This is a genomic window from Ochrobactrum sp. P6BSIII, assembly GCF_014138065.1.
Lineage (GTDB): Bacteria > Pseudomonadota > Alphaproteobacteria > Rhizobiales > Rhizobiaceae > Brucella.
Genome location: NZ_JACGXB010000003.1, coordinates 169,389 through 284,731 on the forward strand (window position 1 = coordinate 169,389; position 115,343 = coordinate 284,731).

Here is a 115,343-nt window from a genome sequence, read left to right on the forward strand (position 1 = left end):
CTCTATGGTATCGCTGCCGCACTGCCGCATATGCGTGAGCAGAAGAGCGGCCACATCATCAATGTCTCATCAGTGGCGGGGCACAAGGTGGGGCCGGGCGGCGCTGTCTATTCGGCAACCAAACATGCGGTGCGGGTCATTTCCGAAGGACTGCGTCAGGAAGTGAAGCCCTACAACATCCGCACGACGATCATATCGCCGGGTGCGGTAGCGACGGAGCTTCCCAACAGCGTCACGGACCCGCAGCAGGCCGAACGCGTGAAGGCGCTTTACGAGAATGTTGCCATTCCTGCGGATTCTTTCGCGTCCACAGTGGTTTTCGCGATCAGCCAGCCGGACAATGTGGACATCAACGAAATCCTGTTCCGTCCAACTGCGCAGGAATATTGATCGAAAACGAAAACGGGTCCTGCATTTTTGGTGCAGGACCCGTTTTCTTATCTTCCCGGACGGCCCGTCTTGCCGGGCCTCCGCTTCTTGCGAGACACTTCCGCCGGGTCTTCGTAAGAACCGATACCGGCGCGCTCGCGGCGAATAGGGGCTTCTCCACCGGCTGGAATTTCCGTCCGCTTCACCGTCATTTCATCCAGCGTATTCTTGCGGAACTTCGTTTCCGGTGCTGCGGGCAGGGGGCCTTCGTGGCGTGGCTTCGCCATGTCCGTGCCTGGTCCCATATTGTCGAGCGACGGCTTCTGGAACAGCGATTTGCCGCCGGTGTCATCCACCGTGCGATGTGCCTTGCGCCCGGCATTATGGCGGCCCTTGGTGCGCCCGGTGACCGGGCTTTCCAGTTCCACTTCTCGCGCCAGCGGATCGTCGGCAATGGCCAGTTCGGTCTCGCGCAGGCGCTTGATCTCGTCGCGCAGCCGTGCTGCCTTTTCGAAGTCGAGATCGGCAGCGGCGTCGCGCATCTGCTTTTCCAGATATTCCAGATGGGCCTGTAGATTGTTGCCCATCATGCCGCCTTCTTCGGCAAAGCCCGAAATGTCGGCGCGGACATGATCGCGTTCGTAGACCGAGTTCAGAATGTCCGAAATATTCTTCTTCACCGAAGCCGGTGTGATGCCGTGTTCTTCGTTATAGGCGACCTGCTTTTCGCGGCGGCGGCTGGTTTCATCCATGGCGCGCTGCATCGAGCCGGTGATATTGTCGGCGTAGAGAATAACCTTGCCGTCAACGTTACGCGCGGCACGACCGATGGTCTGGACCAGTGAGGTTTCAGACCGCAGGAAGCCTTCCTTGTCAGCGTCGAGAATGGCGACGAAACCGCATTCTGGAATGTCGAGACCTTCACGCAGCAGATTGATGCCAATGAGCACGTCGAACGCGCCAAGGCGCAGATCGCGGATAATCTCGATACGCTCCAGCGTGTCGATATCCGAGTGCATGTAGCGCACGCGCACGCCCTGTTCGTGCAGATATTCGGTCAGGTCCTCCGCCATGCGCTTGGTCAAAACCGTGACCAGCGTGCGGTAACCTTTCTTCGCCGTGTCGCGGATTTCGCCGAGCACGTCATCGACCTGCGTCTTGGCGGGGCGAATTTCCACCGGCGGATCGATAAGGCCGGTCGGACGAATAACCTGTTCGGCAAAAACGCCGCCCGCTTCTTCCATTTCCCAGCCGCCCGGCGTTGCCGAAACGGCAATGGTCTGCGGACGCATGGCGTCCCATTCCTCGAAGCGGAGCGGACGGTTGTCCATGCAGGACGGCAGACGGAAGCCATATTCGGCCAGCGTTGCCTTGCGCCTGAAGTCGCCGCGATACATGCCGCCGATCTGCGGGACGGTGACGTGACTTTCGTCGATGAAAACCAGTGCGTTGTCCGGGATATATTCGAACAGGGTCGGCGGCGGTTCGCCGGGATTGCGGCCGGTCAGATAGCGCGAATAGTTTTCGATGCCTGCGCAGGAGCCGGTTGCCTCCAGCATTTCGAGGTCGAAAGTCGTGCGCTGTTCCAGCCGCTGCGCTTCCAGTAGACGCCCGGCATTATTCAATTCGATGAGGCGGTGCTTCAGCTCTTCCTTGATCGACTTCATCGCCTGATTAAGCGTCGGTCGCGGCGTGACATAGTGCGAATTTGCGTAGATCTTGACCGACTTCAGATCGCCGGTCTTCTGACCGGTAAGCGGGTCGAACTCAGTGATGGTCTCGATTTCGTCACCGAACAGCGAAATGCGCCAAGCCCGGTCTTCCAAGTGGGCCGGGAAAAGTTCAATCGTATCGCCCCGCACGCGGAACGAGCCACGCACGAAATTGATGTCCTGACGCTTATATTGCTGAGCCACGAGATCGGCGAGCAATTGCCGCTGGTCGAGCCGGTCTCCGATCTTCATTTCGAAGGTCATGGCCGTATAGGTTTCGACCGAACCGATACCGTAGATGCAGGAGACCGAAGCGACGATGATTACGTCGTCGCGCTCGAGCAGCGAACGCGTCGCGGAGTGGCGCATACGGTCGATCTGTTCGTTGATCGAGGATTCCTTCTCGATATAGGTGTCCGAGCGCGGCACATAGGCTTCCGGCTGGTAGTAGTCGTAATAGGATACGAAATACTCGACCGCATTGTTCGGGAAGAAGTTCTTGAACTCACCGTAAAGCTGTGCGGCCAATGTCTTGTTGGGCGCGAGGATCAGGGCCGGACGCTGGGTCTCCTGGATGACCTTGGCCATGGTGAAGGTCTTGCCGGAGCCGGTGACGCCGAGCAGCACCTGCGTGCGGTCGTCATTGGTCAGCCCTTCGACCAGATCATGGATGGCCGTCGGCTGGTCGCCGGACGGTTCGAAGGGCGTTTCCATCTCGATAGAAATGCCGCCTTCGGATTTGTCCGGGCGGGAAGGGCGGTGCGGCGTCCAGAGCTGTCCGTTCTTGAACAGCGGATTGCCGGATTCGATCAGGTCGGACAGCGCCTTGACGGTTGCTGTTGCACCCGACGCATTGAGCCCGGCGGCATCTTCCAGACTGATATCAAGACCTGCGACCGGATTGAGGCCTGCGGCTGCGCGCTCCTTCGCGGAAGCCGCGCCGCCCATCGACGTGCCGCGACCGCTGCGCGTTGCTTCCTTGCTGCGTTCGGGAATCTTCTTCGGCGTCTTGGCAGATTTGGATGCCTTGGCGGCAGGCTTTGTCGCCTCGTCGCCAATTTCCTTCGCCCAGTCGGCGATGGAGCCGCTGAGCGGCGTGCCTGAGTATTCGGCCTGAGGCATTTCGCCAAAGCCGTCAGAATGAGGCATTTCGCCAAAGCTATCCGCCGTGTCGTGCGAATCCTGAGTGTATTTGTTCTTGGAAGAAGCCATGTCGCTAATATGGAATTTCGCCATGCAAATGAAAAGAGCATGGCAGTAGAATCCCACTTGTTGCCGGTTTCTGTCGGTCGGCTCCTGACAGAAGGTTGTCAGGAAGTCGGGCAATCGCGAACTGTTGATGGGAAGGGACGTGCCTCCTTATTGGAACCGGGATAAGAGCAGGGTGCGATGCCGCATGTTTTTCATGATGAGTTTGTCTCATAATCCGGCAGAATCATTTGTGTTTAAAGGATTGATTGATGAGCGTTGCAGATAAGCCCAAAGGCGAACTGACCTTGCGCGTTCCGGCTATGCCGAAGGACGCCAATTCGGCATTCGATATTTTTGGTGGCTGGGTCATGTCGCAGATGGACTCGGCTTCCGGTATTCGTGCGGAAGAACGCGCGCGTGGCCGCGTGGTCACCGCAGCCGTGCGCGAGATGTCCTTTGCCAAGCCGGTGAAGATCGGTGACGTCTTGTGCGTCTATACGGAGATCACCAAGGTCGGCCGCACCTCGATCACCTTGCGCGTCGAGGCATGGGCACAGCGCGCATCCCAGCAGCGTATGGAATTGGTGACGCATGGCGAATTTGTTATGGTTGCGCTCGACAAAGAAGGCAAGCCGTCTCCGGTTCCGGCAGAATAGGCGATTGCTTCTTCTGTGTTGGAAAAGCCCGGTTTTGACCGGGCTTTTTATTTGCAGGCGCGATAGCCGCTACGACGCTGCATCAGGTCGAAGTGAAAATGGTTCGCATGTTCCGGGTTGTAGCCCGGTCCGAGCACCGTGGTGAAATAATCGCAGGCGTCTGAACGAACGCTGTTGAGCAAGCCTTTTTCGCGGAAGGCGAAGAAGCCGGGTCTACGTACCGAGATGTCCTTGCCATTGTTCAGCTTGATCCGGGTCACGTCGATGGCGTTGCCGCGCGAATGTTCGGACATTTTCGCACCGCGGCGATGATTCATCGTGCGGCAGGAATAGCCCCCCGCATTGTAGATCGTGTTGATGCCGGACAGATAACGCAGGCGCGCAGCGGGTTGCAGATCGCCCTTGATCCAGCGGGCAAAGGTTTCCGTCACCTGACAGTTCAGCGTTGCTGCCGGTTTGAAGGCGATGGAACCGCTGTTGAAGCCCGACACTTCAATCGGATTGTCGATATTGCAGGATGCGCTGCGATGGATTGGCGGTTTTTCCTTGAAAACCACGCCCAATCGCTTCAGTCGCGTGCGGCAAGCCGCTTCCGAATTCGACATGGTGTAGATGTTTTCAGCTGCCGTGACCGGGTTTTGAACGGGTGCCGTGAAGCCGTAGTCGCCCGCATATTGAGGCTCGCTTCGCGGTGCGGGCTGGGCGGTGTGGTTTTCTTCTTCCTCCGCCAGTCCGACGACACGATCCTGCTGGGGAGCCGGTGTCATGGGAGCTTCGGGCATGGGCGAACTCGCCACCGGCGCTGGTTCCATCGGCATATCGGCCACCGGGGCAGCAGGTATCGGGGCGCTGGCCACATCGGTGCTCGGCACCATGATATCCGAATTTCCGACATTGGCTTGCGGACGCGGTGGGCGCTCGCCTGAACAGCCAGCGGCCAGTATCAACAGGAGCACGGAAGCCGCCGGACCAAGACGGCGCAGTCGCGAACGCGCATGATCGTGATCTATGATGGCGGACAACGCAAAACCCATGTCCTTGCCTTCTGCTCGTGGGGGTCTTTCCAGTGAGAATCCGGTGTTTCCTGTATCCTATGAGAGAAGCGTAAAGGAAGAGTCAGTGCCCGCGTTAAGCGCTGTGGCGCAATCTGGGCAATGAGAGGGCGAGCCTGTGATGCTCTCTATGTTTTGATCGCCGACTTAGTTTTTTCGCACCGCGTCACGCAAAACCATTTCGCACTTTTGCTGGAAATGCTCTATCGCTTACCCTGTGGTTCAGGGCCAAACCGCAGATAAGACCATCCTCCCGGTCCCAAAAGTTTCACCCATGTCAGCACTGATTTCGCCAAGCATCCTGCCGATCCTGCTTCTGGTCGGCTCGAATATTTTCATGACCTTTGCATGGTACGGCCATCTGAAATTCACCAATACGCCGCTGGTTATAGTGATTTTCATCAGCTGGGGTATCGCGCTGATCGAATATTGTCTCGCAGTTCCGGCCAACCGTATCGGGCACGAAGTCTATTCGGCGGCCCAGCTCAAGACGATACAGGAAGTGATCACGCTGGTGATCTTCAGCCTGTTCTCGGTCTTCTATCTGAAGGAAGCCTTCACCTGGCACCACCTGCTGGGCTTTGCCTTCATCGCGGGCGGCGCAGCGCTGATCTTCAAGGCGTAGAGCTTAGTTAGCCGGTTCCGTCGCTGGAACCGGTTCATCCTTGCGGTTCCAGAACATCGGGACAAGCTCGACGGCCAGCATGGCCGCAAACAGCATGCCGCAGCCGATGAAACCGATGAAGCTCAGCCGTTCGCCAAGGAAGATCGCGCCGAACATGGCCGCGAACAGCGCTTCCGAAGACAGGAAGATCGCAGCCTGCGCCGAGGTCGTGTAACGCTGGCCGATGGCTTGCAGCGTAAAGGCGATGCCTGACGAGAACACGCCGGTAAACAGGATTTCCTTCCATGTCAGGGCGATGGCGTCCCAGTTGAAACCTTCGAGCAGCGATGCCCCGACCAGTCCGATAGCGGCGGCGGTGGCAAACTGAACGCAGCTCAGCATGATCGGGCGTCCGGCGCGGTTGGCTCGGCCGATCAGCAGCACCTGCAAGGCCCAGAAAGTTGCGCCGCAGATCACCAGCCAGTCGCCGGTCTTGAGCGCGGTCAGTTCCCCGCCCGACAGCAGAAAAATCCCGGCCAGACAGAAGGCGGCGCTTGGCCAGACGACCGGATGCGGCCATATGCGGAACAAAAGCACGCCCAGCACCGGTACCATCACGACATAAAGCCCGGTCAGAAAACCGGCATTGGTGACCGAGGTGGTGATGAGGCCGATTTGTTGCAGCAGCAGGCCGGTGAAGAGCACGGCGCCCACGACAATGAAATATCTATAGTCGGAAGACTTCAAACGGGCAGGCGCACGACGGCCTTCGGCAAGCGCCCATGGCAGCACGGTCAAGGCGGCAATGGCGGAACGAATGCCGATAAACAAAAATGGTCCAATGCTGGCCATGGCGGTCGACTGGGCGACAAAACCCATGCCCCAGATCACGCCAGCCAGAAGCAGGACAAAATTGGCTTGCGTGCGCGTCATCATGGCCTCGGATTGCAAAGAAGAAGGTCCGGGGCCATTTGGTCGCCGGAAATTGCCTCACCTATAGGCAAAAGCCGGGTGGGGCGGCAAGGGGCGTCTGCTTTCTGCGACATCACTGCAGATGCGGCCCTGAAACAGGCTCTTTGTCCGGAGATTTGACAGGGGCGGTTTTTTCCGCGTGAAAAGATCGTCAAAACTGCTATAGTTCCGCGAATTAGTCGTTTGAACGGTTCCGAAACGGATGTTTCGGTGGCCGTTTTCTTTTTGTGTATCGGGGGGTGTTGCAGCTCCCGGAGGGCACCTTGCAGCGAGGTTTCGCTGGCGGGGTGCGGCGGGCAACCAAACTACCGGCGCGTTGAGTTCTCGTGAAGAGGCGGGCGCCGGGCGAAGGAAAGGACTGGGTATGGAAAAGTTCCCTATGACCCCTCGCGGTTTCGAAAAGCTCAAGGAAGAGCTCCGCTGGCGTCAGCAAAACGAGCGTCCTCGGATCATCGAGGCTATCGCTGAAGCGCGTGCCCATGGCGATCTGTCGGAAAACGCCGAATATCACGCTGCCAAGGAAGCCCAGAGCCTCAATGAAGGCCGCATCAACGAACTGGAAGATGTCGTTGCGCGCGCCGAAGTGATCGACGTTACCAAGCTGAGCGGCGACCGAATCAAATTCGGCGCGACGGTCACGCTGATCGACGAAGACACCGAAGAAGAGAAGGTCTATCAGATCGTCGGCGATCAGGAAGCCGATGTGAAGGAAGGCCGCATTTCGATTTCGTCGCCAATTGCGCGCGCGATGATCGGCAAGACCGAAGGTGATACGATCGAGGTCAATGCACCGGGCGGATCGCGTTCCTACGAGATCGTTACACTGAAGTTCGTCTGATCACTGTGCTCCATTCAAACCAGGTTCCCGTTCAGAGTGTCGAGATTGTCGCTCCCAACTTCAAGCAGCGCCTTTCCGGCGTAACCTCGACGATTGTGCAGCTCATTCCTTTGCAGCGTGCAAAGGGGCTGAACATTGCGACAATGGGACCGGGTTTGCCGGATAGCCTGCCGCATCTGGGATGGGCTGCGCTTCTGTCGTTCTGGTCAGCGCCCAAAAAGCGGCGCTTCCGGATCTGGCATGCGCGGCGCAATATCGAAATGCTCGCCGGTATTTTCATGCGTCATGTTCTGCGTATGAAACTCCGGCTGGTGTTTACCTCGGCGGCGCAGCGCAATCACAAGCCTTTCACCAAATGGCTTATCCGCCGCATGAATGCGGTCATCGCCACCAGCGGGCGCTCGGGCAGTTTTCTGGAAGTGCCGCATGAGGTCATCATGCATGGCATCGATCTGGAACGCTTTCATCCGCCGGTTGGCGAGGAAGATACGTTTGCCGCGTCCGGCCTGCCGGGCAAATATGCAATCGGTTGTTTCGGACGCGTGCGGCACTCCAAGGGCACCGATCTCTTCGTCGATGCGATGATTGCGCTTCTGCCGCATTATCCGGAATGGACGGCGATCATCACCGGACGAACCACGGCGGAGCATCAATCCTTCGAGGATGGGCTCAAGGCGAAGATTGCCGCTGCCGGTTTGCAGGACCGCATTCTCATTCTCGGCGAAGTTCCCGATATTCGGGTCTGGTATCGCCGCCTGACGCTTTATGTTGCGCCGTCGCGCAATGAGGGTTTTGGCCTCACGCCGCTCGAAGCCATGGCATCGAAGACCGCCGTGGTGGCAAGTGACGCTGGCGCTTATTCCGAAATGATCGTGGAAGGGACCGGCAGTTTCGTGCCCGCCGGAGATGGCGAAGCCTTGCGCAAGGCCATCGAGCCTTATCTCGCAGACCCGGCCATGGCCGAGCGCGACGGCGAAACAGCGCTCGCCCATGTGCGCGCCAATTTCCCGCTTGAAAAGGAAGCCGCTGCGATCAGTGGTGTTTATGAGCGAGTTTTCGCCGGGAGCTAACTGTTCCCGGCTTTAAGCACTTACGTCTTAGTATTCAGATTCAGAGAATCATCAAAGGTTCGTCCTTGACCGGACGAATGGTCAGCGCGGTGCGGACAGAGTCCACATTTGGCGCTGCGGTCAGTTCTTCGATGACGAAGGTCTGGAACGTGTTCAGATCGCGCGCAACGCAATGAAGCAGAAAGTCGGACTCGCCCGAAACCATCCACGCGCGGCGTACCAGCGGCCAGTGCTTGGATTTCTCAGCAAAAGCCTTCAGATCGGCATCGGCCTGACGATGCAGACCGACCGAGCAGAACGCGACCAGATCCTGTCCGAGCGAATTGCCGTTGAGAATGGCGCGATAGCCCCGAATGACGCCGCTTTCCTCGAGTTTACGGACCCGGCGAAGGCAGGGAGGGGCCGAAATGCCAACCCGTTCGGCCAGCTCGACATTGGTGATGCGCCCGTTGTTCTGGAGCTCCCGCAGGATTTTCCAATCGATTTCGTCCAGATCGGCCTTGATCGGCATGCATGACTCCGCGCGCAAGGAAATTTCATTCGAGCGTAATTATAGAATATCCAGCGCCGTCGTGGCGCAATCTAATCATGCTAATATCAAATGAGTCCGTGGCGTGTAAACCATCTAAAGCTCTGTCAACGCACCCAAAAAGCGCGTGTGAACAGGATATATACGGTCACAAGCTCCAGTCGTCCTGCCAGCATGAGGAAGGACAGGACCCAGAGAGCCGGGTCGTGGATGGTGGAAAAATTGCCAACCGGACCGATTGTTTCGCCAAGGCCGGGGCCGACATTGGAGAGCGCAGTCAGCGCGCCGGTGAAGGCCGACACGAAGTCGAGACCGAGTGACGCGAGAAGTACTGCGCCGATGACCAGCGATGAACAATAGAGGAAGAGATACAGGAGCACGTTCTGGGCGATTTCGCCTGAAATCTCCGATGAGCCATAGCGCATCTTGGTGACGGCATGCGGCACGATAAGGCGGGAAAGGCTCGCTTGTGTCAGGCTCCACAGGATGATCAGGCGGTTCATCTTGATGCCGCCCGACGTGGAACCAGCACAGCTTCCGAGAAACGAGGCGAGGAAGAAAATGCCAAGGGCGGGCGGCCCCCAGAGCGAATAGTCTTCCGTCGCATAGCCGGTGGTCGTGATGACGGACACGAAGTGGAACGAGGCCGAAATCAGCGCGTCGCCAAAAGGCACGTCCAAGCCAAGCCGCAAGACGACTGCAAGGATGAAGCTGAAGCCGATCACGATGGTGAAGAACAGTTTGACCTGCGGATCAGCCAGCGATTCCAGCCGTTTGGGCATGAAAGCCTTGATATAGAGCACGAAGGGCAGGGCCGAGAGAATCATGAACACGGTCGCGACGACCAGCAGCAGGCGGTTGCCGTGGTAAAAGCCGAGCGAGTTGTCATGCGTGGAGAAGCCAGCCGTGGCCACGGTCGTCAGGCCGTGATTGATGGCGTCGAACACGCTCATTCCAACCATGAAATAGCTGATGATGCAGGCAGCCGTCAGGCTCAGATAGGCCAGAATGATGCCCAGCGCGATCTGGTTCATGCGCGGCAGGATCTTTTCCGACTTGTCGGAATTTTCCATGTGAAAAAGCGCAAGACCGCCGGCACGTAGCGACGGCAGCATCAGAAGCGCCAAGCCGATGAAGCCGATGCCCCCGATCCAGCAGAGAAGGGACCGCCAGAGCAGAATACCGCGCTGCATATTGTCGAGGCCGGTCAGCGCGGTCGCGCCGGTGGAAGTCACGCCGGACATCGCTTCAAAAAAGGCGGTGGCGTAACTGATCGGCAGATGAGAGAAATAAAGCGGAATCGAGCCGAGGAAACTCGCGGTCAGCCAGATGCAGACTGTCAGCAGAAAGCCGAGGCGCGGCGTGAAGCGGGTCGACTGGTTCTGCGTCGCAAACAGGATCAGCGCGGAAAGCGCGCCGGTGGCTGCGGCCGAGCGTACGAAGATCAGCCAGTCGTCACTGCCGTCGCGCAAGTCGATTGCGGCAGGCAGAAGCATGGCGGCCGCCATGATGAGGCCGAAGCGCGCGCAGATATTGGCGACTGTCTTGTAGATGGCGGTCGTCTCCGGCCGTTTGTGAAGCGATTTGCGGACAGTTGGGCGTTGTTTTTCCTGTCTGTTTAACGTGAGATCGACCTGGTCGCAATGCGGGGAGGCGCTTCCTATCACCTAAGTGTCACAAGCTGTGGCTAAAGCGCAGCAAATGCCCGTCAAACCTTGCAAACGGAAAAGGGCAGACCTACCTTGGCCATAATATCAGGGCACAGATATGCCGGGTGCGAAAGCGATTCCGGCCAGTCATGCGCCCCTCGCTTTAAATCGATTTTAGGACCGGAGAGGAACCTCATGTCTCAGCGTCATGCGCCCGTCATTGTCATTGGCTCAGGTCCTGCTGGTTATACTGCTGCGATTTACGCAGCTCGTGCCATGTTGAAACCCATCGTGATTGCTGGTCTCCAGCAGGGCGGTCAGTTGATGATCACCACCGATGTGGAGAACTATCCGGGCTATGCCGAACCGGTGCAGGGCCCATGGATGATGGAACAGATGGCCAAGCAGGCAGAACATGTCGGCGCGGAAATCGTTCATGACATCATCACCGAGGTTGAAACCACGGTGCGTCCGTTCCGCCTGAAGGCCGATTCCGGCGCGGTCTATACCTGTGATGCGCTGATCATCGCGACCGGTGCGCAGGCCAAGTGGCTTGGCCTCGACAGCGAACAGACCTTCATGGGCGGTGGCGTTTCGGCTTGCGCGACCTGTGACGGCTTCTTCTATCGCGGCAAGGATGTGGTTGTGGTCGGGGGCGGCAATACGGCTGTCGAAGAAGCGCTTTACCTGTCGCACATCGCCAAGAGCGTGACCGTGGTGCATCGCCGCGACGGTTTCCGTGCGGAAAAGATCATGCAGGATCGTCTCCTGTCTCGGGCCAATGTCAGCGTGGTCTGGAACAGCGTGATCGATGAAATTCTTGGCACTGAGGCCAAGCCGCCGATGGGGGCGACCGTTACCGGCGTGCGTTTGAAGAATGTCGTGACGGGTGAAACCACCGACGTCGACACGCATGGCGTCTTTGTCGCCATCGGTCATGCGCCTGCCGTGTCGCTGTTCGAAGGCAAGCTGAAGCAGAAGCCAAACGGCTATCTTTGGACCGCGCCCGATTCCACCGCCACCGATGTTCCGGGTATTTATGCCGCTGGCGACGTCACCGACGATATTTACCGGCAGGCCGTGACCGCCGCCGGTATGGGCTGCATGGCAGCGCTCGAAGCCGAGCGCTGGCTGGCCGCACAGGAACCGCTGCACGAAGCGGCGGAGTAACGAGGGGGAAATCGTGGTCGCACCGCTCGACTGGGATAAACTGCGCATTTTTCATGCCGCGGCAGAAGCTGGGTCGTTCACCCATGCCGCGCAGACATTGCATTTGTCGCAATCGGCTATTTCGCGTCAGGTCAGTGCGCTGGAACAGGATGTCGGCGTGCCGCTGTTCCACCGCCACGCGCGCGGGCTGATTCTGACCGAACAGGGCGAAACGCTTTATCGCACGGCGCATGACGTGTTGATGAAGCTGGAAAATGTTCGCTCCAAGCTGGCCGAGAGCAAGGAAAAGCCGACGGGACGCCTGCGTGTTACGACGACGGTTGGTCTCGGCTCCGGTTGGCTGATCGAGCGTATTCAGGAATTCGTCGAGCTCTATCCGGATATCCACCTTCAGCTGATCCTCGATAATGAGGAGCTGGATCTGACCATGCGTCACGCGGACTGCGCCTTGCGCCTGCGTCAACCGCAGCAGCCGGACCTGATTCAGCGCCGCCTGTTCACGGTGCATATGCATCTTTACGCATCGGCGGGCTATGTATCGAAATATGGCAAGCTGAACTCGATCGACGAACTCGACCAGCATCGTATCGTGACATTCGGCGAACCGGCTCCAAGCTATCTGACCGGTTTGAACTGGCTGGAAGTTGCAGGCCGTACCGATGGCAGCACGCGCATCCCGGCTTTGCAGGTGAATAATCTTCTGTCGGTGCGCCGCGCCGTTCAACGTGGCGTCGGCATTGCGGTGTTGCCGGATTATATGGCCGACAAGGAATCCGGTCTGGTGCAGCTCGTGCCGGAACTGGAGGAAATCCCGTCCTTCGATACGTTCTTCTGCTATCCCGAAGCGTTGAAGAATTCCGCGAAGCTGCATGCGTTCAGAGACTTCCTGTTCTCAAAGGCGCGCAACTGGACCTATTGATCGCCATTTTTCATTGATGACAGAAAGGCCGCGCTGGTTTGCCAGCGCGGCCTTTTGGTTTTGAGGTGTCTTGGCTGTGCGCTATTATTTGCGCGGCAGGAGACGCTGCACGTCCTTGGCGGTGTCGGCGAGGACGTCTTCCGGGGTGGCGGACTGTTCGACCAGACGGGAGAGACCGTCAACGATGGTCTGCGTCACCTTCACGCCGTTGGAGCCGGGGAAGGCATACCAAGGCACCATGATCGACATCTGGCTGAGACCGGCCTTGAAGAGCGGGTTTTCTTCATAGAACTTGCCGAGATATTCATCCGACTTGGCGGCCAGATCGTTGTTCGGCACGTAGCCGGTGCCCGGAACCACGACCGAAGCGCCGTAAGGACCGGCGGCGAACTTGGCGAATTTCCACCCGGCATCGACCTTCGACTGGTCTTCGGTGAGGATCACGACCGCATTGCCGCCGGTTGGCAGACGACCCTTTTCCGGGTTGATGAGTGGGATCTTTGCGGTGCGCATATCAAACTTGTCGCCGACATTCTTGATCGTGTTGCGCAATGCGCCGGTGGTCTGGAAGGCAAAGCCCACCTTGCCAGCGGCAAAAGCCTGTTCGCCAGCTGCCTTGGTCAGAACCGGCATACCGCCTTCCTTGACCATGCGGTCAACGAGCTTCAGGGCTGCAAGGCCTTCCGGTCCGTCGAAGGCGACCTTCTTTTCGTCTTCGGTCAGCATGGTGCCGCCCGCGCCGAACAGAAGTGCCGAGAACATCCAGTCGTCGCCCTGCCAGCGGAAGTCGATGCCTTCATTGCCGTTGCCGAGCGCCTTGATCTTGCCGCCGAGCGCGATCACTTCGTCCCAGGTGGTGGGCGGCGTGTCGGGGTTGCCACCAGCGGCACGCACGAGGTCGGCATTGTAGTACATGATCGGGTTGGAGGTTGCGAAAGCAAGGCCAACCTGACGGTCGCCGACGCGGGCAAGCTTGAGGATATGATCGGTGAAGCCCTGCGCTTCCATATCCTTTTCCTTGTCGACCAGCGGCTTCATGTCGACGCCGATATTGCGTTCGGCAAGAACGCGCAGACGGTTGAGGCCGGTGAAGGTGATATCCGGCATTTCCGACGTGCCAGCCTGACGCATGATCGTCTGGATGCCTTCCTCATAGGTGGCGGAAGGGCTGACGAAGTTGATCTTGATGTCCGGATTTTCTTCCATGAACTTCTTGGAGATGTCGGCCATGACATCCTTGAAGAAGCCGGGCATCGGATAATGCACGTTGAGCGTGGTGTCGGCAAAGGCAGGCGAGCCGAGGCCGGTGGCGAGGGTCAGGGTAGCGAGGGCACCAAGTGCGCTTGCAAGGCGTTTCATGATCAACTCCTGTGAGTGGGATAGGCGTAAGAGGTCAGCCTTTGAGGCCGGTAAGGGTGATGCCCTCGATGAAGCGGCGCTGGGCAGCAAGGAATGCCAGCAGCAGGGGCAAGGTGATGATGAGCGTCGCGGCCATCAGTGCGCCGTAGTCGTCACCGGCTTCGGCAGCGCGGAAGTAGAGCAGGCCGAGCGGCGGCGTGGCGCGTTCCATCCCGTTGACGACGATCAGCGGCCAGAACAGGTCGTTCCAGTGTGCAACCACGGAAAAGATGGAAAAAGCGGTGATGGCGGGCCAGGCATTCGGCACGATCACACGCATGACGATGCCTGCTTCCGACATGCCGTCGAGGCGGGCGGCGCTGATGAGATCATCGGGCATGGCGCGGAAGAATTGCAGGAACAGGAATATGCCAAACACCGAGATGAAGAACGGTGCGCTTAGTGCAAAATAGCTGTTCAGCACGCCAAGCTGGTTGAAGCCGACATAGAAGGGCAGCGCGGTTGCGTGGATCGGAACCAGCAGCCCCAGCATGACGAGAACCATCATGGCACGCTGGCCGCGAAAGTTGAGTTTCGCCATGGCATAGGCGCAGGGAATGGCGATCACCACCTGCACCACCAGCACCAGTCCGCAGACGACGACGCCGTTGAATAGCAAAAGCCCCATAGGCACGCGGGTGAGGGCTTTGGTGACATTGTCCCAGAGCGCCCAGTTATGCGGGATCAGCGACAGCGACGACGAGAAAATGTCCTGCTGCGACTTGGCTGCGGTGGACAGCATGAAGATGTAGGGCGCGAGGAAAAGCAGCGCGCCAAAGGAGAGAAGACCGAGGCGAAACGAACGGGCGAGTGACATGGGAGGTCTCCTCAATAATGCGTGCGGCGGTCCAGCACACGGAACTGGAGCAGCATCAGGACAATCAGCACGGCGAGGAAAATCACGGTCATGGCCGAGGCGTAACCGACGCGGAGAAAGACGAAGCCTTCCTGATAGATGGTCCAGAGCAGGACTTCGGTGGCTTTGTTCGGACCGCCTTCGGTGAGCGTCTTCACGGTCTCGAAAACCTTGACGGCATTGATGATGCTGATGGTCGTGACGAACAGCGTCGTCGGTCCGAGCAAGGGCCAGGTGACAAGGCGAAAGCGCTCCCAGCTGCTTTTCACACCGTCCACTTCAGCAGCGGAGTAAAGCTCGCGCGGAATGGCTGTGAGGCCCGCCAGAAACAGCACCATGTTGAAGCCGACGCTTTGCCAGACGCCGATCAGCGCAAGGCTGATCAAAGCCGTGTCGCTGGAGCCAAGCCAGTTCGGACCGGTGATGCCGATCATGCCGAGCAGCGCATTGACGGGGCCAAGCGTGGGATGGAGCAGATATTGCCAGACAGTCGCCATGGCAACGAGCAGCGAGGCAACCGGCAGAAAATACACGGTGCGGAAGAATGACTTTCCGCGCACTTCGCCTTCAATGAGGATCGCAACGCCAAGGCCGAGAAACACTGAAGCCGGTGCGACAATGGCCGTGTAGATTGCTGTGTTCTTCAAGGAAATGAGGAAGGTCCGGTCGCTGAACAGCTCGACATAATTGTCGAGGCCGATGAATTCGAAACCGGCATAGCCAAGCTCGAAATTGGTAAAGCTCCAGAAGACAACAGCCGCGGTCGGCAGAAGGATCAGAAGCACCGTCAGGAGAATGGCTGGGGAGGCGAGTTTCCAGGCCAGTCGCTCTTCGCGCCGTTGCGCGTTTTTGGCGGCAGTGCGGGCGCTGATTGCGCCGGGCCGGGCAAGGGCGATGTCAGACATGAGCCACCGCCTTTTCCACCGGAGCGATGGTCACAACATTCCCGGCGGGCTGGCGCAGGCGTGCGCCGTCATCCCCGAAGAGATAGGCGTTATCTGCATCGAAATGCAGGCCAACCGGCAATCCGGGCGCGATATGGTCAGCCTTGACCGGATCGAGCTTGACGATCAGTTCCTGCACCGAGCCCGGTGCTTTCACATAGACGAGCACTTCGGAACCGAGAAACTCGATGCGTGACACTGTCCCGGTGATTCCGGTCTTGTCATGCGGCAGCAGCCGGAAATGTTCAGGGCGAATGCCGACGCGGATCGTTGTGCCCGCATAGGCAGCGACGTTCTGAAGAATGGGACGGCCAGCGAAATGAACGCTGCCCTGATCGCTGACGAGAGCGTCCAGAATGTTGATGCGTGGCGTGCCAATGAACTGGGCCACTTCGATATGGCGCGGGTCGTTATAGATCGCGGTCGGCGTATCGATTTGCAGCAGCTTGCCGCCCATCATGACGGCCACACGGTCGGCCATGCTGAGCGCTTCGGCCTGATCGTGCGTCACATAGATCGTCGGAACGCCAGCGCGGCGATGCAGATCGACAATCTCGGCGCGGGTATGAACGCGCAGATTGGCATCAAGGTTGGACAGCGGTTCATCCATGAGGAAAACGCCGGGCTGGCGCACGAGCGCACGGGCAAGCGCGACACGCTGGCGCTGGCCGCCCGACATCTGGCCGGGCTTGCGGTCGAGAAGATGATCGATTTTCAGGCTGGCAGCGGTGGTTTTCACCTGTTTCTGGATCGCTGCGCGCTTGGCGCGCTGGCCGGGGACCAGCGGTCCAACGAAGGGCAGGCGTTCAGCCGTGGTCATGTCGCGCATGGCCAGCGGCACGGCGATGTTCTGCGCGGCAGTCAGATGCGGGTACAAGGCATAAGACTGGAAGACCATCGCGATATTGCGGTCGGCTGGATGCGCGCCAGTGATGTCGCGGCCTGCAAGAGAAACATCGCCTTCGTCGGCATGATCAAGACCGGCAAGAATGCGCAAAAGCGTGCTCTTTCCGCAGCCCGACGGGCCGACGAGGGCGATGAATTCGCCCTCCGCCACGTCGATGCTGATGCCGTCCAGAATGCGGTTGCCGCCATAGGACTTTCCGATATCGCGGATGGCCAGCGTGCTCATTGGCTTGCCTCTTCGCTGACCTTCTCGCCGTCGCCGCTATGATGCGGATAGACTTCATGCACCACGTCGTCGATCAAATAAGGCGTCAGTTCTTCAATACGGACGATGGTGCTCGTCGCCGTTTCGCCAAGTTCGTGCACGACAGCGCCGAGAATGCGTTCGCCCGGCAGGTCGCGCTCCATGGCCCCGACGATAAAGGCTGCCGCTGGTCCCCAGATATAGCTGGTACCGAAAGCTTCGCCCGCCCATGCGCGGTGCAGGTGGCCGCTGGCGTGAAGCTGCACGTTATATTGTGCGAAGAGGTCGTAGAGACGCTGGCGCGCAACCGGGCGAATGCCCCAATAGCCGCTGTCGCCTTCTTCGGGATCATCAACAAAGAGCGGCTTATGCGCGAAGACGGCGACGGGCTTGCCGTCTGCGTTTTCCAGTACGTTTTCCAGCCACTGGAACTGTTCTTCCTCTTCCTCACTGCCGGTTCCGATGATCAGGCTGTTGAGGCCGACGATCAGCCATTCACCGAGGTCTTTTGCCCAGCGGTCGGGACCGATATGGCGCTGCCAGCGCGCAAGGCGCTCGGCATTGACCGGCTGGTGGCTTTCCGGCAGATGGCCGATGTCGTGGTTGCCCGGCACGCTGAGAACAGGGGCGGAGAGCTGTTCGAAACAGCTGCGGCAGAATTCGAGATCGGCTTCGATATCGGCGCCGTCAACGGCCAGATCGCCGGTGTGAATGATGAGATCGGGCTTCTGCTGCTCGACCCAGGCCACGAGCGGTTCCCAGTTCGGGTTGAAATGCGTCTTGATCGGGCTGAGATGGGTGTCGGTGATTTGAACGATCCGCATGGGCGCGCTCCCTCGTGGCTTGTGGGATGATCGCAGCGGAGCCGTTCAGAGCACTCCTTAGTCAAATAAGAATATTTGGCGTCGAGATAATGTCTCTTAAACAACACCTTAGAGCACGGTTTGATGTCATCGATCCGAAACGCACTCTAAAGGCTGCGTTTGCCGCTGCTTATACTTATGCAGTGGCTTCTGCCGGCGCTTTTAGGCCTGTTGTGTGACAGTCCTGATGCGCTGCGATGACAGTTGGGTGACATCTTCTGTGGGGAATCAGCGGAAGGTGATTTGCTGATTTTGCAGGCAGTTCGGTTGTATCAATGCCTGTTCCGTAGGCGCTCAAATTTGAGCGCGCGCCGCTTACTGGCGAGCATTTTCATGCTAACTAATTGATTTTAAAATAAATAATATCGCGTTTGAGCTATGCAGTAAACGCATGGCAGCATTGCGCTAAAGTTGCATTGCAAAAATCATGAGCAGGGAGCATATAACAATCATCTCAGCGCCGCGTTTCCTCCTCCCATTTGCGCGGGCTGAGTGTTCCCCTCTGGAGGTTTGCCTCAAAGGCACCTTCAAAACTCAAAGCCAGACATTTGTCTGGCTTTTTTTTTGGCTTTTCGCCTGTTTCTTGGCCGTGATGGCTAACTCGAACAAACTACAAATAGCGGTTACGTGCCAGCTGTCCGTTCTGACAGGTCGCAGACGGCTGCCGTTCTTGGTGGTACGCAATCGAAGCACAGATACGAAAAAGGGGCCCTGAGGCCCCTTTGTCATTCATCGTTTCGAAGTGATTAGCGCAAGCTAGCGCAGAAGCGCTGGATGCGGTTGCAGGCTTCTTCGAGCAGCTCATCGGACGTTGCATAGGAAATGCGGAAGTTCGGTCCGAGGCCGAAGGCCGAACCGTGAACCACGGCAACGCCCTCTGCTTCGAGCAGTTCGGTGACGAAATCTTCGTCGGTTTCGATAACCTTGCCAGCTTCGGTCTTCTTGCCGATCAGGCCAGCGCAGGACGGATAGACATAGAATGCGCCTTCTGGCGTCGGGCACTGGATGCCCTTGGCCTGATTGAGCATCGATACGACCAGATCGCGACGAGCCTGGAAGATTTCCTTGTTCTTCGGGATGAAGTCCTGCGTGCCGTTGAGTGCTTCAACCGCAGCCCACTGGGCAATCGAGCAGGCGCCGGAGGTCTGCTGACCCTGCACCATGTCCATGGCCTTGATAAGCTGCAGCGGGCCAGCGGCGTAACCGATGCGCCAGCCGGTCATGGCATAGGCTTTGGAAACGCCGTTCATGGTGAGCGTGCGATCATAGAGCGACGGCTCGACCTGGGCAGGCGTCGTGAAAACGAAATCGCCATAGACCAGATGCTCATACATGTCGTCGGTCAGGATCCAAACCTGCGGGTGACGCACGAGCACGTCCGTCAGCGCCTTCAGCTCGGCTTCCGTATAGGCAGCGCCCGTCGGGTTGGACGGCGAGTTGAAGATCAACCACTTGGTCTTCGGCGTGATGGCATTTTCCAGATCGGCAGCGGTCAGTTTGAAATTGTCTTCGATCTTGGTGTTGATGAACACCGGCGTACCGCCGTTGATCGCGACCATTTCCGGATAGCTGACCCAGTAAGGCGCAGGCACGATGACTTCATCGCCGGGGTTCAGCGTGGCCATGAAGGCGTTGAACAGGATCTGCTTGCCGCCCGTGCCGACGATCACCTGATCCGGCGTGTAGTCGAGGCCGTTTTCGCGCTTGAACTTGGCGACGATCGCCTTGCGCAGCTCAGGGATACCGGCAACAGGCGTGTACTTCGTTTCGCCGCGATTGATCGCGTCGATGGCAGCCTGCTTGATGTTGTCCGGTGTGTCGAAATCGGGTTCGCCCGCGCCGAGACCGATCACGTCCTTGCCTTTGGCTTTCAGTTCGCGTGCTTTCTGGCTGACCGCGATGGTCGCAGATGGCTTTACACGGGAAAGGGCGTCGGCGAGAAATGCCATGATAGATCTCCATAGATGGCAGGCTCTGTTAACCGCACTGGGAACGGCGCGGTTTTGCGAATTTTCTATGTCGCATCGGCAGAGGAATCGCAACAGATGGATTGGCATTTCGCCCGTATTTCGGGGTTTTCTCAAAAATGTGTTGCGAAAAGTACCGGATAGATCAGCGTTGCTGACATAATATCTCAATGAAACTGATTGGACAGGCCGTGACGCAGGCAGAGATAGTGCTGCGAAACAGGAGACATCCATGCTGACCATTTACGGACAACCCGATTCAGGAAATTGCTACAAGCCCCGCCTGCTGCTTGCCCTGTTGGGCAAGCCTTTTCGCCACGTGACCGTTTCGTCGCGGGACGGTTCCACACGCCAGCCGGATTATCTGGCCAAGAACCCCAATGGCAAGGTGCCTTTGCTCGAACTGGATGACGGACGCCTGCTGGCGGAATCGAACGCCATGCTTCTTTATCTGGCTGAGGGAACGCCGTTTCTGCCCGCTGACGCCTATGAGCGCGGGCTGGTCTATCAGTGGTTGTTTTTCGAACAGTATAGCCACGAGCCCTTCGTGGCGGTGAGCCGTGCGTTGCGGCTTTATCCGGAACGGGTGCAACTGGCGACGCCGGAACGTCTGGCCTCGTTGCTGGAGGGCGGTAACAAGGCGCTTGGTGTCATGGAAACGCAGCTTGAGAAGACGCCCTATCTGGTCGGTGGTGCTTATACGGTCGCCGATATCGCGCTCTATGCCTATACGCATGAGGCGCATCTGGGCGGCTTTGATATGCAGCAATATCCGGCGATCCAGGCCTGGCTCAAGCGCGTTGCTGCGCATCCGGGCCATGTGGCGCTTGACTGGCTGCCTTGAGAATTTTCAAACAGTACAAATGATTAGAGCGCCGATCAGATCGGCGCTCCAATATTTTGAGCCACATTCAGGCAAAGCCGGATGGAACATCCAGCCGCTAAATGTATTAGGCTGCGACGAGGTTGTCTGCAGACGAACGGCCCGAACGGCGATCCTGCACGATCTCGTAAGAGACCTTCTGACCTTCGTTGAGCGTGGCAAGGCCAGCGCGCTGAACGGCAGAGATGTGAACGAAAATGTCCGTGCCGCCCTGGTCAGGCTGAATGAAGCCGAAACCCTTGGTCGTGTTGAACCACTTAACTGTTCCCGTAGCCATGGGAATGTCCTTTGTAACGATAGTAATTTTTAGTCCGCATGCTCCGCACACGTCCCTGTGGATCGAATTTATGGACAGGAGATCGTCAGGAAGCACGGCAGGCCGCACGGGTCTCAAAGTCACTCGACCGAAAAATCGATTGCCGGACTATATGCGACAAATTTGACCAGCACAAGAGAGCTAGAATGCGTGTCTGGCTGTGATTTTGCTAAAAAAATCGCAGCGTTAACGTCAACGGAAGGTAATTTTTATCTAAAACACCACCTTTTCCGCGATTGCGTGCAGTAACAGTGCTTTGCAGAAAATGTCATGAGCCTCGTATTTAGGGTGTAACCGTTCGACCCTGTCAGAAAGGCGGGCTCGGAAAAGTGGGCTTCTGGAGGGCAGGGTATCGCGTTTCTTTGACTTTTGCGTGATATGCTTAACGCGCATGTTGTGAATTGCCCGCGAATTCGTCACAGGGATTCGCGAACGGGCATGTGGTGAGGCAAGATATGACGTCTGAACCGGAACAGAAGCAGCCGAAGCGCAGTGCGCCGAAAAAGAGCCGCAAGCGCGGGAAGTCCCAGCGCACGGGCATCAAAGGCTTGCTCACCCGTCAGCCGGTCCGCGACGGCAACGATCTGTTCTCGCAGCTTTCTATGATGACCGGCGCTTTCTGGAGTTCGCCGGTGCGCACCGCGCTGATTGCGCTTGGAACCGGCATTTTTGTGCTGATCGTGCTGATCGCCATCGGACAGGTTGCGATCAACCGCTGGAACGAGCCGTTCTACGACGCACTGGCGCGCAAGGATTTACAGGCCTTCTTCCATCAGTTGATGGTCTTCTTCGGTATTGCTGGCAGCCTGCTGGTGCTCAATGTCGCGCAGACATGGCTGAACCAGATGTTCAAGCTGAAGATGCGCGAGGGGCTGGCCCGCGATCTGGTCGGTCAATGGCTGGCACCGGGGCGGGCGTTCCGGCTGGCCAATGCAGGCGAAATCGGCATCAATCCAGACCAGCGACTGCATGAAGATGCCCGGCACCTGGCCGAAACCTCCTGCGATCTCGGCATCAATCTGTTGCAATCGACAGTCATTCTGGTGAGTTTCGTCGGCGTGCTCTGGTCGCTGTCGAGCGGCTTCATTTTCCATGTCGGCGGCTACAGCTTCCCGATCCCGGGCTACATGGTCTGGGCGGTGATCATCTATGCTGGCTCCGCATCGTGGCTGACATGGATCGTCGGGCGCAACCTCGTCAATATCAATGCCAACCGCTATGCACGCGAGGCGGATTTCCGTGCCTCGCTGATGCGGGTCAACGAGCATCTGGATGCCGTTACCCTGTCGCGCGGTGAAGCGGACGAACGTCGCCGCCTCGATCTGGATATCGATGCCGTGCTGGCTGCGATCCGCAAGATCGTTTACGCGACCACGCGGTTGACCTGGGTGACTGCCGGTTACGGCTGGCTTACCATCGTCGCACCAATTCTCGTTGCTGCGCCGGTCTATTTTTCCGGAGGACTGACCTTCGGTGGTTTGATGATGGCGGTCGGGGCCTTTACGCAGGTGCACAATTCGCTGCGCTGGTTCGTGGATAATTTTGGCGCTATTGCCGACTGGCGCGCGACGCTGCTTCGTGTCGCCACGTTCCGGCAGGCGATTCTGCGCATGGATGAGCTGGGTCGTCTCGACCGTCAGGTCGATCTGGCCGTCAACGAGGACGACAGAATCAGTCTCGACAACGTGTCGATTGCAGCACCTGATATCTGTTTGCGATTGTCGAAAGGCGCCTTTGCGGTCAAGCCGGGTGAACGGGTGCTGGTGACCGGCGGCACCGAAACCCAACGCACTTTGCTGTTCCGGGCGCTGGGCGGCCTGTGGCCATGGGGCGATGGGCGTATCGGTATGCCAGCCAATGACGGCGTCGCCTTCATGCCGCGCGCGCCCTATTTGCCGCCGGGCACGCTGAAGAGCGTGATCGTATATCCATTTGATCTGAAGAAGTTCGCGTCTGAAGCGCTGGAAGGGGTGTTGCAGCGCGCCGGGCTTGCGCGGCTTATCGGCAGTCTCGATCACGTCACGCGCTGGGAGCGGGTGCTGACCGATGACGAGCGGCAATGTCTCGCCTTCGCCCGACTCATTTTGCAGGAGCCGCAATGGATCATTATTGATGGCGCGCTCGATGGGCTCGACGCCGAGGCTTATGATCGCATTCGGGACATTTTGAACAATGAGCTGAAGCAAGCTGCGGTAATCCACCTAGGCAAGCCACATCTGCATAACGGGCTTTTCTCCCGGCAGGTCAATCTGGAAGAGGATCCCGATGGCAAGCCGCTGGAAATTCCCGCTTTAAAGAGCGCATAGAAAAAGCCGCCGGATCGCTCCGGCGGCTTTTTCTTTGTCTGTACCGCTTATGCGCGGAAGTAATCCTGCAGCGGACGCACTTCCAGCGAACCGGCCTTCAGCGCTGCGATGGCTTCGGCTGCAGCTTCGGCGCCTGACATGGTGGTGTAGTAAGGCAGCTTCTGCATCAGTGTTGCGCGACGGATCGACTTGGAGTCAGATACGGCGCTGGCGCTGTCGGTCGTGTTGAAGACCAGATGGATCTGACGATTGCGGATCGCATCTTCCACATGCGGACGGCCTTCGATGACCTTGTTGATCTTGATCGCTTCGACGCCGTTGTCAGCGAGGAAACGCTGCGTGCCGCCGGTTGCCATGACGCGGAAGCCGAGGCTTGCGAGCTTGCGCACAGGCGCCAGAACGCGTTCCTTGTCTTCGTCGCGCACCGACACGAACACCGTGCCTTCACGCGGCAGTTCCACGCCTGCACCGAGCTGCGCCTTGGCGAAAGCCAGTGCGTAGTCGTAGTCGAGGCCCATGACTTCGCCGGTCGAGCGCATTTCCGGTCCGAGCAGCGTATCGACGCCCGGGAAGCGGGCGAACGGGAATACGGCTTCCTTGACCGCGATATGCGGGCGCGAAGGTGCCTGCGGCTTGCCGCCGTAAGCGCCGAGCGCGTCTTCAAGGCTTTCGCCAGCCATGATGCGGGCAGCAACCTTGGCAATCGGGGTGCCGATGGTCTTGGCAACGAACGGAACCGTACGCGAAGCGCGTGGGTTGACTTCGAGGATGAAGATTTCGCCATCCTTGATCGCGAACTGGACGTTCATCAGGCCGCCGACATTGAGCGCCTTGGCCAGTGCTTCCGTCTGACGTTCGAGTTCGGCAACGGTTTCAGCCGAGAGCGAGTGAACCGGCAGCGAGCAGGCGCTGTCGCCCGAGTGAATGCCGGCTTCTTCGATATGCTCCATGATGCCCGAGACAAAGCTGTCCTTGCCATCGCAAAGGCAGTCGACGTCCACTTCGATAGCCTGGGTAAGGTAAGTATCGAACAGAAGCGGGTTCTTGCCGAGCAGCGTGTTGATCTGGCCGGTCTTGTCGTTTGGATACTTCGCCTTGATGTCTTCCGGGACCAGTTCCGGCACGGTGTCGAGCAGATAGGCCTGCAGCGTGCGCTCGTCATGGATGATCTGCATGGCGCGGCCACCCAGAACATAAGACGGGCGGACGACCAGCGGGAAGCCGAGGTCGGCAGCGACGAGGCGGGCCTGTTCGACCGAATAGGCAATGCCGTTCTTCGGCTGGTTCAGGTCGAGCTTGACCAGAAGCTTCTGGAAGCGGTCGCGATCCTCCGCAAGGTCGATGGCGTCTGGCGAGGTGCCGAGGATCGGGATGCCAGCCTTTTCAAGCGCATTGGCGAGCTTGAGCGGGGTCTGGCCGCCGAACTGGACGATAACGCCGTGCAGTGTGCCCTTTTCCTTTTCGACGCGCAGGATTTCCAGCACGTCTTCCGCCGTCAGGGGCTCGAAATAGAGACGATCCGAAGTGTCATAATCGGTCGAAACCGTTTCCGGGTTGCAGTTGATCATGATGGCTTCGTAATCGGCATCGCCGAGCGCGAAGGCCGCATGGCAGCAGCAATAATCGAACTCGATGCCCTGACCGATACGGTTCGGGCCGCCACCGAGAATGACGACCTTCTTGCGATCCGAAACTTCGGCTTCCGAACGCGGCTGGCCGACGAAAGGCGTTTCATAGGTCGAGTACATGTAAGCGGTCGGCGAAGCGAATTCGGCAGCGCAGGTGTCGATGCGCTTGTAGACCGGATGCACGTCGAGATCGGCGCGCAGCTTGGCCACGTCCGTCGCTTCCTTGTTCGTCAGGCTTGCAAGGCGGGCGTCGGAGAAGCCCATTGCCTTCAGCATGCGCAGGTTTTCTGCGTCCTGCGGCAGGCCATGTTCGCGGATGCGCGCTTCGGTCGAAACGATCGCTTCGATCTGTTCAAGGAACCAAGGGTCAATCTTGGAGGCGTCATGCACCTGCTCGACGGTCAGGCCGAGGCGCATAGCCTGCGCAACCATGCGCAGACGATCCGGCGTCGGCGTGCCGATGGCAGCGCGGATAGCGTTCTTCTCGTCGCCTTCCTCGATGTTGGGAATGGCGATTTCGTCAAGGCCGGTCAGGCCGGTTTCAAGACCGCGCAGCGCTTTCTGCAAGCTTTCCTGGAAGGTACGGCCAATGGCCATCACTTCGCCAACCGACTTCATGGCGGTGGTCAGGATCGGCGAGGAGCCGGGGAACTTTTCGAATGCAAAACGCGGGATCTTGGTGACGACATAGTCGATCGACGGTTCGAACGAGGCTGGCGTTGCGCCGCCGGTGATGTCGTTGTCGAGTTCGTCCAGCGTGTAGCCGACGGCGAGCTTGGCCGCGACCTTGGCAATCGGGAAGCCGGTTGCCTTGGAAGCCAGAGCCGAAGAGCGCGAGACGCGCGGGTTCATTTCGATGACGATCATGCGGCCATTGGCCGGGTTGATCGCGAACTGCACGTTGGAGCCGCCGGTTTCGACGCCGATCTCGCGCAGGACCGCAATCGAGGCGTTACGCATGATCTGGTATTCTTTGTCGGTCAGCGTCAGTGCTGGCGCAACGGTGATCGAGTCGCCGGTGTGCACGCCCATCGGATCGAGATTTTCGATCGAGCAGATGATGATGCAGTTGTCCGCCTTGTCGCGGACGACCTCCATTTCATATTCTTTCCAGCCCAGAACCGACTCTTCAATCAGAACTTCGGTTGTCGGCGATGCGTCCAGACCGCGCTCGATGATTTCGAAGAATTCCTGACGGTTATAGGCAATGCCGCCGCCGGTGCCGCCGAGCGTGAAGCTCGGGCGGATGATGGCCGGAAGGCCAACAAAGTCGAGCGCCTGCGCTGCCTTGGCGAGCGCATGCGTCATGTAGCGCTGCTTGCGGTCAACTTCGCCGAGCTGCCATTCGGTTTCGAGCTTGTCGAGCGCCTTGTCGAGGTCGCTGCCGGTGTATTGGGTCTTGACTTCCGCGCGCTTGGCTTCGTGACGCTTGCGATCCTCGTCCTTGATTTCAGTCGCATTGGCGAGCATGGAATCAGGCGTATCGAGGCCGATCTTTTCCATGGCTTCACGGAACAGCGCGCGATCTTCCGCCTTGTCGATGGCTTCGGCATTGGCGCCGATCATCTCGACATTGTAGCGCTCCAGCACGCCCATGCGGCGCAGCGACAATGCGGTGTTCAGCGCGGTCTGGCCGCCCATGGTCGGGAGCAGCGCGTCCGGGCGCTCCTTGGCGATAATCTTGGCGACGACTTCCGGCGTGATCGGCTCGATATAGGTCGCGTCCGCCAGATCGGGATCGGTCATGATCGTGGCCGGGTTGGAGTTGACGAGGATGATGCGGTAGCCTTCCTCTTTCAACGCCTTACAGGCCTGAGTGCCCGAATAGTCGAACTCGCAAGCCTGGCCGATGACAATGGGGCCCGCGCCGATAATCAGGATCGATTTGATATCTGTACGTTTCGGCATGGGCGCTCATCCTATCTTCTTCGGGCGCATGATCTTGTCCGAAAACCGGTTCCCATTTTCGGGATCATGCTCTTGTTTACGCATGCCTTTGTCTCGAAACCGGTTCCCACTTTCGAGTGACATGCTGCTTAGCCTGCCAGAAAAGCCCGCACGGTTTTCCGGCGGGTTGGCAGCGTATGAATTCTGTGGGCTAAGCGGGCCTTATAGGCAATGATGACCCAAAGCGGAACCCCACAAATACGCTTATTTCAAAGAAAATGCGGGCATTCACGAAAAATCTTAGCCGAGCGCAGTTTTCTTGTGCGGTGATGCACCGGTGCGGTAACGCTCCAGCGCTGCTTTCTGGCTCGACCGGCTGACCGGGAGCAGTGTTCCGTCGCGTGTTTTGACGCTGAGCGCGCCATTGACGCGCTGCAATTCCTCGACATGAGTGTCTGCCACCCAATGCGAGCGGTGGATCTGTAACCCCGGCGTTTCGCCGATTTCTTTTACTGCATCGGAAAAGCGGATCAGGATGAGTTCCTTGCCCCGGCTGGTGACGACCTGTGTGTAATGATCGTCCGCCGACAGACGCAGCAACGGGCCGCGATTGCCGGGTTGCAGACGATTGAGCAGGGCGGGGGCTTCGGGGCTTTTGTTCGAAACGGTTTCGATGTCTTTGCGAACTGTCAGATAGGCAAGGACACAGAAGAGCGCGCTGAGCGGCAGCGAAACCGCCATGTTGCCGAGGAGCGTTTTGAAGGACGGGGTTCTGATCAAGAAACCGTAGTCGACGAGGCCGACCCAAAGGCCAATGGGAATCGCCGCCAGAAGCGCGCCTGTCATCATGCGCGCAAAGGTGCTGGCGACCCATGGTTTCAGCAAGGAATCCGCCAGAACGGCGAACAAAATGGCGATGGACCAGCCGCCAAACTGGATCAGCAGCCAATAGAAGAAGCGGATGACGACGGGCATCGAACCTGTGCCCAGTGCAGCCGTTATGGTGAAGATCAGCACCACCACAAGAAACGTCATCCAGAGGCGGAGCGCGCGCAAAATGACCGTCATTTCACGAAGCGCGAATTGCACAATGCCGCCAGCCACGAAGTTTTCCTGCATTCCACGTCATTCCAATTGAGCCGAGCGCAGTGTTGTCGAAGGAAGGTCGAAATTCAACCGGAGCATTGCCATGAATTTCGAGCCGCTTCTTCACGCACCGCTTGCCGTCCAGCTACACGTCGCCACTGTCATACCCGCAGCCTTGCTGGGAGCCTTCATTCTCCTGCGCCGCAAGGGCACGCGACTGCACAAATATCTTGGGCGCATCTGGATGGCGTTGATGGTTGTCACCGCGATGACGAGCTTTTTCATACACCAGATCAACCTGTTCTGGGGTTTCAGCCCGATACATATCCTGTCTGTGCTGGTCATCGCCGGATGCATCCGGTCAGTGATCGCCGCGCGTCAGGGCGAGATCGGCCTGCATCGCAAAATCGTGCGACAGGTTTATTTTCTGGGCATTGTCGGGGCTGGGCTCTTTGCCTTCCTGCCGGGGCGCATCATGCATGCGGTTGCATTTCCGGATGCGGGCACTTTCCACCTCGCCACAGGCGCGGCGGTGACTGTCTTGGTCCTGTTCGGCAGCTCATTTCTAAGGCACAAGTTTCGCGCCATCCGATAGGAAAACTCCCGAAAGCAAATATTGCGGGCGAGTCTCCGTTTGTGATGAGGCTTGCCATTTACTTTTTATATTGCGGTGGCAACTCTTTATGCGACAATTATACGAGATTGATTGATGCGCCGCGCAGGGTTGCTGCGGCCGGTGTTGAGGGAGTGGGCGTATGCGCTGGCAAGGTCGTAGGCAGAGTGACAATGTGGAAGACCAGCGTGGCGGCGGTGGCGATTCAGGCGGACAAGGCGGTGGTTTTGGCGGCGGCGGGCCGGGCTTCAAGGTCGTGCGTGGCGGCGGGCTTTCCGGCATTCTCATTCTTGTCGTGATGTTCTTCGTGCTGCGCGCCTTTGGTATTGATCCTATACCGATTCTGTTTGGCGATGGCGGCATGGGCTCGTCCGTGCAGACGCAACAGCAGCAGTCCAGCGGTCGCACGGCTGCCGAGGGCGGGGCAGTCGCCAATGACGAGATGACCCAGTTTGCCCGCACAGTGCTGGCCGAGACCGAAGACGTCTGGAGCGGTATTTTCCAGTCGCGCGGCCAGACCTATACGAAGCCGACCATGGTTCTTTTCACCGGGCAGGTGCGTTCGGCCTGCGGTTTTGCCTCTGCTGCGTCGGGGCCGTTCTACTGCCCCGGCGACCGCAAGCTCTACATCGACCTGAGCTTCTATGACGAACTGGCGAATCGTTTCGGCGCGTCGGGTAACTTTGCGCAGGCCTATGTGCTGGCGCATGAAGTCGGGCATCATGTGCAGAACCTGCTCGGCATTCTCCCGAAGTTCAACCAGATGCGCCAGCAGATGAACGAAGTGCAGGCCAACCAGATGTCGGTTCGCGTCGAGCTTCAGGCCGACTGCTTTGCCGGTATCTGGGGTTATTACACCCAGCAGAAGGGTATTCTGGAAGCGGGCGATCTTGAAGATGCGCTCAATGCTGCCCACCAGATCGGTGACGACACGTTGCAGCGTCGCAGTCAGGGTTACGTCGTGCCGGAAAGCTTCAACCATGGCACATCGGCACAGCGCGCCAAGTGGTTCAAGCGCGGCTTCGATACGGGAAAGCTCGAATCCTGCGATACATTTAGCGGCGACATCTAAGCCGCTCTGATCACTTCATAAAAGGCGGCTTCGGCCGCCTTTTTCTATGCAAGCCATGCGATGGTTCGAATCATTTTCGTCGACCCGTATCAAGCAGGCTTGTCGTAGAATAATTTTCCCTATAAAGGTTTCGCGTCGGCGCGGCCCTTATCCAAATCATGCGTGACGCTCAACTTTGAGCGGCGATGACGCGCGATCCTTTCCAACAATCAAAACATGATGCTTCCTGCGGCAAATCCGCGTGAGCATATTCAGGTGTTCCAATGCTTGACCCCAAATTCGTAAGGCGGGGCCTTTGGCTGGTCTTCATGACGCTGTTTCTCGATATTATCGGGATCGCGATCATCATGCCGGTTCTGCCGGCCTATCTGGAAGAACTGACCGGCGCGGATGTCAGCACGGCTGCTGTCGACGGCGGCTGGCTGCTGCTAGTTTATGCGGCGATGCAGTTTCTGTTCGCGCCGTTGATCGGTAATCTCAGCGACCGTTTCGGCCGGCGGCCGGTTCTGCTGGCCTCCATTCTGACATTTGCGATCGACAATCTCATCTGCGCGCTCGCAACCTCATTCTGGATGCTGTTCGTTGGCCGTGTGCTGGCGGGCATCAGCGGTGCAAGTTTTGCGACGGCATCCGCTTATATTGCGGATGTCAGCGATGACGGCAATCGCGCACGCAATTTCGGCCTGATTGGCATTGCCTTCGGCGTTGGCTTTGCGCTCGGCCCGGTGCTGGGCGGTCTTCTGGGTGAATTCGGCCCCCGTGTTCCATTCTACGGCGCGGCGTTGCTGTCTTTCATCAATTTCGTGCTGGCATACTTCCTGCTGCCGGAAACGCTGTCCCTGCAAAACAGGCGCAGTTTCCAGATCGGACGTGCCAATCCGCTCGGCGCGCTCAAGCAGCTGCGCAGCTATCCCGGCATCGGCTGGGTGATGGCGGTCTTCTTCCTGTACTGGCTGGCCCATGCGGTCTATCCGTCGGTCTGGGCCTTTGTCGGCGCCTACCGCTATAACTGGAACGAGGCCCAGATCGGCCTGTCGCTTGGCATGTTCGGTATCGGTACTGCGTTTGTCATGGCGGTGGTGCTACCGCGTGCACTGCCTATTCTGGGTGAGCGGCGCACGGCCATCACCGGCGTGTTCTTTTCTTGTCTTGGTATGATTGGTTATGCCATCGCCTGGGAAGGCTGGATGGTCTATGCGGTCATCCTGATGACGGCGCTGGAAGGCTTTGCTGATCCGCCGCTGCGCAGTATCGCTGCGAGCAAAGTGCCGCCGTCCGCACAAGGCGAGTTGCAGGGCGCGCTGACCAGCGTTTCGAGCATCACGACGATTATCGGTCCGCTTCTTTTCACGCAGCTCTTCAGTCATTTTACCGGAACAAACGCGCCGTTTGATTTTGCCGGTATGCCCTATGCGGTTGGGGCAGGGCTGATCTTCATCGCGCTGGTCGTGGTGGTGGCGCGGGTTCATCCCAAGCCAAAGCCGAAGATAGCGGATGTTTAAAGGCTATAAATGCACATCAAAAAAGCCGGGGTGTTTGCCCCGGCTTTTTATTTGCTAACAATGTGTTAACCGCAAAATCTCAGATTTAGATTCACGCAGCCTGTTCGCGTTCCGGCAAAAGGGCTTCGCCCTTCTTCTCACGGATGAGATTGATGAACCGGCGGAAGAGGTAGTGCGAATCCTGCGGGCCGGGCGAAGCTTCCGGATGGTGCTGGACGGAGAAGACCGGCTTGCCGATGACGCGCAGACCGCAATTGGTGCCGTCGAAAAGCGAGACGTGGGTTTCTTCAACATTGTCCGGCAGCGATTCAGAATCGACCGCAAAGCCGTGGTTCATGGAAACGATTTCCACCTTGCCGGTCGTGTAATCCTTGACCGGATGGTTTGCGCCGTGATGGCCCTGATGCATCTTCTCGGTGCGGCCACCGAGTGCCAGCGCCAGCATCTGGTGTCCAAGGCAGATGCCGAAAACCGGCAGTCCGCTGTCAACCAGCTTGGCAATGGTCGGCACGGCATATGCGCCGGTGGCTGCCGGATCGCCGGGGCCGTTCGACAGGAATACGCCGTCGGGATTGTAGGCCAGCACGTCATCGGCGGTTGCCGTTGCGGGCAGAACCGTAACCTTTGCGCCAAGGCCTGCAAGCAGGCGCAGAATGTTGCGCTTCACGCCGAAATCGAGCGCGACCACATGATATTGCGGGTTGTTCAGTTCGCCGAAGCTTTCGCCCTTGATCCAGGGCGTTTCGTTCCAGACCTGGCTCTGGCCGATGGTGACATCCTCGGCGAGATCGAGATTTTCCAGACCGCTCCAGCCGGCAGCGCGGGCCTTCAAGGCGTCGATGTCGAACTTGCCGTTCGGGTCATGCGCGATGACAGCATTCTGCGCGCCGCGTTCGCGGATCAGTGCGGTGAGGGCGCGGGTGTCGATGCCTGCAAGCGCGATGACGCCGCGTGCCTTCAGCCATGCGTCGAGGTCTTCGCTGGAGCGATAATTGGACGGTGCGGTGATATCGGCCTTGAAGATTGCGCCGACTGCGCCGTGGCGATTGGCTGGCGTCAGGTCTTCGATATCTTCGACATTGGTGCCGACATTGCCGATATGCGGGAAGGTGAAGGTGACGATCTGTCCGGCATAGGACGGATCGGTCAGGATTTCTTCGTAACCGGTGAGCGCCGTGTTGAAGACAACTTCTGCTTCGATTGCGCCGGTCGCGCCGAGGCCCTTGCCTTCGATCACGGTGCCGTCAGCAAGAACCAGAACGGCGGTTCGCTTTTCGGTTGTCCAGGGTGCGGTTTTCGGGGTCGTTTCGGTCATATGTGCACTCCTGTTTAACTTGCAGCACTTAAATCCGTGCCACGTTTAATGTTTTAGCTTTTCCGTACAGGCTCATGTTCCATCCTTCCAGCTTCACCCTGTTACCGGGCGAATGGCTTGAAAGACGGAGCGTCAATGGTCATATACGCGCCAACAGGCGACGGGGTCATATATGCGCCAAAAGGCAGCGGGGATTTCAAATCTCCCACTGCGAGCATGTACCGATGTCCTGCTAAGCCTTGATCAATAGAGAAACTTGATCGCCGGGTCAATCGTCCGAGCGTGCTCATTCGGGAAATAATCGCGATAATTATCGCATTATTGTTCTTCGGGCGGGTAGTTCGGACAGCTCGTGACAGCGCGCGATTGCTTTATGGGTCACGTTGCGAGTAAGAAGAAACAAACACCGTCAGGAGACATTCGATGCTTCGCCAGGAGATTTCCCAGGCCCTCACAACCGCGCTTAAGGCGCAGGAAAAGCGCCGCACGTCGACGCTGCGCCTTATTCTGGCTGCCGTGAAGGACCGCGATATCGCCAACCGTTCCGCAGGCAAGGACCCGGTCGGAGACGAGGAATTGCTGGGTATTCTCGGCAAGATGGTCAAGCAGCGCGAAGAATCGGCACGCATCTATGAAGAAGGCAGCCGCATCGAGCTGGCCGACGCCGAGCGCGAGGAAATTGTCATTATCTCCGAGTTTCTGCCGCAGCAGATGACTGAGGAAGAAGTGAAGAAGGCTTGCGAGGATGTCATCGCCGAAATCGGTGCGCAGGGTCTGCGCGATATGGGCAAGTGCATGGCCATCCTGAAAGAGCGCTATGCAGGCAAGATGGATTTCACCAAGGCAAGCGCGCTGGTGAAGTCGCTTCTGCAGTAATCCCTGCTCTGACACGAAATGAAGAAGGCCCCGTCAAAAGCGGGGCCTTCTTGTTTCACCGGCCATGCAGATGTTATGCCGGGCAATCGAAATCAGTCAGTGAGATCGCTTGTCATGACTACTGCTCTGCTCATCATTGATGTTCAAAAGGATATTGTGGCCGGGATAGGCACGCCTGAGCGTCAGCCTGTGATTGACCGCGCTCTGGATGATGTTGTCGTCCGATTGAGCGCCGTGAAGGCAAGGGCACATGCTGCCGGGATTCCGGTTATCCTCGTGCAGCACGACGGCGGACCGGGGGATGTGCTCGAAAAGGGCACGCAGGGTTGGGCGATCCGGGACGAGCTTTCACCTCAGGCAAACGACATCGTGGTTGAAAAGACCAGTTGCGATTCATTTCACGAAACTGAGCTTCAGGACCGACTGCATGAGCTGGCGATCACCCATCTGGTTATCGGCGGTTGCCAGACGGAGTACTGCGTCGACACGGCGGTGCGCCACGCAATATCGCTCGGCTATGATGTGACATTAATTGCCGATGGGCACACGACTGGCGATACGGCGAGCTTGCAGTTCGCCGACATCGTGGCCCATCACAATGAGACGCTTAACGGGTTCCGGGCAGGAAGCACCCGTGGCCGAACCGCCAACGCCGCAGATATAACGTTTTAACCGCGTTAGCTCTGCTTGACGGTCTTGAGGCGCGTTTCGCTCAGGAGGCCCTGTTCTTCCAAAACCGGATAGGCCATGGAAGCCAGAAGCGAATTGATCTGCTTCAGATCGCGGATCGTATCGAGATGGATGGTGCTGGTCTCGATACTGCGGGTTGATCCTTCGCGCAGACGCGAGAAGTGGCGCAGACTTGTCTGCTTCTCCAATTCGCGCAGGCGGTCTTTTTCCTGAACGAGCTGGCGTGCCGTGCGCCCATCACGCGAGACGACCACGTTGAAGGCCAGATGCGCATTGGCCAGAACCATCGCGTGGAAGTGGCTGAGTTCCTCCCAGCCTTCTTCTGTGAATTCCAGCTTGTGATCCATCTTCTTCTGCACCTGCGCCAGCATGTTGCGCACGATGATGTCGCCCACCTGCTCGAGCTTCACGCAAGCGCCGAGCAGTTCCTGCATCCGCAGGGCTTCGAATTCGCTCAGATCCTGCGAGGCAAGCCGGGTGAGGTAAAGCTTGATCGCCGCATGCTTCTTGTCCACGCGGTCATCGAGAGCGGCCAGTTCGTTGATACGGGCCTGATCCGGCTTTTCATAGAGATCGATGATGCGGCGCAGCATGACTTCGACCGTATCGCAAACGCCCACCACTTCGCGGGTGGCATTGGCCAGCGCTTGCGACGGGCGGTTAAGCACGCCCGTATCAAGGGCGCTATATTCTTCCATTTCCAGCGGCTGTGCCGGTGCCGGGGTCTTGTCTGCATTGATCTTGACGAGCGCCTCGGTGGTGCGCAGCACCAGCCCGGAAAGCGGGATGCCCGCCAGCATGACGATCACGTTGAACAGAATATGCGCGTTGACCACCTGCGATACGGGATCGGCGCCAAGGAACGCAATGGACGGCTTGAAGGTCTCGTAGAGCACCAGCATGACCAGCGAGCCTGCGCCGCGCATCAGGAGATTGCCGAGCGGCACAACGCGGGTTTCAGGCGGGGCATTGCGGGTGAGGATCGGCGCGATGATCGAGGAGCCGAGATTGACGCCGAGCACCATGACCACGGCCAGTTCCGGATGGATAAGACCGCGCGATGCGAATGTCGTCAGCAGAATGACGGCTGCAACGCTGGAATGGAACAGCCATGTCATCAGTGCGGCCAGCAGATAGGTGGTGATTGGATCGCTCGACAGATAGTCGACGATTACCGGCAGAAGTTCGCTCTGGCGCAATGGTTCAGTGGCCTGACCGGTCATTTCCAGCGACATGATCAAGAGGCCTATGCCCACGAGAATGCGCCCGATCTGCCGCCAGTCGCGGCGCTCGGTGGTCATGAAAATGCCGGTGCCGATCACAAGGCAGAGCGGAACGAGAATGGTCAGGTCATAGCTCAGGATTTTGACGACCAGAGCCGAGCCGAGTTCACCGCCGCGCACGGCCATCAGGCCTGCGACACCGCTGACGAAACCCGATCCCACGAAGGAGCCGACCAGCAGCGTCACAGCGGTAGAGCTTTGCAGGGCAACAGCAAGCACCAGACCGAAGGCGACCGATAAAAGCGGGTTCTGCATCTGGTTGCGCAAGCGTCTGCGCAGGCGGTCGCCATAGGCGCGCTCTACCCCGGTTCGCACCATGCGGGTGGCCCATAGGAGGAGGGCGACTGCGCCAGCAAGGTGCAAAAGGACCAATGAACCATTCACGGCGAAATCCCTTCGGGTTGGAGGTTGGTGTTGAAAGCTAGAATTATCTTCATAAAACGAAGAAAATATGTTCCGGCTAACGAAATATCCAAGAGATATGGGCTTATTCGCGCCTAAAATCAACAGCTCTTAATCGAATGTGAAAGTTATATGACAGTTTTGTGACAGAGGCATGGTTGTGAAACTCCCGTCAAACAGTCCGGGCAGAAGGCTGTGATTAGCGGGGAGGGTGAAGCAAGTGCGATGGACGCCGGGGTTGGTGGTGCTTATATGTAGAACCTGTTTGCAAACACCGAAGACATCGCCGTGCCTGGAACCCTCTGGTTCACGGGCCTATCGATGTTCAGGATCGATCTGGAAGTGACACCCGCAATGCGTTTCCCACCCTCCTTTCTTGATGAGATCAGAGATCGCGTGCCGATCTCGACGCTGATCGGAGCGCGGGTTTCGTTCGACCGGAAAAAGAGCAATCCGCCGAAGGGTGATTTCTGGGCTTGTTGTCCCTTCCACGGCGAAAATACGCCGAGCTTCCACTGCGAGGATCGCAAGGGGCGTTATCACTGTTTCGGTTGCGGCGTGACGGGCGATCACTTCAAGTTTCTGACCGAACTCGAAGGCTTGAGCTTTCCCGAAGCTGTGGAGCGCGTGGCCGATATGGCGGGCGTGCCGATGCCAGCGCGCGATCCTGAAATGGAAAAACGCGAGGCGCAGCGCGCAACCCTTTACGACGTCATGGAACTGGCGACGCAGTTCTTTGAGGCGCAGTTACAGAGTGCAGCCGGTGCCAAGGCGCGCGCCTATCTGCGCGACCGTGGGCTTTCAAGCGCGACGCAGCAGGCGTTCCGCATGGGTTATGCGCCGGAATCGCGTAATGCCCTGAAAGAGTTTCTGGCCAGCAAGGGCGTCACGCGCGAGCAGTTCGAAGCTTGCGGTCTTGTGGTGCATGAAGGTGTTCCCGTTTCCTATGACCGCTTCCGCGACCGCGTCATGTTCCCGATTGAAGATCTGCGCGGGCGCATCATCGCTTTTGGTGGTCGCGCGCTTTCTGCGGATGCACCTGCCAAATATCTGAACTCGCCGGAAACCGAGCTCTTCCACAAGGGGCGAGTGCTTTATAACGGCCTGCGCGCTCGCAAAGCCTGTCAGCCGCAAAATGGCGAACCGGCCAAGCCGATCATCGCTGTCGAAGGCTATATGGATGTGATCGCGCTGGCGCAGGCGGGCATTCATCATGTCGTGGCGCCGCTCGGTACGGCGCTGACCGAAGAGCAGCTCGAACTTCTCTGGCGCATCAGTCCGGAGCCTGTCCTGTGCTTCGATGGTGACGGCGCTGGACTTCGCGCCGCCTATCGTGCCGCTGATCTCGGTCTGCCAACCTTGCAACCCGGCAAGTCGCTGCGCTTTGCGCTTTTGCCGGAAGGGCAGGACCCGGACGATCTGGTCAAGGCGGAAGGTCCGGCGGCGTTTCATGCCGTTCTGCGCGACGCCAGACCGCTTGTCGACATGATCTGGACACGCGAAACCATTGGCGGTGTGTTCGACACGCCGGAACGACGCGCCGAACTGGAAGCGCGTCTGCGCGAAATCACCAGCCGCATCGCCAATGAAGATATTCGCCGCCATTACGGTCAGGATATGCGCGAACGCGCTCAGGCGTTTTTCGGGCAGGGGCGGCAGCAGGGGGGGCAGCGCAATGGGTCGTTCAACCGGCGCAACGACAACGGGCGCGGACGCGGCGGCCCCGGCATGGGCGGCGGTGGACGTCTTGCAATCTCCGACAGCCTCGTTCGCTCCACGCTGGTCAAGGGCGGGCGTCCGGGCGCGGGTACCCATGCACCCTTGCGGGAAACAGCAATCGTGCTGACACTCCTCAATCATCCGCGTCTGATCGAGGAAGATTTTGAAAAGATTGCCGGGCTTGATCTGGCGCATGATGCGTTGAAGACGCTTCATCTCGCCATGCTGGATGTTCTGGCTTCTGACCACGTGGATAATGGCGACGCCATGCGTCACGCGCTGGTCAATGCCGGGCATCGCGATCTGATCGAAACGCTGGAACAAGTGGTAAAGGGTGCAAGGCTCTGGACCGCAACCGCACTGGCGGCGGAAGACGATGCACGCGAAGCACTGCGTCAGGCGCTTCACTTGCATCAGCGCGCCCGCACACTACATAAGGAGCTGCGAGCCGTTGAGGCCGCACTGGAAACCGATGAGACGGGCGAACTTTATGCGCGCCTCATTGATATACAAAATCAGATTTTAAAGGCAGATGCGACCGAAGCCCTGATCGACGGGTTCGGTCTGTCGTCTGGCCGCTCACCCGGCGGCTTCTGATTCGGCAAGCCGAATCACTTTATTGAAAAGTGCCGGGAATAAGGGGTTGCAGACGGCTAATGGCGCTCTAATTAGCCCGCGGATAGGCCGCGACAACAAATGATTCGCTTTTTGAGGTCGAATCAGGTGAGTCGCTCTTGACGTATGGCGTAAATGACGGAATCACGACAGTTCGAACAAGGATAGAACGGATACCGATGATGTTCCGACACCTCTGCTCCGGGTGAAGCGAGATGCGGAACAAGGGCAAAAAACCGTTGCGATGACGTGATGTCACCGGATCTGCCCACAGAAAATCGATCACGATGGAGCCTGATACCGAGGGCAGGGTTAATCCGCCATTAACGGCAAATCAGCTACTCGCAGAATCAACCGGCGGCTTGCAGTCTCGCAAAACCGTTCGGACACTCTATATATCTTAAAAGCGACCGGGGTCGCCTGGAGAAGAACATATGGCAACGAAGGTTAAGGAAAACGAAGAAGCCGAAGTCGAGCGCGAAGGTGCTGCCGACGGTCCGCTTCTCGACCTTTCTGACGATGCTGTCAAGAAGATGATCAAGGTCGCGAAGAAGCGTGGCTATGTGACCATGGACGAGCTGAACGCCGTTCTTCCTTCCGAGGAAGTGACGTCGGAACAGATCGAAGACACCATGGCCATGCTTTCCGACATGGGCATCAACGTCGTTGAAGACGACGAGCAAGACAACGATCGCGAAGAAAACAACAACGACGACGACGCGGAAGAAGGCGGCGATCTGGTCGAGACCGGCGGCACTGCCGTCGCCACCACGACGACCAAGAAAGAGCCGACCGACCGTACCGACGATCCCGTGCGCATGTATCTGCGCGAAATGGGTTCGGTGGAGCTTCTGTCGCGCGAAGGCGAAATCGCCATCGCAAAGCGCATCGAAGCCGGTCGCGAAACGATGATTGCCGGGCTGTGCGAAAGCCCGCTGACCTTCCAGGCCATCATCATCTGGCGCGATCAGCTGAACGAATCCAACATTCTCCTGCGCGAAATCATCGACCTCGAAACCACCTATGCCGGTCCGGAAGCCAAACAGGCGCCGGTAATCGAGCGTGTGGAAGAAGAACGTCCGCGCGACGACAAGCCTGCGCGCCGTTCGCGTGATGACGACGACATCACCAATGTCGGCGGCGACATGCCGGTGGAAGAGGAAGAAGAGGACGAAGACGAAGCCAACCTGTCGCTGGCGGCTATGGAAGCCGAACTGCGCCCGCAGGTCATGGAAACGCTCGACCTCATCGCCGATACCTATAAGAAGCTGCGCAAGCTGCAGGACCAGCAGGTTGAGGGCCGTCTGGCCGCGACCGGCGAACTCTCCTCCAGCCAGGAACGCCGCTATAAGGAACTGAAAGACGAGCTGATCACTGCCGTGAAGTCGCTCTCTCTCAACCAGAACCGTATCGAACAGCTGGTCGAACAGCTTTACGATATCAACAAGCGTTTGGTTCAGAACGAAGGCAAGCTTCTGCGTCTGGCTGAATCCTTCGGCGTGCGTCGCGATGAGTTCCTCAAGGAATATCAGGGCCACGAACTCGATCCGAACTGGGTTGAGCGCGTTGGTCTGCTGTCGGCCCGCGGCTGGAAGGATTTCGCCACCAAGGAAGTGGGCACGATTGCCCGCCTGCGCAGCGAAATTCAGAACCTCGCCACTGAAACCGCGATTTCGATCGGCGAATTCCGTCGCATCGTCAATCAGGTGCAGAAGGGCGAACGTGAAGCCAGCATCGCCAAGAAGGAAATGGTCGAGGCCAATCTGCGTCTCGTGATTTCCATTGCCAAGAAGTACACGAACCGTGGTCTTCAGTTCCTCGATCTCATTCAGGAAGGCAATATCGGCCTCATGAAGGCGGTCGACAAGTTCGAATACCGTCGTGGTTACAAGTTCTCGACCTATGCCACCTGGTGGATTCGTCAGGCGATCACCCGTTCGATTGCCGATCAGGCGCGCACCATCCGTATTCCGGTGCACATGATCGAAACGATCAACAAGATCGTCCGCACGTCGCGCCAGATGCTGCACGAAATCGGTCGCGAGCCAACGCCGGAAGAACTGGCCGAAAAGCTCGCAATGCCGCTCGAAAAAGTGCGCAAGGTGCTGAAGATCGCCAAGGAGCCGATCTCTCTCGAAACGCCGGTCGGCGATGAGGAAGATTCACATCTGGGCGATTTCATCGAGGACAAGAACGCGCTGCTGCCGATCGACGCCGCCATTCAGGCGAACCTGCGCGATACGACGACGCGTGTTCTGGCTTCGCTGACGCCACGTGAAGAACGCGTTCTGCGCATGCGCTTCGGTATCGGTATGAACACCGACCACACGCTCGAAGAAGTCGGTCAGCAGTTCTCGGTTACCCGCGAACGTATCCGTCAGATCGAAGCGAAGGCACTGCGCAAGCTCAAGCATCCGAGCCGTTCGCGCAAGCTGCGTTCGTTCCTCGATTCTTAAAAAAGGGGAGCACCATGTCGTTTTTGAAGCGCCTGTTCGGCGGCGGTGGCGAAGCTGCTGAGAAATCAGCGGAGCCGAAAGAGGCCGGTCGCACCGAGCACAAGGATTTTCTGATCGTCGCCACGCCTTACAGCGAGGGCGGTCAGTATCAGGTGTGCGGTGTGATCTCTAAAACGATCAATGGTGAGCTGAAGGAATATCGCTTCGTTCGCGCCGACCGTTGCCCCGGTATCGAGGATGCCGCCAGCATTGCGCTGAACAAGGGTCGCCAGATCGTTGACGAGCAGGGCGAGCATATCTTCCGCTAATTGTCTCCATTTCAAATGAAAGCGCCGCGCATGGACCCATGCGCGGCGCTTTTTATTGGTTTGTCCCGATGATCAGATCAGTGCGGGTGGCACACAAAGGCAACCATTTTGCGCACGATTGGCAGAAGCATCAGCAGAACCGGGAAAGCCACGATCCACGAAACCACCCATGAGCTCATCCAGTTGGATGCAAGTTCGGGATGGGCAAAGCCGAGGGTTTTTGCCGTGGCGATGAGGGAGACCACGAGCGTCATCAGCATCGAAAGAATGAGCGGCATGACGATGGAAGCGTAACGCGCTGGCAGCTTCCTGCGACGCGGCGTGTCAGAATTTGACATAATAGTACCTGAAATTCAGAGCGGAAAGCGGAAGACAACGATCAGTGCATCGGCGGCCGTTTCCGGTCGGTTGATGCGTTGCCTGACGTTAGACGCTTACGATCATTGGGATGACCCTTGTGACTTAGCCCACGCAGGCGGGGCTTTCAATAGTCAATTAGCAGTACTCATCAGCTGCAGTCAGGGCGGCGATTTGTCCACGCCATTCCCGACATAATTCCGTTATAGGCTCAATCATGACCGACAAACCCTTCTGGAAAACCAAAAAGCTCAATCAGCTGACCCGCAGCGAGTGGGAAAGCCTGTGCGACGGATGTGGCCAGTGCTGTCTGCATAAGTTGCTGGACGATGATACCGACGAGATTTACTGGACGAGCGTGGCCTGCACGCTGCTCAACCCTGAAACCTGTCAGTGCCGTGATTATCCGAACCGTAGAGCCACCGTGCCGGATTGTGTATTCCTGACGCCAAAAATCGTCGATGAAGTGAACTGGCTGCCGATGACCTGCGCCTATCGCCTCGTTGCCGAAGGCTCCGACCTTTATTGGTGGCACCCGCTGGTTTCCGGTTCGCGGGACACTGTGCATGAGGCGGGGATTTCCGTGCGCGGCAAGGTAACTGCTTTCGATCATGACATGGAAGACGAAGAAGATTATCTCGATCACATGGTCATGCCTGATCGAGACGCGCTCTAATTTATAACATTGCTTAAATTTAATTATTTGGCTCAAAGAGAAAGAATATTTTTCTATTTCTCTTAATTGTTTGAATTTCATGTCTTTTTTAGAGTGCCTTCCGCGCGCGGCGTCTTTGCTGAATGGCAGATGAACGGCAGCTTTCTTTTTCGTTCATCTTCCGGGGGCTAATGATCGGGTGTCTCAGGCGGAGGGCCTGACACTCAATTGGAAGAGGTTCAACATGTCCGCTATTTCGCTCAAGTCGTTTGCCGTTACCGCTGCACTCGGTCTTGCCGCCGTCTTTACGGTCGGCGCATCGGCGAATGCCGCGTCTCCGATGACGGCACCGGCTGTCAGCACCGCAGCGCATGGAGCTGTTGTTAATGTCGATTATCGCGGTCGCCCGCATCATGGACGCCCGGTCTATCGCGGCCCTGCTTGCTCGGTTGAAGCCGCCAAGATGAAGGCAAATCGCATGGGCATTCGCAATGCGCGTGTCGTGTATCGCGGCAAATCCGTTCAGGTGCGCGGCTATCGTCATGGCCGTCCGAGCGGCGTCGTATTCGCCAATGCACGCGGCTGCCCGATCATCCGCTAATCGAACGGAATGAACAAAAGCCGGGCTGACCCACTCAGCCCGGCTTTTTTATGTCGGAAACAGTCGAATAAAAAAGGGGCGCAGTGCGCCCCTTTTCGCTGAACTTAGCCTGCCGCTATTCCTTGATCTCGAAGACGACATTGACCGAAACGTTAAAGCTGTTTTCGCCGGCTGCGACAGGAACGGAGTCCTCCGGAGCCGCGGCAGCCATTGTCTTGAACTGGCCGCGTGCGATTGGCATCGGCATGGGTGGACGGCCCTGTTCGGTGATTTCAATGACGCGTCCAAGACCGACGCCAGCAGCATCGGCAAGCGTCTTCGCCTTGGCGACAGCATCGGCCACAGCGCGTTTGCGGGCTTCATTGATGGTCGCGGACGGGTTGTCGTTGACGAAGTTCAGATCGCCGCCCTGATTGACGCCGAGCGTGATCGACTGATCGAGCACTTCACCGACCTTGGCAAGATCGCGGACGCGCACGGTCAGGCTGTTGGAAACCGCATAGCTTGTGATGCTCGGCTCCTTGAGGCCGTTTTTGTCATCAGGATACACATAACGCGGCTGAATATTGATGCCGCCGGTCTGAAGATCGCGTTCCTCGATGCCAGCCTTTTTCATGGCGTCCAGAACCTTGGTCATGGCCTCGTTATTGGCAGTCATGGCTTCGCGTGCGGTCTGGGCTTCGCGCAGAACGGTGAGATTGAGAATCGCCATGTCAGGTGCGGCAGTCGTGGTGCCTTCACCGGTCACGGCAATGCGCGCAGGCTGTCTCGACATCTGGTTCTCCTGGGCTGCGGCGGGCAGGGCCAGGGCGCCTGCGAGCATGATTGCCGAAAAAGAGGCTGCGATAAGAGTGGTAGCGCGGTTTTTCATGAAATCTCCTGTAGAGAATGTTGAGGCAGCTTATTGTGAGCGCTCCGATTTGGACGGTTCGCTTTGTTGTTGAAATCGTTTGTTTCTTAAGTTCCCTCTCATGCGCGTCGCCATGATATAAGAATAGAAATGCCGGTTTAATGCAACCGAGAGCTTCGAATCCTGACCGTCGTGGCTTCTGACGCAATGCATCGCAATCGAATATGTGCGCATTAGGGCGACTGACAGATTTGACAGTTGTATCTTCCGTTTCTTTAGGGTAGGTCCAGTGTTGCGTGGGGCCTGTAGCTCAATTGGTTAGAGCCGGCGGCTCATAACCGCTTGGTTGGGGGTTCGAGTCCCTCCGGGCCCACCATTTCCTTTAAAAGCAAAGACTTGCAAAACAGCCTTCGTGTTTCGAAGGCTGGGCTTCTTGCCGTCTGCGCTTGTCCAAACCTCAGCGCGTCCATCATTCTTGGATCATATCCGCGGCCCGCTCTGCCGGGTTGATTTCGCAACGGTTGGCCGTGCGCGAATGGCGGATTAGCCGCTTCAAATTTTCAACAAATTTTTAGGTGTTTGTTAAGGAAATAGTAACGCAATGTTATAATTTTTAAATATGCGTGATTTTGTAATATTATGGAGGTTTTGGGCGATGAGGAAAAATGCAACCACCGTTGCGTTAGCGCTGGCAGGGTTGGTGGCGAGTTCTCTCGTGGCTACGGCAAAGACGAATTATATCGGAGAATTCAGGGACTGGGGTGTTTATCAAAACACTGATCTTCCCGGTAACAAATGCTATGCTTTGACGGTTCCGATTAAATTTCATCCCGTAGATGTCAGGCACGGCGATAATTTCATTATTATTTCCAAGTCGAGTGGACAGTACAGCCCACAGCTCGTCATGGGCTATGATCTCAAGTCAGACAAGGCCGTGAATGTCATGGTGGATGGCACGGCCTTTCCGTTCTTCAGCGAAGGTAATCGCGCCTGGGCGGAGAATGTCGCTGATGAAACGCGGATCATGCGGGCAATGCGTGCGGGCAAGACACTCAATGTGCAGGCGGTTTCAGCGCGTGGCACGCAGACGCGCTACACCTTCTCGCTGATTGGGCTGTCAGCGTCGCTCCAGCGCGTGGATGGCTGCTGACACAGCCTCCAGAATGAAAGACCCCGCCATGGCGGGGTCTGGTGTTCTGTCGTATCAGAGGCCGAGGAACGTGAACGGTTCGGTTTCCTTGAACTGGTCATTGACCATGCCGGAAAACGTGTTGGTCTGGTCGGGGCCGAGATCGAGCTTCTTCACCTTGCCGGTTTCGGGTGAAAAATCGATCTTGTTCAGATCCATCCAGAATGTATTCGGCGTCAGCGCGGATTCGAAGAAATAGAGCTTGCGCTTGTGGTCGGCCACGGTGCGCCAGCGGGTCGATGAAATATTGGGCTGATCGGGTGTGCTGATGCCGAACGGCACCGAGACATTGCGAATCACGCTGAACACGCTGGCAATGGTCTTCACCGGATCTTCCGTTTTCGGAATGGCATCGACGTAGAACGACGCCCGGGCAAAGCGGTCAGCGGCGCGATTGGTGCCCGGCAGCATGACCGTTCCGCCGATATCTTTCCAATAGGCGTTCAGCGCAAGCTGTTGATCGAAAGTGGGCGAATTGGTCATCACCGGATATTGCTTGCCGTGATGGATGACCTGCTTGCCATCGATATACTCAATGATGGCGCTGTCGCCGCTGGAATCGGACATGGCGAGATGCAGCGTGGCGAGGCGATCTTCCCCCGGCACCTTGTCGGTCACGACATTGAACGGATTGTCGCTCAGCGCTTTGACGGCTTCGTCGACGGTCGCGAAATTGTCGAGCACATATTGCGCCCAGGCGGCAATGCTCAGGCTTGGGTGCTTTTCATCGAAGGGCGGATATTCCGATTCCACCAACCAGAGCACGCTTGCCGAAAGTCCGGCTTCGTTGAGGCCGTCCGTGGTCGAAATATCGTAGCCGGAGGCGATGACGCTGCCATATTTGGATTGCCACTGAGCGGAATTCGGTCCCGCTTCGCCGGAGCGCTTCATGCCACGCGGGAAAATCCACAGATTGGTTGCCACGTCGACTTTCCAGTCCATGGAACGAGCCGTGATAATCTGGTCATTGGCGCCATGATAGACGAGGCGCGTACAGGCCTCGGCGACAGGAGCAGCAATCATGCTGCCTGCTACCAGCATTGCCGTGCAAGTAGCAGCAAAAGAACGTTTCAATATCGTCATGGATGCCCCTTTTGTGACTTCGTTTCAATGCAGGATCGGAACGGATCGGCGTGCAACGCCCCGTAGCGCGATATAGGGCAAAGGGTGGCGAAGAAAAGCGTAGGCGCTGCCGCTTTCCGTCCTGTGAACTAGTGATGACCTGTATTACCGTCGGGCTTGCGATTGGCACCCAGAAGGATGACTTCCAGAAGCCACGGTTTCTTTTCGATGACCTCTGACAGATCGTTGGCGTCAATGGAAAAACCGGCTTCCTTGAGCATCGTGTCTGCGGCTGCGCCTGAACCGTTCGTCTTGTCGAGGGACAGATGATGCGCGCGGCGCAACAGCATTTCCGCCGGTGTAAAGCCGCCTTCTGCGAGGCTCTTTTCTATCCGACGTTGAAGCTCTTCTGGAAGAAGCATAATGCAATGGTCCTCATCGATATCTGGTGTTGTTCGAAGCTGCCAGCTTCAAGGGGACTTCCGCCCGACGCCCCGCCCATCACTATAGATAGGCCTATTGAACAATTTGAGAATATGAAAAGCGAAATCGCCGGGTCGCTTTCCGCAGAATGCCTTTCCAAACCTATGAACAAAATTTTGCCGTTGTTTCCCTTGTTTGGGGATTTGACGGCCCTTACATAGGGTTAAAGCCTGAACGGGGAACGGCGTCGCTTCTGTAGACGTCGAGGAGAGGGCTTCGTTGAGAGTTGAACAATTTAACGGTTTGCAATGGCCACCCTACGTTATTTTACATGGCCCATGATTTTTACAGTCGTGGGTCTCGCGGCTGCCGTCTGGCTCGGATACGAGATGACAGGCACGTTCGGGGGAATGGTCTCCGTCTTCATCATTTGCGCCGTCCTGAGCGTCCTTGAGATATCGCTCTCATTCGACAATGCGATTGTGAATGCACGCATTCTGCGCGACATGAGCCCGAAATGGCAGCATCGCTTCCTGACCTGGGGCATCGTCATCGCCGTTTTCGGCATGCGCATCATTTTCCCGCTGGCCATCGTTGCGGTCGCCATGTGGACCGACCCGATTTCAGCGCTCAAGCTCGCCATCTGGCATCCGAATGAATATGCCCGGGTCATCGCGGAATCTCATACGGGTATCGCGGCTTTCGGCGGCACGTTCCTGCTGATGGTGGGCATGAAATATTTCTTCGACGTCGAGAAGGATGTGCACTGGATCAAGGCAATCGAAAGCCGCATGTCCAAATTCGCGTCCGTGCAGGGCGTGGAAATCGGCGTTGCCATCGCGCTTATCCTGTTTTTCTCCTACCAGCTCGATGCGGTTCACTCGCATACGTTCCTTGTTGCGGGCCTGTTTGGTCTCCTGACCTTCCTGGCGGTCGAGGGGCTGGGTGAAGTGCTGGATGCCACGCAGGAGCAGATGGACATGGTTCATCGCGGGGGGCTGGGCGCGTTCATCTATCTGGAAGTGCTTGATGCAAGCTTCTCGTTCGACGGTGTTATCGGCGCTTTCGCGCTGACGACCAATCTCTTCATCATCGCAATCGGCCTTGGCATTGGCGCCTTTTATGTGCGCTCGCTCACCATCATGCTGGTTGAGCGCAAGACGCTTGGCCAATACCGTTATCTCGAACATGGCGCGTTCTACGCCATCATGGTTCTGGCGGTGGTCATGTATGTGCAGACGCTGGTTCACATACCGGAAGTCATTACCGGCCTGATCGGCGCGGTTTTGATCGGTCTCTCTTTCATGTCGTCGCTGCGCTATAACCGGCTTAATCCGCACTGGCAGGATGAAAGCGAAGAGGCCACGGGCCATTAAGCTTCGATACCAATGATTGGAATGGGCGGCTTCAAGCCGCCCTTTTAGTTTGCGTTCCGGATCGGGCAGGGCAAGCCATGATCGTCGACCCGCTTGACCGAATCGCCAGAATTGATGAGCCTTGGCCGTGCGCTCTCTGCGCTTAACGTGCTGTGGCCATGCCCGGGGGAACCGTGAGGTCGGTCGGCTGCGGTCAAACTGAAGGGGACAATCATGGTCGTTACCCGTTTGAGCAAGACCGCTTTCGTAGCGGCAATCGCTTTCTTCGCCACGCTGGTGGCCTTTGGCAACATCACCGATTACGGCACCAATTTCGCGTTTGTCCAGCATGTGCTGATGATGGACACGATCTTTCCCGATGCATCGATCAAATATCGCGCCATCGACAATCCCACTCTGCATCACGCGGGTTACATTCTGATCATTGCTGCTGAAACGCTGACCGCAATCCTGTGCTGGATTGGCGCCTTCGCGATGCTGGGGCGGCTGACGGATCGTGCTGCCAGCTTCAACCGCTCAAAGAAATGGGCCATTGCCGGGCTTTCACTCGGCTTTCTGGTCTGGCAGGTCGGCTTCATCTCGATGGGTGGCGAGTGGTTCGGCATGTGGATGTCACAGACGTGGAATGGCATTGAATCGGCCTTCCGCTTCTTCATCACCATCATTGCTGTACTGATCTATGTGGTCATGCCCGATGGAGAGCTAGAGTAAATGTGCAGCTGAAGCAGGCTCGTCGATCAGTTCAACGCCAGCCTGTTTCATCTTTTCCAGCATGTGGCTCATGGAGCCGTTGAGGTCGATGCCGCGGCAGGCATCGAGCCGAACGCGCACCTGAAAACCTTGTGCGACCGCGTCGAGCGCGGAATAGGCGACGCAGAAATCGGTTGCAAGCCCCGCCAGCGTCAGCGACCCGATGCTGCGTTCGCGCAGATATCCGCCAAGGCCGGTCGGCGTCTCACGGTCGTTTTCGAAAAAGGCGGAATAGCTGTCGATACCGAAACGGAAACCTTTGCGGATCACCAGCTGCGCGCGCGTCCATTGCAGGGCGGGGTGAAAATCCGCGCCGTGGCTGCCTTGCACGCAATGATCCGGCCAGAGCGTTTGAGGCCCGTAGGGCATCTCGACCATCTCAAAAGGGGCCTTGCCCGGATGCGTGCTGGCAAAGCTTGAATGACCCGCCGGGTGCCAGTCCTGTGTCAGAATGACGTGTTCGCTTTCCTCGATCAGCCGATTGACGGCAGGCAGGATTGCGTCGCCATGCGGGACAGCCAGCGCGCCGCCGGGGCAGAAGTCGTTCTGGACATCGACGACAATAAGGGCATGACCGATCATAAGCGCTCCTGCTTCATTTCCAGCTTTTTGACAGCGACTATAATCAGCCCGTTTTCCCGAAACCAGCGAATATGCACGTTCTGGTATAACATGGATAAGGGTGCTAGGGACCGCGCTTGGCAGTGACAATAGAGGCAGGGATCACCATGACAGACGAAATCACGCGCGACAGCAACGGCACGCAATTGAATGACGGCGATTCCGTCACGTTGATCAAGGATCTGAAGGTCAAGGGAACCTCGACCACGCTGAAGCGCGGCACGATGGTCAAGGGCATCCGCCTGACGGGAAACCCCGCCGAAGTCGAATGCAGCACCAAACAGGTCAAGGGTTTGGTGCTGAGGACCGAGTTTCTGAAGAAAGCTTGAGTGTCTGATCCAAAAGTCGCCATGCCGGGCTGCAAATGGCAATTTCTGCGCTTACCTAGGCTCACGTACCTTTAAGTACGCTCCGCTCCGGTTCTCGAAATCACCATTTTCGCCACGGCCTGCCGCTTTTTGATCCAGACACTGACTGACTAGGCGTCGATCTCCACGCGACCGCGCGGACGGCTGCAACAGGCGAGAATGTAGCCTTCCTCGATTTCATCATCGCGGATGCCGCCATTGTGGTTCATCTCGGTCTCGCCGCCGAGACACTTCACCTTGCATGTGCCGCAAATGCCGAATTCGCAGGCGCTCGGTATTTTCAGGCCGCCATTACGGGCAGCAAGCAGGATGGTGTCGTTTTCGGTGCATTCGACTTCGATGCCTGACAGGCTGAAGACGACACTGGCTGCGGCCACCGCAGGCGCTGCCGGTGCAGCAGCAGCGGGCGAGGCGGGTTCCAGTGCACTTGGAACAGGAACCGACGAAATCTCGCTCGCGGGCTGGAAGCTTTCCTGATGATAATTGGCCATGTCGAAGCCGGATTGTTCCAGCAATCCGCGCACGCCGTTCATGAACGGCTCCGGGCCGCAGCAGAAGACCTTGCGGTGCTGGAAGTCCGGCGCAAGCAATTCAAGCCGCGCCCGGTCTATGCGCCCGTGCAGGCCCGGCCAGACGTGGCGGGCCGAGGACTGCTCGACGATGAAGGCCAGCCGCATGGCGTCCATACGGCCGGATAGCAATTCCAGTTCCTTGCGGAAGATGATGTCGTCCGGTGTGCGGGCACAATTGATAAAGGCTATGTCGGTTCCCGGTGCACAGTCAAACAGCCAACGGGTCATGGACACCATCGGCGTAATGCCGGAACCAGCCGAGATGAACAGGTATTTTTCACTCGGATGATTGGCCAGCGAAAAGTCGCCATTCGGGCCATAGGCCTTGATCTTCATCGGCGGGCGCAGATTGTCGAGCATCCAGCGCGTGCCGATACTGTCCTTCTGGGCCTTGACAGTCACCGAAATATGGTAGGGCCGCGAGGGCGTGGATGACAGCGTATAAGTTCTGAGCACAGGGCCGAGGCCGTCCGCCCGTTCCAGCGGCAGTTCCAGCGTGACGAACTGGCCCGGCGTATAGCGGAACCAGTTGCCTTCCTCGGTCTTGAACGAGAAGGTCATGACATCTGGCGCTTCTTCGATGGCAGAAATGCATTCCAGCATTTGCAGCCTGTCGTTCCACGGCAGCATCTCATCCAGATATTTCAGAGGCTGCATGGCCTTCTCGCTTGTCTATTCATATCAAAACGGGACAGGCCGGACGTGATCCCGGCCTGCGGTTTGTTTCGTTCAGCAGGCCTAAAACTCAGGCCACGCGGCTCAGCTTGGCCGCTTCACCGCGCAGGCGCGGCGTGATCGTATTGGTGTACCATTCGAGGAACTGCATCACGCCACCTTCATGCTCAACCGAATAAGGGCCGGGCTGATAGGCGGGCGAACGGATGCCGACGGCATTCTCCTCGACGATCTGCCGATCCTGATCATTTGTCTGTATCCACACATGGGTCAGTTCGTCCAGATCATAATCGACGCCTTCGACCGCATCCTTGTGCACCAGCCACTTGGTGGTGACGAGGGTTTCCTCAGCGCTGATCGGCATGACGCGGAAGGAAATGGCGTGGTCGGCCATCAGGTGGTTCCAGGTGGTTGGATAGTTGAAAAGCAGCATCGCGCCGATATTGGTATCGCCAGCCACCTGATTGCTCAGCGGCTTCTTGACTGCGGCCTTGCCCGACATGGTGTAGCTCACGGCATCGCGCAGAAGCGGAATGCGGGTGATGCGATAGCGACCGTCTTCGGACATCTTGAATTCCGCAGGCAGGCCGGCGCTGGCGCAATTCTTCCAGAGCTGGTTGATTTCCGGGTCTTCCATGACACCCTGAACGCCGGTCGCTGATGGTGCTTCGGGGTAGGTGCGGCAGAGTTCCGGGTGGTTGGCGGCGCAGTGATAGCACTCGCGATTGTTTTCCCAGACCAGCTTCCAGTTGCCCTTTTCGATGATCGAGCTTTCGAAAGCGACCTTGGCGTCCTTGATATTATGCGGCGCGAGATAAGGTTCGACCAGATTGCGGAAGGAGGCGAAATCCGGCGCTTCGTCGGCAATGCAGATATAGATATAGCCAGCGACCGTCTCGCAATGCACCTGCTTCAAGCCATATTCGGCGGGCTTGAAATCCGGGCCGACCTGACGCGCGAACAGCAGGCGTCCGTCCAGTTCATAGGTCCACTGATGATAGGGGCAGACGAGCTTGGCCGCCGTGCCTTTTTCGGCAGAGCAGATGCGCGAGCCACGATGGCGGCAGGAATTGTGGAAGGCGCGAATGCCGCCCTGCGCGTCGCGCACGATGACGACCGGATAAGCGCCGACCTGCACGGTCATGTAGGAGCCGGTCTTCGGCAGTTCGCAATCATGGCCGACAAACAGCCAGTCGCGATAGAAGATGTTTTCCAGATCCAGCTTGTAATAATCCGGATCAGTGTAAAACTTCTGCTCCAGGCTGAAATTGGGGTCGCGCCCGGTCAAAAGCCCCAGCATTTCGTTGCGAACGTCCATCATCACGACCCTTGCTTCATCTTCGTTAGGATCGGCATTTGCTGTTCTCCCAGCGACCTTGGCCTGATCCGGTGTTCCCTTTGTCTTCCAGAAGCACGGCTTTTGCCGCTACATCAATGGCTTGTCTGTTCCCGTTTCGGGTAGCGGACTGGCTTCTGTTGTCATGATTCAATCACTGAAATGTTCTAAACGCGCATTGGGATGCGACATGGATTTCGCGTAAAGACGACACGCCAAAATGTCGCTTTTGCGGCAAGGCATATAACAGCAAATATGCGTGACAGCTGCCTGCAAAGCATTTCCGGGATTGCCAACAGGCCGAAAAGATAGTTACCACACCAACCAGACAGAATTTGTTTCATTCCGTGGGAGGTCCAGAGGCCATGAAGCGCTCAGAAATCAACGAGATTATCCGCGAAAGCGATGCGTTTATCCGCTCATTTGGCTATGTCATGCCGCCCTTCGCTTACTGGACCCCGGAAGAGCTGAAGCAGCGGACAGGCAGTGACGCTGCAGCCATTCGCGATGCGCGTCTGGGCTGGGACATTACGGATTACGGTCAGGGCAAGTTCAAGGACCTCGGCCTTTTCCTGTTTACGACACGCAATGGCAATGCCGACGACCTGAAGCGCGGCGGCGGCATGCTTTATGCCGAGAAGATCATGATCTCGCGTGAGAACCAGTTGTCGCCGATGCATCGCCATGTGGTGAAGGCCGAGGACATCATCAATCGCGGTGGCGGCACGCTGGTGCTGGAACTGTTCAACTCGCGTCCCGATGGCAGCGTCTGCGAACAGTCCGATGTCACTGTCGCGACCGACGGGCGTCTTGTGACGCAGAAGGCGGGCGCGCATCTGAAACTGTCGCCCGGTGAAAGCGTGACGCTTCTGCCCGGTAACTGGCATGCCTTCTGGGGCGAGGGCGGCGACGTGCTGATCGGCGAAGTCTCGACCGTCAATGACGATCTCACCGACAATATTTTCCGCGAGCCGATTGGCCGCTTCTCGAATATTGAAGAAAACGAGAAGCCGCTGCATTTGCTCGTATCTGACTATGACAAGTGGCTCTAAGCCAACAGATTCCGGCTCTGGCCGCCTGCAAATGGCGTGATTTTGCGCTTCCGGTGCTCACCTACATTAAGTAGGCTGCGCGCCGGTTCTCAAACCCCACCATTTTCGGCAGGCCATAACCGGAATCTCCTCAGGCGGATCGGCCAAATTAAACTGAAGGACTGAACATATGAAGCTGGCGATGATCGGAACGGGCTATGTAGGCTTGGTTTCGGGTGTGTGTTTTGCCGAATTCGGCTTTAACGTAACCTGTGTCGACAAGAACCCGTCGATCATTGAGCGGCTTAAGGCGGGCACAGTCACGATTTTCGAGCCGGGTCTCGATGAACTCCTGACCCGCAATATTCGTGACGGGCGGCTGGATTTCAGCACCGATCTTGCATCGAGCGTTGCCGATGCAGATGTGATTTTCATTGCGGTGGGCACACCGTCCCGGCGCGGCGACGGCGAGGCCGACCTGCAATATATCGAAGCGGCAGCCGACGAGATTGCTGCGGCGATGAAGCCGGGCGCCGTAGTCGTCATCAAGTCCACGGTGGTGGTTGGCACCAATGCACGCATCCGCGACCGCATTGCGGCAGCACGGCCGGGTGTGGCCTTTTCCATGGTTTCCAATCCGGAATTCCTGCGGGAAGGCTCGGCGATCGAGGATTTCATGCGGCCGGACCGCGTTGTGGTCGGCGTAGAGAATGAGAGCGGCAAGGCCGCGATGCAGCGCCTCTATCGTCCGCTTTATCTGCGTGAAACGCCGATGGTCGTGACATCGCTCGAAAATGCCGAGATCATCAAATATGCAGCCAATGCATTTCTGGCCATGAAGGTGACCTTCATCAATCAGGTCGCGGATCTGTGCGAGAAGACCGGTGGTAATGTGCAGGAAGTTGCCCGCGCCATCGGGATGGATAATCGCATTGGTTCGAAATTCCTACATGCTGGCCCGGGCTTTGGCGGTTCATGCTTCCCGAAGGATACGCGCGCCTTTGCCGCGACCGGTAAGCGTTACGATGCTCCGCAGTCGCTGATCGAGGAAGTGATCGCCATCAACGAGACGCGCAAGCAGTCAATGGCAGAACGGATTGTTGCCGCTGCCAAGGAAAGTGGCGCAAAGACGGTCGCGGTGCTCGGCATCGCGTTCAAGCCGAACACCGATGATATTCGCGAGTCTCCGGCATTGGACATTGTGAGCGCGATCCAGAAGGCAGGGCTTTCCGTGCGGGCGCATGATCCGGAAGCCATGGATGCAGCCAAGGCTGTTCTGCCGGGTGTGATCTGGTGCGGCTCGGCCTATGAGGCGGCGGAAGGGGCTGGCGTGGTCGCGCTTCTGACCGAATGGAACGCCTATCGGGCGCTGGATCTCAAGCGCGTTGCAAAAGCCATGGCTGGAAAAGTTCTGATCGACCTGCGCAATGTCTACAAGGCGGAAGATATCGCAGGTACCGGCCTCGATTATCGTTCGGTGGGCCGTACAGTAAAGGTCTGATTGTCGGATAGGTATTTAGAGAATGTGTGCGTCAGGACGGAACGGTTCTGACGCACTTTTTTGATCTGCTACGGGCAGCGCTTTATTCGCTGGCCGTGATCTGCTTCTTCTCATTGGCGATCAGCCAGAGATTGCGGACATAGACAACGAGACCGAGGCCCTGTCCCGCGATGAAGACGGGGTCCTTGCGTTGGATCGCATAGATCAGCAGCAATGCGCCGCCAAACAGCGAAAAGAACCAGAATGCCACCGGCATGACGCTTTTCTTGGCCTTCTCAGATGCCAGCCACTGCACAACAAAGCGCATGGTGAAACAGGCCTGTGCGATGAAGCCAAGAACGATCCAGCCATCCCACTGAGCGACGAAGACTTCGTGCAGCCAATGCGACAGGCTGTTGAAAATATCAGTCATGGGTAATCTCCGTCACGCGCGGCACAACCTTGCGGCGCTTGCGCAGCCACCAGACACCATAAAGATCGAGAATGCCGCGCAGTCCGCGATCGAGAATGCCGTAATTGGATTTGCCGTGGCGGCGTTCGCGGTCGACCACGTCCACATGCACGACATCGAAACCTTCGCGCAGTGCCAGCGATGGCAGATAGCGGTGCCAGCCGTCGAAGAAAGGCAACTGACGGAACAGATCTGTATGCAGCGCCTTGAGGCCGCAACCGGAATCGCGCGTCTTGTCCTTCAGGATCGCGCCGCGCAGATTATTCGCAAAGCGCGACGACAATTGCTTCAGCTTGGTGTCGGTGCGTTTCAGGCGCTGGCCGGCGGCGATGCCATAGCCTTCACCAGCTTCGACGAGCGCATCGACAAGCATTGGCAGATAGGCCGGATCGTTCTGGCCGTCGCCATCCATGGTAACAACAACATTGCCGCGCGCGGCAAAAACACCGGAACGCACTGCCGCACTCTGGCCGGATGAACGGTCATGGCGCAAATGGCGTAGCGGCTTGCCTGCATGGATGCGTCGGGCAATCACGTCGCTTGTCGAGTCCGTCGAACCGTCATCGACGACAATCACTTCATAGGCGCGACCCTGCATCGCGGAATCCACTTCATCCAGCAGAAAGGCCAGATTGTCCGCCTCGTTACGGCAGGGGATGACCACGGAGATTGTCGGTGTTTCCACGCAGAGTGTTCCTTCGTTCCTTGCGCTATTCTTCAAGCGCAGGCTCCATTTTCGATGTCTGGAGGCCCGATATCGCGCAAGCCGCGGCTAGTTTTTTCAACATCGGCTTTTTCCCGAAACCGATAATCACTTTCGGGGCCGATGCTCTAGCACTGAATACCCGAAGAAGCCAAGATGCTTCAAGAAATCGTGAGCCAAGCCAAATAGAAGAGAATACCGCCGTTTCTTAGCCGGACTTCGACGGAGACGGAAGGGTCTCCGCCAGCCAATCCAGAAATTTCTGCGTCACTTCGTTCCGATTAATGTCGTTGAGGCTTTCATGGCGGGTTTCTGCGAGGATCAGGCAGGTCACCCGTGTGAACCCCATGCGCTGCATGCGTGCCGCCAGTCTGGAGATGGCGGCTCCCTTGGCGGTAGCGGGATCTTCGCTGCCGCCGACCAGATGAAAGGGCAGGCTGCGCGGGATCTTGCTGAAGTTGCGGTCATCCGCACCACGCGCGGTCATGTGCACGAGATCGAGCCACAGCGATACGGTGGCGTCGAAGCCGCAGAGTGGATCGGCGACATAGGCCTCGACCTCCGCCGGATCGCGTGACAGCCAGTCGAACGGCGTGCGATGGCCGGGGATGGCGCGGCCCCAAGCGCGGAAGGTCAGTTTCGGCAACAGGCTGCTTGGAACATCCGACCCTTTCAGCATGCGCTCTATATAAAGAAGTGCCACAGCGGCTTTGGCTTCAAGGCCGCCGTCAAAATTGGCATTCCAGATTGCAGCGGCATCCACCGTGTCGGCATGGTCGAGCACATAGTTCAGGGTAATCAGGCCGCCCATGGAGTGTCCAAACAGAACCACCGGCAAGCTGGGATGCTGTTGGTGAATGTGGCGGTTCAGTGCCAGAACATCGTTGATGGCCACATCATGGCCTTGCTTTTGTGAAAACATTCCTCTCGGCGCATGAGCGCCGATATTCATGCCATGGCCACGGTGGTCATGGGCATAGACGTGATAGCCAGCCTCTGCGAGCGCTTTGGCAAACCGGCCATAGCGCGCGGAATGTTCGGCAAGACCGTGGCAGATTTGAACGACCGCCCGTGGCGCATCGGCAAGCGCGCTTCGAAACGGCAGTTGCGTCGCGTCGGACAGGGAGATGGGATGAACGGTTTCAAACGACATTTCGCCATCTGATTTTATGCCGCGCAAATAGTCAATTCCCCCGTTGAGCGCGGCATTAAAAGAGGCATGACAACGTTGTATGAGCGAATTTTAGGCAAAAGCGTTTTTTGTGCAAATTCTGCTTGAAATGCGTGAAAAGCTGGGCAAATCTACGCTCAACGGGGAAATACAGGGGCTTTGACGGACATAAAGGGCGTCATTTAGAGAAATCCAAGCCATCATTTGCAGGCCGTCCGATGAAAGGGAGGAAACTTTCGCGGACGGTGGCCAGAGGGGAAACCGGGTGACGGAAATATCCGCGCCCGGTTTCATTCTTTTAAGCTCAAATTTTCAAGCGCGTGCTTCTTCGGGCAATGCCTTGCCCGTCATTTATGTTTTACGCGATGGCGTTTGCGTCCGCTCTTTATTTGGCCTACATACGCGTCAGCAATTTCCGCGCGGTTCGGCTTCATTCGAACCCACCCGCGCTTTCCAACCCGTGGAGACGACGCGCTTTATGGCACGCCAATTCATTTATCATATGTCCGGCCTGAACAAGGCTTACGGCGCCAAGAAGGTTATCGAAAACCTTCACCTGTCATTCTATCCAGATGCTAAGATCGGTATTCTCGGCCCCAACGGCGCCGGTAAGTCAACGATCCTCAAGATCATGGCCGGTCTCGACAAGGAATATACCGGTGAAGCGTGGCTCGCCGATGGCGCTACTTGCGGTTATCTCGCGCAGGAACCGCATCTCGACCCAGAAAAGACTGTGCTCGGCAACGTTATGGAAGGTGTGGCTGCGAAGACCGCCATTCTTGAGCGTTACAACGAGCTGATGATGAACTATTCTGATGAAACCGCCGACGAAGGCGCGGCGCTTCAGGACGTCATCGACAGCCAGAACCTCTGGGATCTGGAAAGTCAGGTTGAAATGGCGATGGAAGCGTTGCGCTGCCCGCCAGCCGATGCCGATGTCACCAAGCTTTCGGGCGGCGAGCGTCGCCGCGTTGCACTTTGCAAGCTGCTGCTTTCGAAGCCTGATCTGCTGCTGCTCGACGAACCAACCAACCACCTTGATGCTGAAACCACCGCTTGGCTGGAAAAGCATCTGCGCGAATATCAGGGCGCTGTCCTGCTCATCACGCACGATCGCTACTTCCTCGACAATGTGACCGGCTGGATTCTCGAACTCGACCGCGGTCGTGGCATTCCTTACGAAGGCAACTACTCGGCTTATCTCGAAGCCAAGGCCAAGCGTATGATTCAGGAAGGACGTGAAGAAGATTCGCGTCAGAAAGCTCTTGAACGCGAGCGCCAGTGGATCGCCGCAAGCCCCAAGGCACGTCAGGCGAAGTCGAAAGCCCGTATCAAGGCTTACGATCAGCTGGTTGAAGCTGCGGAAAACCAGCGTCCGGGCGATGCCCAGATTCTGATCCCGGCAGGCGAGCGTCTCGGCCAGGTGGTTATCGAAGCGGAAGGTCTGACCAAGTCGTTTGGCGACCGTATGCTCATTGAAAATCTGACCTTCAAGCTGCCTCCAGGTGGCATCGTTGGTGTTATCGGCCCGAACGGCGCCGGTAAGTCGACGCTGTTCAAGATGATCACTGGTCAGGAAAAGCCGGATTCGGGTTCGATCCGCATCGGTGATACCGTGCATCTTGGTTACGTTGATCAGAGCCGCGATCACCTCGACCCGAACAAGAATGTCTGGGAAGAAATCTCCGGCGGCAACGACATCATCAAGCTTGGCAAGTTTGAAATGAACTCGCGCGCTTATTGCGGCGCGTTCAACTTCAAGGGCGGCGATCAGCAGGCCAAGGTTGGCAATCTTTCCGGTGGTCAGCGCAACCGCGTGCATCTTGCCAAGATGCTGCAGGCAGGCGGCAACGTTCTGCTCCTCGATGAACCGACCAACGATCTTGATACGGAAACGCTGGCAGCGCTTGAAGATGCGCTCGAAAAATACGCTGGCTGCGCTGTTATCATCAGCCACGATCGCATGTTCCTCGATCGCCTGGCGACGCATATCCTCGCTTTCGAAGGCGACAGCCATGTTGAGTGGTTCGAAGGCAACTTCGAAGACTATGAGGCGGACAAGGTCCGTCGTCTCGGACCGGAAAGCGTCAACCCGAAGCGGGTGACGTATAAGCCGCTTACCCGATAATGACTTCCAAGGCCGGTGCATCGCACCGGCCTTTTCATTTGATGAAAGGAAAGACGATGAAAGACTGGTCCGCAAAACAGTATCTGAAGTTTGAAGATGAACGCAGCCGCCCGGCGCGCGATCTTCTGGCACAGATACCCCTGACAGCGCCGCGCAAGGTGGTGGATATCGGTTGTGGACCCGGCAATTCGACCGAGCTTCTCGTGGAGCGCTGGCCGGATGCGCAGATCTCGGGTTTCGATACGTCGCCCGATATGATCGACAAGGCGAAGGCCCGTTTGCCGGATGTGGAGTTCTTCATCAGCGATGCCGCCAGTTTCGAGCCGGATGCCGAAACAGACGTGTTGTTCTCCAACGCCGTCTTCCAGTGGTTGCCCGATCATATCGAGCAGTTGCAGCGGCTTTTGTCCTTGCTGCAGCCGGGCGCATTTCTGGCGATTCAGATGCCGGATAATATGGGCGAGCAAACCCATGTCGGGATGCGCGATGTTGCCAAGACTGAGCCTTTTGCAGCCAAGATCGGCAAGACGGGCAGGGGACCTTTGCCGCCTGTCGCCACCTATTACGATGCCTTGGTCGCCGACGCGGCGCGGATTGATATCTGGCACACGATCTACAATCATCCGCTCGCCAGTGACGATGCAATCGTGGAATGGCTCAAGGGCACCGGCCTTCGACCATTCCTCGATCCGCTGGATGCCGACGAGCAGGCGGCCTATCTCGCAGCCTATAAGGAGCGTATCGCGCCGCATTATCCGACGACTCGCGACGGCAAGGTGCTGCTTCGATTCCCGCGTATCTTCATGGTTGTTCAGAAGCGATAATCATGCCGAAACCGGTCACTACACGGGGATGTGATTGATGCTCTCCGTGTCGATGGTCGGGTTGATCTAGAATTTTTCCAATTATTTCAAAGAACTGCGGTGGGCGGTGGCAGTTGAATTGCCATCGCCCGCTTTGCTATTGCTTATAAGTCAATAGATTGCATGCAAACGATTTTGCACCTATGGTCTGGTCGCATTCTGGACCTGCGCTAAATTAGCGAGCATCCTTATAACGTTGCGTCATCCAACATTATCGCTGTCGTTCGATGTGGGTAGCAGAATCCGCTTTTGGGAGTTTTTAACATGAGCAATGCAGGAACGCATGAGGATGCCAATGGCGAGGTCGAAGCGGCGCATGACGCCCACGATACGCGCCGTCGTGTCTATGCGATTGTGGCCAGTGCCTCGGGTAATCTGGTCGAATGGTATGATTTCTATGTTTATTCGTTTGGTGCGCTTTACTTCGCGTCGCAGTTTTTCCCCGCTGAGGATCAGACCAGTCAGCTTTTGAACGCGGCTGCGATTTTCGCGGCAGGCTTTCTGATGCGCCCGATCGGCGGCTGGTTGTTTGGCCGTATCGCCGACAAGCTGGGCCGTCGCACATCGATGCTGATTTCCGTCACCATGATGTGTTTCGGCTCGTTTGCCATCGCTATTCTGCCGACCTACGCATCGATTGGTGTGTTGGCTCCGGTGCTGTTGCTGATCGTGCGTCTGTTGCAGGGCCTTTCGGTCGGCGGCGAATATGGCACGACCGCGACCTATATGAGTGAAGTGGCGCTTGCAGGCCGTCGCGGCTTCTTCTCGTCGTTTCAGTATGTCACGCTGATCGGCGGCCAGCTTCTGGCCGTGCTGGTAATTGTGCTCCTCCAGTTCATGCTCACATCCGAGCAGCTTCATTCCTGGGGCTGGCGCATCCCGTTCGCAATCGGCGGTCTTGCGGCCATCGTGGCGCTCTTTCTGCGCCGCACGCTGCATGAAACCACGACTGAAGAAACCCGCAACAGCAAGGCTGCCGGCAGCTTCGCCACCATCTGGAAGCATCACCGCAAGGCGTTTCTGGTCGTTGTCGGTTTCACGGCAGGTGGTTCGCTCGCCTTCTATACCTTCACCACCTATATGCAGAAATATCTGGTCAACACCGCCGGTATGAGCAAGGAAACCGCCAGTGAAACGATGACCTTCGTGCTGCTGGCCTATATGCTCATGCAGCCGCTGTTCGGCGCGCTGTCCGACAAGGTTGGTCGCAAGACCATGATGATCGGCTTCGGCGGTATTTCGATCCTCACGACGATCCCTTTGATGACGCTGATCGGCTCAGTGCAAAGCTCGACCATGGCCTTCATCTATATCGTGATCGCGCTGGCTGTGGTGAGCATGTACACCTCCATCAGCGGTATCGTGAAAGCCGAGCTTTTCCCGGCGGAAGTGCGCGCACTCGGCGTTGGTTTCTCCTACGCTATCGCCAATGCGATCTTTGGTGGCACGGCGGAATATGTCGCGCTGTGGTTCAAGCAGCAGGGCATGGAAAGCGGCTTCTTCTGGTACGTGACCATCATGATGGTCATCGTCTTCGCGGTCAGCATCTTCATGCCGAACCCGCGCAAGCACGGCTATCTGCAAGGGCATGGGTCTGTCGATTAAGCAGACCAACACCGAAAACAATCAAAACGCCGCCTCCGGGCGGCGTTTTCACATCTCCACCGCTTCGTCGTCTTCCGGCGACAAAAGCCGTGTTGCGCGCCATTCCGTCAGCTTTGAATTGATTGCATCCAGCACGAAGAAGCGGGCGGAATCCTTGTCGTATCCGTCATCGCGCAACGTGTCGTAATCGGTATGGGCATGGCGCACATGCGCCACAGTGGCAAGCCATACCGCCGTGGATGGCGGCAGCGTCTTCATATGCGGGGCGAGAGCCGCCGCTCTGATCGGCTCGGAATCTGAATAGGGAACCGCCGGAAGCAGCAATGTGAGCGATTTGGCGATTGCCTTTTGACGCATAGTGCTCGCACGCATGGCGCTTTCCTTTTCTCCATTCGCTGTGAACGAATCCCCAGCTCGATTCATTCTGCCATGAAAAGCGCTTGCATAGGAATGTCTTTCCATATAAACATATCTTTATATGTTTTTAAGCGCAGCGTGGGTTGCGCACCCAACGGAAGAGCTGAAGATATGGCCGGTTTGCAATTGCAACTCGATCAGATGGTGGATGTGTTGAAGGCGGTGGCAGAGCCAAGCCGGCTGCGCATTCTGGCGCTTCTGGCGCGGGGTGACCTGACGGTTTCCGATCTGACGACCATTCTCGGCCAGTCGCAGCCGCGCGTGTCACGCCATCTCAAGCTATTGGGCGAAGCAGACCTCATCGACCGCTATCAGGAAGGGGCATGGGCCTATTTCCGGTTGGCGGATAATGCGATTTGCAGTGATCTGGCGCGCGGCTTGCTGGCGCGTCTCGACCGCTCCGATGCTCTTGTCGAGCGCGATCTGGAGCGGCTTTCACAGGTCAAGTCCAGCCGTCAGGAAAAGGCAGCGGCCTATTTCAGCGCCAATGCGGGTAGCTGGGGCGAAATCCGCAAACTGCATGTTTCGGAGAATGCGGTTGAAACCGCACTCAAGAAAATCGTCGGCGAAAAGCCGTTTCAAGCCATGCTCGATGTCGGAACCGGCACCGGGCGCTTGCTGGAGCTTTTCGCACCGCTTTATGCACGCGGTCTTGGCATCGACATCAATCGCGACATGCTGGCCGTCGCCCGTGCCAATCTCGATCTTGCGGCCATCGGCAATGCGCAGGTGCGCCAGGGCGATGTTTATGCCCTGCCGGTCGAACGCGAGAGCTTCGATCTGGTGACGATCCATCAGGTGCTACACTTTCTGGACGATCCGCTTTCGGCGATCCGCGAAGGCGCGCGGGCGCTGCGCCCGAATGGTCGTTTACTGATCGTCGATTTTGCGCCGCATACGCTCGAATTCTTACGCGAAGACCATGCGCATTTGCGCCTCGGCTTCAGCGACGAGCAGATGCTGGGCTGGATGAAGGAAGCTGGCCTTGAGCCTGAAAAGACGCTGGAACTCAAGCATGATCCCGAAAAGTTGTCAGACTTTTCGGACAAGATCATGCGTAAAAACAATGAGACTGCCCCGAAGGGTGCAAGCGGCGATGAGGGACTGACCGTCAAGCTTTGGCTTGCGCGCGATCCGCGCCTTCTCATTGCCGATCCGGCAACGAATGAATCAAGCATGACGGAGACAGTGTGATGGGTTTTTATGGTCTTTCCCGCCGACCGGATGTCGGCCAGACCACCCGGGTATCATTCGAATTCTTTCCGCCCAAATCGGAAGAGATGGAACAGCGCCTCTGGGAAACGGTCACACGGCTGGCGCCTTTGCAACCGGAATTCGTGTCCGTCACCTATGGTGCGGGCGGCTCGACGCGTGAGCGTACAATCCGCACCGTTGCACGCATTCTGAAGGAAACCGATATCCAGCCTGCGGCGCATCTGACCTGTGTGGATGCAACGCGCGAGGAAGTCGACCGTGTGGTGCGCGAGTTCGCCGATCTCGGCGTCAACCGTTTCGTGGCCCTGCGCGGTGATCCGGCTGCGGGTATTGGCGAAAAATATGTGCCGACAAGCGGCGGTTATCTGAATGGCGCTGATCTGGTCGGCGGTCTGCGCCAGATTTCAGATTTTGATATTTCGGTTTCGGCCTATCCGGAAAAGCATCCGGAAAGCCCCGATTTCGCAACCGATATCGACATGCTGAAGCGCAAGGTGGACGCTGGCGCAACTCGCGCCATCACGCAGTTCTTCTTCGAAAACGATCTTTATGAGCGTTATGTCGAGCGCGTGCGCCGGGCGGGGATTTATATCCCCATCGTTCCGGGCGTTTTGCCGGTGCATAATTTCAAGCAGGTCAAGAATTTCTGCGCTCGTTCCGCGACGCATATTCCGGCCTGGCTGGCAGAGCGCTTCGACGGGCTGGAAAACGACCCGCAGACGCATCAGCTGGTGGCTGCGGCCATTGCCGCCGAACAGGTCATGGACCTGATCGAGCGCGGCGTGCAGGATTTCCATTTCTATACGATGAACCGCGCTGATCTGCCTTATGCGATCTGCCATATGATCGGTATTCGCCCGAAGACCGAAGCGGCCTTGGAGCCTGCGTAAAATCCTTGCATGACCAAGAAAAAAGCCCGCCGTTTCGGCGGGCTTTCTGTTTCTTGCGAGACCGGTCTATCCTCGAAACCTGTGTCGCCGTAATCGTCTGATGCGCCTGCTTTACGGTATGACGCCTGCTATCAACGCTGCAACAAATGCAAATGCTGCACAGATCATGAGGACATTCAAAGATCGTGTCAGTCCCATCGGTCTGTCTCCTTCATATGCGCCAGACAAGCGTCCGGCACGCGCTGGTAGAGATTGGAATCTAAGCGCAAAAAGCCGAGAACAAAAGAAGATTTCGTGCTGCAACTTGGCGTGATTGTGAAAAAAACCTTCTGTTTACCACCTAAGTTATTGAAATTTCTGACCTGAAAAATCTGTTCACATTTCATGAAAAAGACACAGAACTGACAGGATTTACGGGGTAATCGCCACAATTTCCACAGGCTGTTTGCAGCGATACCCCACTTTTCGTCAGCGGATCAGGGCGAGAAACGCCGACAGAGTCACCACGGAAATGACCGTCGAATAGAGAATGACATTGGAGGTGATGGCCGCCTCACGCCGATAATGTTCGGCGAGCATGAAAGGGCCGGTGCCCGTCGGCAAGGCGGCGAGAAGGGCGGCGCTTTCCGCCATAAGCGGCGGCAGTCCGAAGACATAGACGGCAAGCAGCCATGTGGCGAGCGGCTGGACGATCAGCTTGACTGAAACGAGGAAGGCAATGGCGTTGACGCTTTCGCGCTCGACCTTGCGCGACTGCGCGAGGAACAGGCCAAGCGCTACAAGCGCGCAAGGCGATGCTGCGCCACCGAGCATTTTCAGAAAAGTTTCGGCAGGGGCGGGGATCGTCAACCCGAGGAAAGAGAAGATCGCTCCAAGTGCTGGTGCAAACAGCAGTGGATTGCGGATGAGGGACCGGACGACTTTCCAGACGAGATGAAACGGCTTTTTCTCGGTTTGCAGGCCGATTTCAATCAGCACGATCGCAAAGGCGAAAGTGACGCAAACGGTGATGATGATCGAGATGGTGGTTGCGGCCAGAACGCCGGAGCCGAAAGCGATCATCGACAGCGGAATGCCCATATAGCCCGTATTGGGATAGGCGGCATTGAGGCCGTCGAGTGCGGTATCGGCAAGCGGCAGCTTTCCGCGCAACCGCACCAGAAAGGGCAGGACGAAGGCGATGGCGCTGCTCAGCAGAAAGACAGCGATGAAGCCCGGCTGCCAGAGTTCGCTGCCATGCGTATTGGCCATGATGTCGAACAGAAGTGCAGGTAGCGCCAGATAGACCACGAAGCGGTTCAGCTCTGCAATGGCGTGTGGTCCCAGTATTTTCAGCTTGAACGCGCCCCATCCGGAAAAAATGAGCGCAAATACGGGCAGGACAACGAGCAGGGTAGTGAGCATGAAACAGGCATTCGTGGTGAGAGCAGAATAGGAAAAGGCGCGGGGATGATCCCGCGCCTTATGATGTGCTTAGAGCTTGTCCAGAAGCTCCTGGGTGGGCCAGGAATCGGCCGGCATGCCAAGCCGCATCTGTTCGGCGCGCACGGCATCGCGGGTCAGGAGACCGTAAACGCCGTCGATCTTCGCGCCCATATCATAGCCGCGTGCCTGAAGTTTCGTTTGCAGTTCCTTCATTTGCTCCTGCGTCAGACCCGGAATTGGATTGCCGGGATCGAATGCAGGCGCACCGGCAAGGCGCGTCGCAAAATAGGCGGCGGTCGTCGCGTAGACGATGGATTTGTTCCATTCGACGAAGACGTCGAAATTCGAATAGGACAGGAAGGCCGGGCCCTTGCGGCCAAGCGGCAGCAGCAGAGAGGCATCGCCGTCATCCGGTCCGAGTGGACCATTCAGGCCGGTCACACCCTGCTCAGCCCACCAGGAATGCGGCTTGCGATTGGTGCGGATGGCTTCTTCCCAAGGCAGATCCTTGGTGATGCGCACTTCTTCCAGCCACGGTTGGCCGCGTTTCCAGCCCAGTTCGGAAATCATGCGACCGGCGGTCATCATGGCGTCGGGAACGCTGTTCTTCAGATCGACCTTGCCATCGCCGTCGCCATCGACGCCGCGCTCCAGATAATCCTTGGGCAGCAGCTGCATCATGCCGATTTCGCCGGCCCAAGCACCGGTCGTGCTGGCATCGACAACGCCCGTGTCGAACAGCTTGAGCAGTGCGATCAGCTGCGGACGGAAGAGATCCGGACGGCGGCAGTCATAGGAAAGGGTGACGAGCGCGTTCAGCGTGTCGAAATCTCCCTGAATTGCGCCGTAATCCGTTTCAAGGCCCCAGAAGGCGGCGAGAACCGGACCCGGTACGCCGTAGGTTTCTTCAACTTTCTTGAAGACATCGGCATGTTTGACCAGATTTTCCTGGCCTTTTTTCAGGCGCGCTTCAGAGATGAGGCGCTTGGAAAATTCGGTGAAGGTCAGGTTGAAGACAGTCTGCTTGCGATCCCGGTCGAGCACCTTCTGCTCAAGCGATGCTTTGTGCAGCTCGCTGATACCCTTTTCGCCGACACCGGCTTCACGCGCTTCCTTGGCCAGATTTTCGATCCACTGGCCAAGATCGGTTTCGCATTCCGGCTTGGGTGCGTTGACGGCAGTTTCGGTCGGAGCCGCAGGCGCCGGAGAGGTATTGGCAGTCTGCGCATTCGACACCGCGGTCGAAGCGAGCAGGGCGGCTGTCATGATGGAAGCAACAAACTTCATCGGTAACTCACACTCGTTTTGCAGGGAGCAACAGGTCCCTTCCAAGGATTGCTAAAGCTATTGCCCCAACAAGCCATGGAAATGAAGCAAAACTTGATGTGTGAGGTCAAACAGGCCCGTCTTAACGGGCCTTGTTGCTTTCCAGCCACTTTTTCCACGTGGCGGCGTCGCCCGCGAAGACATTGATGTCTGCATCGCCCTTGATGCCCGGAATGACGCCCGTGCCTGTATATTGCCAGAACGTCCACGGATGCGGGCCGTATTTCTCATCCGGATGACCGGCGACCGAGCGCAGCCAGAACGGATAATCCGGTATCTGGCGCAGATCATTGTCGTCGAAGAAATCGACGGTCGTGTAGATGATCGGGCGCTTGCCATAATGCTTTTCAAGCGCCGCAAGGAAGATACGCATTTCCTTGCGCACAACCGCCGCATTGGGCCGCAATTTGCAGGTTGGCGATTGCGGGTTCCATTCCATATCGAGAACCGGCGGCAGCGCGGAAGGATCGCGCGGCACATTCTGGATATACCAGCGGGCCTGTTCGATGGCCGGACGGCAGAAATAATAGAAATGATAGGCGCTGCGGGGAATGCCCGCCTCGCGTGTGCCATTCCAATGCTCGGTAAAACGGTCGTCCACACGGTCGCCGCCCTCGGTCGCCTTGATGAAGGCAAAGGAGATGCCGCTGGCGCGCACGGCGCTCCAGTCGGTGTTGACCTGGTATTTTGAAACGTCGGTGCCGTGGATCGGATAGTGCCACGGCGTCTTGCCTGTCCAGTCATGCGGATCGCGGTCGCCAAAGCGTGGCGCCTTCACTGATCCCGATGGCGGCGGAATGCGGGCGACCGTGCCGTGCTTTTTCACATCAGAAAAATCGTAATCCACTGTCGTACAGGCTGAAAGCAGAACGACGCCCATGCAGGAGGCAAAGCAGGAGCCAAGAAAATTGCGGCTGGCCAGACGGCTCATGAGACGTTTCATGCAGGGTTTCCGGTGTCGCGAATCAGTCCCTACAACGGTTACGCGATCCGCGACCGGTCGTCATCAGCCCAGTGCTGTTCTTGCTCCTAATTTTAAGCAGAAGCGCGAATAACGGCGATCCACGCAAAGCCGCGATAAAGCACGCGGCGTTCCACCGACAGGCCGCGCTCGGCTGCAAGCCGCTCACATACGGCTAACATGTCCTGACGCGGCGTCACATGGAACCAGTCGAGCCATGTGTAGAGGCTACGTTTGAACCATCCGGGCAGGCGGCCTTGATCGCCGAAATCGACGACATGCAGTTCGCCCTCCGGTCCGAGATGCCGGATGCTTTCGCGAATGACCGATTGCCATTGCGGGATCATTGATATGGCGTAAGAAATGAAGATGCGGTCGAAGCCGGTTTGACGGAAAAGCTGCTCGGGATCGAACTGCGCTGCATCTGCGAGTTCAAGCTCAGTACGGCTTTCGATTCCAGCACGTCTGGCGGCGCTGCGGGCCGTATCCAGCATTTCTGCTGAAATATCGATGCCGTAAAGTTTCGCATCGGGGTAGTGCTGCGCCGTTTTGACGAGGTTGCGACCGGTGCCGCAGCCGATTTCCAGAACGCTGCCGCCATCCGGCACATGGAGTGTCGCGATCATCTGGTCGCGACCCAGAAGGTAATATTTGCGGGTCGCATCATAGAAATGGCGCTGATGGCGGTACACCTTGTCCATCAAACGCGCATGGCTTGCACCCTGGCCATTGCCCTGTGCGCTCGCACGGCTTCCTTCCGGGCTTTGCAACATGTCAGGCGTCCTTCAGGACATAGAGGTGAAAGCCGCCATAGATCGACGAGCGGTCGCGGTCGTGCAAAGCGCGGGATTCTTCGGCGCGATATTCCCAGCGGTCGAGGATCTCCGGCTCAACGCGACCCGGCAGCAGGCTCGGTTCGGCGGCGGTACGGAAAATCACGCGAGCGCCCGGCGCGGCAGTACGTGTGATTTCGGTCCAGACGGCATTCAGCTGGCTGTCGTTCATCCAGTCCTGCGCGTCGAGAAGGATATAGCGATCCACCGATGCAGCAGGCTTGGCAGCCAGAAAGTCGGTGTAATTGGCGTTCTGGACGGTCATGCGGTCGGCGCGGGTGCGCACCGTTTCGAAATTGGCGCGTGACAGATAAGGCGGCAGCGGGCCGGTTTCCTCATCGCCGCTATAGCCGCGCCCGAAAGCCTGCCAGGCGAAGTAGTTTTCCGTCAGCGGAAAGCCGCAGGCGAGTTTCTCGAGGCGGCTGCGCAGCACTTCGGCCATATTGCCATTTCCGGCGGTAGCGAGTGCGTCATATTGCTGGGGCGGGATGCCAAGGCCGAACAGCGAAGATTTGCGCGCTGTTGCCCAGCGCACCATGCGCTTTTCGAACAATGGCGCGAGCGCCGTGTCGAAGAAGCTGCGCTGTTCTTCCATAGTGCGCGACTTGAGGATATCGCGCGGGTCGATGCCGTAGAGGCGCGCCACGCGATGCCCCATGCCGATGAACACACCCAGCAGGCCGTGACGGTAGAGGTCGCGCCAGAAGATCGAAATGCGCTGGCGACCGTTCCATTTGCGCTTTTCCCAGTAAGCGCGGCTTTCGGCATCGAGATGCGGACGCACGAAGCGCTTGTAGGCGGCAAGATTGGTCTTGTCGTCTGCCTTGCCATAGAAGCGGTAGAAGGCGCTGTAATCGGGCAGGTTCTTGAGCGCCGCGAGTTTCAGCCGGTTGAAGGCGACATGGGCCTCGTTGAGGTCCACGGCTTCGACGCGGGCCGGATCGGCGGTGAGATAGGACAAGGCGTTACAGCCGCCGGACGCGATGGTGACGATGCGATGACCGGGCTGAATGGCGAGCGCCGTCATGTCCACATCGGGGTCTTCCCAGATCTGCGGATAGACCAGCCCCTTGAAGAGCCAGGCGAACAATCTTTCCGAAAAGCCAGCGCGGGACAGCGCATGGTTCTGGGTTACTGCACGCTTCAGAATGGTACCGTCAGCTGATTGTTCGGCCATAAAATTCCCCTTTGGGACGAATCCCGCGCTTGGTTTCAAAAAGTTAAACACCGGGGCATGACAGGGGATTGACGGATTAATGACCGCTTTCTGACAGCGAAATGCGCGAGTAAGTACCTGCAATCTTGGCGTTTTATTACGGGCAGTAAGACTATTTGAGAGAACCTTTCCTCGTCGCTGCCGTTTTCTTCTGTGACGGTGGGTATCGACAGGACTTCTGTGCCTGATCCAACCGCAAAAGTGGTCGACCGGTAAGGAGCCGGCCGAACACGAAGAAAGCTACGAAGAGAGCAGAGGGGTGTTCTGCGCATATTGCGCCATGCTCAACAGGGATAAGCTCGCAACGAGCAGACCCACGCTAGGAAGGAGAGACAATATGAAGAAGTTTCTGATTACGTCTGTTGCCGCCGTGTCGCTTCTGGGCCTTGCCGCCTGCAATGAGAAGAAGGATGACGGCGCCAGCAACGCTCCCGCACCGGCACCGGCTGCGCCTGCCGCACCTTCGAACCATGATACGACGACCACGCCTGCAACGCCTGCTCCGGCTACTCCGGGAACGGGTACAGGCGGTACAGGTAGCGCACCTGCTAATTAAGCGGGCTTGTTATTTAGCACCAAGCAAGTGCGGGCAAGTTGCAGCCGGTGAGCTGTCATAGTCCCGTATGATAAATGTCATAGGAATGGCGATCCGGGAAACTGGATCGCCATTTGTCCCAGAAGGAATTGCATTGAATGAATGATCCCGCGGCATTTTACGGGAAAGACGGCGCGCAAGCGATTTCCGTGTTTAAACGCAGGCTGTCTTCGGCTATGGCTTTGATCATGAACCGTAACACCTTGTTCTTCGTTGCCGCCATTGTTCTGGTTGCGCTTGCTGCTTGCGGCAAGGGCAATGACGAGAAGGCCGCTGCTCCGGCGCAGGACGGAAGTGCTGTTTCGCAGCCTGCCACACCGGCGGAAGGCGCATCGGACAAAAAAGGTCCGGATCTCGTCAAGGCCTTGCGTGACAATGCCGGTGTGAATATGCCTGAGGAACAGGCCGCTGCCATTGAACGTGCGCGTACCAATGCCGTTTCCGCTGCAAAGGCGGTCGGACAGAATGAAGAACAGGCTCAGGCCGCGGGAGAAGCGGCTGCCGCAACGGCGCAGCGCTCTTTCACTGAGCGCCAGAACGCGGTGCAATCCAACTGAACTGGATCAGTGTTCCGGTTTGATGGTTGAAGCGTAATCAGCGCAATAATCTTTCGGTCCGGCGCATTTCTCATCACAGACCGGTGATAAGAGCATATAAATAATTGTTTTTTCGACTGCGCTTCATGCGGGCGGTTTTCAGCAGCGACGGAATTTTGTAGAACAGAACCATGTCGATTTGGGTTCGCATCGGTGAGTTTGTGGCGTCAGTGACGTCGAACGCCATTACAGGCGTTATCGAGGCTGTGCGCACCGTTTTTGAAGGCGATGCCGATACGCGCAGGCGGGTTGCCTTTTCGATTGCCATGATCGCCCTGTCCGCCAAAATGGCGAAAGCCGACGGTGTCGTGACGCAGGACGAGATACGCGCCTTTCAGGATATATTTGCGGTGCCGCAGGAAGAAACTGCTCATGTGGCGCGGCTTTACGATCTCGCCAAGCAGGATGTGGCAGGCTTTGAAAGCTATGCCCGCCAACTGGCCGGTCTCTGTCAGGAAGGGCAGAGTGAGTGTCATCTTCTGGAAGATATTCTCGACGGGCTGTTTCATATCGCCAAGGCTGATGGCTATGTCCATGAGAAGGAAATGGCGTTTCTGACCGAGGTTGCAGGCATATTCGGTTTTGACGAGGTTGCCTTCGACCGTATCGCGATACGGCATGTGCAGCGCGGCGAGGGTGATCCTTACGCCATTCTCGGCCTTGAGCGCGGTGTCTCGTTCGACGATGCGCGCAGCCGCTATCGAACCCTGGTCAAGCAGCACCACCCCGACCGGCTGGTCGCGGAAGGTCTACCGCTGGAATTCATCACTATTGCCAATGCGCGTCTTGCTGCCATAAACGCTGCCTGGGCAAGCATAGAAAAGCATTTGGAGGCTGCGTAATGCAGGAAACCAGCGGCGCAACCGACACGCAGGACAACGCTCAGGATCAGGAATTGGCGGAACTGGCGCTGGAACAGGCCGATTTTGCGGGCGCTGCGCTCGATCCGTCGCCGAATTTCGGTCCGCGTCGCGACGGCAAGACGCCCGTCTATCTGATCCTGCATTATACGGGGCTGGCGACCGCGCAGGAGGCTGTCGACATTCTCAAATCACCGGAGATGCAGGTCTCGGCACACTATCTCGTTCACGAGGACGGGCAGGTGGCACAGATGGTATCGGAAAAGGCCCGTGCCTGGCATGCAGGCAAGAGCTTCTGGAAGGGCGAGACCGACATCAATTCGGCTTCCATCGGCATTGAAATCGTCAATCCGGGCAATCTGGAAGACTATCCGCTGTTCAAGGACGAGCAGATTGATGCGGTTATCGGCCTTTGCCGTAATATATGCGAGCGCTATGCCATCCTTCCGGAAAACGTGCTGGCGCATTCGGACATCGCACCGGCGCGCAAGACTGATCCGGGCCATAACTTTCCGTGGAAACGTCTGTACGAAGCAGGTATTGGCCACTTCATCGAACCGACGCCGATCCGCGGCGGACGCTTTCTGGCGCGGGGCGAGCAGGGGCAACCGGTGGAGGCCTTGCAGTCCATGCTGGCGCTCTATGGCTATGGAATTGAGATTACCGGTATCTTTGATGAAGCCACGGAAATCGTGGTTAAGGCATTTCAGCGTCACTTTCGGACACAAAATGTAGACGGTGTGGCCGATGTTTCTACCATAGATACCCTCTACAGACTGATTTTTTCCCGACAAAATGTTACCGCCTGAGCAAGCGGCGTTAACGGAACGATTTTCGCAATTTAATTAGAAATTCGTTCAAATTTTCAAAAATTTAGCCGAATCACTTTTTCGACCTCACTTGCCCGGCGGATTGTCTAAAAGCGCCCGTTTGAATCAGTTTTGTTACAACCTGTAAGACGATTTTACTTTTGCAACCAATCTTCGGCTGCATTTCCCCGTCAGATCATCGATTAATCCCGGCGGAAATGGGCCTTGAGAGCCTATACCGAACGGGACCTGGATAAACGGGATCGTCTCCCCCCAAGACGGGCGCTCCCCCATAAGAAACGTTCCAAGACGGTAGGTTATGAAAGTAAAATTTGTTATTGTTAGCGCCCTTGTTGGCGCGATGAGTTCGTTTGGCCTGAATCCGGCGCTTAGCGCCCCTGCAAGTGAACCAACCAACCTCGCAGCTCTTCTCAAGGCGCGTCAGCAGAACAAAGTTGCTGAAGCCGATAAGGCAAAGACTTCGGTTAAAAGGGTGTCGGTCATCACCAACCGTGCCGCGCCTATGGGCAAGGGTTCCAAGTCTGGCGGTTCCAGCCGTTCGACCAAGGGCGGCGGCTATTCGCAGATCATCAATCGCTACGCTTCCACCTATGGCGTGTCGTCCTCGCTCGCTCATGCGGTCGTGCGCCACGAAAGCAATTTCCAGCCGAATGTGCGCGGCGCAGCAGGCGAAATCGGCCTGATGCAGATCAAGCTCTCGACGGCACGTGCCATGGGTTACTCCGGCTCGGCCAAGGGCCTTTATGAACCTGCCACGAACATTCAGTACGGCATGAAGTATCTTGCCATGGCACAGAAGCTCGGCGGCGGCAGCACCTGCGGCACGATCCTGAAATACAATGCCGGTCATGGCGCAACGCGCATGAACCCGATCTCTGCAAAATATTGCAGCTCGGTGAAGGCATATATGGCCGGGCTTTAAGCTTCGCTTTCGGAGTTCGCTCCAGAATTTACGTCGGCGGTTGCGTAGAGTTTCAAGCCGTTTGATGTGAACGAAAAGCCGGTAGCGGTTTTGCTACCGGCTTTTTTGTTGCTTTTTCGGACAGAAGCGAATTTATACGCGATGTCAGTCGGTCGGGCAGCCGCACTTGTCATATGCCGAAAGGCGGCAGGTGAGGAAAGTCCGGGCTCCATGGAAAGACGGTGCCGGGTAACGCCCGGCGGGGGCGACCCCAGGGATAGTGCCACAGAAAGTAAACCGCCTCGTCTTCCGTATCGTTGTTCAGACGCTTTGAGCGAAACGCAACGACAGGGATGACGAGGTAAGGGTGAAAGGGTGGGGTAAGAGCCCACCGCGTCTGCAGCAATGGAGACGGCACGGTAAACCCCACCGGGAGCAAGACCGAATAGGGACGGCGCGCCGGTTCGCAAGGACCGGCAATCGGTTTCCGGATCAGTCGTCCGGGTGGGTTGCAAGAGGCGGGTGGCGACATCCGTCCCAGATGAATGGCTGCCACGTCGGGCGAAAGCCCGGCCATACAGAACCCGGCTTACAGACCGGCTGACACTAATTCGAGATGAGAAAAAGCCCGGCTTTGAGCCGGGCTTTTCTTTGTGCGGCGCGGTTGCTTGGGAGGCGCTGCGCTAGTCCTTTATTTTAACGCGCATCTTTTCCGAAAACCGTTTCACACTTTTCGGGATGCGCTCCAGATGGATCAGATCGGGACACCGCTGAAGAAATCATAGATGAGCTTCAGGTTCAGCACGACAATGATGACGGCGGTGATGGCTGCCAGAAAGGTGACCCAGCGCGGGGCGACCAGCGATCCCATCTTCTTCTTTTCGGCGGTGAACATGACCAGCGGTATCACCGCGAAGGGCAATTGCAGGCTCAGCACCACCTGCGACAGGATCAGGAGTTCTGTCGTGCCCTGCGAACCGTACATGATTGTGACAACAGCGGCGGGAACAATGGCCACAAAGCGCGTGATGGCGCGGCGCAACCACGGTTTCAGCCGGATGCGGATAAAGCCTTCCATGACGATCTGGCCCGCCATGGTGGCGGTGATGGTCGAATTCAGGCCGCAGCACAGAAGCGCGATGGCGAAAAGCGTCGGCGCAAGCGATGATCCGAGCAGCGGGTTGAGCAGGGCATGGGCCTTGTCGAGATCTTCCACGCCGGTATTGCCGGTCGCGTTGAAGCTTGCCGCGGCGAGGATCAGGATCGACGCATTGACCAGCAGTGCGAAGGTCAGTGCGATGGTGGAATCGAGCGTCGAGTAGCGAATGGCCTCGCGCTTTTCAGCGGTGGTGTGCCCATAGTCACGCGTCTGCACGATGCCGGAATGCAGATAGAGATTATGTGGCATGACCGTCGCGCCGATAATGCCGAGCGCTATATAAAGCATGTCCGGGTTGCGGATGATCTCGACCGTTGGCGCAAATCCGAGAATGACCTCGTTCCATTTCGGCTGCGCCATCAGGATCTGAACCAGGAAGCAGAGCGCGATGACGGCCAGAAGCGTCATAATGAGCGCCTCGACGCGGCGGAAGCCCTTGTTTTGCAGATAGAGCACCAGAAGCACGTCGGCGGCGGTGATAATGACACCGATTTCAAGCGGAATGCCGAACAGAAGATTGAGGCCGATGGCCGTGCCGATAACTTCGGCAAGATCGGTAGCGCAGATTGCGAGTTCCGCCAGAAGCCATAGCGGCCAGGCCAGTAAGCGTGGATAGGCGTCGCGGCAGGCTTGTGCCAGATCGCGCCCGGTGGCGATTGCAAGCCGTGTGCACAGCGCCTGCAACAAAACAGCCATCAGATTGGACAGAAGCACGACCGACAGCAGCGCATAGCCGAAGCGGGAACCGCCAGCGAGCGAGGTCGCCCAATTGCCGGGGTCCATATAGCCGACAGCGACAAGATAGCCGGGGCCGACAAAGGCCATGGCCCTGCGAAAGCGCGAACCGGAGCGGTTGACCGCCACGGAGCGATGAACATCGGACATAGAGGCTTCGCCTCGATCCCGCCGCCAGCCTTCAAAGGTGACGTCGTGACCTTCGGACGGGCCCGCACCATGGGGTGTCATTATAAAGACCTTTATTACCAATATGCACTTGCAAACTATTTGCATTTAATAATGGCAGACGGGTGATGCGTCAATAGTGTGGAGGGCGATAAGGGAATAGGGGAATAGGGGAATAGGGGAATAGGGTGGGAACTCGGAGCCTCTGAAAAAATCGTTTGCGCTGAACAAGCGCCCGCGATCCTCTTCCCTTACTCCCTTACTCCCTTACTCCCTTACTCCCTTACTCCCTTACTCCCTTACTCCCTTACTCCCTTACTCCCTTACTCCCTTACTCCCTTACTCCCCTCAATATTCCTGTGCGCTCACGTAAAGGATAACGCTTCATTAAGCTTAATATCCGATAACTGACGAACGAATCCGCCTGATCGTCGCCATGACGGGAAAAGGCCGGAATCCACAGACATAACACAGGATAGCGGGGGCAACTCCCGGGAAAGGAACGGAATGATGGCGAGCCTCGGCGGAGACAAATCTCAAGCCGAAGGGGCTGAAGTCCGTCACGTTCCGGTGTTGATTTCCGAGGTGATTGACGCTCTCAAGCCTCGGCCCGGCGAAGTTATCGTCGATGGCACCTTCGGGGCAGGCGGCTACACCCGTCGCATATTGGATGAAGGCGCCGAAGTGATCGCGATAGACCGCGATCCAACGGCCATCGAAGCCGGGCGCGCCATGGAAAAGCAGTTTCCGGGGCGTCTGCATCTGGTGGAAAGCCGGTTTTCGGCGCTGGATTCAGCTGTAGCGCAAGTGAAGGGAGCAGGCAGCAAAGTGGATGGCGTTGTGCTCGATATCGGTGTTTCGTCGATGCAGATCGATGAAGCCGAGCGCGGCTTCTCCTTCCAGAAGGATGGGCCGCTCGACATGCGCATGTCCAGCAAGGGGCCCAGTGCTGCCGATGTCGTCAATCGTCTGAAAATGGGCGATCTGGCGCGCATCTTCAATTTCCTCGGCGAGGAGCGTCATGCAGGGCGCATCGCACGGATGATCGAGAAGCGTCGCGAGGCGCAGCCTTTCAGCCGCACGCTTGATCTCGCCAATGCGATTGAATCGCTGGTCGGGCGTAATCCCAAAGTGCCTATTCATCCCGCGACACGCGTGTTTCAGGCGCTGCGCATCTATGTGAATGACGAGCTGGGCGAACTGGCCCGCGCGCTTTTGGCAGCAGAACAGGTTTTGAAGCCCGGCGGACGGCTGGTGGTGGTGACATTCCACTCGCTCGAAGACCGCATGGTAAAACGTTATTTCGCGGATCGCGCAGGCGGTAGCGCGGGTTCGCGACACATGCCCGAAACGCATGTGCGTCATCCGAGTTTTACGCCCGCCGTCAAAGGTGCTGTTGGGCCGACGGCGGAGGAAGAAGCCAGCAATCCACGTGCGCGCTCGGCGAAGCTGCGCGCCGGACTGCGGACTGTAAATCCGCCGCTTGAAGATGATCTTTCGCTGTTCGGGCTGCCCAAATTGCCTGAAACGCATGAACTGAGCCGGAGTTGAACGAGTGCTGCGTACTTTTGATCTCATCATGATTGCGGCGATGTTGGTGGCAGCAGCTGTCACCTACACCATCAAGTATGACGCCGAAAAACAGGTCGCGGTCATCGCCAAGCTGACGCGCCAGATCAATTCCGAGCGCGATACGATTACGCTGTTGCGGGCAGACTGGGCGCTGATGACACAGCCGGGCCGCCTGCAAAGCCTGACCGGCGTCTATGAAAAAGAACTCAACCTGCAGCCGATCGTGGCCGAGCAGCTTATCCTGAGTGCTGCCGATATTCCGGAACGTCCGCTGGACGACATTCAGAAAATCATTTCCGGCACGGATGAACTGGTCGCAAGCGGTGTCCTCGAACAGGACAAGATCACCACCGGCAGCATCAAGAAGAAGAGCGGGGCAAAGCACTGATCATGCGGCTGAAACTCGGTCTCTCGAAGAAGAAGAACAAAAATGCGATGGACGGTCTGGAGCCGGTCGGCGATGAAAAGCTGGCTGGCAACATGGCTTTTGTCGGGTCCCGTAAAAAGCACGGCAATCGTGCTCGCAACCGTTTGTGGATGGCGATTGCCTGTTTCGTTGGCATCTATGGCGTGATTGGCGGCAAGCTCGTCTATTTCGGCATGATCGGCGGTGAGGATGAAGACGCTTCCGGCCCGGCGGTGCATCAGCTCGCCTCGCGTCCGGATATTCTGGATCGCAACGGTGAAATTCTCGCGACCGACATTAACACCGCTTCGCTTTATGCCGAACCGCGCAAGATCGTTGATCCGGATGAAACCATCGAAATGCTGTCCACGGTGCTGCCCGATCTGGATTGGGAAGCGACCTATAAGCGCCTCAAGAGCGGTGCGGGCTTCGTCTGGATCAAGCGCGGCCTGACGCCGAAGCAGCAGAGCCAGATCATGGCGCTCGGTGTGCCGGGCATCGGCTTCCGCACCGAAAAGCGCCGCTTCTATCCGGGCGGCCCGACCGCATCGCACATCCTCGGTCTGGTCAATGTCGATAACCAGGGCATTGCCGGTATGGAAAAATATATCGACAGCCAGGGTCTGACCGATCTTCGTCTTGCCGGTCTTGCGACCGGTCAGTCGCTTGAGCCGGTGCGCCTGTCCATCGATATTCGCGTGCAGCACATCATGCGCGACGTTCTGGTCAAGGCCATGGAGCGCTATCGCGCCATTGCCGCCGGTGCCGTCGTTCTCAACATCAAGACCGGCGAAGTGATCGCCATGGCCTCGGTGCCGGATTTTGATCCGAACAACCCGGTTAATGCCCTCGACAAGGACCGCCTCAACCGTATGTCGGCGGGCACCTACGAAATGGGCTCGACCATCAAGACCTTCACCACGGCGATGGCGCTCGATTCCGGCAAGTTCACCTTGCAGTCGAAGCTCGATGCAACACGTCCGCTGGTGTTCGGTCGCCAGAGCATCCGCGACTTCCACGGCAAGGGCCGCTGGCTGACGCTGCCGGAAGTGTTCATCTTCTCGTCGAATATCGGCTCCGGTCGCGAAGCCGATGCCGTTGGCATCGAAGGCCATCGCGCCTTCCTCAAGAAGATGGGTCTTCTCGACCGCATGCAGACGGAACTGCCGGAAGTGGCGCGTCCGGTCGAGCCGCGCGTCTGGAAGAAGGTTCATTCGATGACCATCTCGTTTGGTCACGGCATGATGACGACCCCGCTTCAGACGGCTGTGGGTGCGGCAGCACTTATGAATGGCGGAAAGCTGTTCAACCCGACCTTCCTGATGCGTTCTCAGGCTGAAACGGTTGCGCTCGGAGAGAAGCAGGTCGTTCATCCACAAGTTTCTGCTGATATGCGTTATCTCTACCGTCTCAATGCCACCGCTCCGGGCGGTTCGGGCAAGCGCGCGGCGGTTCCGGGCTATCGCGTCGGCGGAAAGACGGGTACGGCTGAAAAGGTAGTTCACGGTCGCTATTCGAAGGATTCGCGCTTTAACGCCTTCCTTGCCTCATTCCCGATCGAAGATCCGGCCTATGTCGTGCTGACCATCATCGATGAGCCGAAGCCGGAACAGGGCAAATTCGGCGCGACCGCGGGCTTCAATGCTGCGCCGATGGTCTATGAAATCATCAGCCGCTCGGCATCCTTCCTGGGCGTCAAGCCTGACTTCGAACTGGATGCGCAACCGGCAACTGTTAGCAATATGAGTGGCGGGCCTGATTTAAAACAGGAATTGCCGCCAGCAATGGTTTCCAACGAATACGACTGATTCGTGCAGCATAGCTTGGGTACGCAACGAAATTTGGATTTGATTGCCATGAAACTGAAGGAAATCGCTCTTTTTACGGAACTGGCCTCCGGCACCGACGGTGAGGTGGAAATCACGGGCGTGACCTCGGATTCCCGCAAGGTCGAACGCGGTTTCCTCTTCGCTGCGCTGAAAGGCGTGAAGGCGGATGGCGCGGCATTTGCTGCGGATGCAATCAAGCGCGGTGCAGCCGCCGTGATCGCGGCCAAGGATGCAGCCATCGACAATGCGAGCGTTCCGGTTCTGCATGTGGACGATCCGCGTCATGCGCTGGCAACAGCTGCGGCACAGTTTTATGGCAAGCAGCCGGAGATCATGGTTGCCGTCACGGGCACCAGCGGCAAAACTTCCGTTGCTTCCTTCACGCGTCAGATCTGGGCTTATGCAGGTTTTCCCGCTGCCAATATCGGTACGACGGGCGTGTTTTCGCCGACCCGCAGTGACTACAATTCGCTGACGACACCCGATCCGGTGGAGCTGCAGCGCGTTCTGGCTGAACTGGCCGACGAGGGTGTAACCCATGCCGCGATGGAAGCCTCGTCGCACGGGCTTGATCAGCGTCGTCTCGACGGCGTGAAGCTGTCTGCTGGAGCCTTCACCAATCTCGGTCGCGATCACATGGATTATCACTCGACCATCGAAGAATATCTTGGCGCGAAGATGCGCCTGTTCGATACGCTGCTGCCGAAGGGCGCGCCTGCGATCATCTTCTCCGACGATCATTTCTCGCAGCAGGCCATCGATGCCGCGACCGCTGCTGGTTGTGATGTGAAGACCGTTGGCCGCAAGGGCAATTTCATCAATCTGAAGCGCGTTGAGCATGAGCGTTTCCGCCAGCATGTCGAAGTGCGCATTGGCGACGAAATCTTTGAAATCGAGCTGCCGCTGGCCGGTGATTTCCAGGTGGCGAACGCACTGGTTGCCGCTGGTCTCGCTATGGTTACGGGCGTGCCTGCTGCCGCTGCCATGCGCGCACTGGAACGCCTGAAGGGCGCGCTGGGTCGTCTTGATCTGGTGGGGGCGACGGAAGATGGCGCACCGGCCTATGTGGATTATGCGCATAAGCCGGAAGCGCTTGAAAATGTTCTGACTTCGGTTCGCCCATTCACCACGGGTCGCGTGATCGTCGTGTTCGGCTGTGGCGGCGATCGTGACAAGGGCAAACGCCCGATCATGGGCGAAATCGCCTCGCGCCTTGCCGATGTGGTGATCGTCACTGACGACAATCCACGTTCGGAAGTACCGGCGCAGATCCGCTCGGAAATCATGGCTGCGGCGACTGGCGCGACTGAAATCGGCGATCGTCGTGAAGCGATCTTCACGGCTGTGTCCATGATGATGCCGGGCGACACGCTTGTGGTTGCGGGCAAGGGACATGAGGAAGGCCAGATTGTCGGCAGCATCACCCTGCCATTCTCCGATCATGCGGAAGTCGCAGCCGCACTGGCCGCCCGTCTTGAGGAGCGTCAGGGATGAAAGACTGGCTGTGGTCATCGGCTGATATGGTTGACGCCATGGGAGGCAGGCCTTTCGGCAAGCTCCCTAAAGGCATCACCGGCATTTCCATCGACAGCCGCACGCTGAAACCCGGCGAGGCGTTTTTCGCGATCAAGGGCGACCTTTTCGACGGCCACGACTTTGCTACGGCCGCAATGGCCGCTGGCGCGGGGCTTCTGGTGGTGGCCGAGCATCGTCTGCCTGCATTCGGCAATCTCAAAGTGCCGATGATCGTCGTGGAAGATGTGCTTGAAGCGCTGATCAAGCTGGGCATCGCATCGCGTGCGCGCTCAAAGGCGCAGATCATTGCAGTGACGGGTTCTGTCGGCAAGACGACGACCAAGGAAGCGCTGCGTCATGTGCTGTCCGGCGTCGGCAAGGTTCATGCCTCGGTCGCATCCTTCAACAATCATTGGGGTGTGCCGCTGACGCTCGCCCGCATGCCAGCCGATACCGATTACGGCGTGTTCGAAATCGGCATGAACCATCATGACGAAATTCGTCCGCTGGTGAAGATGGTGCGCCCGCATGTGGCTCTGATCACGCTGATTGCACCTGCCCATCTTGGTCATTTCGCCAATCTGGAGGAAATCGCGGTCGCCAAGGCCGAGATTTTCGAAGGCATCGTTCCCGGCGGCTATGCGCTGCTGAACCGCGACGACAAGCGTTTCAAGCAGCTGGAAGAACTGGCGGAGAAAGCTGGCGTCGAACATATTTCGACCTTTGGCGAAAATGTCCGCGCTGAGTATCGCCTGCGCGAAGTCAAGCTGCACCCGACATGCTCCTGCATGACGGTGAAGATTGGCAATCACGAAGCTGTCGTGAAGGTCAGCATACCGGGCCGTCACATTGTACAGAACATGCTGGCGGTTCTTGGCGCTTGCGACCTCGTCGGTGCTGATCTCGCCAAGGTGACCATGGCCATGGCGACCCTTTCGGCAGAAGGCGGTCGCGGTGCGCAGCATGTGCTGCAACATCCCGATGGCGGCGCGTTTACGCTGATCGACGAAAGCTACAATGCCAATCCTACATCCATGCGTGCGGCGCTGGCACTGCTCCAGTCGTCCAAGCCGGAGGGTCCGAAAGGACGGCGTATCGCCGTTCTTGGCGACATGCTTGAACTTGGTCGCCAGTCCGGAAAGCTGCATGCCGACCTCGCACGGCCCATCGTGGATGCCGAAGTGAGTTCACTTTTTATCGGCGGCCCTGAAATGTCAGTGCTTAAAAACGCCTTGCCGGTTGAAATTCACACCGAATACAGGCAGAGCACCGAAGAATTACTGCCGCTGGTGATAAAGGCGGTCCGTCCTGGCGATGTCATTATGGTGAAATCGTCCAAGGGAATCGGCTTCTCCAAAATCGTCAAGGCTTTCACTAACCAGTTTCCGCCGGTCGAGCCGGCGGAATAGGCGATGGTCGAGGGAATTTTCTCCACATGCTGATGCTTCTCACCTTCTTCGCAGAACACATGACACCGCTCAACGTGTTCCGCTACATCACCTTCCGCACCGGCGGCGCAATGATTACGTCGGCGCTGATCGTGTTCCTGTTCGGCCCGGCGATCATCAACTCGTTGCGCGTCCGTCAGGGGAAGGGGCAGCCGATCCGCGCGGACGGCCCGCAGACCCATTTCAAGAAAGCCGGTACGCCCACCATGGGCGGTCTGATGATCATGACCGGCATTCTCATTTCGTGCCTGCTGTGGGCCAATCTTGCCAGCGTCTATGTCTGGGTTGTGCTGCTGGTCACGGTGGGTTTCGGCGCCATCGGTTTCTATGACGATTATCTGAAAGTGACGAAGCAGTCCGACAAGGGCTTTTCCGGCAAGGCGCGTCTGGGCATTGAATTCCTGATCGCAGCGATTGCCGCCTTCGTTATCATGCGCGCAGGGCAGGAGCCTTTTTCCTCCTCGCTGACCTTTCCATTCGCCAAGCAGTTTGTCATCAATCTGAGCTGGTTCTTCATTCCGTTCGCAGCCTTCGTGATGGTCGGCGCGGGCAATGCCGTGAACCTGACGGACGGTCTCGACGGTCTGGCGATCGTGCCGGTCATGGTTGCCGCCGCTTCCTTCGGTTTCATCGCCTATCTTTCCGGTAATGCGATCTTCGCAGATTATCTGCAAATCCATTTCGTGCCAGGCACGGGTGAACTCGCCGTGGTGCTGGGTGCGGTGATCGGTGCAGGCCTTGGCTTCCTGTGGTTCAATGCGCCGCCTGCCGCTATCTTCATGGGCGATACGGGTTCGCTGGCGCTGGGCGGCATGCTCGGCACCGTGGCCGTTGCAACCAAGCATGAAATCGTGCTCGCCATCATCGGCGGTCTGTTCGTGATGGAAGCGCTTTCGGTGATCATTCAGGTTGGCTCGTTCAAGCTGACCGGCAAGCGCGTCTTCCTGATGGCGCCAATCCACCACCATTTTGAAAAGAAGGGCTGGACCGAGAGCCAGGTCGTGATCCGTTTCTGGATCATCGCCATCATTCTCGCGATGATCGGCCTTTCCACCCTCAAGCTCAGATAACAACAAGACCAGTATCGACAGGCAAGAAGAATGATCCCGATCACCGCCCTTAAAGACAAGACTGTCGCCCTCTTCGGATTGGGCGGGTCGGGCATCGCCACGGCCAAGGCCATTGTGGCCGGGGGGGCGAAGATCATTGCCTGGGACGATAATCCCGACAGTGTGGCCCGCGCACAAGGCGCAGGCATTGCAACGGGCGATCTGAGGCAGGCGGACTGGTCACAGTTCGCTGCTTTCGTGCTTTCGCCCGGTGTTCCGCTGACCCATCCGAAGCCTCATTGGACGGTCGATCTTGCCCGTGCTGCAGGCGTCGAGATCATTGGCGATGTGGAGCTGTTCGTGCGCGAGCGCAATCATATCGCACCTGATTGCCCGTTCATCGCCATTACCGGCACCAACGGCAAATCGACCACCACGGCGCTGATCGCCCATATCATCAAGGCGTCTGGTCGTGACATGCAGCTCGGCGGCAATATCGGTACGGCAATCCTGACGCTCGAGCCGCCAGCGGCAAACCGCTTCTATGTGGTTGAATGCTCGTCCTACCAGATCGATCTGGCGCCTTCGCTGAACCCGACTGCCGGAATTCTGCTGAACCTGACGCCGGATCATCTCGACCGTCACGGCACGATGGAAAACTATGCGGCCATCAAGGCGCGGCTGGTTGCGGCCAGCGGCACGGCGATTATTGGCGTTGACGATCTTTACTGCACGGCGATTGCCGAAAATCTGGCGGCGAACGGCGTCAATGTCGCGCGGATTTCGAAGGAAAAGCATCTCGACAACGGATATTTTGCCGACGGTTCTACCCTGATGCATGCTGAAGCAGGCGAGGTTGACGAATTGGCTTCGCTGGCCGGGATCGGTTCGCTGCGCGGCGCGCATAATGCGCAGAACGCGCTTGCAGCTGTGGCAGCCTGCCTTGCGGTTGGCCTGTCGCTCGATGAAATTCGCGCTGGACTGAAAAGCTTTCCGGGCCTGGCGCACCGCATGGAGCAGGTGGGGCGGCGCGGCAAAGTGCTGTTCGTCAACGATTCCAAGGCGACCAATGCCGATGCGACCGCTCCGGCGCTCTCGTCCTTTCCGAATAACATCTACTGGATCGCGGGCGGCGTGCCGAAAGCGGGCGGGATCGAATCTCTCGGCGGGTTCTTCCCGCGCATTGCGAAAGCCTATCTGATCGGCGAGGCGGCGGCGCAGTTTGCCGCGACGCTCGGTGACAGCGTGCCGTTCGAGATTTCGGATACGCTGGCCGTGGCCGTCGATCATGCCGCGCGCGATGCGGGCAATGATGCAGCCCCGGAACCGGTTGTGCTGCTCTCGCCAGCCTGCGCCAGCTTCGATCAATTTCAGAATTTTGAAAAACGCGGCGATGCCTTCCGCAGCGCCGTATTGGCACTTCCCGGTATCATGCCAATTGGAGGAGAAAGCTGATGGTAAGCCGTGTCGATCGCGGTCCTGTCGCCAACTGGTGGTGGACAATAGACCGCTTCTTTCTCGTAGCCTGTCTGGCCCTGATGGGGCTTGGCATTCTGCTGTCCTTTGCGGCAAGCCCGGCTGTGGCGTCGCGTATTGGTCTCGATAGTTTCCATTTCGTCGAACGTCAGATCGTTTTCATGATCCCGGCGGTCATCGTCATGGTGGGCGTGTCGTTCTTTTCACCGCGGCAGATCAGGCGTTTCGCACTGATCCTGCTTGCCGTTTCCATGGTGCTGATGGTTGCGGCGCTCTTCTTCGGTATTGAAGTGAAAGGTGCGCGCCGCTGGGTCAATCTGGCCGGTATTTCCATCCAGCCGTCCGAGTTCATGAAGCCCGCCTTCGTGGTGGTTTGCGCATGGCTTTTCTCCGAGCGCGAACGCGGCGGCGACATGCCGGGCTATTTCCTTGCCATGATGCTGTTTTGCGCCGTTGCTGGTCTTCTGGTGTTGCAGCCCGATCTTGGTCAGACCATGCTGACCACCGGCACATGGGGCGCGATGTTCTTCCTCGCTGGCCTGCCAATGTTCTGGATTCTGGTTCTTGGCGGCCTAGCCATCTGCGGCGGCTTCAGTGCCTATTTCGTGTTCGACCACGTGGCCGGTCGTATCAACCGCTTCATGACGGGCGAGGGTGATACGTTCCAGGTCGATGCCGGGCGCGAAGCCATTCTGCGTGGCGGCTGGTTCGGGCAGGGTCCCGGCGAAGGCACTGTCAAGCGCATCATTCCCGATAGCCACACCGACTTCATCTTCTCGGTGGCTGCGGAAGAATATGGCATCATCCTGTGCATGATCATCATGTTCCTGTTTGCCTTCATCGTGGTGCGCGGACTTTCCATCGCGCTCAAGGAACGCGATGCGTTTACGCGTCTCGCCGTGTCGGGCATCGTGATCCTGTTCGGCTTCCAGTCGATCATCAACATGGCGGTGAACCTGCACCTGATGCCCGCAAAGGGCATGACGCTGCCGTTCATTTCCTATGGCGGCTCGTCGCTGGTGGCGATTGCCATCACCATGGGCATCCTGCTGGCGCTCACCCGTCGCCGTCCGGAAGCGCGCATGACGCATACGGTCGGACACATGGGTTCAAGTCGAGGCGAGCGCATTCCTGCGCTGTGAGGGGCTGATGGGTAAAGGTGTTATCGTATTGGCCGCCGGGGGAACGGGCGGCCATCTTTTTCCAGCGGAAGCGCTGGCGCATGAGCTGAAATCACGCGGCTGGGACGTGCATCTGGCGACGGATGCGCGTGCGCAGCGTTTTGCGGGCGCCTTCTCGGAAGACCATGTGCATGTGATCCGTTCCGCGACCATTGCGGGCCGCAATCCCTTTGCGCTTCTCAAGACATTCTGGTCGCTGTGGCAGGGCAACCTCGATTCACGTAAATTGTTCCGCCGCCTGAAACCACAGCTGGTTGCCGGTTTCGGGGGCTACCCGACCTTGCCGCCGCTTTATGCCGCGAGCAACATGCATATTCCAACGCTGGTGCATGAACAGAACGCCGTCATGGGCCGCGCCAACAAAGGGCTTGCGGGACGCGTCAAGGCTATTGCAGGCGGCTTTCTGCCGGAAACAGGCGGTGCTTTTTCCGAGAAGACCGTGACGACCGGCAATCCGGTGCGCCCGCCTGTACTTGCGGCAGCTGCCACGCCTTACATGCCCGCAAAGCCTGATGAACGGTTCCGTCTTTTGGTTTTCGGCGGCAGTCAGGGCGCGCAGTTCTTCTCGAATGCGATACCGGCTGCGGTCGCTCTTCTGCCGGAAAAGGAACGTGCGCGGCTTCTAATTACCCAGCAGGCGCGCAAGGAAGACGAAGCTTCGGTGCGCGAGGCTTACAAGGCGCTTGGCATTCCAGCCGATGTGGCTCCCTTCTTCAACGATATGCCCGCACGGATGGCGGATGCGCATTTCGTAATTTCGCGCTCGGGCGCATCGACCGTTTCGGAAATCACCGTGATCGGTCGTCCGGCCATTCTGGTGCCGTTCCCCCATGCGCTCGATCACGATCAGGCGGCCAATGCTGCTGCACTCGCCAGCGCTGGCGGCGGCGAGGTTGTGCGACAGGCGGATCTTTCCCCCGAACGCCTTGCGCAAATCCTGCAATCGGCGATGAATGAGCCGGAAAGGCTCGAAAATCAGGCAAAAGCCGCAAAAAGCGTCGGTAAGCCAGATGCTGCGCGGTTGCTTGCCGATCTGGCAGAGGCTATTGCAGCAGGAAAATCTGTCCAGGAATTTAAAAAAGGAACTCGGTCATGAAAATGCCGCTGAACATCGGGCTCGTCCATTTCATTGGAATTGGCGGCATCGGCATGAGTGGCATCGCCGAGGTGCTGCACAATCTCGGATACAAGGTCCAGGGCTCGGATCAGTCGGACAGCGCCAATGTGCAGCGTCTGCGCGAGAAGGGCATCGAGGTCTTTGTCGGTCACAAGGCGGAAAACCTTGGCGACGCGGAAGTCATCGTTGTTTCTACGGCTATCAAGAAGACCAATCCCGAGCTGGCCGCTGCACGCGAAAAGCTGCTACCCATCGTGCGTCGCGCCGAAATGCTGGCCGAGCTGATGCGCTTCCGTCGTGCGGTCGCCATCGGCGGTACGCATGGCAAGACGACCACCACCTCGATGGTGGCGGCGTTGCTTGATGCAGGGCATCTCGATCCGACCGTTATCAATGGCGGCATCATCAACGCCTATGGCACCAATGCCCGCATGGGTGACGGCGACTGGATGGTGGTGGAAGCCGACGAAAGCGACGGCACCTTCCTCAAGCTGCCCGCCGATATTGCGGTTGTAACCAATATCGATCCGGAACATCTCGACCATTACGGCAATTTCGACAATGTGCGCGCTGCTTTCGCGCAGTTCGTGGAGAATGTGCCATTCTACGGTTTTGGCGTCATGTGCCTCGATCATCCGGAAGTGCAGGCGCTTGTCAGCCGTATCGAAGATCGCCGCATCATCACCTATGGTCAGAACCCGCAGGCGGAAGTGCGCTTCGTCAATCAGCGCATGGAAGGTGCAGCGAACCTGTTCGACGTCGTCATCCGTTCGCGCAAGGGCGAGACGGTCGAAATCAAGGATCTGCGCCTGCCGATGCCCGGCCAGCATAACGTATCCAACGCCACGGCTGCCATCGCTGTCGCGCATGAACTGGGCATATCCGCCGACGATATCCGTCGCGGCCTCGGCTCATTCGGTGGCGTGAAGCGCCGCTTCACCCATACGGGTTCGTGGAATGGCGTCGAAATCTTTGACGATTACGGTCACCACCCGGTGGAAATCCGCGCAGTGCTGAAAGCCGCGCGCGAAGCCACAAGCCAGGCAGGCGGTCGCGTGATCGCCATTGTGCAGCCGCATCGCTATACGCGCCTGCACAGCCTGTTCGACGAATTTGCTGCCTGCTTCAACGATGCTGACACCGTCATCGTTACGCCGGTCTATACGGCTGGTGAAGACCCTATCGAAGGCGTGAACTCCGAAACGCTCGTCAGCCGCATCAAGACGGCGGGCCATCGCGATGCGCGTTATGCCAGCGGACCGGAAGCATTGGCTCCACTCGTTGCTTCTATCGCGCAGCCGGGCGACTTTGTGGTCTGCCTCGGTGCGGGCAACATCACGCAATGGGCTTATGCGCTGCCCAAGGAACTCGCCGAACAGGGTAAGAAGTAATGGACTATCACCCGATGGAAAGCGGCGAGACGCTTCTCAAGAAGCTCGACGGCAAGCTGTCGGGCCTGCGCGGGCGTCTGACGCCCGATACGGGCATGGACAAGATCACCTGGTTCCGTGCCGGTGGTCCGGCACAGGTTCTGTTCCAGCCTGCCGATGAGGAAGACCTGTCGAATTTCCTGAAGGCAGTGCCGGAAGAAATTCCAATCCTCGTGGCCGGTATCGGTTCCAATCTACTCGTCCGCGATGGCGGCGTGCCTGGCTTTGTTGTCAGGCTCTCCGCAAAGGGCTTTGGCGAGGTGGAGCGCGTCTCCGAAACGCAGCTTAAGGCAGGCACAGCGACGCCAGACAAGCGCGTGGCTGCGGCGGCGCTTGAGGCGGGGCTTGCGGGCTTCCATTTCTACCACGGCATTCCTGGTGGCATTGGCGGGGCGTTGCGCATGAATGCGGGCGCCAATGGCGTGGAAACACGCGAGCGCGTCGTGGAAGTTCGGGCGCTTGACCGCAAGGGCGAGCTGCATGTGCTTTCCAATGCCGATATGGGCTATGCCTATCGCCATTCTTCGGCATCGCCGGAGCTGATATTCACCTCGGCGCTGTTCGAGGGCGTTCCGGGTGACCGCGAGGATATTCAGCGCGCCATGGACGAGGTGCAGCATCATCGTGAGACGGTGCAGCCTGTGCGTGAAAAGACCGGCGGTTCAACTTTCAAGAATCCTGAAGGCACATCTGCCTGGAAGGAAATCGACAAGGCTGGCTGTCGTGGATTGCGCGTCGGCGGTGCCCAGATGTCGGAGATGCACTGCAATTTTATGATCAATACCGGCACCGCGACCGGGCATGATCTGGAGACTTTGGGCGAGACAGTTCGCGCAAAAGTTTTCGAGAACTCGGGGATTCGCCTCCACTGGGAGATCAAGCGTCTCGGTTTGTTCCGCGACGGCGAGCGCGTAGAAGAGTTTCTCGGCAAAGTTTAATAAAAAAAATGCCCGGATTTTCTGCCTGAAATTCCGGGCTTTTTTGCCTTCGCAAGCGACGCGTAAGCTTCGTCCCTTTTGATAGGGTCTTGTCACGGAATCAATCCTCTGATTCTTTATGGTTAACCACACAGTGATTTGATTCGGCAGGATTTTCCTGCCGTGGGTGTCTGCGGCCTGCGCCGCTGGACTGTTCGGACTCTGTTCTTGATTCACCGCGCAGGGGATTGCGCAGAGGGGATGCTTAACATGACGGGAAAACACGTCGCCGTTTTGATGGGTGGATTCTCCTCCGAGCGTCCTGTCAGCCTGTCGTCTGGCGCGGCCTGTTCAAAGACCCTCGAAGAGTGCGGTTACCGCGTGACCCGCATCGATGTGGATCGCAACGTCGCAAGTGTTCTCGCCGAGCTGAAGCCTGATGTCGCCTTCAATGCGCTGCATGGTCCGTTCGGTGAGGATGGTGCCATTCAGGGCATCCTCGAATATCTCCAGATTCCCTACACGCATTCCGGCGTTCTCGCTTCGGCGCTCGCCATGGATAAGGATCGCGCCAAGAAGGTTGCTGCGGCCGCTGGTGTGGCTGTTGCGCCGTCGCGTCTGATGAACCGTTTCGACATCGGTTCCGAGCATCCGATGGAGCCGCCTTATGTCGTCAAGCCGGTGCGTGAAGGCTCCAGCTTTGGCGTCGTGATCGTCAAGGAAGACCAGACCCATCCGCCGCAAATCATCGGCTCTGCCGACTGGAAATATGGCGACGAAGTTCTGGTCGAAAGCTACATCGCCGGGCGTGAACTGACCTGCGCCGTGATGGGTGATCGTGCCATGGACGTCTGCGAGATCGTTCCGGTCGGTCATCAGTTCTACGATTATGATTCAAAATATGTTGCAGGCGCATCAACTCACGTGTGTCCGGCAAAAATTTTACCAAATATTTACCAAAAAATACAAACAATGGCCCTTACGGCGCATCGGGCAATCGGGTGTCGGGGCGTAAGCCGGTCGGACTTCCGTTTCGATGATCGTTTTTCAGAAGAAGGCGAAGTTATCTGGTTGGAAGTTAACACCCAACCGGGAATGACCCCCACATCGCTCGTGCCTGATATCGCCAAAGCGGCTGGTATCTCTTTCGGTGAATTGTTGAGTTGGATGGTGGAGGACGCGTCTTGTTTGCGTTGAACGGCAAAAATGATGGATATAGGCGCTCGGGCGCGATGCGAGACGCATCGGCGATGAATGTCGCATTCGTCCTGCCACGCTTTCTGCGCAAGCCGTTTCGCTTCGCCGCCCGTCTGTTTCAGGGCAATGTCAGCATTCCGCGCCATGCTGGCACGATCGGCATGCTGGGCTTCCTCGGCGCTACCGGCCTTTATGGCATGGTCATCGGCAATCATTCTCAGGAGGTGGTGAAGGCCACGGCCTCGACGCTCGGTTTCGCTATCGAGGATGTTAAGGTTGTCGGCAATCACGAGACCTCCGATATCGATATTCTGGGTCAGCTTAACCTTGATGGCGAGACGTCGCTGGTGGGCTTGAGCGCTGAAGAAGCGCGCGCCTCCATCGCGCAGTTGCCGTGGGTTGAAAGTGCGGAAGTGCGCAAGGTTTATCCGGGCACGGTTCAGGTTGCGCTGCACGAGCGTCAGGCTTTCGCCATCTGGCAGAACGACAAGGAACTGTCGCTGATCGATGCCGAAGGCGACACCATCGTGCCTTTCCGCGCCGGTCGTTACAACACACTGCCGCTCGTCGTCGGTGACGGCGCCCAGAAGGTCGTCAAGGGCTTTGTCGACGAGGTCGCAAACTATCCGGCGCTGGCTGGCAAGGTTCGCGCCTATATCCGCGTTGCGGACCGTCGCTGGGACCTGCTGCTGGACAACGGCGTGCGCGTGATGCTCCCGGCGGAAGACCCGTTGAAGGCTTTGGCGCAGATCCAGAAGCTCGATGAAGAAAAGCATCTTCTGACTCGCGATATCATGGCGGTCGATCTCCGCCTGGATGATCGCATCACCGTTCAGCTGACGGCAAGCGGTATGGAACAGCGCCAGAAGTTCCTGGCGGAGCGTAAGAAAGAATTGGCCCGCACGGGGAAGCGCGTATGAGTATTCTGGGCGGTAAGGGATCATCTCAAGGCGGAACTGCAGGGCGCAAGGTGCGCCTGCTCACGGTTCTGGATGTTGGCTCAAGCAAGGTGTCCTGCGTCATCGCAAGGCTGCGTCCGCATGAAGGCGGCGCGCTTCTGCCAGGCCGCACGCACCGCATGGAAGTGCTCGGCATCGGCCATCAGCGTTCGCGTGGCGTAAAGTCCGGCGTGATCATCGATCTCGATGCCGCCGAACAGTCCATCCGTCTCGCAGTGGATGCCGCAGAACGCATGGCCGGTCTGACGGTCGACAGCCTGATCGTGAATATTTCGGCTGGTCGCCTCAAGAGCGAAAGCTTCACCGCGAGCGTCAATCTCGGCGGTCATGAGGTCGAGCAGACCGATATTCGCCGTGTTCTCGCAGCTGGTGCGAAGCAGGCTCTGGCCGCAGAACGTCACCTCGTTCACTCGCTGCCCATCGGCTATACGCTCGATGGCGAGCGTGGCGTGCGCGACCCGCAGGGCATGCTGGGCGACAGCCTGGGCGTCGATATGCACGTGCTGACGGCTGACGCGGCTCCGCTGCGCAATCTCGAGCTTTGCATCAATCGCTGCCATCTGTCGGTCGAAGCCATCGTCGCAACGCCTTATGCAAGCGGCCTGTCGGCTCTGGTCGGCGATGAAGCCGAAATGGGCGCAGCCTGCATCGATATGGGCGGCGGCACGACGACGATATCCGTCTTCTCCGAAGGCAAATTCATTCACGCCGATGCGGTTGCCATCGGCGGCAATCACGTCACGATGGACGTGGCGCGCGGTTTCTCCACTCGTATGGAAGACGCCGAACGCCTGAAGGTCATGTACGGCTCGGCGCTGTCCAGCGCTGCCGATGACCGCGATCTCATCTCCGTCTCGCCGATTGGCGATGACGAGCGTGATGTACCCAATCAGTATCCGCGGTCGGTTTTGACGCGGATTATCCGTGCAAGAGTGGAAGAAACGCTGGAACTGGTTCGCGACAGGCTGAACCAGTCAGGCCTCGGACACATTGTCGGCAAGCGTGTGGTTTTGACCGGTGGCGCAAGCCAATTGCCGGGAATGCCCGAAGCAGCCAGACGAATCCTTGCAAGAAATGTACGAATCGGGCGTCCTCTAGGAATAGCGGGATTGCCTGAGGCGGCTAAGGGGGCAGCTTTTGCCGCGACCGTCGGACTTCTGATCTACCCGCAGGTGGCCGGGATAGAAGAACGGTCGGTAAAAGCAGCTTCCTCCGGTCTCATGACCGGTACGGGTGGGCGCATTCAACGTGTCAGCCAATGGCTGAGGGAGAGTTTCTGAGTAACCGATCTTTGAGTGAACAGTCGAATTTTCCGGGACGTGACCATCTGGGTAACAACCAATCAGCACCGCAGCGGCGAAAAGCGGTGACGGGCTTTAAGAGGAACAAGGACCAATGACTATCAATCTGCAAAAGCCGGACATCACCGAGCTGAAGCCCCGCATCACCGTATTCGGTGTCGGCGGTGGCGGCGGCAATGCAGTCAACAACATGATCAATGCCGGTCTGCGCGGCGTGGATTTCGTTGTGGCCAACACCGACGCGCAGGCTTTGACCATGTCGAAGTCCGACCGGATCATCCAGCTTGGCGCTGCCGTGACGGAAGGTCTGGGCGCAGGTTCCCAGCCCGAAGTCGGTCGTGCCGCTGCTGAAGAGTGCATCGACGAAATCGTCGATCACCTCAATGGCACGCATATGTGCTTCGTCACCGCAGGTATGGGCGGCGGCACCGGCACCGGTGCAGCTCCGGTCGTAGCCCGCGCAGCACGTGAACGCGGTATCCTGACCGTCGGCGTTGTGACCAAGCCTTTCCATTTCGAAGGCGCGCGTCGCATGAAGACGGCGGACCTCGGCATCGAAGAACTGCAGAAGAACGTCGATACGCTTATCGTCATTCCGAACCAGAACCTCTTCCGCATCGCCAACGACAAGACCACCTTCGCCGACGCTTTCGCGATGGCTGATCAGGTGCTCTATTCGGGTGTTGCCTGCATCACCGACCTGATGGTCAAGGAAGGCCTCATCAACCTCGACTTTGCTGACGTTCGCTCGGTCATGCGCGAAATGGGCAAGGCGATGATGGGCACCGGCGAAGCTTCCGGCGAAGGCCGTGCAATGGCTGCTGCCGAAGCTGCGATTGCCAATCCGCTGCTCGACGAAACCTCGATGCGCGGCGCAAAGGGCCTGCTGATCTCGATCACCGGTGGTCGCGACATGACCCTGTTCGAAGTCGACGAAGCTGCAACGCGTATCCGTGAAGAAGTCGATCCGGAAGCAAACATCATCCTCGGCGCAACCTTCGACGAAGGTCTCGAAGGCGTCATTCGCGTATCCGTGGTTGCTACCGGCATCGACAAGCAGATCGGAGATGCGGCGCCTGCGCCGCTGGAATTTCGCCAGCCAGTAAAGCAGCCGACCTCGCAGGCCAAGCCTATGGCACCGCACGGCGCTCTGCGTCCTCCGGTCGTTGAGCAGCCGCGTCAGGTTGACCCGATTGCTCAGGCAATCCAGTCTGCCGAAGTCGATATGCCGATTGCAGCTGCGCCAGTCGCACCTGCTGCTTCCGCAGAGCCTGATTTCCGTCCGCAGAGCCGCATTTTCCAGGCTCCTGCACCGGAAGCTTTCGAACGTGCACCGGTCGCTCGCGCACCGATGCCTCAGGCTCAGGCCACTCAGCCACAGGCTTACCAGCAGCCGCAGCAGATGCATGCAGAACCGGCACCACGCCCGGCTCCACGTATGCCAGCTGTTTCGGACTTCCCGCCGGTTGCACAGGCTGAAATCGCTGCCCGTCGCGCTCCGCAGCAGCCACAGCCTGCCCAGGAAGAGCCACGTGGCCCGATGAGCCTTCTCAAGCGTCTGACCCATGGTCTGTCGCGCCGTGAAGAAGAGCAGCCTGCAGCGCGTCTGGAGCCCGCTCAGCATCGTGAACCTGGCATGCGTCCGGCCGAACGCCGCCCGATGCAGCAGGATGGCTCGATCTACGCGCCGCGCCGTGGCCAGCTTGACGATCAGGGCCGCCCGCAGCCGCGTGCAGCTTCTGAAGACGACCAGCTCGAAATTCCGGCCTTCCTGCGCCGCCAGTCGAACTGATCGAACGCTGATGTAAAATCCCAAAAAGCCCGCCTGAAACAGGCGGGCTTTTTGCTTTTGAGGGCAAATACTGGAATAAAACGCGGTTTATGGTAATAGAGCGTAAGAAAGCGTGATTTTGTCACGGCGAGCCGGCTTACTATTTTAAGCGTGGTCGGTTGTATCGGGGCTCACACGGGGTTGTGATTCTTTTTGTCTTCCCTGCCGCTAATTTTGCCATATCTAACGGATTAATCGCGTTTGCGAATTAGATTGTGCGATTGCGGGAGCAGGGTACGCCAGCGAGCAAGTGCGGCCTGTTTACGCCTTACGCGTATATTCTGGATTATGAATAGATTGGAACAGCCTTGAGCGCTTATCAGAAGACAATTGGTCGTGCGGTGACCCTCTCCGGTGTAGGCGTACACGGCGGTGCTCCGGCATCGGCCACATTTATTCCTGCTGATGCGGATACGGGCATCGTCTTTCAGCGCTCGGACCTGAAGGGCAGTGCACGCGAGATCCGCGCGCATGTTTCGGAAATTGGCGCGACGGACCTGTGCACGTCGCTTGGACCGAAAGAAGCGAAGATCGATACGGTCGAGCATCTGATGGCCGCTGTGGCTGCACTCGGCATCGACAATCTGATCGTCGAGGTTGATGGCCCGGAAGTGCCTATTCTCGATGGCACCTCGGCGCGCTTCATTGAAGCGCTTGACGAGGCAGGCATTGTTACGCAGCAAGCCAAGCGTCGTTTCATCCGTATTCTCAAGACGGTTCGTGTGGAAGCTGGCGGTTCCTGGGGCGAATTCCGCCCGTTTTCTGGCACGCGTTTTGAAGTCGAAATCGATTTCGAATGCCCGCTGATCGGGCGCCAGAAATTTGCGAACGACATGGACGAGGCGGTTTTCCGCAAGGAAATTTCCACGGCTCGCACCTTTGGCTTCATGAAGGACGTGGAGCGTCTTTGGGCCTCCGGTCATGCGCTGGGTTCGTCGCTCGACAATTCGCTGGTTATCGGCGACGACAATTCGGTCATCAATCCGGGTGGTCTGCGCTTCAAGGACGAGTTCGTGCGTCACAAGACGCTGGATGCCGTGGGTGATCTGGCGCTTGCCGGTCTGCCGTTCATCGGCTGCTTCCGCTCCTATCGTAGCGGTCACCGCCTGAATGCAGAAACGGTCAAGGCGCTTCTTGCCGACAAGAGCGCTTTCGATATCGTTGAGGCATCCGGCGTGCGCCGCAATGCCAAGAGCTCGGATTTTGTTGCGGTGAAGCCGAATATTGCTGCACCCTGGGCTCTTTAAGCCTTCGCCACTTAGTCCACAATAATTTGGATGATCCCGGAGCACGGCCTTAATTGAGCCGTGTTCGCCGGTTCACCATCACGATGCGAGTCGGTTGTCGTTTTGCGGCGGGCCGATGAGGGGACCAATCTTCTCGGTTCACACGTTGCGACGGAGCCGTCCGGACAGTGTTTCGGCCAAAATCTGGCGATTGAAGAGCTAGACGATTGCGCCTGCATGTGGTTTATGGACGGCCAAAACAGCCTTGGCACTGTTTAATCTTTGCCAAAGTTGAATGATTTGGATGGATGAAGCACGGTTGCAATGCTACAAGCGCGCACGTTGCTTCAAACAGGAATGACGCTGCCAGAAGGCCGGAGACCGCATGACGAGTTTCAAATTCACGGGTGTGACGAAAACCGCGCTGTTGACTGGCGCTATCGCCGTTCTTATCCCGCTCGCCGGTTGTGCCAGCAAGAACGACGATATCGATCTCACCAAGTATGTTGAGACGATCGATCCTGCCGACAAGCTCTACAATGAAGGTCTGGCCAATCTGGATGCGGGTCGTCTCGACGAAGCCTCCAAGAAATTCGCTGCCATCGACCGTCAGCATCCCTATACGGAATGGGCTCGCAAGGCGCTTGTGATGGCTGCCTTCACCAATTACCGCAAGGGTAACTACGAAGAAGCGATCAGCATGGCGAAGCGTTACAACACGCTTTACCCGACGTCGCCCGAATCGGCTTACGCCTATTACATCATCGGTCTTTCCTATTTCCGTCAGATTCCGGACGTGACGCGTGATCAGGCTGCCAGCCGCCGCGCCATTGCCGCGATGCAGGAAGTGGTCGATCGCTTCCCGGATTCGGAATATACCGACGACGCGAAAGCCAAGATCCGCTTCGCCCGCGACCAGCTCGCCGGCAAGGAAATGCAGGTCGGTCGTTACTATCTGGAACGCAAGGAATATCTGGCCGCCATCAAGCGCTTCCGCGGCGTGGTCGAGGAATATTCCAACACCCGTCAGGTCGAAGAAGCTCTGGCGCGTCTGGTCGAAGCCTATTATGCGCTTGGCCTGACCTCGGAAGCCCAGATGGCCGCTTCGGTTCTCGGCAAGAACTTCCCGGATAGCCAGTGGTACAAGGACAGCTACAAGCTGCTGCAGAGCGGTGGTCTTGAGCCACGCGAAAACGGCGGTTCATGGCTGGCCAAGGCTTCGTCGCTCATCACGGGCGGCGGTTCATAAACAGTTGAGCCCGACATGCTGTCGCACCTCTCGATCCGCGATATTGTCCTGATTGAAAGGCTCGACATCGAGTTCAAGACCGGCTTGTCCGTGCTGACGGGCGAGACCGGTGCCGGTAAATCCATTCTGCTTGATTCGCTGTCGCTGGCGCTGGGTGCGCGCGGTGACGCTTCGCTGGTTCGCCATGGTGCGGACCAGGGGCAGGTGACGGCGGTATTCGATGTGCCGGGTGGTCATCCGGCCCGACTTTTCCTTCGCGAAAATGGTTTTGATGATGACGGCGACGTTATCCTGCGTCGTCTCCAGATGGGCGATGGGCGCACGCGCGTTTTCATCAACGATCAGGCGGCAAGCGTTGCACTGTTGCGCGATCTGGGCCGCAGGCTGGTGGAAATTCACGGCCAGCACGATGATCGTGCGCTGATCGATACCGACCTTCACCGCACATTGCTGGATGCTTTCGGTGGTCTCGACGCCGAGACGATCGTGGTGCGCGAACGGCACAAGGCGTGGCGCGATGCTGAAACCGCATTGTCGCGTCACCGTGCTCGCGTTGAAGCGGCTGAGCGCGAGGGCGATTATCTGCGCTCTTCCGTTGAAGAACTGACCAAGCTCGATCCGCAGCCCGGCGAGGAAGATGAACTCGCCGAACGCCGTGCGGTGATGATGAAATCCGAAAAGATTGCCGGTGATGTGAATGAAGCGGGCGAACTTCTGTCGGGCAATGGTTCGCCGGTGCCGACGCTGGCAAGTCTGGTGCGCCGTCTGGAACGTAAAATTCCGGAAGCGCCGCATCTGCTTGAGCCAGTCTGCAAAGCCATCGATGAAGCACTGAACAGTCTGGCTATTGCGCAGGATGGCATCGACCACGCTATGCGGGAGATCGATTTCGATCCGCGTGTGCTGGAGCAGGTGGAAGAACGCCTGTTCGCGCTGCGTGCGGCTGCGCGCAAATATTCGGTCGCGGTGGAAGGCTTGCCTGCTCTGCGCGACAAGATGGATGCCGATCTTGCAGAGCTGGATGCAGGTGCGGAAAAGCTGGTGCAGCTTGAAGCGCAGGCAACCGAGACACGCGCCGCCTATGACGCGGCGGCGGCGGGGCTTTCCGCCCGACGCAAGGATACGGCCGAGCATCTGAAAGCGGCCGTTATGGCGGAACTTCCGGCGCTCAAGCTGGAACGTGCCGAATTCCTCGTCGAGATGATCACGGACCCGCAGGCGCGTGCTGCCGAAGGCATCGACACGGTGGAATATTGGGTCCGCACCAATCCGGGCACGCGCGCCGGTCCGATGATGAAGGTTGCTTCCGGTGGCGAGCTGTCGCGTTTTCTTCTGGCGCTCAAAGTGGCGCTGGCGGATCGTGGTTCTGCGCCGACGCTGGTTTTCGACGAAATCGATACGGGTGTGGGCGGTGCCGTGGCGGATGCCATCGGCCAGCGTCTGGCGCGGCTGTCGTCGCGAGTGCAGGTGCTGTCCGTAACCCATGCGCCGCAGGTGGCGGCCCGTGCATCGACGCACTTCCTCATCGCAAAGTCTGCGACCAACGAAGACCGCATGTCGACATCGATCCGGTCTATCGGCGTGGATGAGCGGCAGGAAGAAATCGCCCGTATGCTCGCCGGTGCCAGCATTACCGACGAAGCGCGCGCGGCAGCAGAACGTTTGCTGGCGGAAAACAGCGCTCTGGCCTCCTGACAGCTATCTGACAGTATCCTCTGTTCGTAAAGTCAGGCGGCTGTAGGCTAAATGACATTTCTTGGATATGTTTCTGCTCGATTCAGATAGCCAGGATGCTTGTCGCATATGTCCGAAATTCTCGTTGAAAAACTGACCGACCTTGAAGCCGCTGCCGAACTGGAGCGACTGGCGCGTGAGATTGCTCATCACGATGAGCTTTACCATGCCAATGACAGGCCGGAGATTTCGGATGCGGATTATGATGCCCTCAAGCGGCGCAACGAGGCCATAGAGGCGCGTTTCCCGAAACTTGTGCGCGATGACAGTCCTTCGCGCCGCGTGGGCGCAGCACCCCTGCTGGCGACTTTTGCGCCTATCGTTCATGCGCGGCCCATGCTGTCGCTGGACAATGCCTTTTCCGATGAGGACGTGCGCGATTTCGTCGGCAGCGTCTATCGCTTTCTGGGGCAATTGCCGGACAATTCCATTGCCTTTACCGCCGAGCCGAAAATCGACGGTCTGTCCATGTCGATCCGCTATGAAAATGGTGTGCTGGTCAGCGGTGCAACGCGTGGTGACGGCACGACAGGCGAAAATGTAACCGCCAATATCCGCACCATCGGCGAGATTCCGCATAGGCTCCCGGCTGGCGCGCCATCGGTGGTCGAGGTGCGCGGCGAGGTCTATATGGCCAAGAGCGACTTTCTGGCGCTCAATGCCCAGATGGAAGCGGATGGCAAGCAGACCTATGTGAACCCGCGCAACACGGCGGCTGGTTCGCTGCGCCAGCTTGACGCCAAGGTGACGGCAAGCCGCAAGCTTCGTTTCTTCGCTTATGCCTGGGGCGAAATGTCGGATATGCCTGCCGACACCCAGCTTGGCATGGTCGAGGCGTTCCGCGCCTGGGGTTTCCCCGTCAATCCGCTGATGAAGCGCCTTTCGAGCGTTGATGAACTGATCGCTCATTACCGGGCCATCGGTCTGGAGCGTCCCAATCTCGATTACGACATCGACGGCGTGGTCTATAAGGTTGATCGGCTCGATCTTCAGACACGGCTCGGTTTCCGCTCGCGCAGCCCGCGCTGGGCGATTGCGCACAAGTTCCCGGCGGAACAGGCAACCACTATTCTGCGCGGCATCGATATTCAGGTCGGACGCACTGGCGCAATGACGCCCGTGGCGCGTCTGGAGCCGATCACCGTCGGCGGCGTGGTGGTGACCAATGCCACGCTGCATAATGAGGATTATATCAAGGGCATCGGCCAGAAGGGCGAGCCTATCCGCGAAGGGCGCGACATTCGCATTGGCGATACAGTGATTGTGCAGCGCGCTGGCGATGTCATTCCGCAGATCGTCGATGTGGTGCTGGAAAAGCGCCCGGCGGATGCGGTGCCGTTTCCTTTCCCGCATCAATGCCCGGTTTGCGGCAGCCATGCAGTGCGCGAGGAGGGCGAAGCCGTCTATCGTTGCACGGGCGGGCTGACATGCGCTGCGCAGGCTGTCGAGCGTATTCGCCATTTTGTGTCGCGCAACGCTTTCGACATTGAAGGTCTGGGCGAGAAGCAGGTCGAATTCTTCTTCCATGCCGACGATGAAAGTCTGCAAATCAAATCGCCTGCCGATATTTTCACGCTGCAAAAGCGACAGGCCGCATCGCCCCTGAAAAAGCTCGAAAACATTGATGGTTTTGGCGCGACGTCGGTCAAAAAGCTCTATGACGCGATCAATGACCGGCGCGAAATTGCACTAAGCCGTTTCCTGTTTGGCCTTGGTATCCGTCATGTCGGCGAAGTCAACGCCAAGCGTTTTGCGCGGGCTTATCTGTCCTATGCCGCTTTCGAAAAGGCGGCGCTGGAAGCCGTGCCACCAAAAGGCGGGGATCGTGCCGACAAGGGCAATGAAGCCTGGCAGGATATGCTTGCCGTTGAAGGCATCGGCTCTATCGTTGCCGAAGCGGTGGTTGATTTCTACGGCGAGCCGCATAACCGCGACGTGTTGGCCGCGCTTCTGGCGGAAGTGACCCCACTGGACGAAGCGGCCCGTGTCGCCACCGGCTCGCCGGTGGAAGGCAAGACGGTGGTGTTTACCGGCAGTCTCGAACGCATGTCACGCGATGAGGCCAAGGCCATGGCGGAGCGCTATGGTGCGAAGACGGCGGGTTCCGTCTCCAAGAAAACCGATCTGGTAGTGGCTGGCCCGGGTGCAGGCTCGAAGCTCGCAAAAGCCGCCGAGCTTGGCATTGAAGTCATTGATGAAGACGCATGGTTCACGCTCGTCGGGGAGGAATGATCGAATGGCGCCATTCAAGGGTTTTGGTGACAAGGCTATTCCTTTTCTGAAGGCGCTCGATTTCCACCAGAACCGGGAATGGTTTGTGGAAAACAAGGATCTGTTTGAAGAGCACCTGAAAGAGCCGCTTGGCGATCTGATTGAAGAACTGAGCGCGCGCTTCGAACAGGCGGGGCTGGGCTTCAAGGGCGACCGCGTGAAGTCGCAGTTTCGTATCAAGCGCGATACACGCTTCTCGAAAGACAAGGCGCCGTATAACCGGCACCTGTCGGCGTTGCTTTCACGCTCGGGTACGAAATGGGACGAAAGCGGCTGTTTTTATGTCTGCATCGGGCTGCCGGGTGTACGCGATTGCTATGCCGGGGTTGCCTGGTGGGGACCGAAACCGAAGCTCCTGCTGGCCATCCGCAAAGCGATTGTGGAGAAGCCGGATGAGTATCGCGCCGTGGTGGCAAAGCTGAAGAAGAATGGTTTGCAGATCAGCGATAGTGACCGGCTGAAGCGCACGCCGCGCGGCTTTGAAAACGTGACCGAACCGGATCTTGTCGAAGCCATTCGCAATCGTCATTTCGCGGTGCGGATGGAAATCGATCCGGAGAGCATCACGCAGGCAGCGCTTGCGGACCGTCTGGTCGATTTTGTCGAGCGCTCGCGCCCTCTGGTCGACTGGATCAGAAAGATTGAAGGTACGCTGCCTCCAGATCAACCGGATTGATCGCCGTATCAATTATCTGCATGAGTGATGCCTAAATGTTGCGTGCGTCAGATAAACTGACCGCAGCGTCTCTATTTGTATGATTTTTGCCGGACACCTATTCCAACGCGTCATGGAATTGCCTAATGACTCCTCGTCTGGAGGAGGGGATTCCGTGGACCAGGGTTTCAGGCCGGCTAAGGCCTCTGCGAGCAGTGAGTTTCTGCACGGCGCGAAACGCGGCGTGCCCATCGTGCTGGCGGGCACACCTTTCGGGGTGCTGTTCGGCGCTGTTGCTCTCGATCACGGCCTTTCGGTCGGTGAAGCGGTATTCATGAGCGCAACGCTCTATGCCGGTGCCAGCCAGATGGTTGGCCTTGATATGTTCGGGCAGAATATTGCTCCCTGGATGATCGTTCTCTCCATCTTTGCGGTCAATTTCCGCAATGTGCTCTATTCGGCGACGGTGGGGCGGCGCATCCGTCACTTCTCATTCTTGCAGAAGGCAGTCGCCTTTTTCGTGCTGGTTGATCCGCAATATGCGGAGGTCGAGATTCGCAGCGAGGCAGGCAAGAAGATCACCTTCTCCTGGTATATGGGGCTGGGGCTGATGACCTATGTCTGCTGGATACTGGAAACCTGGGTTGGCGCCATGTTTGGCGACCTGATTTCCAATCCTTATGCGATTGGTGTCGATTTCCTGCTGCCGATTTACTTCCTCGGCATGGTGATGAGTTTTCGTCATCGCAAGCACTGGTGGCCGGTGGTTGTCGTCAGCGCGATCTCGGCCATTGCCGCCTATAAATTTGTTGGTTCGCCCTGGCATGTGACGCTGGGGGCAGCTGGTGGCGTAGTGCTGGCAGCCATTCTTGCCAAGCCACAGAATGTGAAGGCGTGACGCCCATGGACACCACGACCTGGATCATCATTGTCGCCGCGTTCTTCACCTATCTGACCCGTATTGGCGGGCATCTGGTACTGTCGCGCTTTGAGCGTCTGCATTTTCGTGTAGAGGCGGCGCTGAATGCCGTGCCTGCGGCGGTGCTGACGGCGATTGTCGCCGCACCTGCATCGGATCATGGCTGGCGGGAGCTGCTCGTGCTCGTCGTTTGTGTCATCCTGTCCCTGCGGGTCAGCATGCTAACGATGTTTTTTGCAGGCGCAGCGCTGTTGATCGCGCTGCGCCATTTCTTTCCAATTTGAACTTATAGCGGCGCGGTTGCCGTTTCGAGCCACTTGCGTTCGGCATCCTTCAGATGGCCGGACAGCTTTGCACGCACGCTGGCGTGGTAATTGTTGAGCCAGTCCAGCTCTTCCTGCGTCAGCAGCGACTTATCGATCAGACGACGGTCGATCGGGCAGAAGGTTAGCGTTTCGAAGCCCATCATCGGAATGTCACCACCTTCCGGCACTTCCGGTTCGGTGACGATGATCAGATTTTCGATGCGGATGCCAAACGAGCCTGGCTTGTAATAGCCCGGTTCGTTGGACAGGATCATGCCCGGCAGCAGCTCTTGCGAACCCGTCTTGGCAATCCGCTGCGGTCCTTCATGCACTGAGAGATAAGCGCCGACGCCATGGCCGGTGCCATGGGCATAATCGAAGCCGTTTTTCCAAAGCGCGATACGCGCGAGCACATCGATATCCTGCCCACGCGTACCAGCCGGGAAGCGCGCCGTGCTGATGCCGATCACGCCTTTCAGAACGAGCGTGAAGGCCTTGATGGTTTCAGGCGCAATCTTGCCCACCGGAACCGTGCGGGTAATATCGGTGGTGCCGTCGCGATATTGTGCGCCGGAATCGACCAGATAAAGCTCGCCATCCTGTAGCGTGCGGTTGGTGTCGGTGTTGACGCGGTAATGGATGACTGCGCCATTCGGACCGGCACCCGAAATCGTGTCGAAGGACACGTCTTCCAGCGGCATCTGGAAATCGCGTCCGGCATTGGCGCGAGATTCCTCCAGCTTTTGGGCTGCGCCGATTTCATCCACGGTACCGGGCTTTTGCCCATCAACCCAGGACAGGAAATTGACCATGGCCACGCCGTCGCGTTCATGCGCGGCACGCGAACCGTCAAGCTCGGCCTTGTTCTTCACCGCACGTGGAATGCGGGCAGGGTCCTTGCCGTCAATCACGGAGCCGCCTGCACCGGTGACGATCAGGCGTAGCTTTTCGGCCGCAAGCGCAGGATCGAGCAAAATGGCTTCACCCTTTGCGGCCCGCGCGCTGAGATGGCCTTCCAGATTGCTGGGGGTCGAAAGCTTGGCAAGCTGGGTGAGATAGGCGCGGGGCTCGATAGCGAGCTTGGCTTCGTCGATGAAGATTTCCGGCTCGCCCTTGGCCGGAATGATGGCGAAGCTCAAGGGCAGGGGCGTGTTGGAAACATCCTTGCCGCGAATGTTGAACACCCATGCGACGGATGACGGATCGGTCAGCACAGTGGCCGTAGCACCGCTTGCCGCAACGGCCTTCTGCATTTCCTTGATCTTGTCCTTGGCCTCATGACCGGCAAAACGGGCGGGCTGGATGGTCACGGCGGCGGTCGGTGCCGCTGGCTGATCATCCCACACCGCATCGACCAGATTGGTCTCGACCGGAACCAGCTTTCCGCCCTGCTTTTCCAGTGCTTCGCGAAGCGCATGGGCTTCGGAAATGGTGTGCAGCCATGGATCGAAGCCGATGGTCAGGCCCTTGCCATTCTCGGCCAGCCATGCAGCAGGCGGCGTGCTGACAAGACTTTCGTAAGAGAAAATCTTCGGGTCGGTCTGAGCGCGAACCTGCAATTCGTAACGTCCGTCGATGAAGACATAGGCAGACTTCTTCAGGATGAGGGCTGCACCTGCCGAACCGGTGAAGCCGGTCAGCCATGCAAGGCGCTGCGCATGGGGCGGCACATATTCGCCCTGATGCTCGTCGGCGCGGGGCACCAGAAAACCATCAAGGCTGAGCGCTGCCATCTTCTCACGCAGCTTCGCCACGCGAGGCGCGCCATTGGCCGGGTTGGTGGTGACGTCAAAGGTCTGAAAAGCCATGGGTCTAACTCACAACAGATGAAAGATAACCGTTTCTGGGTTCTGGTTCCGGAATCACATCACTTCAGATGGATCGCCACCCAGCCTTCGCGATGAAGCGTCTTTTGATGCGTCAGGCCCTGTGCCTGATAAGCGGCGAGCACCGCATCGTGCTGGCTTTCCAGAATGCCGGAAAGAACAATCGAGCCGCTTGTGGCCAGATGCTGCTTCAACGAAGGCGCAAGTTCAATCAGCGGATTGGCAAGGATATTCGCCACGATCAGATCGAAAGGCGTATAGGACCGGAAGATCGAATGGTCGAAACCTTCCGCCGTCGCCGTAATGACGTGCTCGGCAACGCCATTCTTGGCGGCGTTTTCTGCCGCTACGGTAACCGCGATGGGGTCGATGTCGGTGGCGAGAACCGGGATCGGCGCGAGCTTTGCGATGGCGATGGCCAGCACGGCGCTGCCGGTTCCAAGATCAAGCGCATTGGTCGGATGTTCGGTCTCAACGACCTCCTCGATCAGTTCGAGGCAGCCTGCCGTCGTGCCGTGATGGCCTGTGCCGAAGGCCAGACCTGCATCGATTTCAATCGGAATGTCGTTCGGCTCGATCTTGTCGCGGTCATGCGAGCCATGGACGAAGAAACGTCTGGCGCGAACCGGTTTCAGGCCCTCGAGCGAATGGGTGACCCAATCGATATCCGGCAGTTCCTCGGTTTCGAATTTGTCGGCGCCAACCAGCTCGTCCACACGGGTCGCGACCTCTTCAGCACCGTCTTCGACATAGACCGAGACTTCGAAAATCTGCCGGTCTTCATCGATTTCGGTGATGGCGATTGGAAAGCCGTCATCCTCGAAAGCCTGTTCGAGAATATTATAAACGCGCTCGGCTTCCGCCTTGTTCGCCGAAAAGAAAAGTCGTGATTGGGCCATGAGGTAAAAAGCTCTCTAAAAGTTCAAGAGCTTCTGTTTAGCTGTCGGAGCGCCGCGCGTCCATCCGAACACATAAATGGCGCTCCGAATCTTTGGGATTTACATGCCCGCCAAAGGGCGGTTGCCATAGAAAGCAGATATCGGTTCAGGATTAGCCGGCAGAAGCGCCCTTGGCGAGGTTCTTCAGCTTTTGCAGCGCGGTATCCGGGTTTTCCTGATAGGCGATGGTGCTGCGGAACCGCCCGCCCTTGTCGAGCAGGAAGACCGATGCGGTGTGATCCATGCTGTATTCGCCGTCTTCACCCGGAACCTTCTTGGCATAGATGTGGTAGGACTTGACCATGTCGGCGATGTTTTCCGGCGTGCCGGTGATGCCGACAATACGCTTCGAGACATTGCCCACATAGGTCTTCATGATGTCCTGCGTGTCGCGTTCCGGATCGACGGTGATGAAATAGGCCTTGAGGTCCTGTCCGTCGTTGCCAAGCTGGTTCAGCCAGCCGTCCAGTTCGTAAAGCGTGGTGGGGCAGACATCAGGGCAATGGGTGAAGCCAAAAAACACGACAGCCGGTGTGGCGCGCAAGTCTTTTTCGGTGAAAGGCTGTCCATCCATCGTGACGAGATTAAGCGGTCCGCCGAAGGGTTCCTTCGCAGCCTCGCGATCACGAAACATGTTGAAACCAGCAGCGCCGACAATCACGACGATGAAGGCAATGATGAAGATGGGCAGGAATTTTTTCATGTCCAGTCGACCTTGCATATCCGAACGGCATTCGCGCGCCGCTTTATAAACTATTTTCCTGGTGCGGGCAGAACCGTCATCATAGCCGTATTCCGCGATCACGAAGAGCAACATTTTCGAGATTGGTTTAATCTCGAACCGGGGCGAATCCGCCGAACCTGTAGGTCGCTCTTCAGACTGGGCCTAATCTACGGTTCTTTTTCTAATTTTCAATAATTTCTGAAACTTTTGCCGGTTCGTTTGTTTGCCGGACAACCAAAGTTGAATGAGAAAGTCGGCTATTTCGTTTGGATTCACCCAAGGGATTGTTATATTTCCGTAATAAAACTGCAATATTTTAAGAGAATCGTTTTGGAAATCGATTATGTAATCGCGTGGGTGGACGGTCAGGACCCCGCGCATAAGTCTTCCCGGCAGCGATTTGCGCCAGATTCCGAAAAGACCCATTTCGAAGCGGTGACCAGTGAGCGCTATTTCGACAATGGCGAGATTTATTACAATATTGCATCGGTCATTCAGTTCGCGCCGTTCATACGGCGTATTTTCATCATCACTGACAATCAGAAACCGCGGCTGCTCGATGCTTTCGCCGCGGAGGGCAAGTGCGATCCATCCTTCATCCAGATTGTCTCGCATGACGATATTTTCAAAGACCTGCCAGCGGCGCGGCCATCCTTCAATGCGAGAGCAATCGAGGGGGCAGTGTGGCGCATACCCGGCCTGTCGGAACACTTTATCTATTCCAACGATGATTTCTTCCTGAATGCTCCGTTGGACGTGTCCGATTTTTACGAGAACGGACGGCCCAGACTGCATGGTGACTGGGTGCGACCGGAAAATACCCGTTTGAAATACAAGCTGCGGCGCTTTCTCGGGAAAATTTCGCGATACGAATATACGTTCCCAAAATTCCGCCTTGCGCAGTGGAAGGGCGCTGTCTTAGCCGGAGTGAAGGACAGGTTTCTAAGCATCCATCACCATCCGCATCCGCTGAGACGCAGCACACTGGCCTCGTTCTTCGCGGCAAAGCCAGATGTGTTGAACCGTCAGGTCGGGTTTCGCTATCGCAATATCGAGCAGTTCAACACGGTTTCCCTCGCCAACCATCTGGAAATCGCGCAGCATCACACGCCGGTCCATGGCGTGCGGGAGCTGGCCTATCTCGATTTTGTGCAGGCCAAGCACTGGGGTGATGAGCTGGATAAGATCAGAAACGGTTCGGCCCCCTTTGGTTGCGTGCAAGGCTTTGAACGGTTTGAGCCAGAGTTCAGGGCACAAATTCATGCGACATTGATCGCGAAGTTTGACGATGTTCTGCCGAATGCTATCAAGGCATACTTATCGAGCGAACAGAGTTCGCAGCAGGCGGCCTAGGTCGCTTTAGAGCACATCCCGAAAAGCGTGAAACGGTTTTCGGACAAGATGTGCTTAAAAACAAACGCGCTCTGAGCAACCTTGAGACTTTTGATGGCCAATTCCGACGATCTTCGTTTCCAGAATAGTGAGCCGCGCATTCATTCGACGGCGCAGCTCAAATCCTCCAAGCTGGGGCGCTATGCCGATATTGGCGAGCGGGTTATCCTGCGCGATGTGATGGTCGGCGATTTCACCTATTTCGAGCGAAATGGTGAGGGCATTTATGCCGAGATCGGCAAGTTCTGCTCCATCGCGGCCAATGTGCGGATCAATGCGCTGGAACACCCGATGGAACGGCTGACCACGCATAAGCTGAGCTATCGTCCCAACGAATATTTCCGTTATCTGGGTGTTGATGGCGAGTTTCGCGCGCGCCGTCAGGCAAAGCGGGTGGTGATCGGCAATGATGTCTGGATCGGGCATGGCGCAGTCATCACGCCGGGCGTGACGGTTGGCCATGGTGCGGTGATCGGCGCCAATGCTGTCGTGACGAGGGATGTCGCGCCCTATACGGTGGTTGGCGGCGTCCCGGCCAAACTCATTCGCAAGCGCTTCGATGACGCCATTATCGAACGGCTGCTGAAACTCAACTGGTGGGACTGGCCGGTGGAAAAGCTGTTTGAGGCTGTGCCCGATATTCAAACCATGGCGATTGGCGACTTCCTCGACAAATGGGAATAGGCGGTTCGGCGGCGGGTGTTTTTCAGTAAGCTCTTGCAAAGACAGGCCAGCCGCGCCACTTCTCCTCACAGGTTTTCAGGGAGAACATGATGAAGCAGACTTTCGCCGCTTTCGCTCTTCTTGCCGTTTCGGTCCTGCCGGCCACTGCCGAGCAGGTTGGCAAGGTTGGCGTGGACTGGGTCGGCAATGATATCGTCATTGACGCGGTGCCCGATCCGAAGGTCAAAGGTGTGACCTGTCATCTTGCATCCTTCTCGCGCAGCATGATCGACCGGTTGCAAAAGGGGAAGTGGTTTGAAGATCCTTCCAATGCGTCCATTTCCTGCGAGCAGACCGGACCGGTTTCAATCGGCGATATTGAGCTGAGCCAGAAGGGTGAACGGGTCTTTTCAGAGCGCACCAGCCTGATCTGGAAGAAGCTGGTCATCACCCGCATTTACGACAAGCAGAACAATACGCTGCTCTATCTCGCCCACGCCAGTCAGGTGCAGGACGGCTCGGCCAAGACTTCGCTCTCGACCGTGCCGCTGTTCAGGGGTGATGTGACTTGGGAAAAGGGCAAGCCGGAATAACCCGGCTCGCTTTTGTCGCGTGTCAGGCAGGCTGGACAAAGCCGTCGAGAACGCGCTTTTGTCCTGCTTTGTCGAAGTCGATGGTCAGCTTGTTGCCGTCGATGGCGGCGACTTTGCCATTGCCGAATTTCAGGTGGAACACGCGGTCGCCAACCTTGAAAGCCGAGGGCTTGTCGGCAACCGACTTCGCGACCAGTTCGCCTTCGATCGTGCGGCCCTTGACCGAGCCGCGCCCGGCACCGAAGCCGGAATCCGTTTCGCCATAGCCAACGCGTTCCACACGGCTGCCGGAGCGTGAACCCCAATTGTTGCGCGTGGCTTCTGAGCGATTCTGCTGCGCGCGCTGCCAGCCTGGCGTCGAATAGCTATTCTGGAAAGGATCGGCCCGGTCGAAGCGGGACTGGCCGTAACCCCCGCCATAGCCGCCGTAATTGCCTTCCAGCTCGGCGACTTCGACATGCGCTTCCGGCAGTTCTTCCAGAAAACGCGACGGAATGGTCGATTGCCACATGCCGTGGATGCGACGGTTGGACACGAACCAGATATGCAGGTTCTTCTTGGCGCGAGTGACGCCGACATAGGCGAGGCGGCGTTCTTCCTCCAGCCCGGAGCGTCCGCCTTCATCAAGCGCGCGCTGGTGGGGGAACAGACCTTCTTCCCAGCCGGGCAGGAATACGGTTTCGAATTCCAGACCCTTGGCCGAATGCAGCGTCATGATGTTGACGGCATCCATGTCTTCATTCTGTTCGGCATCCATCACCAGAGCGATATGCTCCAGGAAGCCGCGCAGGCTTTCATAATCCTCCATGGAACGGATCAGTTCCTTGAGGTTTTCCAGCCGTCCCGGCGCTTCCGCCGATTTATCGTTCTGCCACATCGCGGTGTAGCCGGATTCGTCGAGAATTGTCTCGGCAAGCTCCGTATGCGGCGTATTGTCGAGCAGCGACTGCCAGCGGAGGAAGTTCTCCACGACTTCGCGCAGGGCCGAGCGTGGCTTTGGCTTCAGCTCTTCCGTTTCGATCAGATCGCAGGCAGCAGAGAACATCGAAATGTCGCGGGCGCGAGCGTAATCATGCACCTGACGGATGGCAGCTTCGCCGAGACCGCGCTTCGGCGTATTGATAATACGCTCCAGCGCCAGATCATCGGCAGGCTGCGCGACAACGCGCATATAGGCCAGCGCATCGCGGATTTCGAGGCGTTCATAGAAGCGCGGGCCGCCGATAACACGGTAGTTGAGACCAAGCGTCACGAAACGATCTTCGAATTCGCGCATCTGGAAGGAGGCGCGCACGAGGATCGCCATGTTGTTCAAGAGATGGCCCTGACGCTGCGCCTGTTCAATCGCTTCGCCAACGGCACGGGCTTCTTCTTCCGAATCCCAGGCCGCATGCACTTTCACGCGCGGATCATCGGGATTCGGCGCTTCGGTGAAAAGCGTCTTGCCGAGACGGCCCTCATTATGGGCAATCAGATGAGCGGCAGTGCCGAGAATATGTGCTGTCGAGCGATAGTTTCGCTCAAGTTTGATGACAACTGCGCCGGGAAAATCCTTGTCGAAGCGCAAGATGTTGTCCACTTCCGCTCCGCGCCAGCCGTAGATCGACTGGTCGTCATCGCCGACGCAACACAGGTTCACTTTGTTTTCGCTCGCGCCGGTTCGTGCCTGCTGGCCGTCTGCCGAAATTGGGGCAGGAGCGGTGCCTTTGGCTTGCGGTCTTTGTGCGAGCAGACGCAGCCAGAGATATTGCGCGGTGTTGGTGTCCTGATACTCGTCCACCAGAATATAGCGGAACTTGGCATGATATTCGCGCAGGATATCGGGGTGGTTGCGGAAGATGCGGATCGGGTGCAGCAGAAGATCGCCGAAGTCGCAGGCGTTCAGCGTGCGCAGGCGTTCCTGATAGGCCTGATACAATTCGCGGCCCTTGCCATTGCCGAACGAGCGTGCATCTCCTTCCGGAATGTCGGAGGGGCCAAAGCCCTTGTTCTTCCAGCCATCGATCATATTGGCGAAGGTGCGGGCAGGCCAGCGCTTGTCATCCAGACCTTCCGCCTGAATGAGCTGCTTGATCAGCCGGATCACATCGTCGGTATCGAGAATGGTGAAATCGGATGTGAGATTGACCAGTTCTGCATGACGGCGCAGCAATTTCACACCGATGGAGTGGAACGTGCCGAGCCATGGCATGCCTTCCACCGCGCCGCCGACCAGATGGCCGATACGCTCTTTCATTTCGCGCGCGGCCTTGTTGGTAAAGGTCACGGCGAGAATCTGGCTGGGATAGGCAAGGCCGGTGGTGATGATGTGGGCGATGCGGGTGGTCAGAACGCGGGTCTTGCCAGTGCCTGCACCCGCAAGCACCAGAACCGGGCCTTCGGTCGTCAGTACAGCTTGCCGCTGTTCCGGGTTCAGCCCTTTCAGGTAATCGGGCTCGCCGCGCTGCTGGTTGCGTGCGGCCATGGCGCGCGCAGCAATACCGCCGGTAGCTGGCGCGCGGCCAGCCGGTGCATCATCGCCGAAAAACGGCATATCGTCGGGAAAATCGGACATCTGACCCCGAATGTAATGATTCGCTCACAAAAAACAAAGACCCGGACGGGCTTGTCTATTTGACTACTCTAATTGAGTAACACGCCGATCCGTAAAGTTCAGGCGATGGGCGGCCAGCGCTTCCACAAGGCCGCGCAGTTCCGGCTCGCGCTGCAATAGATCGTCCAGCTCCGTCATCTGGTTCATGGCGATCAGTCGCAGAATATCATCGCGAACGGTGCCGTCTTCACGGCGCGGCAGATGAGCGACCGGCTGGATCAGCTCCAGCTTTTGGCTTTTCAGGCGTGCCCGCAGGCTTTTCTCGTCCGCATCCAGCGTTTCAACAAAAGCATAGAGACCGACGCCCTTGGCTGGCAGCGAATAAAGCGCCAGCGCCACGTCCTTGACGCGCGGATCAGACTTGAGTGCAGCCAGAATTGCCGGACCTTCATTGTCGATGCGGTCGCCCGTACCTTCGCCATCCGACCAGCTGAAAATGCCGCGGGTGATGAAGTTGTAGACCTTCTTGCCGGTGGCCAGCCAGATGCGTGACGGCAGCGAACGGCGGGCCAGAATGCGCTTTTCCGTCGGCGTCATCAAATCCTTGGCAAAAGCCCGCTTCTGCTTGATGAGGTGGCGGAAGTCTTCATAGGCCATCAGACGATAAAGCGCGCCGCGACGGCGATGGACGCTGGCAAGCTGGAAGTCGATGACGGCTGCTTCGCCTTCTGGTGTCATCAGCCAGTTCTGTGGCTTGGCAAGATCGTTATGCGTAACGCCAAGACGACGCATATCGCGCAAAACCCGGTGCGCGGTGCGATACCATTTCGGATCGGAGGGGCGCGCAAGATGCAGCGGCGTGCCTTCGGTCCATGAACGATAAAGGCCGTCGCGGTCAGTTGCGATCAGCTGCGGAACGCCTTCGATGCCGCGCACGGTCTTCAAACCGCGAATTTCGCGCCGGGCAAGAATCCACGCCAGCGGGCTCGACCACCAGGGCGCGGCACTCACCACACGGCGGATAATGCGCGTGTCGGGATCGTTCGCAAAATAGCCCGCGCGCGTTTCGGAAAACACGTCGCGCTTGAACACGGCTGTTTCCACAAACGGGGGAATTTGGTCGCCCTTCAAAGGCACATCGATATTGGGGTTCTGAGCCATAAGGTTCCACTAGCGCCTTGTGTACCATCAATCAAGTTTGCCGATGAACATCGGTGGATATCCGTTGTTGCAAACATGCGAATGAAGGGGCACAAGAAACGCATATGAGTTTCCAAGGAGCGATAGACGTGGCGCAAAGCGATGACATCAAGCAGATCATCCGTCAGGAACATGCACTGATTTTTTCGTCATTCGACGAGAACGAGGCCTTTGCGCTGGGCCAGAGAATTCGCGATATTGCCGTGAAGGAAAAGCTCGGTATCGGCATTGATATTTCTCTGTGGGATCGTCGCCTGTTCTTCGCGGCCACTGTCGGCACCACAGCGGATAATACGGAATGGCTGCGCCGCAAGTTCAATGTCGTGCGCCGTTTTCATGCTTCGACCTATCGTCTCGTTCTGGAACAAAATCGTGAAGACCGGATGTTTGCGCCGCACAAGGCGCTGGATGTAAATGATTACGCACTTGCAGGCGGCGGATTTCCGATCCGCGTTGCGGGTGCTGGTGTGATCGGCGCGGCCATCGTTTCCGGTTTGCCGCAGCGCGAGGACCACAATCTCGTCGTGCGTGCAATCGCCTTGCAGCTGGGGCAGGACCCTGCGGCGCTCGCGCTTCCTGCTAATTAGAGCGCCTCCCGAAAACTGTGAAACGGTTTTCGGAAAAGATGCGCGTTAAAATATGGGTTAGAGCGCCGATCTGGCTCAATCAGATCGAAACGCGCTCCAAGGTTTTGAAATTCGGAGAATGAACAATGTCGCTTGAGCATGTGATCGCGCTTCCACGCAATGAAGAGGGTATCGCCGCTGCTGTCGGTATCCTCAAGCAGCGTTTTGGCGAGCGGGCGCAGACCGGTCAGGCCATTCGCGAGCAGCACGGCCACACGACCAGCTATGTGCCGACGCAAGCGCCGGATATTGTGGTGTTCGCCGAAAACACGCAGGACGTGCAGGATGTGGTGCGCATTTGCGCCGAACATCGCGTGCCGCTGGTGGCTTTCGGTGCAGGGTCTTCGCTCGAAGGTCAGGTGAATGCGGCGGCAGGCGGTGTATCGCTCGATCTGACGCATATGAACCGCATTCTGGCCGTTCATGCCGAAGATCTCGATTGCGTTATCGAGCCGGGCGTGACGCGCCGCGAGCTGAACGAATATCTGCGCGATACCGGCCTGTTCTTCCCCATTGATCCGGGTGCAAATGCAACGCTCGGCGGCATGGCCTCGACCCGCGCTTCAGGCACCAATGCGGTTCGCTATGGCACCATGCGCGAGAATGTTCTGGCGCTGAAAGCCGTCATGCCGGACGGTCGCCTGATCGAAACCTCCAAGCGTGTGAAGAAGACCGCCGCCGGTTACGATCTCACCCGCCTGCTGATCGGCGCGGAAGGCACGCTTGGCATCATCACGGAACTGACCTTGAAGCTTCAGGGCATTCCGCAGGCGATTTCCGGTGGCATCTGCCCGTTCCCGGATGTGGAGTCGGCCTGTCGCGCGGTGATCGATACGATCCAGATGGGTGTTCCTGTGGCGCGTATCGAGCTGGTCAACAAGCTCCAGATGGAAGCGCTGATCCGTTATTCGAAGCTTCCTTACGAAGCGCAGCCTTATCTGTTCGTAGAGTTCCACGGCACGGATGCCGGTGTTGCTGAACAGGCCGAGATTTTCGGCGAAATTGCTGCGGGACATGACGGCGGACCGTTCCACTGGACGCAGGATGCCGAGGAGCGTGACCGTCTTTGGCGCGCGCGCCATGACGCCTATTTCGCCTCGTGCCAGTTGCGTCCCGGCTCCAAGGGCGTCTCGACTGATCTCTGCGTGCCGATTTCACGTCTGGCCGATTGCATCACCGAGACGGAACGCGACCTCGCAGAGAGCAAGATCATCGCGCCTATCGTCGGTCATGTCGGTGATGGCAATTTCCATCTGCAGCTGCTGCTCAATACGGAAGACCCGGAAGAAATGGAACGGGCAGAAGCTTTCATGGACCGGCTCGTGATGCGGGCACTGGCCATGGAAGGCACGTGCACAGGCGAACATGGTATCGGCCAGGGCAAGATGAAATATCTGGCCAAGGAGCTTGGTGAAGCGACCGATTATATGCGCATGATCAAAAAAGCGCTCGATCCGCTCAATATCATGAACCCCGGTAAAATCCTGATTTCGTGAGTCAAATCAGCTGTCTGCACCGCTTGGTTCAGACGGCGATTCAATGAGCGCGCATATTTAGATCCGTTGGGCGGCAGCTTGCCTTGTTGTCGCCGAACCGATGCTGTTTTTTGTTGGCGCGCAATCCTGAAAACCGCTTCGCACTTTGTGCGATGATGCACTATGTTGCGTTGGTAAATATGGCGTGATTCACCCGTTGTGTTGCGCGTAACCGAATTCACCTGACTGACCGGAGCTGCTTCTTGGGCCGCATATTCGTCATTGTCGGCGGGCTTCTGGTGCTGCTTTTGACAGCCGCGCTGGTGGTGCCGCCTTTTGTCGACTGGAGCGGCTATCGGGCCGATTTCGAGCGCGAGGCAAGCCGTATTCTGGGACGTCCGGTCAAGGTGGCGGGCGATGTAAATGCGCGACTGCTGCCTTTCCCATCCGTGACCTTTTCCGATGTTCGCGTCGGGGCCGATGCAACACATCCGGTCATGACGCT

At 57.8% G+C, this 115,343-nt stretch carries 100 protein-coding genes, 1 tRNA gene, 1 other RNA gene and 1 pseudogene (2 of these 103 cut by a window edge); 65 read left to right on the forward strand and 38 right to left on the reverse strand.

Annotation, left to right across the window (positions count from 1 at the left end; genetic code table 11):
• Positions 1 to 390, forward strand: the 3' portion of a protein-coding gene (locus FHW00_RS05155) for an SDR family oxidoreductase (protein WP_078338723.1). 348 nt of this gene lie to the left of the window's left edge; the window shows 390 of its 738 coding nt (coding positions 349-738); its start codon lies beyond the left edge, outside the window; its stop codon occupies positions 388 to 390.
• Positions 391 to 437: 47 nt separating this feature from the next.
• On the opposite strand, the gene uvrB is transcribed toward FHW00_RS05155, so the two are convergent.
• On the reverse strand, positions 438 to 3,293 hold the full coding sequence (uvrB, locus tag FHW00_RS05160; RefSeq protein ID WP_078338722.1) for an excinuclease ABC subunit UvrB: 2,856 nt from the start codon (positions 3,291 to 3,293) through the stop codon (positions 438 to 440).
• A 248-nt stretch (positions 3,294 to 3,541) separates the two neighbouring features.
• On the opposite strand from uvrB, the gene FHW00_RS05165 reads away from it, so the two are divergent.
• The gene (locus FHW00_RS05165) at positions 3,542 to 3,928 is read left to right on the forward strand and encodes an acyl-CoA thioesterase (RefSeq protein ID WP_078338721.1); all 387 of its coding nucleotides are present in this window, start codon (positions 3,542 to 3,544) and stop codon (positions 3,926 to 3,928) included.
• A 47-nt stretch (positions 3,929 to 3,975) separates the two neighbouring features.
• Here FHW00_RS05165 and FHW00_RS05170 read toward each other — a convergent pair whose 3' ends face one another.
• Positions 3,976 to 4,962: an extensin-like domain-containing protein gene (locus tag FHW00_RS05170; protein WP_078338720.1), complete on the reverse strand. Its 987-nt coding sequence runs from the start codon at positions 4,960 to 4,962 to the stop codon at positions 3,976 to 3,978.
• A 292-nt stretch (positions 4,963 to 5,254) separates the two neighbouring features.
• Between FHW00_RS05170 and FHW00_RS05175 the strand changes: the two genes are divergently transcribed.
• Positions 5,255 to 5,605, forward strand: coding sequence for a DMT family protein (locus FHW00_RS05175; protein WP_078338719.1), 351 nt, complete (start codon positions 5,255 to 5,257; stop codon positions 5,603 to 5,605).
• A gap of 3 nt (positions 5,606 to 5,608) precedes the next feature.
• Here FHW00_RS05175 and FHW00_RS05180 read toward each other — a convergent pair whose 3' ends face one another.
• The gene (locus FHW00_RS05180; RefSeq protein WP_078338868.1) at positions 5,609 to 6,517 is read right to left on the reverse strand and encodes a DMT family transporter; all 909 of its coding nucleotides are present in this window, start codon (positions 6,515 to 6,517) and stop codon (positions 5,609 to 5,611) included.
• A 403-nt stretch (positions 6,518 to 6,920) separates the two neighbouring features.
• Between FHW00_RS05180 and greA the strand changes: the two genes are divergently transcribed.
• Both greA and FHW00_RS05190 read left to right on the forward strand, forming a co-directional pair.
• A complete protein-coding gene (greA, locus tag FHW00_RS05185; protein ID WP_078338718.1) occupies positions 6,921 to 7,394 on the forward strand; it encodes a transcription elongation factor GreA in 474 nt (157 codons plus the stop codon).
• Positions 7,395 to 7,399: 5 nt separating this feature from the next.
• Positions 7,400 to 8,464 (forward strand): glycosyltransferase family 4 protein, encoded by a 1,065-nt coding sequence (locus FHW00_RS05190; RefSeq protein WP_078338717.1) that lies wholly within the window; start codon positions 7,400 to 7,402, stop codon positions 8,462 to 8,464.
• 40 nt (positions 8,465 to 8,504) lie between these two features.
• Here FHW00_RS05190 and FHW00_RS05195 read toward each other — a convergent pair whose 3' ends face one another.
• Positions 8,505 to 8,975 (reverse strand): Lrp/AsnC family transcriptional regulator, encoded by a 471-nt coding sequence (locus tag FHW00_RS05195; protein ID WP_078338716.1) that lies wholly within the window; start codon positions 8,973 to 8,975, stop codon positions 8,505 to 8,507.
• Between the two features lie 125 nt (positions 8,976 to 9,100).
• Positions 9,101 to 10,501 (reverse strand): TrkH family potassium uptake protein, encoded by a 1,401-nt coding sequence (locus FHW00_RS05200; RefSeq protein ID WP_113533529.1) that lies wholly within the window; start codon positions 10,499 to 10,501, stop codon positions 9,101 to 9,103.
• Positions 10,502 to 10,837: 336 nt separating this feature from the next.
• Here FHW00_RS05200 and trxB point away from each other — a divergent pair, with 336 nt between their 5' ends.
• On the forward strand, positions 10,838 to 11,812 hold the full coding sequence (gene trxB, locus FHW00_RS05205) for a thioredoxin-disulfide reductase (RefSeq protein ID WP_078338715.1): 975 nt from the start codon (positions 10,838 to 10,840) through the stop codon (positions 11,810 to 11,812).
• 13 nt (positions 11,813 to 11,825) lie between these two features.
• A complete protein-coding gene (locus FHW00_RS05210; RefSeq protein WP_078338714.1) occupies positions 11,826 to 12,731 on the forward strand; it encodes a LysR family transcriptional regulator in 906 nt (301 codons plus the stop codon).
• Between the two features lie 84 nt (positions 12,732 to 12,815).
• Here FHW00_RS05210 and FHW00_RS05215 read toward each other — a convergent pair whose 3' ends face one another.
• From FHW00_RS05215 to FHW00_RS05240, 6 genes are all read right to left on the reverse strand, one after another.
• Positions 12,816 to 14,090, reverse strand: coding sequence for an ABC transporter substrate-binding protein (locus FHW00_RS05215; RefSeq protein ID WP_078338713.1), 1,275 nt, complete (start codon positions 14,088 to 14,090; stop codon positions 12,816 to 12,818).
• A 34-nt stretch (positions 14,091 to 14,124) separates the two neighbouring features.
• The gene (locus FHW00_RS05220; protein WP_078338712.1) at positions 14,125 to 14,946 is read right to left on the reverse strand and encodes a carbohydrate ABC transporter permease; all 822 of its coding nucleotides are present in this window, start codon (positions 14,944 to 14,946) and stop codon (positions 14,125 to 14,127) included.
• 11 nt (positions 14,947 to 14,957) lie between these two features.
• A complete protein-coding gene (locus tag FHW00_RS05225) occupies positions 14,958 to 15,890 on the reverse strand; it encodes a carbohydrate ABC transporter permease (protein WP_113533526.1) in 933 nt (310 codons plus the stop codon).
• A complete protein-coding gene (locus FHW00_RS05230) occupies positions 15,883 to 17,061 on the reverse strand; it encodes an ABC transporter ATP-binding protein (RefSeq protein ID WP_078338711.1) in 1,179 nt (392 codons plus the stop codon). Before FHW00_RS05230 ends, FHW00_RS05225 begins: the two co-directional genes overlap by 8 nt.
• A complete protein-coding gene (locus FHW00_RS05235) occupies positions 17,058 to 17,903 on the reverse strand; it encodes a metallophosphoesterase family protein (RefSeq protein ID WP_078338710.1) in 846 nt (281 codons plus the stop codon). The genes FHW00_RS05230 and FHW00_RS05235 overlap by 4 nt, the downstream gene beginning before the upstream one ends.
• A gap of 785 nt (positions 17,904 to 18,688) precedes the next feature.
• A complete protein-coding gene (locus FHW00_RS05240) occupies positions 18,689 to 19,891 on the reverse strand; it encodes a pyridoxal phosphate-dependent aminotransferase (protein ID WP_078338708.1) in 1,203 nt (400 codons plus the stop codon).
• A 250-nt stretch (positions 19,892 to 20,141) separates the two neighbouring features.
• Between FHW00_RS05240 and FHW00_RS05245 the strand changes: the two genes are divergently transcribed.
• Positions 20,142 to 20,753, forward strand: coding sequence for a glutathione S-transferase family protein (locus tag FHW00_RS05245; protein WP_078338707.1), 612 nt, complete (start codon positions 20,142 to 20,144; stop codon positions 20,751 to 20,753).
• A 106-nt stretch (positions 20,754 to 20,859) separates the two neighbouring features.
• On the opposite strand, the gene FHW00_RS05250 is transcribed toward FHW00_RS05245, so the two are convergent.
• On the reverse strand, positions 20,860 to 21,069 hold the full coding sequence (locus FHW00_RS05250; protein WP_078338706.1) for a cold-shock protein: 210 nt from the start codon (positions 21,067 to 21,069) through the stop codon (positions 20,860 to 20,862).
• Between the two features lie 494 nt (positions 21,070 to 21,563).
• On the opposite strand from FHW00_RS05250, the gene FHW00_RS05255 reads away from it, so the two are divergent.
• The gene (locus tag FHW00_RS05255) at positions 21,564 to 23,414 is read left to right on the forward strand and encodes an ABC transporter ATP-binding protein/permease (RefSeq protein WP_078338705.1); all 1,851 of its coding nucleotides are present in this window, start codon (positions 21,564 to 21,566) and stop codon (positions 23,412 to 23,414) included.
• A 47-nt stretch (positions 23,415 to 23,461) separates the two neighbouring features.
• On the opposite strand, the gene carB is transcribed toward FHW00_RS05255, so the two are convergent.
• Together carB and FHW00_RS05265 are read right to left on the reverse strand one after the other, a co-directional pair.
• Positions 23,462 to 26,950, reverse strand: a complete 3,489-nt coding sequence (carB, locus tag FHW00_RS05260) for a carbamoyl-phosphate synthase large subunit (RefSeq protein ID WP_113533523.1) — start codon at positions 26,948 to 26,950, stop codon at positions 23,462 to 23,464.
• A 279-nt stretch (positions 26,951 to 27,229) separates the two neighbouring features.
• Entirely contained in the window at positions 27,230 to 28,048 is an 819-nt protein-coding gene (locus FHW00_RS05265) for a LytTR family DNA-binding domain-containing protein (protein ID WP_078338704.1), read from the reverse strand.
• A gap of 70 nt (positions 28,049 to 28,118) precedes the next feature.
• On the opposite strand from FHW00_RS05265, the gene FHW00_RS05270 reads away from it, so the two are divergent.
• From FHW00_RS05270 to FHW00_RS05280, 3 genes are all read left to right on the forward strand, one after another.
• Positions 28,119 to 28,610, forward strand: a complete 492-nt coding sequence (locus FHW00_RS05270) for a DUF2306 domain-containing protein (RefSeq protein ID WP_078338703.1) — start codon at positions 28,119 to 28,121, stop codon at positions 28,608 to 28,610.
• Between the two features lie 160 nt (positions 28,611 to 28,770).
• Entirely contained in the window at positions 28,771 to 29,700 is a 930-nt protein-coding gene (gene ypfJ / locus FHW00_RS05275) for a KPN_02809 family neutral zinc metallopeptidase (protein WP_078338702.1), read from the forward strand.
• Between the two features lie 263 nt (positions 29,701 to 29,963).
• Positions 29,964 to 31,202 carry a TCR/Tet family MFS transporter gene (locus FHW00_RS05280; RefSeq protein WP_078338701.1) on the forward strand — a complete coding sequence of 413 codons (1,239 nt, stop codon included), beginning with the start codon at positions 29,964 to 29,966 and terminating at the stop codon, positions 31,200 to 31,202.
• A gap of 91 nt (positions 31,203 to 31,293) precedes the next feature.
• Here FHW00_RS05280 and carA read toward each other — a convergent pair whose 3' ends face one another.
• Positions 31,294 to 32,517, reverse strand: coding sequence for a glutamine-hydrolyzing carbamoyl-phosphate synthase small subunit (gene carA / locus FHW00_RS05285; protein ID WP_113533522.1), 1,224 nt, complete (start codon positions 32,515 to 32,517; stop codon positions 31,294 to 31,296).
• A gap of 423 nt (positions 32,518 to 32,940) precedes the next feature.
• Between carA and FHW00_RS05290 the strand changes: the two genes are divergently transcribed.
• Together FHW00_RS05290 and FHW00_RS05295 are read left to right on the forward strand one after the other, a co-directional pair.
• Complete coding sequence (locus FHW00_RS05290) at positions 32,941 to 33,393, forward strand: GatB/YqeY domain-containing protein (protein ID WP_078338700.1); 453 nt, start codon at positions 32,941 to 32,943, stop codon at positions 33,391 to 33,393.
• A 114-nt stretch (positions 33,394 to 33,507) separates the two neighbouring features.
• On the forward strand, positions 33,508 to 34,065 hold the full coding sequence (locus tag FHW00_RS05295; protein ID WP_078338699.1) for a cysteine hydrolase family protein: 558 nt from the start codon (positions 33,508 to 33,510) through the stop codon (positions 34,063 to 34,065).
• Between the two features lie 5 nt (positions 34,066 to 34,070).
• On the opposite strand, the gene FHW00_RS05300 is transcribed toward FHW00_RS05295, so the two are convergent.
• The gene (locus FHW00_RS05300) at positions 34,071 to 35,750 is read right to left on the reverse strand and encodes a Na/Pi cotransporter family protein (protein WP_078338698.1); all 1,680 of its coding nucleotides are present in this window, start codon (positions 35,748 to 35,750) and stop codon (positions 34,071 to 34,073) included.
• A gap of 372 nt (positions 35,751 to 36,122) precedes the next feature.
• On the opposite strand from FHW00_RS05300, the gene dnaG reads away from it, so the two are divergent.
• The 3 genes from dnaG to FHW00_RS05315 all read left to right on the forward strand — a co-directional run bounded on the left by dnaG (position 36,123) and on the right by FHW00_RS05315 (position 40,866).
• Positions 36,123 to 38,084, forward strand: coding sequence for a DNA primase (gene dnaG / locus FHW00_RS05305; protein WP_078338866.1), 1,962 nt, complete (start codon positions 36,123 to 36,125; stop codon positions 38,082 to 38,084).
• 452 nt (positions 38,085 to 38,536) lie between these two features.
• Entirely contained in the window at positions 38,537 to 40,558 is a 2,022-nt protein-coding gene (rpoD, locus tag FHW00_RS05310) for an RNA polymerase sigma factor RpoD (protein WP_078338697.1), read from the forward strand.
• 14 nt (positions 40,559 to 40,572) lie between these two features.
• Positions 40,573 to 40,866, forward strand: a complete 294-nt coding sequence (locus tag FHW00_RS05315; RefSeq protein ID WP_078338696.1) for an HlyU family transcriptional regulator — start codon at positions 40,573 to 40,575, stop codon at positions 40,864 to 40,866.
• Positions 40,867 to 40,943: 77 nt separating this feature from the next.
• Here the strand turns inward: FHW00_RS05315 and FHW00_RS05320 are convergent, their stop codons facing one another.
• Positions 40,944 to 41,204 (reverse strand): DUF2798 domain-containing protein, encoded by a 261-nt coding sequence (locus FHW00_RS05320; protein ID WP_078338695.1) that lies wholly within the window; start codon positions 41,202 to 41,204, stop codon positions 40,944 to 40,946.
• Between the two features lie 236 nt (positions 41,205 to 41,440).
• On the opposite strand from FHW00_RS05320, the gene FHW00_RS05325 reads away from it, so the two are divergent.
• Positions 41,441 to 41,899 (forward strand): YcgN family cysteine cluster protein, encoded by a 459-nt coding sequence (locus FHW00_RS05325; protein ID WP_078338694.1) that lies wholly within the window; start codon positions 41,441 to 41,443, stop codon positions 41,897 to 41,899.
• A 223-nt stretch (positions 41,900 to 42,122) separates the two neighbouring features.
• Positions 42,123 to 42,479, forward strand: coding sequence for an antifreeze protein (locus FHW00_RS05330; protein ID WP_078338693.1), 357 nt, complete (start codon positions 42,123 to 42,125; stop codon positions 42,477 to 42,479).
• A gap of 115 nt (positions 42,480 to 42,594) precedes the next feature.
• Here the strand turns inward: FHW00_RS05330 and FHW00_RS05335 are convergent, their stop codons facing one another.
• Entirely contained in the window at positions 42,595 to 43,350 is a 756-nt protein-coding gene (locus FHW00_RS05335) for an SIMPL domain-containing protein (protein WP_078338692.1), read from the reverse strand.
• A gap of 278 nt (positions 43,351 to 43,628) precedes the next feature.
• Here FHW00_RS05335 and FHW00_RS05340 point away from each other — a divergent pair.
• Together FHW00_RS05340 and FHW00_RS05345 are read left to right on the forward strand one after the other, a co-directional pair.
• Positions 43,629 to 43,705 (forward strand) — tRNA-Ile (locus FHW00_RS05340).
• 279 nt (positions 43,706 to 43,984) lie between these two features.
• Positions 43,985 to 44,479: an invasion associated locus B family protein gene (locus FHW00_RS05345; RefSeq protein ID WP_078338691.1), complete on the forward strand. Its 495-nt coding sequence runs from the start codon at positions 43,985 to 43,987 to the stop codon at positions 44,477 to 44,479.
• A 54-nt stretch (positions 44,480 to 44,533) separates the two neighbouring features.
• Here the strand turns inward: FHW00_RS05345 and FHW00_RS05350 are convergent, their stop codons facing one another.
• Positions 44,534 to 45,601: a linear amide C-N hydrolase gene (locus tag FHW00_RS05350; protein WP_078338690.1), complete on the reverse strand. Its 1,068-nt coding sequence runs from the start codon at positions 45,599 to 45,601 to the stop codon at positions 44,534 to 44,536.
• A 128-nt stretch (positions 45,602 to 45,729) separates the two neighbouring features.
• Positions 45,730 to 46,002, reverse strand: coding sequence for a hypothetical protein (locus FHW00_RS05355; RefSeq protein ID WP_078338689.1), 273 nt, complete (start codon positions 46,000 to 46,002; stop codon positions 45,730 to 45,732).
• A gap of 309 nt (positions 46,003 to 46,311) precedes the next feature.
• On the opposite strand from FHW00_RS05355, the gene FHW00_RS05360 reads away from it, so the two are divergent.
• Both FHW00_RS05360 and FHW00_RS05365 read left to right on the forward strand, forming a co-directional pair.
• Positions 46,312 to 47,379 (forward strand): DUF475 domain-containing protein, encoded by a 1,068-nt coding sequence (locus FHW00_RS05360; protein WP_078338687.1) that lies wholly within the window; start codon positions 46,312 to 46,314, stop codon positions 47,377 to 47,379.
• A 213-nt stretch (positions 47,380 to 47,592) separates the two neighbouring features.
• Positions 47,593 to 48,090, forward strand: coding sequence for a DUF2165 family protein (locus FHW00_RS05365; protein ID WP_078338686.1), 498 nt, complete (start codon positions 47,593 to 47,595; stop codon positions 48,088 to 48,090).
• Here the strand turns inward: FHW00_RS05365 and pncA are convergent.
• Positions 48,082 to 48,711: a bifunctional nicotinamidase/pyrazinamidase gene (gene pncA, locus FHW00_RS05370; protein ID WP_078338685.1), complete on the reverse strand. Its 630-nt coding sequence runs from the start codon at positions 48,709 to 48,711 to the stop codon at positions 48,082 to 48,084. The genes FHW00_RS05365 and pncA overlap by 9 nt on opposite strands.
• Positions 48,712 to 48,857: 146 nt before the next feature.
• Here pncA and FHW00_RS05375 point away from each other — a divergent pair, with 146 nt between their 5' ends.
• Entirely contained in the window at positions 48,858 to 49,079 is a 222-nt protein-coding gene (locus FHW00_RS05375; RefSeq protein ID WP_078338684.1) for an alkylphosphonate utilization protein, read from the forward strand.
• Positions 49,080 to 49,228: 149 nt separating this feature from the next.
• Here the strand turns inward: FHW00_RS05375 and FHW00_RS05380 are convergent, their stop codons facing one another.
• Positions 49,229 to 50,347 (reverse strand): hybrid-cluster NAD(P)-dependent oxidoreductase, encoded by a 1,119-nt coding sequence (locus tag FHW00_RS05380; RefSeq protein WP_078338683.1) that lies wholly within the window; start codon positions 50,345 to 50,347, stop codon positions 49,229 to 49,231.
• Between the two features lie 88 nt (positions 50,348 to 50,435).
• On the reverse strand, positions 50,436 to 51,683 hold the full coding sequence (locus FHW00_RS05385; protein WP_078338865.1) for an aromatic ring-hydroxylating oxygenase subunit alpha: 1,248 nt from the start codon (positions 51,681 to 51,683) through the stop codon (positions 50,436 to 50,438).
• Positions 51,684 to 52,066: 383 nt separating this feature from the next.
• Between FHW00_RS05385 and FHW00_RS05390 the strand changes: the two genes are divergently transcribed.
• Both FHW00_RS05390 and FHW00_RS05395 read left to right on the forward strand, forming a co-directional pair.
• On the forward strand, positions 52,067 to 52,753 hold the full coding sequence (locus tag FHW00_RS05390) for a D-lyxose/D-mannose family sugar isomerase (protein WP_078338682.1): 687 nt from the start codon (positions 52,067 to 52,069) through the stop codon (positions 52,751 to 52,753).
• A gap of 169 nt (positions 52,754 to 52,922) precedes the next feature.
• Complete coding sequence (locus tag FHW00_RS05395) at positions 52,923 to 54,233, forward strand: UDP-glucose dehydrogenase family protein (RefSeq protein ID WP_078338681.1); 1,311 nt, start codon at positions 52,923 to 52,925, stop codon at positions 54,231 to 54,233.
• An 82-nt stretch (positions 54,234 to 54,315) separates the two neighbouring features.
• Here the strand turns inward: FHW00_RS05395 and FHW00_RS05400 are convergent, their stop codons facing one another.
• From FHW00_RS05400 to FHW00_RS05410, 3 genes are all read right to left on the reverse strand, one after another.
• Positions 54,316 to 54,645, reverse strand: a complete 330-nt coding sequence (locus tag FHW00_RS05400; RefSeq protein WP_078338680.1) for a lipid-A-disaccharide synthase N-terminal domain-containing protein — start codon at positions 54,643 to 54,645, stop codon at positions 54,316 to 54,318.
• The gene (locus FHW00_RS05405) at positions 54,638 to 55,369 is read right to left on the reverse strand and encodes a glycosyltransferase family 2 protein (protein WP_078338679.1); all 732 of its coding nucleotides are present in this window, start codon (positions 55,367 to 55,369) and stop codon (positions 54,638 to 54,640) included. Before FHW00_RS05405 ends, FHW00_RS05400 begins: the two co-directional genes overlap by 8 nt.
• A gap of 226 nt (positions 55,370 to 55,595) precedes the next feature.
• Positions 55,596 to 56,540 (reverse strand): alpha/beta fold hydrolase, encoded by a 945-nt coding sequence (locus FHW00_RS05410; RefSeq protein WP_078338678.1) that lies wholly within the window; start codon positions 56,538 to 56,540, stop codon positions 55,596 to 55,598.
• A gap of 496 nt (positions 56,541 to 57,036) precedes the next feature.
• Between FHW00_RS05410 and ettA the strand changes: the two genes are divergently transcribed.
• The 3 genes from ettA (at position 57,037) to FHW00_RS05425 (ending at position 61,154) form a co-directional block, all read left to right on the forward strand.
• Positions 57,037 to 58,686 (forward strand): energy-dependent translational throttle protein EttA, encoded by a 1,650-nt coding sequence (ettA, locus tag FHW00_RS05415; RefSeq protein WP_078338864.1) that lies wholly within the window; start codon positions 57,037 to 57,039, stop codon positions 58,684 to 58,686.
• A gap of 56 nt (positions 58,687 to 58,742) precedes the next feature.
• Complete coding sequence (gene tam / locus FHW00_RS05420; RefSeq protein ID WP_078338677.1) at positions 58,743 to 59,510, forward strand: trans-aconitate 2-methyltransferase; 768 nt, start codon at positions 58,743 to 58,745, stop codon at positions 59,508 to 59,510.
• Between the two features lie 303 nt (positions 59,511 to 59,813).
• Positions 59,814 to 61,154: an MFS family transporter gene (locus tag FHW00_RS05425; RefSeq protein WP_113534687.1), complete on the forward strand. Its 1,341-nt coding sequence runs from the start codon at positions 59,814 to 59,816 to the stop codon at positions 61,152 to 61,154.
• 48 nt (positions 61,155 to 61,202) lie between these two features.
• Here the strand turns inward: FHW00_RS05425 and FHW00_RS05430 are convergent, their stop codons facing one another.
• Positions 61,203 to 61,526: a DUF2293 domain-containing protein gene (locus FHW00_RS05430; RefSeq protein WP_078338863.1), complete on the reverse strand. Its 324-nt coding sequence runs from the start codon at positions 61,524 to 61,526 to the stop codon at positions 61,203 to 61,205.
• Between the two features lie 156 nt (positions 61,527 to 61,682).
• On the opposite strand from FHW00_RS05430, the gene FHW00_RS05435 reads away from it, so the two are divergent.
• Both FHW00_RS05435 and metF read left to right on the forward strand, forming a co-directional pair.
• The gene (locus FHW00_RS05435) at positions 61,683 to 62,765 is read left to right on the forward strand and encodes an ArsR/SmtB family transcription factor (RefSeq protein WP_078338676.1); all 1,083 of its coding nucleotides are present in this window, start codon (positions 61,683 to 61,685) and stop codon (positions 62,763 to 62,765) included.
• The gene (gene metF, locus FHW00_RS05440; RefSeq protein ID WP_078338675.1) at positions 62,765 to 63,676 is read left to right on the forward strand and encodes a methylenetetrahydrofolate reductase [NAD(P)H]; all 912 of its coding nucleotides are present in this window, start codon (positions 62,765 to 62,767) and stop codon (positions 63,674 to 63,676) included. Before FHW00_RS05435 ends, metF begins: the two co-directional genes overlap by 1 nt.
• Positions 63,677 to 64,144: 468 nt before the next feature.
• Here the strand turns inward: metF and FHW00_RS05445 are convergent, their stop codons facing one another.
• The 5 genes from FHW00_RS05445 to FHW00_RS05465 form a co-directional block, all read right to left on the reverse strand.
• Positions 64,145 to 65,080 (reverse strand): AEC family transporter, encoded by a 936-nt coding sequence (locus FHW00_RS05445; protein ID WP_078338674.1) that lies wholly within the window; start codon positions 65,078 to 65,080, stop codon positions 64,145 to 64,147.
• Between the two features lie 69 nt (positions 65,081 to 65,149).
• Positions 65,150 to 66,388, reverse strand: coding sequence for a lytic murein transglycosylase (locus FHW00_RS05450; RefSeq protein WP_078338673.1), 1,239 nt, complete (start codon positions 66,386 to 66,388; stop codon positions 65,150 to 65,152).
• Positions 66,389 to 66,509: 121 nt separating this feature from the next.
• Complete coding sequence (locus FHW00_RS05455) at positions 66,510 to 67,358, reverse strand: glycoside hydrolase family 25 protein (protein ID WP_078338862.1); 849 nt, start codon at positions 67,356 to 67,358, stop codon at positions 66,510 to 66,512.
• A gap of 104 nt (positions 67,359 to 67,462) precedes the next feature.
• Positions 67,463 to 68,161: a class I SAM-dependent methyltransferase gene (locus tag FHW00_RS05460; protein WP_078338672.1), complete on the reverse strand. Its 699-nt coding sequence runs from the start codon at positions 68,159 to 68,161 to the stop codon at positions 67,463 to 67,465.
• Between the two features lies 1 nt (position 68,162).
• Entirely contained in the window at positions 68,163 to 69,398 is a 1,236-nt protein-coding gene (locus FHW00_RS05465; protein ID WP_078338671.1) for a DUF3419 family protein, read from the reverse strand.
• Between the two features lie 376 nt (positions 69,399 to 69,774).
• Between FHW00_RS05465 and FHW00_RS05470 the strand changes: the two genes are divergently transcribed.
• From FHW00_RS05470 to rnpB, 6 genes and pseudogenes are all read left to right on the forward strand, one after another.
• Positions 69,775 to 69,993 carry a hypothetical protein gene (locus tag FHW00_RS05470; protein ID WP_078338670.1) on the forward strand — a complete coding sequence of 73 codons (219 nt, stop codon included), beginning with the start codon at positions 69,775 to 69,777 and terminating at the stop codon, positions 69,991 to 69,993.
• A gap of 141 nt (positions 69,994 to 70,134) precedes the next feature.
• Positions 70,135 to 70,589: pseudogene (locus FHW00_RS05475) on the forward strand (antifreeze protein).
• A gap of 170 nt (positions 70,590 to 70,759) precedes the next feature.
• Positions 70,760 to 71,470 (forward strand): J domain-containing protein, encoded by a 711-nt coding sequence (locus FHW00_RS05480; protein WP_078338669.1) that lies wholly within the window; start codon positions 70,760 to 70,762, stop codon positions 71,468 to 71,470.
• Complete coding sequence (locus FHW00_RS05485; protein WP_078338668.1) at positions 71,470 to 72,297, forward strand: N-acetylmuramoyl-L-alanine amidase; 828 nt, start codon at positions 71,470 to 71,472, stop codon at positions 72,295 to 72,297. Before FHW00_RS05480 ends, FHW00_RS05485 begins: the two co-directional genes overlap by 1 nt.
• 319 nt (positions 72,298 to 72,616) lie before the next feature.
• On the forward strand, positions 72,617 to 73,240 hold the full coding sequence (locus tag FHW00_RS05490) for a lytic transglycosylase domain-containing protein (protein WP_078338667.1): 624 nt from the start codon (positions 72,617 to 72,619) through the stop codon (positions 73,238 to 73,240).
• Positions 73,241 to 73,384: 144 nt separating this feature from the next.
• Positions 73,385 to 73,827: RNase P RNA component class A (gene rnpB / locus FHW00_RS05495), an RNA gene on the forward strand.
• Positions 73,828 to 73,973: 146 nt separating this feature from the next.
• Here the strand turns inward: rnpB and FHW00_RS05500 are convergent.
• Complete coding sequence (locus tag FHW00_RS05500; RefSeq protein ID WP_078338666.1) at positions 73,974 to 75,344, reverse strand: Nramp family divalent metal transporter; 1,371 nt, start codon at positions 75,342 to 75,344, stop codon at positions 73,974 to 73,976.
• A gap of 444 nt (positions 75,345 to 75,788) precedes the next feature.
• Here FHW00_RS05500 and rsmH point away from each other — a divergent pair, with 444 nt between their 5' ends.
• The 22 genes from rsmH (at position 75,789) to FHW00_RS05610 (ending at position 102,847) form a co-directional block, all read left to right on the forward strand.
• Entirely contained in the window at positions 75,789 to 76,832 is a 1,044-nt protein-coding gene (gene rsmH, locus FHW00_RS05505) for a 16S rRNA (cytosine(1402)-N(4))-methyltransferase RsmH (RefSeq protein ID WP_176168332.1), read from the forward strand.
• A 4-nt stretch (positions 76,833 to 76,836) separates the two neighbouring features.
• Positions 76,837 to 77,241 (forward strand): cell division protein FtsL, encoded by a 405-nt coding sequence (ftsL, locus tag FHW00_RS05510; protein ID WP_078339417.1) that lies wholly within the window; start codon positions 76,837 to 76,839, stop codon positions 77,239 to 77,241.
• Positions 77,242 to 77,243: 2 nt separating this feature from the next.
• Positions 77,244 to 79,067: a peptidoglycan D,D-transpeptidase FtsI family protein gene (locus tag FHW00_RS05515; protein WP_078339416.1), complete on the forward strand. Its 1,824-nt coding sequence runs from the start codon at positions 77,244 to 77,246 to the stop codon at positions 79,065 to 79,067.
• A gap of 42 nt (positions 79,068 to 79,109) precedes the next feature.
• On the forward strand, positions 79,110 to 80,582 hold the full coding sequence (locus FHW00_RS05520) for a UDP-N-acetylmuramoyl-L-alanyl-D-glutamate--2,6-diaminopimelate ligase (protein ID WP_078339429.1): 1,473 nt from the start codon (positions 79,110 to 79,112) through the stop codon (positions 80,580 to 80,582).
• Entirely contained in the window at positions 80,579 to 82,012 is a 1,434-nt protein-coding gene (locus FHW00_RS05525; RefSeq protein WP_078339415.1) for a UDP-N-acetylmuramoylalanyl-D-glutamyl-2,6-diaminopimelate--D-alanyl-D-alanine ligase, read from the forward strand. The genes FHW00_RS05520 and FHW00_RS05525 overlap by 4 nt, the downstream gene beginning before the upstream one ends.
• 26 nt (positions 82,013 to 82,038) lie before the next feature.
• The gene (gene mraY / locus FHW00_RS05530) at positions 82,039 to 83,121 is read left to right on the forward strand and encodes a phospho-N-acetylmuramoyl-pentapeptide-transferase (RefSeq protein ID WP_078339414.1); all 1,083 of its coding nucleotides are present in this window, start codon (positions 82,039 to 82,041) and stop codon (positions 83,119 to 83,121) included.
• A gap of 30 nt (positions 83,122 to 83,151) precedes the next feature.
• A complete protein-coding gene (gene murD, locus FHW00_RS05535) occupies positions 83,152 to 84,555 on the forward strand; it encodes a UDP-N-acetylmuramoyl-L-alanine--D-glutamate ligase (RefSeq protein ID WP_078339413.1) in 1,404 nt (467 codons plus the stop codon).
• Entirely contained in the window at positions 84,555 to 85,718 is a 1,164-nt protein-coding gene (gene ftsW / locus FHW00_RS05540) for a putative lipid II flippase FtsW (protein ID WP_078339412.1), read from the forward strand. The genes murD and ftsW overlap by 1 nt, the downstream gene beginning before the upstream one ends.
• A gap of 7 nt (positions 85,719 to 85,725) precedes the next feature.
• Positions 85,726 to 86,853, forward strand: coding sequence for an undecaprenyldiphospho-muramoylpentapeptide beta-N-acetylglucosaminyltransferase (gene murG, locus FHW00_RS05545; RefSeq protein WP_078339411.1), 1,128 nt, complete (start codon positions 85,726 to 85,728; stop codon positions 86,851 to 86,853).
• Positions 86,850 to 88,265 (forward strand): UDP-N-acetylmuramate--L-alanine ligase, encoded by a 1,416-nt coding sequence (gene murC / locus FHW00_RS05550; protein WP_078339410.1) that lies wholly within the window; start codon positions 86,850 to 86,852, stop codon positions 88,263 to 88,265. Before murG ends, murC begins: the two co-directional genes overlap by 4 nt.
• 14 nt (positions 88,266 to 88,279) lie before the next feature.
• Positions 88,280 to 89,242 carry a UDP-N-acetylmuramate dehydrogenase gene (gene murB / locus FHW00_RS05555; protein ID WP_078339428.1) on the forward strand — a complete coding sequence of 321 codons (963 nt, stop codon included), beginning with the start codon at positions 88,280 to 88,282 and terminating at the stop codon, positions 89,240 to 89,242.
• A gap of 249 nt (positions 89,243 to 89,491) precedes the next feature.
• Positions 89,492 to 90,418: a D-alanine--D-alanine ligase gene (locus FHW00_RS05560; protein ID WP_078339427.1), complete on the forward strand. Its 927-nt coding sequence runs from the start codon at positions 89,492 to 89,494 to the stop codon at positions 90,416 to 90,418.
• A complete protein-coding gene (locus FHW00_RS05565; protein ID WP_078339409.1) occupies positions 90,406 to 91,338 on the forward strand; it encodes a cell division protein FtsQ/DivIB in 933 nt (310 codons plus the stop codon). Before FHW00_RS05560 ends, FHW00_RS05565 begins: the two co-directional genes overlap by 13 nt.
• Positions 91,335 to 92,657 carry a cell division protein FtsA gene (gene ftsA / locus FHW00_RS05570; RefSeq protein ID WP_078339408.1) on the forward strand — a complete coding sequence of 441 codons (1,323 nt, stop codon included), beginning with the start codon at positions 91,335 to 91,337 and terminating at the stop codon, positions 92,655 to 92,657. The genes FHW00_RS05565 and ftsA overlap by 4 nt, the downstream gene beginning before the upstream one ends.
• Before the next feature lie 115 nt (positions 92,658 to 92,772).
• A complete protein-coding gene (gene ftsZ, locus FHW00_RS05575; protein ID WP_078339407.1) occupies positions 92,773 to 94,470 on the forward strand; it encodes a cell division protein FtsZ in 1,698 nt (565 codons plus the stop codon).
• A gap of 347 nt (positions 94,471 to 94,817) precedes the next feature.
• Positions 94,818 to 95,756 (forward strand): UDP-3-O-acyl-N-acetylglucosamine deacetylase, encoded by a 939-nt coding sequence (lpxC, locus tag FHW00_RS05580; RefSeq protein WP_078339406.1) that lies wholly within the window; start codon positions 94,818 to 94,820, stop codon positions 95,754 to 95,756.
• 364 nt (positions 95,757 to 96,120) lie between these two features.
• Positions 96,121 to 96,984, forward strand: coding sequence for an outer membrane protein assembly factor BamD (locus tag FHW00_RS05585; protein ID WP_078339405.1), 864 nt, complete (start codon positions 96,121 to 96,123; stop codon positions 96,982 to 96,984).
• Between the two features lie 15 nt (positions 96,985 to 96,999).
• Positions 97,000 to 98,679 carry a DNA repair protein RecN gene (recN, locus tag FHW00_RS05590; RefSeq protein WP_078339404.1) on the forward strand — a complete coding sequence of 560 codons (1,680 nt, stop codon included), beginning with the start codon at positions 97,000 to 97,002 and terminating at the stop codon, positions 98,677 to 98,679.
• 108 nt (positions 98,680 to 98,787) lie between these two features.
• A complete protein-coding gene (gene ligA, locus FHW00_RS05595; RefSeq protein ID WP_078339403.1) occupies positions 98,788 to 100,950 on the forward strand; it encodes an NAD-dependent DNA ligase LigA in 2,163 nt (720 codons plus the stop codon).
• Between the two features lie 4 nt (positions 100,951 to 100,954).
• A complete protein-coding gene (locus FHW00_RS05600) occupies positions 100,955 to 101,665 on the forward strand; it encodes a DUF2461 domain-containing protein (protein WP_078339402.1) in 711 nt (236 codons plus the stop codon).
• 154 nt (positions 101,666 to 101,819) lie between these two features.
• A complete protein-coding gene (locus tag FHW00_RS05605; RefSeq protein ID WP_078339401.1) occupies positions 101,820 to 102,542 on the forward strand; it encodes an AzlC family ABC transporter permease in 723 nt (240 codons plus the stop codon).
• Between the two features lie 5 nt (positions 102,543 to 102,547).
• Entirely contained in the window at positions 102,548 to 102,847 is a 300-nt protein-coding gene (locus FHW00_RS05610) for an AzlD family protein (RefSeq protein ID WP_078339400.1), read from the forward strand.
• 2 nt (positions 102,848 to 102,849) lie between these two features.
• On the opposite strand, the gene FHW00_RS05615 is transcribed toward FHW00_RS05610, so the two are convergent.
• The 3 genes from FHW00_RS05615 to FHW00_RS05625 all read right to left on the reverse strand — a co-directional run bounded on the left by FHW00_RS05615 (position 102,850) and on the right by FHW00_RS05625 (position 106,335).
• On the reverse strand, positions 102,850 to 104,676 hold the full coding sequence (locus tag FHW00_RS05615) for an aminopeptidase P family protein (protein WP_078339399.1): 1,827 nt from the start codon (positions 104,674 to 104,676) through the stop codon (positions 102,850 to 102,852).
• Positions 104,677 to 104,735: 59 nt separating this feature from the next.
• Positions 104,736 to 105,593, reverse strand: coding sequence for a 50S ribosomal protein L11 methyltransferase (locus FHW00_RS05620; RefSeq protein ID WP_078339398.1), 858 nt, complete (start codon positions 105,591 to 105,593; stop codon positions 104,736 to 104,738).
• Positions 105,594 to 105,744: 151 nt separating this feature from the next.
• Positions 105,745 to 106,335, reverse strand: coding sequence for an SCO family protein (locus FHW00_RS05625; protein ID WP_078339426.1), 591 nt, complete (start codon positions 106,333 to 106,335; stop codon positions 105,745 to 105,747).
• A gap of 351 nt (positions 106,336 to 106,686) precedes the next feature.
• Between FHW00_RS05625 and FHW00_RS05630 the strand changes: the two genes are divergently transcribed.
• From FHW00_RS05630 to FHW00_RS05640, 3 genes are all read left to right on the forward strand, one after another.
• The gene (locus FHW00_RS05630; protein WP_078339397.1) at positions 106,687 to 107,709 is read left to right on the forward strand and encodes a hypothetical protein; all 1,023 of its coding nucleotides are present in this window, start codon (positions 106,687 to 106,689) and stop codon (positions 107,707 to 107,709) included.
• Between the two features lie 93 nt (positions 107,710 to 107,802).
• Positions 107,803 to 108,432 carry a DapH/DapD/GlmU-related protein gene (locus tag FHW00_RS05635; protein ID WP_078339396.1) on the forward strand — a complete coding sequence of 210 codons (630 nt, stop codon included), beginning with the start codon at positions 107,803 to 107,805 and terminating at the stop codon, positions 108,430 to 108,432.
• A gap of 89 nt (positions 108,433 to 108,521) precedes the next feature.
• Complete coding sequence (locus FHW00_RS05640) at positions 108,522 to 109,004, forward strand: CreA family protein (protein ID WP_078339395.1); 483 nt, start codon at positions 108,522 to 108,524, stop codon at positions 109,002 to 109,004.
• Between the two features lie 22 nt (positions 109,005 to 109,026).
• On the opposite strand, the gene FHW00_RS05645 is transcribed toward FHW00_RS05640, so the two are convergent.
• The gene (locus FHW00_RS05645) at positions 109,027 to 111,558 is read right to left on the reverse strand and encodes an ATP-dependent helicase (protein ID WP_078339394.1); all 2,532 of its coding nucleotides are present in this window, start codon (positions 111,556 to 111,558) and stop codon (positions 109,027 to 109,029) included.
• A 63-nt stretch (positions 111,559 to 111,621) separates the two neighbouring features.
• A complete protein-coding gene (locus tag FHW00_RS05650; protein ID WP_078339393.1) occupies positions 111,622 to 112,698 on the reverse strand; it encodes a serine/threonine protein kinase in 1,077 nt (358 codons plus the stop codon).
• A 104-nt stretch (positions 112,699 to 112,802) separates the two neighbouring features.
• On the opposite strand from FHW00_RS05650, the gene FHW00_RS05655 reads away from it, so the two are divergent.
• The 3 genes from FHW00_RS05655 to FHW00_RS05665 form a co-directional block, all read left to right on the forward strand.
• Positions 112,803 to 113,324, forward strand: coding sequence for a heme-degrading domain-containing protein (locus tag FHW00_RS05655; protein WP_210276455.1), 522 nt, complete (start codon positions 112,803 to 112,805; stop codon positions 113,322 to 113,324).
• A 125-nt stretch (positions 113,325 to 113,449) separates the two neighbouring features.
• Positions 113,450 to 114,859, forward strand: coding sequence for an FAD-binding oxidoreductase (locus FHW00_RS05660; RefSeq protein WP_078339391.1), 1,410 nt, complete (start codon positions 113,450 to 113,452; stop codon positions 114,857 to 114,859).
• Positions 114,860 to 115,101: 242 nt separating this feature from the next.
• On the forward strand, positions 115,102 to 115,343 hold the beginning of the coding sequence (locus tag FHW00_RS05665; protein WP_078339390.1) for an AsmA family protein. The gene runs 3,616 nt beyond the window's last position; the window shows 242 of its 3,858 coding nt (coding positions 1-242); it begins with the start codon at positions 115,102 to 115,104; its stop codon lies beyond the right edge, outside the window.

Bases quoted from the DNA above. Each gene is read 5' to 3' on its own strand.
- FHW00_RS05345 (WP_078338691.1), top strand. From the start codon at position 43,985: ATGAGGAAAAATGCAACCACCGTTGCGTTAGCGCTGGCAGGGTTGGTG.
- FHW00_RS05445 (WP_078338674.1), bottom strand. From the start codon at position 65,080: ATGCTCACTACCCTGCTCGTTGTCCTGCCCGTATTTGCGCTCATTTTT.
- FHW00_RS05645 (WP_078339394.1), bottom strand. From the start codon at position 111,558: ATGTCCGATTTTCCCGACGATATGCCGTTTTTCGGCGATGATGCACCG.
- murC (WP_078339410.1), top strand. From the start codon at position 86,850: ATGAAAATGCCGCTGAACATCGGGCTCGTCCATTTCATTGGAATTGGC.
- FHW00_RS05500 (WP_078338666.1), bottom strand. From the start codon at position 75,344: ATGACACCCCATGGTGCGGGCCCGTCCGAAGGTCACGACGTCACCTTT.
- FHW00_RS05410 (WP_078338678.1), bottom strand. From the start codon at position 56,540: ATGTCGTTTGAAACCGTTCATCCCATCTCCCTGTCCGACGCGACGCAA.
- metF (WP_078338675.1), top strand. From the start codon at position 62,765: ATGGGTTTTTATGGTCTTTCCCGCCGACCGGATGTCGGCCAGACCACC.
- FHW00_RS05390 (WP_078338682.1), top strand. From the start codon at position 52,067: ATGAAGCGCTCAGAAATCAACGAGATTATCCGCGAAAGCGATGCGTTT.
- FHW00_RS05220 (WP_078338712.1), bottom strand. From the start codon at position 14,946: ATGTCACTCGCCCGTTCGTTTCGCCTCGGTCTTCTCTCCTTTGGCGCG.
- carA (WP_113533522.1), bottom strand. From the start codon at position 32,517: ATGACCGAAACGACCCCGAAAACCGCACCCTGGACAACCGAAAAGCGA.
- ftsZ (WP_078339407.1), top strand. From the start codon at position 92,773: ATGACTATCAATCTGCAAAAGCCGGACATCACCGAGCTGAAGCCCCGC.
- FHW00_RS05230 (WP_078338711.1), bottom strand. From the start codon at position 17,061: ATGAGCACGCTGGCCATCCGCGATATCGGAAAGTCCTATGGCGGCAAC.
- FHW00_RS05365 (WP_078338686.1), top strand. From the start codon at position 47,593: ATGGTCGTTACCCGTTTGAGCAAGACCGCTTTCGTAGCGGCAATCGCT.
- FHW00_RS05385 (WP_078338865.1), bottom strand. From the start codon at position 51,683: ATGGACGTTCGCAACGAAATGCTGGGGCTTTTGACCGGGCGCGACCCC.
- FHW00_RS05400 (WP_078338680.1), bottom strand. From the start codon at position 54,645: ATGACTGATATTTTCAACAGCCTGTCGCATTGGCTGCACGAAGTCTTC.
- recN (WP_078339404.1), top strand. From the start codon at position 97,000: ATGCTGTCGCACCTCTCGATCCGCGATATTGTCCTGATTGAAAGGCTC.
- FHW00_RS05200 (WP_113533529.1), bottom strand. From the start codon at position 10,501: ATGGCGGCCGCCATGCTTCTGCCTGCCGCAATCGACTTGCGCGACGGC.
- FHW00_RS05320 (WP_078338695.1), bottom strand. From the start codon at position 41,204: ATGTCAAATTCTGACACGCCGCGTCGCAGGAAGCTGCCAGCGCGTTAC.
- FHW00_RS05355 (WP_078338689.1), bottom strand. From the start codon at position 46,002: ATGCTTCTTCCAGAAGAGCTTCAACGTCGGATAGAAAAGAGCCTCGCA.
- FHW00_RS05625 (WP_078339426.1), bottom strand. From the start codon at position 106,335: ATGAAAAAATTCCTGCCCATCTTCATCATTGCCTTCATCGTCGTGATT.
- ligA (WP_078339403.1), top strand. From the start codon at position 98,788: ATGTCCGAAATTCTCGTTGAAAAACTGACCGACCTTGAAGCCGCTGCC.
- murB (WP_078339428.1), top strand. From the start codon at position 88,280: ATGGAAAGCGGCGAGACGCTTCTCAAGAAGCTCGACGGCAAGCTGTCG.
- FHW00_RS05265 (WP_078338704.1), bottom strand. From the start codon at position 28,048: ATGCAGGAAAACTTCGTGGCTGGCGGCATTGTGCAATTCGCGCTTCGT.
- FHW00_RS05295 (WP_078338699.1), top strand. From the start codon at position 33,508: ATGACTACTGCTCTGCTCATCATTGATGTTCAAAAGGATATTGTGGCC.
- FHW00_RS05250 (WP_078338706.1), bottom strand. From the start codon at position 21,069: ATGGCTACGGGAACAGTTAAGTGGTTCAACACGACCAAGGGTTTCGGC.
- FHW00_RS05615 (WP_078339399.1), bottom strand. From the start codon at position 104,676: ATGGCTTTTCAGACCTTTGACGTCACCACCAACCCGGCCAATGGCGCG.
- FHW00_RS05195 (WP_078338716.1), bottom strand. From the start codon at position 8,975: ATGCCGATCAAGGCCGATCTGGACGAAATCGATTGGAAAATCCTGCGG.
- FHW00_RS05470 (WP_078338670.1), top strand. From the start codon at position 69,775: ATGAAGAAGTTTCTGATTACGTCTGTTGCCGCCGTGTCGCTTCTGGGC.
- FHW00_RS05165 (WP_078338721.1), top strand. From the start codon at position 3,542: ATGAGCGTTGCAGATAAGCCCAAAGGCGAACTGACCTTGCGCGTTCCG.
- FHW00_RS05515 (WP_078339416.1), top strand. From the start codon at position 77,244: ATGCGGCTGAAACTCGGTCTCTCGAAGAAGAAGAACAAAAATGCGATG.
- FHW00_RS05290 (WP_078338700.1), top strand. From the start codon at position 32,941: ATGCTTCGCCAGGAGATTTCCCAGGCCCTCACAACCGCGCTTAAGGCG.
- greA (WP_078338718.1), top strand. From the start codon at position 6,921: ATGGAAAAGTTCCCTATGACCCCTCGCGGTTTCGAAAAGCTCAAGGAA.
- FHW00_RS05435 (WP_078338676.1), top strand. From the start codon at position 61,683: ATGGCCGGTTTGCAATTGCAACTCGATCAGATGGTGGATGTGTTGAAG.
- FHW00_RS05315 (WP_078338696.1), top strand. From the start codon at position 40,573: ATGTCGTTTTTGAAGCGCCTGTTCGGCGGCGGTGGCGAAGCTGCTGAG.
- pncA (WP_078338685.1), bottom strand. From the start codon at position 48,711: ATGATCGGTCATGCCCTTATTGTCGTCGATGTCCAGAACGACTTCTGC.
- ftsW (WP_078339412.1), top strand. From the start codon at position 84,555: ATGGTAAGCCGTGTCGATCGCGGTCCTGTCGCCAACTGGTGGTGGACA.
- FHW00_RS05585 (WP_078339405.1), top strand. From the start codon at position 96,121: ATGACGAGTTTCAAATTCACGGGTGTGACGAAAACCGCGCTGTTGACT.
- FHW00_RS05560 (WP_078339427.1), top strand. From the start codon at position 89,492: ATGACGGGAAAACACGTCGCCGTTTTGATGGGTGGATTCTCCTCCGAG.
- ftsA (WP_078339408.1), top strand. From the start codon at position 91,335: ATGAGTATTCTGGGCGGTAAGGGATCATCTCAAGGCGGAACTGCAGGG.
- FHW00_RS05280 (WP_078338701.1), top strand. From the start codon at position 29,964: ATGCTTGACCCCAAATTCGTAAGGCGGGGCCTTTGGCTGGTCTTCATG.
- uvrB (WP_078338722.1), bottom strand. From the start codon at position 3,293: ATGGCTTCTTCCAAGAACAAATACACTCAGGATTCGCACGACACGGCG.
- FHW00_RS05335 (WP_078338692.1), bottom strand. From the start codon at position 43,350: ATGAAAAACCGCGCTACCACTCTTATCGCAGCCTCTTTTTCGGCAATC.
- FHW00_RS05245 (WP_078338707.1), top strand. From the start codon at position 20,142: ATGCTGACCATTTACGGACAACCCGATTCAGGAAATTGCTACAAGCCC.
- FHW00_RS05430 (WP_078338863.1), bottom strand. From the start codon at position 61,526: ATGCGTGCGAGCACTATGCGTCAAAAGGCAATCGCCAAATCGCTCACA.
- murG (WP_078339411.1), top strand. From the start codon at position 85,726: ATGGGTAAAGGTGTTATCGTATTGGCCGCCGGGGGAACGGGCGGCCAT.
- FHW00_RS05455 (WP_078338862.1), bottom strand. From the start codon at position 67,358: ATGAGCCGTCTGGCCAGCCGCAATTTTCTTGGCTCCTGCTTTGCCTCC.
- FHW00_RS05525 (WP_078339415.1), top strand. From the start codon at position 80,579: ATGAAAGACTGGCTGTGGTCATCGGCTGATATGGTTGACGCCATGGGA.
- FHW00_RS05240 (WP_078338708.1), bottom strand. From the start codon at position 19,891: ATGGCATTTCTCGCCGACGCCCTTTCCCGTGTAAAGCCATCTGCGACC.
- FHW00_RS05610 (WP_078339400.1), top strand. From the start codon at position 102,548: ATGGACACCACGACCTGGATCATCATTGTCGCCGCGTTCTTCACCTAT.
- FHW00_RS05395 (WP_078338681.1), top strand. From the start codon at position 52,923: ATGAAGCTGGCGATGATCGGAACGGGCTATGTAGGCTTGGTTTCGGGT.
- FHW00_RS05480 (WP_078338669.1), top strand. From the start codon at position 70,760: ATGTCGATTTGGGTTCGCATCGGTGAGTTTGTGGCGTCAGTGACGTCG.
- FHW00_RS05425 (WP_113534687.1), top strand. From the start codon at position 59,814: ATGAGCAATGCAGGAACGCATGAGGATGCCAATGGCGAGGTCGAAGCG.
- FHW00_RS05175 (WP_078338719.1), top strand. From the start codon at position 5,255: ATGTCAGCACTGATTTCGCCAAGCATCCTGCCGATCCTGCTTCTGGTC.
- FHW00_RS05235 (WP_078338710.1), bottom strand. From the start codon at position 17,903: ATGCGGATCGTTCAAATCACCGACACCCATCTCAGCCCGATCAAGACG.
- ettA (WP_078338864.1), top strand. From the start codon at position 57,037: ATGGCACGCCAATTCATTTATCATATGTCCGGCCTGAACAAGGCTTAC.
- FHW00_RS05330 (WP_078338693.1), top strand. From the start codon at position 42,123: ATGTCCGCTATTTCGCTCAAGTCGTTTGCCGTTACCGCTGCACTCGGT.
- rpoD (WP_078338697.1), top strand. From the start codon at position 38,537: ATGGCAACGAAGGTTAAGGAAAACGAAGAAGCCGAAGTCGAGCGCGAA.
- FHW00_RS05600 (WP_078339402.1), top strand. From the start codon at position 100,955: ATGGCGCCATTCAAGGGTTTTGGTGACAAGGCTATTCCTTTTCTGAAG.
- FHW00_RS05215 (WP_078338713.1), bottom strand. From the start codon at position 14,090: ATGAAACGCCTTGCAAGCGCACTTGGTGCCCTCGCTACCCTGACCCTC.
- FHW00_RS05635 (WP_078339396.1), top strand. From the start codon at position 107,803: ATGGCCAATTCCGACGATCTTCGTTTCCAGAATAGTGAGCCGCGCATT.
- FHW00_RS05490 (WP_078338667.1), top strand. From the start codon at position 72,617: ATGAAAGTAAAATTTGTTATTGTTAGCGCCCTTGTTGGCGCGATGAGT.
- FHW00_RS05465 (WP_078338671.1), bottom strand. From the start codon at position 69,398: ATGGCCGAACAATCAGCTGACGGTACCATTCTGAAGCGTGCAGTAACC.
- FHW00_RS05270 (WP_078338703.1), top strand. From the start codon at position 28,119: ATGAATTTCGAGCCGCTTCTTCACGCACCGCTTGCCGTCCAGCTACAC.
- FHW00_RS05380 (WP_078338683.1), bottom strand. From the start codon at position 50,347: ATGCAGCCTCTGAAATATCTGGATGAGATGCTGCCGTGGAACGACAGG.
- murD (WP_078339413.1), top strand. From the start codon at position 83,152: ATGATCCCGATCACCGCCCTTAAAGACAAGACTGTCGCCCTCTTCGGA.
- tam (WP_078338677.1), top strand. From the start codon at position 58,743: ATGAAAGACTGGTCCGCAAAACAGTATCTGAAGTTTGAAGATGAACGC.
- FHW00_RS05640 (WP_078339395.1), top strand. From the start codon at position 108,522: ATGAAGCAGACTTTCGCCGCTTTCGCTCTTCTTGCCGTTTCGGTCCTG.
- FHW00_RS05255 (WP_078338705.1), top strand. From the start codon at position 21,564: ATGACGTCTGAACCGGAACAGAAGCAGCCGAAGCGCAGTGCGCCGAAA.
- FHW00_RS05170 (WP_078338720.1), bottom strand. From the start codon at position 4,962: ATGGGTTTTGCGTTGTCCGCCATCATAGATCACGATCATGCGCGTTCG.
- FHW00_RS05485 (WP_078338668.1), top strand. From the start codon at position 71,470: ATGCAGGAAACCAGCGGCGCAACCGACACGCAGGACAACGCTCAGGAT.
- FHW00_RS05450 (WP_078338673.1), bottom strand. From the start codon at position 66,388: ATGAAGTTTGTTGCTTCCATCATGACAGCCGCCCTGCTCGCTTCGACC.
- FHW00_RS05180 (WP_078338868.1), bottom strand. From the start codon at position 6,517: ATGACGCGCACGCAAGCCAATTTTGTCCTGCTTCTGGCTGGCGTGATC.
- FHW00_RS05460 (WP_078338672.1), bottom strand. From the start codon at position 68,161: ATGTTGCAAAGCCCGGAAGGAAGCCGTGCGAGCGCACAGGGCAATGGC.
- FHW00_RS05350 (WP_078338690.1), bottom strand. From the start codon at position 45,601: ATGACGATATTGAAACGTTCTTTTGCTGCTACTTGCACGGCAATGCTG.
- FHW00_RS05225 (WP_113533526.1), bottom strand. From the start codon at position 15,890: ATGTCTGACATCGCCCTTGCCCGGCCCGGCGCAATCAGCGCCCGCACT.
- FHW00_RS05375 (WP_078338684.1), top strand. From the start codon at position 48,858: ATGACAGACGAAATCACGCGCGACAGCAACGGCACGCAATTGAATGAC.
- FHW00_RS05650 (WP_078339393.1), bottom strand. From the start codon at position 112,698: ATGGCTCAGAACCCCAATATCGATGTGCCTTTGAAGGGCGACCAAATT.
- dnaG (WP_078338866.1), top strand. From the start codon at position 36,123: ATGCGTTTCCCACCCTCCTTTCTTGATGAGATCAGAGATCGCGTGCCG.
- FHW00_RS05660 (WP_078339391.1), top strand. From the start codon at position 113,450: ATGTCGCTTGAGCATGTGATCGCGCTTCCACGCAATGAAGAGGGTATC.
- trxB (WP_078338715.1), top strand. From the start codon at position 10,838: ATGTCTCAGCGTCATGCGCCCGTCATTGTCATTGGCTCAGGTCCTGCT.
- FHW00_RS05620 (WP_078339398.1), bottom strand. From the start codon at position 105,593: ATGGCCCAATCACGACTTTTCTTTTCGGCGAACAAGGCGGAAGCCGAG.
- carB (WP_113533523.1), bottom strand. From the start codon at position 26,950: ATGCCGAAACGTACAGATATCAAATCGATCCTGATTATCGGCGCGGGC.
- FHW00_RS05655 (WP_210276455.1), top strand. From the start codon at position 112,803: ATGAGTTTCCAAGGAGCGATAGACGTGGCGCAAAGCGATGACATCAAG.
- mraY (WP_078339414.1), top strand. From the start codon at position 82,039: ATGCTGATGCTTCTCACCTTCTTCGCAGAACACATGACACCGCTCAAC.
- ypfJ (WP_078338702.1), top strand. From the start codon at position 28,771: ATGCGCTGGCAAGGTCGTAGGCAGAGTGACAATGTGGAAGACCAGCGT.
- FHW00_RS05325 (WP_078338694.1), top strand. From the start codon at position 41,441: ATGACCGACAAACCCTTCTGGAAAACCAAAAAGCTCAATCAGCTGACC.
- FHW00_RS05360 (WP_078338687.1), top strand. From the start codon at position 46,312: ATGGCCACCCTACGTTATTTTACATGGCCCATGATTTTTACAGTCGTG.
- rsmH (WP_176168332.1), top strand. From the start codon at position 75,789: ATGATGGCGAGCCTCGGCGGAGACAAATCTCAAGCCGAAGGGGCTGAA.